Below are 82996 nucleotides of genomic sequence, written 5' to 3' on the forward strand. Positions count from 1 at the left end.
GTTTGTTCAGTGTCTATAAAAGTGTCTAAGGCCATAAACATAATGTCCATTTAATAAATAATGGACACTATCGGGATATTGAGAAAATAAGAAAAGTGGGGTTCAGCGGATGCTTACAATCTTTTAGCTTGTATAGTGCTTGCACCACTAGCTGAAATATAAAAATAAAAACCCCGCCAATATCTAATATTTAGCAGGGTTTATGGACTATCGTACATTTGACTGACTAGAGAAAAACGACTTAATCAGCTTTACCACATTTGCGGCATTCGTGAGTGTATCCATGCTGATGATCCCAATTGAATTCATAAACATGAAAGCAGAATAGTTTACGAATGGAATTAAGCATACCGTTGTCTCCACTAAATTATAGCGGGTGTCCCCTCTATAATATGACTTCACAATCATTTGACTAAAATATACCTCAGGAAGAGGTCATATAAATTTCAACTAATTTCTATCCCATATTTTCCAGATATAATCAATCAAACTCATTGGCAAAAAATTCCTTATATTAATTAATCTAAATAAATGATCATATTATAAAAATAAACTATATATTCTTTTGAAGATGACGAAAAAAACAAACTTGAAATATAAAGTTATTTTAATCTGTACTTTTCACATCAATACTGTACCCATCTAAAAACCAGGCTCAGTGCTACAGTACAAAATCCATATCACTCAATACTTCTAATTTACATAGGCGCAATGTCATTAAAGCCCTTGCAATGACTGACTTTAATAGGAATGGTTCTAGATTTGTAAGATTGATTATTTTTATTGATGATTTTTGATTTAATGAGGATGAATAAAAATAAAGAGACCACTCATGTGTGCAAATTTTGAAGCAATCAAAAGAAATAGAGCATTCCTTCTGAATCTTCCAGAGCCTCCATTTGAATTTACTGATGATATTTTCCCTTTATACGACGCACCCATTTTAATGCAGGGTGCGGATCAACCTGAATGGGATCTTGCCAAATTTGGTCTCATTCCTTTTTGGGCCAAAGAATTAAAATACGGTCGTCATACCTATAACGCCAGAACTGAAAGTGTTGCTGAAAAGCCAAATTTTCGACATGCGTGGCATAAAAACCAGTTCACTTTAGTTCCCGTTGAAACGATCTTTGAACCCAAATATATAGATGGAAAGCCGCATTGGTATGGAATTTCTCGTGAAGATGGATTGCCTTTCACCCTTGCCGCAATCTATGAAGATACGGTAATCAATAATAAACATGTCAGATCAATGAGCTTGTTAACCATCAATGCAGATCATCATCCATTTATGAAACAATTCCATAAGCCTTATGATGAAAAGCGTTCCATTATTGTGATACCTAAAGACAAAAGAATGGACTGGCTAAATTGCAATGCTAGTGAAGCAAATCAATTCTTCTTTGAAATGAAAGATGAATATGTGGCAAAATCCAAAAAGGGTACAGAAAAATGACCATAATAGAATGTTTTTTGATGTAAAAAATACTGAAAAGTTTGTCATTTTAGTTATGTAAAGCATGCTGTTGATTCAATGAATAATACTGTATTGCCATAAAAGCCTTTGTCTATAAAATTTCAGAGTCAGCTCATCACACCAGCAATCACTTTTAAAAATAAATATTTTATTTTCAATAGGTTAATAAATTAAAAAGATATATCCACTCATAGTTTAACAAGCTAAAATTTAAAAATCTTGGTTCGGGAAATTATACTGATCCACTCAAGTAAACTTACTTAACATTTTGTTCCCTTTTGCATACATATAGCGATAAAGATCTGAGAATGCCTTAAATTAGATAGGGCAAGATTACCGCTATTATAGGAGAGGTATGAAATGGCGACTATCAATGTAAATGACATTACCAAACATGCAGATGTAATTGCATTGTGTGGCACAAAAGTGGGAACAGTTGACCATCTTGACGGTTCGGATAAACTTAAGTTAACAAGAAATGAAGAAGGTAGTCATCACCTTATTCCACTTTCCTGGGTGAGTGAGATTAAAGATAATCAAGTTCTTCTCAATGTAGACTCTGAAGAAGTAAAAAATAAGTGGGTCGCTGTTTGAATTAAAGCTAATCATTCACAGAATAAGCCCTTTATTTGAAAGGGCTTATTTTTAGTTTGCAATCTCATTTTTTAATTTTGATAAACAAAAATATTCGCCAATCCTATTGATTAAAGTACTGCTTACAGCCTTGGAAAAAATCAGGATTAAAATTCAGTGCTGGATCATCTTTTTCATCATCACACTGATCTACAGACTTCAGTTGATTGTCTTGGGCATAGCGATAACCATTGTATTGCTCAGTCCCTTCTTTAAAGCCACCCAGCTCTTCAGCTTGTAAAAAATACTGAAATGCGAAAAATGCAGAGATACCAAGAATGGCTAAAATAGAGCTAATTATTCGTAATTGTTTTGCTATCATTTTACTTGCCATATTCGCTTTCATAAGGGATATAAATATATATGATTCTCTTAAATTTTTCATACTAATTAATTTTATTTTATGGAAATTTATCGTTTATTAAGCCACAATTTCGTTCTTTAAAATTCAAATACATAATTATATTTTTTTATAAAAAATACAGTATTCATTCTCGTTTTTATTCAGTTTTTATTCATTAATTTATATCTAAATTTTTCACACTCATGTGGGTTACAACGTCCTAAATTAAGACAGTTGACATATCTATTTAAGACATATCTATTTAAAATGATCTTTAGATACCCATACTTCTCCATCTATCCGGACACGATCGGATCCAATTAATTCTAATTTTTTACCATAATAATTGGTAAGATTTATAAAATTTCCATTCTTGTCATAATTAGCCCAAACACATCTCTGAATATCAGGACTGTCCAATTTATAAAATGTGACTAATTTCTGTGGATATGTTGTTGTCATGTTCATCTTATACAACCCTTTAATCTGTTAGATCAGGAAGATCTTCTTCTATAAAAAAAATCTCTCCGGTAGAATTTAAAATCCATTGATACGTCCCCATAATTCTCGTTAATTTTTCTTGAGATGAGTTATATACATTCATTAAATTATACTCATCATCATACTCACCCATATAAACAAGCTTGGGGGAAGTTTTGAAATCCTCATTCATTTTATACACTTTCACTGGCTTAATATGCATACTTTACTCCTCTTATTATGTTTAAAGGAGCCTAAACCCCTTTAAACATAGCATTGACATAATGAGCAGATTTTTATTTTTCTTTCTGTGCTGGCTTTTCGGGCGATCTTTTCTCATTATTCCTATGATCATGCTCTGGTAGGTGGTGGGGTTGTTTTATGGGTTGATTTCGTTGATTAGACTCTGTTTGATTTTGTTGAGATTTCGATTTAGACATAATAGTATTCCTGCTGACCATTCCACTTAATGACAATATCAGTCCAATTATTAATCACTATATCAGCATATACCGAAGTTAGCTTAATAAAAATAGCAATGATGTATCAAAATATAATACTCAAATAAAATTATACTTATAAAACCAACTATTATTATTAAACAATCTATTAGATAATAAACCAATATAAAAATCAATGAATCTTCAATTAAAAATTTATTAAATAATTTTTAACATTATTTAAAAATAAATATATAAATCACATTTAAAAAAATAAATTATTTAAAAAATCTAGAATCACACAATTAAACAAGCGCTATATATTCAGTATGTTATTTATAAATAACACATGTTAAGTGAATGCAGAAAACATGAATAAGGTAAAGAGAAACTTCAAAAAATTCCAACAGTTTCTAATTTTGAATTAAATCGTTATCTCGGCACTTGATAGGAAATAGCTCGCTTTCCCATGAAGTATCAGTCTGAAGACTGCACGAATATCTCTGCTGTTTATAGCTTAATGACAATGGCACAATTCGGGTCAAAAATGGCTGCTTAGATGAAGCGACAAAAAATATTTAAATTCAGATCAATAAAAAAAGCACCCTAAGGTGCTTTTTTTATACAACATATTTCTGACTAATTAAACATTTGCCCAAAAGCATAAATTACCAGCATCAGCATCAGAGCGGATGAGGAAGTTAATAATAATTCTAGTGTGCTCATCATCTGCCACTCCCCTATATAAAGTGGATTACTTTTTATACCCTTATAATACTCACCAATAAATGACAAAAAGTGACAAAAAGTACTCACAATCATACAAGATTGTAAAAATTGATTTCTTTAGACTTCTCTAAAAAAATTTCTTCTCGAATAAAAAGGATATGAATAGAATCCCAAATCCTTTAATTATTAAGGCACATCAACTGTTAAGCATAAGAAACAATATTTATTGTTATAAAAATGGCACGTTGAGAGAGATTTTTTATTGATACAAAACAGCAACTGTAAATGGATAATCAGATAGCAAAAAACCGCCATCAAGGCGGTTTTTAATTTAGATCAGTGATTATTTATATGTTTAATTCACACGTGAGGTGAATCGGAACATCTCATTAACACCTGTATAGAAGCTACGACCATCAAGGTTCAAATCGATTTCAATACCAGACTGAAGTAAAACTTTCTTTCCAACTTCAACCCATTTAAACCCATCGCGAGTACTTTGCATTTTTTTTGAAGGAACCAGCGATACAACAATTTCACTACCGTTTACAGATTTTGCTACTAAATTTTCAATTATATTCAACATTTACACCAATTTTTTTCAACGCATATAGAAACGCCACCATTGGCATTTCAAAATAACAACATTAACTTTGATAACGCAGATTAAATAATACTTATATCAATTTAAAAAAAGAACACTTTCATGTCATTTTTATTGTTAAATTGATTATAACAGAAATACTGTTTCAAAGACTAATTATTTATCAATCAGACCAATGTCAATTGCATCAAAATATTTCAAAGAGTATTTTGATAAATCAATTGATACATTCTTAAATTTACTGATGTTGTGCAATCAAATAGTCTGCAATCAACCGCGCTGACCATGATTGGGTGTGATTTACACCCTCATAAAAACCGCAATGGCTACCCTTTTTCGTGGTCACTACCATAATATTTGACATCTGTTGAATGGCTTCTTTATAGGGGGCAAAATTCCGAATATGGCAAACTGGATCATCCTCTGCATTTAAAATCATCAGTGGAATTGTGACATTTTTAAATACCAAGATCGGGTTGGTTGCCTGATTATAGTCTTCAAAACTGCTATAGCCTGCCAGTTCAAAACACTGATATTGAAATTCCAACAGGCTTGTGCTTGCCAGTACTTGTGGTAGAGATTCTGTTTTTTCCCATGTTGTCGTATAAGGGTAAATAAAAGACTTAAATAGCTTTTTGGTCATGACCTTGCTGTAAAAAGGATGAACATTTTTAAAGCCGTGCTCAGTGTCATAACCGGGACAAAGTGCAAAAGCAGCTTTAAATGGGGTTTGTTCACCCTCTTCACCCAAATAGCGCACCAACAATCCTGTACCTGCAGATGAACCTACCGCATATAAAGGAGAATCTGGAAATTTTGTCTGGATATGCTGAATTTGTTCACGCAAATCATCGGTTGAACCAAATATAGAAATCTTCGGTATCGGCATGGGTAAATTGGCATGGCCACGGCGCAAACACAACGCTACACGCCATCCTGTATGTCGATGCAAGTCACGTACCAGTTCTGACATGCTTTCTGGCGTGCCAGTCAGGGTATGCATTAATATAATGGTCGGAGTGTCTGGGGGAAGATCAAGCCCATACCAGGCAATACCCGTGACCCCACCATCCGGCATCTGTAACTGTTCAATGGCATCATATTTAAGCTGAATGGTTTTCTTTTTAATCAAGTCAAAATACATCAAATGCAAATGCGTATTTGACAACCACGGCGTCGGACGATATTTCTGCTTCAGTTGAGGCAAAACATCGAGCATTTGCCGTGCTTCACCTTCTGGATGGAAATACAGTGTGGGAAATTCTGCACCGGTCATCTGATCAACGATTTCTTGTGCCAACAGACTGATTTTTTTGACTAAAAATTTCATATTCGCTCCACCTTAAAATGATGCAACTCAAAATACTTAGTACATGTCATTCCATTAACAGTTTATATCTTTACTATACTCCTTATGCTTTTGGCATAAAAGCAGCCATACGCTGTCCCATCTGTGCTGCCAATGCTTCCAGACCACTCTTTGGTCGCAGCATCACTTCAAAATCAATAATTTGACCTTGTTCATTAAACTGAATCATGTCTATGCCTTTAAGTTTTTTTTCACCAACATGAGCTGAAAACTCCAGTACCACGTTCAATCCATCTTCCGAATAAAATTCGCGGTGATAAGTAAAGTTTTCAAAGATCTGAATCACATTGGTCAAAATAAAAAATACCACTTGCTTACCCGGATAAGGGTTATAAGCCACTGGTGAACGAAACACCACATCTTCAGCAAGCAGCTCATTCAAGATAGACATATCACCCGTTTCCAGCATTTCATGCCATTGTTGGACTGACACTTGAGTAGTTGTTAAAGCCATTTTATTTCCTTTATTTAGCTCTATTTTTGAACTCTATTTATTCCCTCTCCCCAGCTCTCTCCCTTGGGGAGAGGGAGTATTTATTCCCAATTTAAAACCTAAGTAAATTCCCTCTCCTTTTAGGAGAGGAGAATTCTCAGAATATATTCTGAGTTCGCAAGGAGAGGTCTATTTATTTTCTAAATTACGGCTGCCAAATCAGCACCTTGACGAATTGCACGTTTCGCATCCAGTTCACCTGCTTCTTTTGCGCCACCAATCAAATGCACATTTTTGCCATCAGCTTTCAGTTGATCAAACATTGCGATAAATGGTTCCTGACCGGCACAGATCACCACGTTATCGACTTCTAGAACTGTGGGCTGACCATTCACTACGATATGCAAGCCTTGATCATCAATCTTTTCATAGCTTGCACCTGCCACCATTTTCACATTACGGTGTTTTAAACCGGTACGGTGAATCCAGCCCGTAGTTTTACCCAAGCCTGCACCCACTGATTTTGTTTTACGTTGCAACAGGTAAATTTCACGCTTTGACTGTTCTAGTTCTGGTGCTTTCAAACCACCGACATTTTCATAAGCGGTATCAATGCCCCACTCATTATAGAATTTTTTAGGATTCAGGCTTGCGCTATCCCCTTCATGGGTTAAATACTCAGCGGTATCAAAACCGATCCCCCCCGCGCCAATAATCGCAACGCGCTGACCCACTGGTTTACGTTCTTTTAATACTTCTAGATAGGTCAGTACTTTAGGATGATCAATACCTTCAATCTCTACATGACGTGGGGTCACACCGGTTGCAACCACAATCTCATCAAAGTTTGATTCGCTCAGTTCTTCATAAGTCGCTTGATGATTTAGATGCAATTGAATATTGGGTTGTAATTCAATTTTGCGTTTGAAGTAACGTAAGGTCTCATAAAATTCTTCTTTACCCGGAATAGTCTTGGCAATATTAAACTGACCACCAATCTGATTGGCCGCTTCAAAGATAGTGACCTGATGTCCACGTTCTGCAGCATACGTTGCAAAGCTTAAACCTGCCGGACCTGCCCCAATCACCGCAATATTTTTAACTACGGCTGTTTCTTTAAAGATCAGTTCTGTTTCATAACAAGCTCGTGGATTGACTAGGCAAGTGGCAATTTTCATTGAAAAAATATGATCTAGACAAGCCTGGTTACAGCCAATACAGGTATTGATTTCATCACTACGACCTTGTTCCGCTTTTTGCACAAAGAATGCATCGGCAAGCATTGGGCGCGCCATGGAAATCATATCGGCATGGCCAGAAGCCAATACATGTTCGGCCATTTCAGGGGTATTAATACGGTTTGAGGTAATCAGGGGCACATTGACCAAACCTTTGAGTTTTTCTGTCACCCAGGTAAAGGCAGCACGCGGTACTTTGGTGGCAATGGTCGGAATACGTGCTTCATGCCAGCCAATACCAGTATTAATAATGGTTGCACCGGCTTTTTCAATTTCTTTCGCCAGTTGCACCACCTCTTCAAAGGTTGAACCGCCTTCGACTAGATCCAGCATCGATAATCGGTAAATAATAATAAAGTTTTCACCGACTTCTTCACGGGTACGTTTTACGATTTCAATCGGGAAACGAATACGGTTTTCATAACTACCGCCCCATTCATCATCACGATGGTTGGTACGAGCAGTAATAAACTCATTAATCAAATAACCTTCCGAACCCATGATTTCTACACCATCGTATCCTGCATATTGTGCCCACTTGGCACAATGGGCAAAGTCATCAATGGTTTGTTGTACTTCAGCGCTGCTTAATGCATGCGGTTTGGTGGGATTAATCGGTGCCTGAATGGCAGACGGCGCGACTAGATCAGCCTGATAGGAATAACGGCCGGTATGTAAAATTTGCATGGCAATTTTACCGCCTGCATCATGCACCGCTTGAGTAATCACTTGATGCTTTTCAGCTTCTTCACGGCTGTCTAATTTAGCTCCACCGGCAAACGTCAATCCTGCATCATTCGGTGAAATTCCCCCAGTCACAATCAGCCCTACACCACCTTGAGCACGTTCAGCATAAAATGCTGCCATACGATCATAACCACCGGGTGCTTCTTCCAGGCCCACGTGCATAGAACCCATCAAGACACGGTTTTTGAGTGTGGTAAAGCCTAAATTTAAAGGTGCTAACAAATGAGGGTAATTAGACATATGATCTCCTTGGCGTGCTATCTGAGCTAGCGGATACGGTGCTTAATGCAACTTGTTGCACAATTTATATTCCAGATTTGATTTTTATGCAACATGTTGCATAATGATCGGGTAAATTTTTACTGACTGAGTCGTCTATGTCTTTAGCCCATGTTTTATTGACCAGCTTAATTGAAAAACCCAGTACCGGGATTGATTTAGCACGTCGCTTTGACCGTTCCATGGGCTTCTTCTGGAATGCAACGCATCAGCAGATTTACCGTGAACTTAGCGGCATGCAGCAAAAAAACTGGATTTCAACCATTGAAGAGCATAACGCGACCAGTCGGAAAAAAACCTATCAAGTTGAACAATTGGGTCGTACTGAATTAGCAGACTGGATGGTCAAACAAAGTCCGCCTGCGCAATTACGTGAAGAGTTGATGGTGCGTCTGCGTGCCGAAGCTCAACTGGGCGGCAATACTGTACTCCCTGAACTGGAACGGCATCTGATTTTACACAAAGAAAATCTAAAAATTTACCAAACAATTTTTGCAAAAGATTTTGCCCATGGGCAAGATCAAGACCGAACCCAATTTATTCATAAAATGATTCTACAACTTGGGATTGATTTGGAAATGGGTTGGATCACCTGGTTAGAAAGCATAATTCCCCAATTAAAAGCATTCGATGAACAATAATAAACCAAGGAAACGACTATGCCATATTACCGCATGCCTGATGGAGAACAACTGTTTGTCCGCGAATTTGGACAAGGCAAACCTGTTTTAGTCCTGTCAGGTTTGGGTATGCAAAGTTGGCAATGGCTTCCTTTCTTATACCCCCAAGCCAAGAACCATAAATTCATTATTCCAGACTGGCGCGGTTTTGGCGGCTCACAGGGCTGCCGCATTCCTGAACTGGATGCCATTTCAAGTCACTGGCGGGATATAGACAGCTTAATTGAACAACTTCAATTAGATCAATTCTCGGTGATTGCTTATTCCATGGGTGCAACAACGGCCATGCATGGCATGCATTACAGTAATTTAAATGCAAAATTAACCCGTTATCTGCATATTGATCAAACCCCCAAAATTTCGGTAGATGAGACTTGGCAATACGGTTTATTTAGCCAGCAACAACCTAAATTTAAACAACTCTTGGCAGAGATTTCGCAATTGCTTGCATCCCAACCTCATGCACTTCAGTTGTCTGATCTAGATTCAACATCCCGACAACATTTATTAGAACTTTGGCTCGGGTTTCTTCAACTCCAAGCAAGTAATAAAGTGACTCCTTTACTGTTCAAAACGGCATTAAAACAAGCTAAATTACAGTCCCTTGTTTTACCGATGCAGCGTTTGGACTATTTGGCCTGGTATGTGAATAATTATTTACATCATAACGAACACTATCGGGATGCTATTGCACAGCTTGCTTGCCCCAGCACTTTTTTCATTGGTGCAGAATCCAAACTCTATCCCGCAGCAGGACAAAAAATAATTGCCAATAGCGTAAAAAATTCCAAACAGATTATCTTTGAAAAGTCTGGGCATACGCCGTTAATGAGTGAACCGGTCAAATTTGTTCGCGAAATTGCCCAATTTTTAAAACAAGGCAATTAAATAAAGTCATTCAATATCGAACAATCTTAGAAAATCCGACGATCATATTTAATCGCTTCCAGATCATAGACTTGATAAACACTATCCAATAATGAACGGATATAGCCACTGTTGTCAGCATTCCGGATAATCAAAAACACTGGACTGACGGCGTCATCATCTAATATAGGAATATAATTCAGATGCTTAAACTGCATGGTTTTGGCACTCTCTGGAACAATGCACAGACCTTCGCCTGCAGCCACCAAACCTAAAGCCAGTTGAATATCCTCGACTAGGGTTAAATTTTTAGGCTCTAAACCATACTCTGAAAATAGGCCTTTCATTTGGGTCGAAAAACTCGGCTTGGGTTGATTGGGATACAACAACACATGTTCCTCGACAATTTCCTCGAGTTTGACCCCTTGTTTTTTTGCAGCAAGAGGATGACTTGAATGTACAGCAACCATCAATGGTTCTTCACGCAATAAAATTCGCTTGATTGCAGGATCAGAAATTCGGACCCGACCAAAACTGGCATCAATACGCCCCTCTTTCAGTGCGTCTATTTGCTCCATCGCGTTCATTTGAATTAGTTTAATTTTCAAATAAGGCTGTTGCTGGCGAAATAAATACACCACTCGGGGCAATAATCCATACAACAATGAACCACCAAAGCCGATGGTCATGGTTTTTTTTATAATGCCCTCACGCATGGTGATCGACTTCATCTGGTCCGCACTGGATAACAGCTTCACCGCTTGCTGATAAAAAAAATGTCCTACAGCGGTGGGCTTTAATGGACGACTTCCACGCTCAAACAGCAAAGCACCCAGCTCAGTTTCAAGATTTTGAATTTGACGACTTAAAGGAGGCTGGGCAATAAACAGTTTTTCAGCAGCCTTGGTAAAGCTCTGCTCCTCAACCACTGCAACAAAATAGCGTAAATGCCTTAATTCCATGACATTTTTCCTTTATTCAAATCCATATATTTATAAAAAGTCATAATAAGAAGGGGAAAATCTAACCTTGTTTAACTCAAAAGCAGCCACAGATTAAATTAAAGAAAAGCCCTCTATATAGATATTCCACTTTAGCCTTGCTATCTCAATGAGATAGCCAATTAAAATCTGAAAAATTAAACAAATTTAAAATTGACAAACTGAAACGATAAACCTTTAATCTGCAATATTGTTGCATAAATGGAATTCTTAAATGCTATCTGATCTTGATGATTTTTATTGCTTTGCATTGGTGGTCGAACATGGCGGCTTTAGTGCAGCAGAACGGGCAACCGATATCCCCAAATCAAAATTAAGTCGTCGCGTTTATAATCTTGAAGAGCATTTGGGGGTTCGGTTAATTCAACGCAGTTCGCGCCATTTTGCAGTCACTGACATTGGCATGAATATTTATCGCCATGCACAGGCCATGATGAATGCTGCCCAAGCTGCACATGACTTGGTTGATCATCTGAGTATCCAGCCACGTGGCGTGATTAAGGTCAGTCTACCTGTCTCCATTGCGCAAAATGAAATTGCAAAAATTCTGCCTAAATTCCTCAAGACCTATCCTGAAATCAAAATCCAGCTGATTGTGAGTAATCGCCGTGTGGATATCATCAATGAAGGGATTGATATCGCATTACGTGTTCGTTCAAATTTAGATGACGATCCAAGTCTAGTAATACGCAAATTTGAAAACATCGAACAGCACTTATTTGCCAGTCAGGCTTATTTAAATGAATTTGGTGAGTTAAAACAACCGGAAGATTTAAGCCAGCATCAAATCCTGAGTATGGGAGATGAACATTTGGATCAGCATATTGTGGTACACGATGAACACAATCAGCAGAAAAAAATCAAGGTGAACCCGATGGTGATGGGTTCTGATTTGATGATGCTGGCGCAACTCGCAAGACAAAATTGCGGGATTGCCTTGTTACCTGACACCATTGTCCAAGACTACGTCCAAAGCGGTGAATTAGTCCATGTGTTACCCAACTGGAAAGCACCTCATGGTATTTTCCATGCGGTTTATCCATCTCGCCGTGGACTACTGCCTGCTGTACGTGTCTTTATCGACTATTTAGTAGAACAGCTCGGCAAACATTAATTTTTTGATGATTGGGTGTTAAGGAGATGATGGCTGAATATTTAAAGTGACCTATATACACATTTCAGCCATCGCTCGACAAAAGAAAAAATGAGACGCATAAATAAAGTATGAAACATCACTTGATGTAGAGAAAATTTTAGACAAAAAAAAGCTTACCCGAGGTGGGTAAGCCTATAAACTTTGAAAAAGAAACTACAGCTAGAATCTATATGTATATAGTACGAAATAAATACAGCTAAATCTAATATTTAATTAATATGACAAAAAAATCTCAAAAACTATTTTCTCAATCAAAACAGATATTTAAATTTGTGACTAATCGTTTTTAAAACTTTATTAGTACACAAAATAAACTAATCTTAACCAAAAGATAAAACAGTCTATTTCATTTAAATCTTATTCGTTAAATTTCAGGATACGAACCTGTGCCTTCCGGCCAAGGTGATAAAAGCTCAAAACCGGTGTCCGTCACGGCAACCATATGTTCCCATTGTGCAGTTAACGAACGGTCTGCTGTCACTACTGTCCAGCCATCTTTAAGTTCTTTCACACGCGGTTTACCGGCATTGACCATCGGTTCAATGGTAAAGACCATACCTTTCTTAAGTTGAAGCCCCTGACCCGGTTGACCATAATGCAAAACATTCGGTTGTTCGTGGTAAACCTGACCAATCCCGTGACCGCAATATTCACGCACAATGCTATAGCCTTCACGATGTGCAACCGACTGAATGGCAAAACCGATATCCCCCAAAGTTGCACCCGGTTTCACTTCATGAATCCCCGCAACCATCGCCTCATAGGTGGTTTCAACTAATTTTTTAGCTTCAGGCTTAACCATACCCACGTAATACATACGACTGGTATCGCCAAAATAACCATCTTTAATAATCGCAACGTCAATATTGATAATGTCACCATCTTGCAAAATGGTATTTGGCGATGGAATACCGTGACAAACCACTTCATTGGGTGAAATACAGGTGGTTTTAGTATAACCATAGTAACCCACATTGGCTGGAATCACTTTTAAAGTGTTTACAATGAAATCATTACAAATGTCATCCAGATATTCTGTGCTCACGCCCGGCTTGACATACTTCCCTATCATTTCTAAAACCTGAGCAGCCAAACGCCCAGAAATACGTAGTTTCTCGAGATCTTGCTCAGTTTTAATGGTAATAGTGGAAGCTTTCATCGCATCATCCTCATAAATAAGGCTTATGATTATAGACCTTTTACTATTTTTTTGTTTAATTACAGTACATAAAGCAAAAAGAGTTGTGCTTTTTAGGGTTTTAATGACTGATTTACATACATTTAAACTGTCATTACAAAAAAATTTAACAGTTGGTAAATTTTAAAAAAAGAAGAATATTTTTCCTTATTTTTCATTTTTAATTAAATAATCAATAATATAAATCTACCAAAATTTATCCAGTTGTTCATATATTTGTATATGCATATCAATAAAAATCATAACCTGCAGGAAATAAAGTACCAAAATGCTTTTCTATCCTCTAAAATCACCTCTTTTGTTCAATCCATCTCCCCTCTATGACAAGTCTCCGTACAAGGGATATTATTGCCTTAGGTTTTATGACCTTTGCACTTTTCATTGGTGCCGGCAATATTATCTTTCCTCCGATTGTCGCTCAACAAGCGGGTGAACATGTATGGTTAGCTGCTTTAGGTTTTCTAATTACTGCAGTTGGTCTGCCTGTTATCACCATTATGGCGTTATCGCGTGTAGAAGGATCCATCCAAAATTTAAGTTCGCCTTTAGGTAAAATCGCCAGTCTGATTTTAACTATCGTGTGTTACTTAGCTGTTGGTCCTTTATTTGCAACTCCACGTACAGCAACGGTTTCTTACGAAATCGGTTTTTCTTCTTATTTTGGTACATCAAGTAGCAGCCTGCTCATTTACAGTGCAATTTATTTTGCCGTGGTGACCGTTGTATCTTTATACCCAAATAAACTGCTCGACACTGTAGGTCACTTCCTTGCACCCTTAAAGATCATTTCTTTAGCTGTGTTAGGTATCGCTGCGTTTGCAATTCCTGCTGGATTCATTCCACCTGCAATTGATAACTATGTGACTGCTCCTGTTTCTGAAGGTTTCGTGAATGGTTACTTAACCATGGACACTTTAGGCGCATTGGTCTTTGGTATTGTCATTATTCACGCGATTCATTCACGTGGTGTAACTGATAAAAAACTGGTGACTAAATATGCAGTAATCGCAAGCTTGATTTCTGGTGTGGGTTTAACGCTCGTTTACTTAAGTCTGTTCAAATTAGGTTTAGGCAGTCACGAAGTTGCTCCAAATGCAGCAAATGGTGCAGTGATCCTGCATGCATATGTGCAACATGCGTTTGGTGATGTTGGCTCTCTGTTCTTAACTGGAATGATTTTCCTTGCCTGTATGGTTACAGCCATTGGTTTAACCTGTGCATGTGCGGAATACTTCTCTGAACTAACTAAAATTCCTTATAAAATCTTGGTTTTTGTTTTGGTTGGCTTCTCGTTCATCATTTCAAACTTAGGTTTAACCAAACTTATTGCAGTGTCTGTACCTGTGTTAAGTGCAATTTATCCACCAGCCATTGTGGTTATTCTACTAAGCTTCTGCTGGAAGTTTTTCAATAGACCTGCTTACGTTGTTGCGCCAGTAACTGCGATTGCATTTTTATTTGGCATACTGGATGGACTTAAAGTTGCAGAGTTTAACTTACCTGAAATCGTTCAACATTTACCTTTAAATGCACAAAATTTAGCATGGCTTATTCCATCTACCCTTGTGCTGATTATTGCTATTGTGATCGACAAAGTTAAAAAATAACTGAAAACTGAGGTCATTAAAATCAAGTTTTACCCAAACATGATTTTAAGCGTGATCAATAAAACCTCCTATTTTACCCAAATAGAGTTTTATTGTTTACATCTCTTTTTGACACAGTTTTCTGTATATATCCCATTCTAAAAATGATTAACGATTCATCGTTATTTCCCACAGTATCTTTTCCTTCAATATGCCGTACCAGTATGCGACTGGCATCAATATTGCTTTCTTATACCTCTATCTACTATTGTTGAATAAAGCTTATTTATGGCAAAGTCATACCATAAGCTATGGTCACTTTATGTACTAAAAATTACCTAATGTTTACATTTTGAATTAAAACAGCAGATGAATTTATGCCATAACATAGTTTTATTACAAAATAATGACATTTACTATTGAAACAATATTAAATAAGCAGTACAACAATAGAAACTAATCTGACTAAAACAATTAGGTTTAGGTCAAAAAACCACAGGAGGGGTGGAGATGTTATCATTACATTTCAATAAAGAAATCTTCATTAACGCTCTAAAAGCAAATAAGAACATGGTCACCTATTTGAGTACAACCATTGCTCTGCTTGTGACACTCATTATTCATGGTTTAATTCAAGGCAATTTAAAACCTGAATACTTTATGTATGCTTTTATTGTTTCAGTGGCCTTTTATATTTGGGCTGTGGTCGATCAAAAGTATCGTCAGCAGAAACACAGCAATTCTACAGAATAAAAGATGGGTGACACTCACCCATCTTTAAAAAAAAGAAAAAATTATAAATATTAATTAGTTACACACTCTCTTAATCAAAATCCATTCAAGCCTATTACAGCTCCAAGCAACAACCCTGCTGTCGCTCCCAATTCCCCAATGACTAAAAAAACCATCGCACTGCTGAGCATTCATTTTGGCAAGTGCCATCGCCCCATCTGATGGGGTCGTCTAAATTGATTATTGGTATCTTTCAGCCAGCCATGCAATACATAGCTTAAAATTGAAAAACTAAAAAAGAAAAGATTGATCAATACAAAGATAAAGTTAAGTCCCTCAGCCCAGACTGAAAAATATGCCAAAACTGCAATAATTAAACTGGCAGGCGCATACAACAAACTACTTCTATGGGCAATATCGACATAATAATGTGCCCGAGCCTGTTCAGAATGGCGGATCTGATAATATTTCCACACCCCGGTCAGCATGCCGACCCAAAGAAAAACACCGCTAAATATAATTGCCAGCGAAACAGACTGATTTAAACTTTCAATATCCATTGATTTATATCCTTATTTTTAGAGTGCCATTCTGACTTTAAAGTCATGATTTGTGCAAGTTTCTTTTTTGAACTTGGGTACAGTAGTAGCAAGTTAAATTCAATCCATGTTCTAAATATGAGTGTTTTTGAAACATTAGAAATCAGCTGTAAAGACGGATATTCTCTCAGTGGACATTTCTACCCAAAACAAAATTCAAGTAAAAACAATCACCCCGTTTTAATTTGTCCTGCAACTGGAATCACCCAACATTTTTACCAAGCTTTCGCAGAATGGTTAAGCACACAAGGTTACGATGTTTTAAGTTTTGACTTCCGTGGTATTGGTCGTTCGCTATATGGTCCTGTGAGTAAGTCTGAGGCCAGTATTGTCCATTGGGGACAGCTTGATATTCCTGCGGCAATTGATAACTTGTTATGCAAGACACAAGCAGAGCAAGTCATTTTACTGGGTCATAGTGCAGGCGGTCAGCTTTTAGGAATTGTGCCAAACTACCAAAAAGTTGCTAAAGTTATTGCAGTTTCAGGCTCAACTGGACATGTAAAAGGTCTAAGAGGCAAAACCAAACTGCTTGCCCCTGTTATGTTTAATGTGATTTTCCCCTTGGCTCGGATCACCAAAGGTTATGGCCCGACTCAAGCGATTGGTATGGGTGAAAACCTGCCTAAAGATGTGGCTAAACAATGGGCACAATTTTGTAGCAAACCGGGTTATGTCATGAATGCTATGGGTAAAACCGTTTTTGAAGATTATCACGCTGAAATAGATTGTCCGATCACTGTGCTTTGGTCATCGGATGATGAAATTGCAACAGCTGCCAACGTGAAAGACTTGCTACGCTTATACCCCAATGCAGACACTCAAATGATTGAGTTAAAGCCTAAAAACTACGACCATAAAGCCATTGGTCATATGCTGATGTTTAAGAAATCGCATCAGAATTTATGGCCGGTGATTGAACAGCAATTGACTGTTTAAATCAGATTTAGATGGTTATTTGAAAGCTGCTGTGTTCTAATACACTCAGTTTGAGATGAGCCTCTTACAGTATATGGGCTTGACCTGTATACGACTAGCCCCTAACCATGGGGCTTTTTATTGTCTTAATGTTTTAAAACGAATATAAAAATGGGCTGACGATAATACCAGCCCATGTCTTTATTTATCGAATAAAATATTATTTTGACTCAATGTCATACACCCAGTTTCGCGCCTGTTTATCTGTCGTGGTTTCACACACATAGTAGTCGTGATTCCAAGCATCTGGATGGAAAATTTCCTTTTTGGTATAGGTGACATTTTTACGTTTTTCGACGCAGACGAAGCTGTCGCCTTGGTCTTTGACTTGGGTTCCGTTAAGGAAACCACCAATACAGAGGAATCGGGATTGTTTTGCCATTTACTTAGATCTACTTTTAATCCTACTAAATAATGAGGTGATTAAACGATTTATCAGCCTAACTGTAAAGCGTAAGCAATGACAAGCGTATAAGAACTATCAATAAAACCAGAATAGTATTTTTCTATTAATTTAAATCATAAGCAATAAAGATGATTTAAATTATGAGTTTTAAAGAGACATAACGCCACTCAGTATTATAAATTTTATACTGCCTACTTTTTCAAACAAATTTTGCACGCATCTGTTCAATACTGTCTTCATAATTATTTAACTGTTCCGTCCAAAACTTGTTATTTTCAATATTTTTTATAAACTCAATGCATTTAACTTCTGTGATTTCTTCCCTCTCTTCCAGATTACCCTCAATTATTGCCTGCATAAAAGATGAATCAGAAGTTAAAGCTATTATAAGCTCATCAAGCGAAACTTTTAGATGACCATTAAAATATTCATGGTCAAATTCTAAACTAGTATCGACAATCCAAGAATGTATTTTTACATCTTTATTATCTTCAAAATATTCTTGTACAAAATCATATTTTATATACTCTACTTTTTTAGTAAGCTGATATGCTGCTTTTTTCAAAGTAAAATTTCGATATTCATATATTTCTTTAATGCTACTTCTTATATATGACGATTTAATTTCCATAACTATAATATGATTTTCATAAATCGCTATTAAATCAATTTCGCCCGCATTTCCAATTTTTGGTAAGTATTGTGCGAAGACTTGAAAACCGGCTTTCTTAAATTTTTCTGCCAAGTTCAACTCAATCTGATCAGTTTCGCCTTTAAGTTCAAGCCTATTTTTATATAATTTTCTCACATAATTTACTATTGACGTATTTAAATTTTGAAAAGCCGTTAACCAAGGAAATTGAAAAATCAAGTCATCAATTTTATAAAAAGGTTTTTGCATAAATGTGGAATCATCACTTTCATCATATAAATTGCAGCTCCAAAAGTCTAAAATTTGATTCATCATTCTATTTTTTTCATTATTAGAGCCAATCGCAATCCATGAAGACATCTTTTTAGCTTTATCTTTTTGCCATGCAAAACTCATAGGCATTCTATTTTGCCCAGTCACCATTCCATTCATCATCAGCATTTTTAACGCCTCTAGATTATCATTGGTTTGGTTTAAGAATTCTAAAAACTTTTCAATGTGATCTTTTAAATAGTGTGCCTGCGATAAAGTAATAGTTTTCAAGACATCAAATAAATCAAGACTTACATTATTAATCTTTAATTCGTTAATCCCATAAAGATTACTTAGTTGTTCTTTTATCCCAAGTGCTTTCGATAAAGCTATTGCATTAGCTTCTAAATTTTCTCCTGTATTAATAATGTTATAAATATAATCGGAAGACATAAGTTTCTTGCTTCCTTTTAAAAACCAATAATTTAAAAATATTGCGTGTTTTTGAGACCAATGATCATCCTTATCTTTTAAATTTGTATGTGTTAATTGCTTTTCTTTTAGATTGTAATTGACAGACTTATCAAAGCAGAAAGACTCTAATACATTTCTTTGATAATTTTGGATTTCTACTCTTATGGCAATAAATTTTTTAAATGTTTCATATTCAAATATTAATTCTTCTGTTAAGCCATCACCTATCATAAATGGCATCATTTTAGATTTAAGTGTCAAACCCAAAGAATTCTCTGTCAGAATCTTGTTATTTCTTCGGGAAGTTTTAACAATATAATCAAATGCTTTCCATACACTTTCTGCTGAATTACTTTCATTTAAATCATATTGATAAGGCAAATAATGAAAAAAATCTTGATTAGGTATTAAATATTCATAAGCATACAAACTACTAAAAATCATAGCTGTAATTTGACCCATATTTAACTCTTTCTTGATTACTTCATATTCTTCTAACCTAGAAACATATTCTGATTGAAGCTTTTCAACAACCCTAAGAAAAGAATAAATTTTGTGTATTGATAAATCAATATCTATTTCTTTGACAACATTCCAAGAATTATGCTCAGAATTTAGAATAACTCCCGAGTACCTAACTGCCAAAATAAAACTCTCAACATCAAGCTTTATGAAATCGATGCAAACTTTTTTTGCTGTAATTGTATAACGAATATATTGGCTCAAAGCTAAAATGTAGTTTTCACTTTTAGCTTCATCAACTGTAAGCAACTTAATAAAATTTGATTGCCAAAACATATCAAACTTATTTTTGAACAATCCTATCTTAGGTTGTGTACTTTTATATAAAAGGTCTTCAACAATTTTTTCTTTTGCAATTTCAGCACCAAATTTCAAAAATAAAGTTTCAAATTTTTCTTCGTAATAATTTTTCATTAAAAATAAGGGCTGATTAATCAGCCCTTATCTTATACCGCTTATTGCTTAATTAACAATAAATTAAGTTAACTGAGCAGCAGCAATTTTCTTAGTATCAACGTCTTTAGCAGCGTCTGTATATTCGCCCATTTTGTCGAAGCTTAGGTATTGATAGATGTCAGCTGACATGCTGTCAATTTGAGCTGCGTACTGTTGGTATTCTTCTGGAGTTGGTAATTTACCAAGTACAGCAGCAACAGAAGCAAGCTCAGCAGAAGCCAAGTAAACGTTAGCGCCTTGACCTAAACGGTTCGGGAAGTTACGAGTAGAAGTCGATACACAAGTTGTGTTCGGAGCTACACGTGCTTGGTTACCCATACATAATGAACAACCTGGCATTTCAGTACGCGCGCCAGCTTTACCATAAATGTTATAGAAACCTTCTTCCATCAACTGATGTTCGTCCATACGCGTAGGTGGAGCAATCCACAAACGAGTTGACAATACGCCACCAGGAACTTTCTCAAGTAACTTACCAGTTGCACGGAAGTGACCGATGTTCGTCATACATGAACCAACGAATACTTCGTCAATTTTCACGCCTTGAACGTCAGAAAGCAATTTCGCGTCATCTGGATCGTTCGGACAGCAAAGAACAGGTTCTTTGATGTCGTTAAGATCGATTTCATACACTTTAGTGTATTCAGCGTCAGCATCAGCTTTAAGAAGGCTTGGGTTAGCCAACCATTTTTCCATGTTCTCAACACGACGAGCCATTGTACGCGCATCGCCATAACCTTCAGAAATCATCCACTTCAACATGGTGATGTTTGAACGAAGGTATTCAGCAACTTTCTCTTCAGAAAGCGTGATAGAACAACCAGCAGCTGAACGTTCAGCAGAAGCATCAGAAAGTTCGAATGCTTGCTCAACAGTTAAGTCAGTTTCCATTTCTGTTAAGTCGATCTCAAGGATACGACCAGAGAAGATGTTTTTCTTACCTTTCTTCTCTACAGTTAAGTCACCCGCTTGGATTGCATAGTAAGGAATTGCATGTACTAGGTCACGTAGAGTGATACCAGGCTGCATTTTACCTTTGAACTTAACAAGAACAGATTCAGGCATGTCTAATGGCATAACACCAGTCGCTGCAGCAAACGCTACAAGACCAGAACCCGCTGGGAATGAAATACCAATTGGGAAACGAGTATGCGAGTCACCACCAGTACCAACGGTATCCGGAAGAAGCATACGGTTTAACCAAGAGTGAATAATACCGTCACCTGGGCGTAAAGACACACCACCACGGTTCATGATGAAATCAGGAAGCGAGTGTTGCATTTGAACGTCAACTGGTTTTGGATACGCAGCTGTATGACAGAAAGATTGCATAACAAGGTCAGCAGAGAAGCCTAGGCAAGCCAAGTCTTTCAATTCGTCACGAGTCATTGGACCTGTTGTATCTTGCGAACCAACAGTTGTCATACGTGGTTCACAGTAAGTACCTGGAAGTACACCTTGACCTTCAGGAAGACCACAAGCGCGACCAACCATTTTCTGTGCTTGAGTAAAGCCTTTGCCAGTCGCAGCAGGTTGAACCGGAGTACGGAACAAAGTAGAAACTGGAAGACCTAAAGCTTCACGCGCTTTAGTCGTCAAACCACGACCAACGATTAGGTTGATACGACCACCCGCACGAACTTCGTCTAGAAGAACTGGAGTTTTAAGGTCAGCTTCAGCAATTACCGCACCGTCTTTAGACGCAGTAACTTTCGCAGCAGCATGATCAATCTTAAGAACGATTTCGTCGCCCATGTTCATGTTAGCAACATCGATCTCGATTGGTAACGCACCAGCATCTTCCATAGTATTGAAGAAAATTGGAGCGATTTTAGAACCTAGGCAGTAACCACCGTCTTTTTTGTTCGGGATGTGCGGGATGTCATCACCAAAGAACCAAAGTACAGAGTTAGTTGCAGATTTACGAGATGAACCTGTACCAACAACATCACCTACGTAAGCAACTTGGTTGCCTTTCGCGATAAGCGCTTTAATTTGGTTTAATGGACCAACTTCACCTGGTTTTTCAGGGTTGATACCATCACGTTCATTTTTCAACATCGCATTTGCGTGTAATGGGATGTCTGGACGGCTCCAAGCGTCTTGAGCTGGAGACAAGTCATCTGTATTTGTTTCGCCAGTTACTTTGAAAACTGTCAATTTAATTTCAGATGGAACGTCTGGACGTGTAGTGAACCATTCAGCATCAGCCCAAGACTGCATAACTGCTTGAGCGTTTGCGTTACCCGCTTTCGCTTTATCTGCAACGTCATGGAACGCATCAAATACAAGAAGGGTTTTTTTCAACGCTTCAGCAGCAAGTGCAGAAAGTTCAGCGTCGTCAAGCAATGCAACTAAAGGCGCAACGTTATAACCACCAAGCATAGTACCTAGCAAGTAAACTGCACGTTCTTTAGAAATAAGTGGAGAAGTTGCTTCGCCTTTTGCCAAAGCAGCCAAGAAAGCAGCTTTAACATAAGCAGCTTGGTCAACACCTGCAGGAACACGGTTTTCTAGCAAATCAACTAAAAATGCCTCTTCACCAGCTGGGGGATTTTTTAATAGTTCAACCAAGTCAGCTGTTTGAGCATCGTCAAGTGGCTTCGGTGGGACTCCGAGTGCGGCACGTTCTTCAACGTGTTGGCGGTAAGCTTCTAGCACGGTGTTATTCCTCTTTTTTAAAAAATTACCTGTGAATTCCAGCTTCTATAAAGCTTCACAAATAATATGGACTGCAAAATTTTACTAAAATTCCAGTTAAAAGTTAATGCAAGTAGAGTGTTTCTTTATGATGTCCGTTATTTAGTATCTAAATGATGCCTATATTGATCACTCAATAATCAAGCCCACCCCAATGTACACCTTTCAATGATGATAATAATTAACTTTTGACTAAAACTCATACATAAAAAAGGCAACCTAATGTTGCCCTTTTTTTAAAAAGAAAAACATTCAACCTTAGTGGACTGTCGTTGCATTCATGTATTCACGTAAATCATCGCGACAGCCTTCAAATTTAACCTGAATTTCATCTTCATGCAGCATAGCATGCTCTGCGCTGGCAAATGAAATATGAACCTGATAAAGCTTCGTTTCTTGATCAATTATATGCCGAAGATAGACTTTATCGCCCAAACTGAGTACGTAATGACTTCCGCCCATCACCACAACACCCTGTTCATCTTCTAAGAGCAAGTCTGCATTATGTAGATAACCCACAACGTCCATATAGCGCTCCTTAGTTTTTTTGTAGTTATTTTCATTATTCACTATTTATATAAGCTTTTCTATATTTACGATTTACTCAAATGTCACAATTTATGCCGACTATGCTTAGGCTATTTTCAGATGTTTAAATAATGATAGATATAAAAAAACCGTTCTTTAGAACAGTTTGTAGTCTGGCATTTTATCGTGCGGAGTCGCGATACATTTTTCTGTGATTTTTTGCTTGAATTGATTACGGCTTGCTTGTGGATCTGCAGTAATTTCAGCTAATGGCAATGCATAGACTTGTTCAATAATATCCAAGATGAATGTTTTTGTCGTTGCATCTTCAATTTTATTGGCATGTTCTAATGCAGCAGCTTTATCAATTGCATTTTGACGGTCATACATAATTGTATTTGCAGCATTTCCCACACTTGTACAATAGCCTTTCCACTGCTCTTCAGCAGTTAACGGTTTTTTTTCAGCACAACCCACCAAAGCAACCAACGCCATTAAAGTGAATAACTTATTCATGAACCTTCTCCTATTCCCTCTATCATAATCAAAGTTAAGGGAAATACGAAATAATGCTTCCTTTATATAGGGAAAAACCCGAGTTTAGACTTAAACAAAAGGCATAAAAAAAGCCTAATCTGTGTAGATTAGGCTATAAACTCTTTATTCTTTCGTTGGTAGCGGGAGCTGGATTTGAACCAACGACCTTCGGGTTATGAGCCCGACGAGCTACCAGACTGCTCCATCCCGCATCAACGAGTTAGCTTTATACGCCTTAAGCCATTACAAAGCAAACTTTATTCAATTTTAATTGAAAAATAACGCATGTAGGCATTCATTGCCCTGTTTAAGTCCTAAATTCACCATCATAAGACCCATGAAAATATAATCATAAGGGCTACTTTCCAGTATGTAGATGTAGATATTTTTTTATAATGCGTAAGATGACCAATCTGGAAAAATTTAAGTCATTTTTTAAATGAAGTTCAAATAAAGTGGTTTAAATCTATAAAATAGCATCCAAACATGACTTTAGTTCGATAAAAAGATCATCAGAATCACAAGATAAACTATTGATTTAATAAAAATAATTATTTACTTACAAATACCAGGTATAAAAAGCATCAATAGTTAAATATTAACTTGCACATTCTTAAAGATGCCTGTATTCTTTATCTCAACTAGAAAAATAGTTTTGTTCTGGTAAATCTTTTTGTATTTCGCAGTTTTAGTCATAATCCTTCGTTTTTCAGATTTAAAGTTCCATTCATATTTTCAAGTTAACACCCGGTTTTTAAATAAACCAAAAAATATTAAAGTTTATAGGATTGTATTATGTCTAATACTGTTAAAGGTACTGTTAAGTGGTTCAACGAAACTAAAGGTTTCGGTTTTATTCAACAAGAAAACGGTCCTGACGTTTTTGCTCATTTCAGCGAAATCGCTAACTCTGGTTTCAAAACTTTGGCTGAAGGCCAACAAGTTGAATTCAGCATCACTCAAGGTCAAAAAGGCCCGAATGCTGTAAACATCGTAGCACTATAATTCTAAAATTATTCTTACATCAGTAAGATAGTTTAAGAGTAAAAAGCGAGAGTTCACTCTCGCTTTTGCACATCTGGGCTTTATAAAAATAAGTGTTCTTTCAATAAATAAAACCTGATTATCACTCTACCCTTTTAGATTTATCATTCTTTTAACGTATGCTTTTACATATGAATTTCGTATAAATATTTAATTCGTAAATAGCATGTTTGATCGTCCCAATAATAAATATTCTTAATCCTACCCCCAAATCATTCAAGCTCACAATCGACTCATCAATTTTATTGCATGAAGTTATTATGGCTCATGTCTGCTGCCTAGTTTTGTTTATTAGCTTAATGACAAGAGTTTCTCCAAGTCAAACTTTTGTTTTAATTCCTAGAATTTTACGTCTGCTCTTATTTCTTAGAATATAAAAAAGAGTTACCTATTCTTATCATTCCTACCACCAAGATAAAATGAGAAGTTGATCACCCATAGCAATGAGCAACTTACCAGACATCTTACAAGCAAACAAAAACACCGTCTTCTATCATATAAAAACCGCCCGAAGGCGGCATTAAACAATATAGGGAAATTCTTATAATTGTCAGTTTTAAAACCGCCAGTTCTGAGAATACTATTTCGAATTCAATCTACTTGGCTATAAATAAGCATAAGTAACTGTTTTTAATTATAATGATTATTTGCAACACTTCGCACTAACTTATACTATCAGTCTACAAATGCAATTCAACAGTCTACATATAGTCTACAAATTTTTATGACTGTTCTTCAGGGTTCTAATAAATGAAACCACTAGAATACTTTCACATTGAACATTGCATGAAATTTGCTGAGCCATGGAATAAAAAATCAGGTTGGTCTGTCTGGAATAGTTGTTTTAATTGTTCGTAGGGATGTGGAAGTGATTATTTGGTTTTGAATTAGATTATTCTCAAGCATACGAAATATACAAACTTGCGCATTTCTGCAAGTTAGTTGACAAAACTTAAAATCAGCAATAAATATTGGTTGACAGATTCTAATTTTAGCAATAATTCAAAAAACTCTTGATGATAAGGATAAAGAATGGAAAAGCAACACATCTACTGCGACAGGGAAATTATTAGGTGTTCCATTTGTGGAGCGCAGGATGACTATAGTTTTAATGACACTCAACACTTTTCTATTATTGCTGCGGAAGGTGGACAAAGTAATGGGCGTTATTCGATTGAAAGTATTAAGTGTAAGGACTGCAACAAGGTGACTAGAAATAGCCAAGCCCCCTATTTCTATTATTGATTAGGGTGTGCAGCCCTCAAGTGAGGGATTTGGCTCATCTTAAATTTTTACATATCGCCAAGTTTTTAAGCCTAATGCTTTGGCGGCATCTTTGGCAGCAACTTTATCACCCAATAAAGGAACCTGTTTTAAATCCAATATTTCTAGCAATTCAAAATCACCGGCTTTAAGATTTTGATCAAATTTATATTTATACCAACGAACTTTATCTTCAGTAGTAGCTAAAACGTAAGACATGCATCACCAATAAATTTTATAATTTCAAACCCATTGAATTCTATACATTTAAGTTGTTTATAAAAAGCCCTCGAAGGAGGGCTTTTGAATTACTTATCACACTTAACCAATACCATCGCCACAGCTTTTGCAGCCGACCGCAAGTGAAATTGCGAATAGGTTGGGCTAAATAAGGACTAGAACTTGAGACTAGAACTGACCGTAGGAAAATGCTACAAAAATGGGCTGATATGGTGGATGCTTGGTGATTAAAATAGCGCAATAAATGAGCGGATATGTTCGCTCATGAAAGGTGTTCAACCTGAATGCTTTTCAGCATTATTTTCAGGTATTTGCAGAGGCGCAAAATGATAGAATTATTAAAGAGCATTCCGAGCGGTATGCATGAAATAAAAGAAGTAACTACTAAGAAGTTCTTATGGTTTTCATATAAAAGGGAAAAAGTTATAGGCTATGTAAAATTAGACTGTGATTTAAAAATCCATTCACTACTTAGTACAAGCCACAAAGACCACCATGCAAAAACAAGTGAATTCCCTTGCATCAATATCCTATTTAACGATCAAGAAATATTGAGTCGAGCAATTAATTATGTAGGAGTGTGGCAGCAGATACAAAGTCGATCAAATATAGAAAATTTTGATTCTACTGTATTGAGGTTAATTAAAGCCCTCAAGTGAGAGCCTGTAAATTATTTTGTGTAAGTTCCATTTTTTATAAATGATCTTTTAATCGATCATCGAACTGAATCGTAAACCAATTCATCGCTAAACGCCAATTTTGAATTGGCATTGTCCATTTTTTAGCAGCATTTGAAGTTGCTAAATAAATGACCTTTTTCACTGAATCATCAGAAGAGAAGATCTTTCTCTTTTTAGTTGAATGGCGAATCACGCTATTCAATGATTCAATTGCATTTGTTGTATAAATCGCATGGCGTATTTCAGCAGGATAGCTAAAGATCGTTCGGATATTTTCCCAATTTGCCCGCCAGGATTCTCCAATTTTTGGATACTGGTGATTCCATTGATCGCAGAAGATACCTAGGGAATTTAAAGCATTTTCTTCTGTACTTGCTTGATAGATCGCCTTCAATCCTGCTGTTACAGCTTTGTAGTCCTTCCAGCTCACAAATCTCAGGCTATTGCGTACAACATGCACGATACACAGCTGGATATCAGTATGAGGGTAGACAGAGGCTATCGCATCAGGAAAGCCTTTTAGCCCGTCTACACAGGCAACAAGAATATCTTGCACTCCTCGATTTTTAAGCTCTGTCATGACTGACAGCCAGAATTTGGCACCTTCTGTTTGAGCAAGCCACATGCCAAGAAGTTCTTTTTGGCCATCCAGGTTAATGCCTAATGCTAAATAAACTGATTTATTGATTACTGTTGAATGCTGACGAACCTTAACAACAATGCAATCTAAATAGACAACAGGATAAAGACTATCGAGTGTTCTATTTTGCCATTCTGTCACTTGTTCAATGACAGCATCCGTCACCTTACTAATAAGGGAGGCAGATACATCGGCATCGTACATTTCTTTAAAGAAAGCAACAATTTCTCTATTTGTCATTCCTTTCGCATATAGCGAAAGAATTTGATCATCCATGCTAGTAATGCGCGTTTGATGCTTCTTAATAATCTGTGGTTCAAAAGAGCCGTCACGATCACGAGGGATATCTAAAGCAAGCTGCCCATCTTGTGTTAGAACTGTTTTGGAGCTAAAACCATTACGTGCATTAGATCCTTTCTTAGGTTGATGCTTTTCATAGCCTAAATGTTCAGAAAGCTCAGTATTCAGAGCGGTTTCGATCATGAACTTTTTAAATATGGCTGTCATTTGGTTTAAATCTTCAGGAGTTTTTAAACCTTTAGCTAATTCAGCTGCCATACTTTTGATTGTAGCTTCATCCATGTGAAGTACCTCTTTTTATTATCCTCAGTAGGATAAATGAAAATTAAGTACTTACACAAAATTTAGAACAGTCCCCACCAAATTGGCGTAAGCGTGCAATAAGTGCTGTGTTCTGCACTTCACTTGGCATTACCGTCATCATTGGTTTTAAGTACGTTTGCAGCACTGACAACAAGTAAGTCACCTTGCTTATAAGCTGTTGCTGTTTTGACTTTGGCGTTCTCAGTACGAACACCATCGCCCACAACTAGCTGTTTACTTTCAATAGTTGCTGTAACTACCTGGCTCATTATTTAGCTCCTTGTTGCTGCGCTGCTGCAAATTGGTTGAATGCTTGATCTAAAGCCGAACCCTGTGGTGCTTGACCGCCCTGTCCACCAGTTGCTTGGTGACTAAACAAATGCACAAATGCTGGATTTACACCTGGTGTCTGTTGTTGCTGTTGACCAACTGGTGGCTTAGTCGCTGCAAACTGACGTAAATGTTTAGCTGAGAATGCAAATGCTGACTCATCAAGATTCTTCATTTCTGCAATATCTTCAGCACTAAATTCTTTGCCGAGGTCTTTACCCAGTGCTGTGATTTCAGCTTCACGTTTTGCAGCTGCAAATTGTTTATTTTGTTCAGTCAAAGCGTCAACTTGATCTTGCAATGCTTTAGCCTTGGCTTGCGCCTGTTCTAATTCGGTCACATTAGTGTCCTCTGGTTGATTAAAGTTTTTTGGAGAGTGACTTGCTGCCACTGCACTTGTATTGTCATCTGCACCCAATGCACAGAAAGACACTTCACGAATGCGACCGCCACGGAATACTGTGATCGGACCTTGATATGTTTTGCCGTTTACAGAAACTATTTGATCAGCTGCGATTTCTTCAGTTGAACTTGGCTCAATACGAACTGACATCTGCCAAGGAAAGCCATCATCAGAGTCTTGTGCTACCTGAGTGCCGAACTCGTTTGAAAGTAGGCTACCTTCGATCTTCAAGCCTTCTTCATAGCTCACTGAATGCGAGTTGATTGCTCCGGCACGCTGACTGGTGCGATGCTCTAGTAATGCAGGAATCCGACCTTTGATCTGAATAGTATCTAAATCAAAAATGATTCGTTCCCAGTACCAGTGATCGACAATCGGCTCACCACTGTATGCAATGCCTGTGAAGGTTCGCTTCTTTTTCCCATCGACTGGCTGTTCAACCGCAAACTGACCAAGCTCAAAACAAAACTGATCCTTTGGCTTTTCATTTGGATCTGACATTTTTCATGCTCCATAAAAAAACCGCCAATTAAGGCGGTTTTAAATGTTTGAGATTATTTAAATACTTTGAACTAAAGCTAAAAGCTTTGTCTCAGCTTCTTCTGTATGTGGATACATCATTGGTTCATTACGCTGTATTGCAGCAGTCAGGGTGTCAATGATTCGTAGCTTCTCATCTAGTGAGTAGTCGAATTTTAAGCCAGTGCCATTAGATGAATCATTACTCAAAGGCATACTTCCATCCGAGGCATCTGTATTTGTTTCCAAAGCATACTTACCATTCGATACATCTGGGTTTTGGGTTAAGGCATTTGAACCAAAATCGCGTCCCAATGCATGACAACCACGCTCATCGACCTTTAAGGCACCTGTTAGAAATAAACGTAACTGCTGTTCCTCTTCGGCGGTTTCGATGGTTAAAGTTCGAATAAATTTGGGTAACTCAACACCTTCTTTAACTTCAGTAGGCATGATGCCTTCAATACCTGATACACGCATTTTTATTTCCTCAATAAAAAAGCACCCGAAGGTGCTTAAAGTTAAATTTGTTTATGGTTTTTTTGGTGGACTAGATAGTGCATGACACAATGCATTCACCAAGTTTTTAATACCTGATTCTTTAGCACCAATCACAGCCACTTTTTTGCAACCGCATGGGCTATATCCATTCCCATTGCGACCATTAAAGCCACGGCGGCATGATTCGCATTTTTCAGTCATCTAATTCACCAATGCCTTTAACGTATAAACCATTCTCCCATCAGCTGCTTCAATCGAAACAACTTCAAACGACAGCCCAATTGGAAACAGAACACCGTTCCCAGCATTCAGCATATCTAGATCGATACCTAAGCCTTTAGCATTCTCAATCTTGATCACAATGTTTGAAGCTGCATCACTCATCAGTAACGGCGCATTCATCTGAACTGTTTGTCCGACCTGATATGCTGCCACCTGCTGAAGAGTTGCAGCACCAACCACGGTTGAAGCCGTATTGCTTGCCACAGCCTGAATAGTTGCCATATCAGTACCTATCCAGCGCTTAAGCACATCATCAGCCAGTGAGCTTGTAGGTGAGTTTAAATAGTTGGTCAGTGCCGCATCATTTCCCTGCACATAATCCAGGATGGTACGAATCGCACTTGGCCGGATACTTGGATCAAGAGGAATCACGGTATTAGCAACCGTATCGAATAGGTCCCGGGTTTTATCATCCATTGGGGCAAATAGACTGGTGAGCTTTTTACTCGCAGTCCATTCAGCTTTAATCACTTCTTTCTGCTCGAGGAGATACTCCTTATCCAGTGATGAAACACTGATCTTCTTATCCACCAGTGATTCAAGCTCACCAAACTGCAATGGGTGTGAACTCCAATCCAAAGCCTCAGCCACTTCTGGCAACTTATCATCAGGAGTAATGCCGTATTTCAATGCCTGTTTCTCGGTTAAAGCAATCACGGTGCAGCGGCAACGGAAGCCTAGTGGAGGGTAATGCGTAAGCCAAAAAGGATGATCAATCGGTAAGACAATTCGATTCAAGGCCAAATGAGCAGGACGCACCCGGCTATCATTGATCGCCAAATACATCAGATATGGACGTTTAGCCTTATTCCGTTGCTGTTGTTGCCAACGGCCATGACCATATGCATTCTGGATATTGGTACGGAATACATTATCCAGGTAATGCTTTGGCAGAATGATTTCAGATTCGGCAATCAGCTTCTGAAAGTCATTAAATGTCCCACCATCTGCAATCGATTTATTCACAGCCTTGATGACCGTTTCAATCTGCTCAAGACTTGATAAGAAACTGACTGTCGTCGCCATCTGCCGGGTCTTAAGGTCCATTGAATAAAACTCATCAGGTAGAACGATCTTTTTGCTGTGAGCGTATTCTAATGCCTCAAGGAATGTGACTGGTTGCATTGTCGGTATCCTTGCTATAAACATACTTTGCATTCAACCAAAGTTTGAAATACTCATCACGGACATCAAAGTAATGGCCTAATTTCTTTCGCTTATATATTGAGAATTCATCAAAAGCTAGTCCACAATATTTGGTACAAAACTCTTCAAACTCATCATATAGCGCCTGAATATCTTCCATCACTTACCCTCACTTGCCATAGCATAGGTTTTTCGCCTAGCATGACCTCATACTCACCCCAGCTATTTAACGCACAAAGTGCATTAACCACTGCCTGTAGAGTTGGTGTGACAAGTCGAATGTCTGATTTAAGCTTATCTGCTCGTACATTCTCATGCACTTGTCCTAATGCATAACTCCCCTTGCCATCGGTACCACTGGTGAGCGTCTGCCCCAATACAACCTTTTGGATCTGACGAACTAATTGATTATTAAAAGCCTCGAATGCTGCACCTGCAGTACCACTCGCACCTGAAGCCCCCAAAACTGAAACATCATCATCAGCGTCAATAGATAAAACGCTCTGTGCATGAGCAGCCAATAACGCCTTACTCATATCTTCAGTTTCGGTATCTTTACATTTACCAAGTAGAATCGGCGTACCAAATCGCTCTAGGAACTTTGCCCAGAACTTAAAGCCGTTTTGCTTAAAGAAGAACAACCAGTACAGGGTGGCCAATAGTGCTTTACCGTATGGTTGTTCATATGTCGCTTTACGACGAGTTAAGAAAAACTTAAAGACCTGATCAACTTCACGCTCTGCGTTATGGCCATCCTGTCGGTAAATTAAACGACCGTCGTTCTTAGGCTCAAACCATTGCATCGGCTTCTCACCGATCCACTGAATACCTACATAACCTTCCGGTTTTAGCTCATACACAGCTTCTTGGACAGAGTAACCAAAGAACAATGCGCTCATGGCACCAGTAGCAATTTCATGAAACCATTCTTTCAATACTAAATTCAGCATCTCGGCCTCTTTAGTATCGCCCGGCTCAACTCTTAACGGCGTTGCCAAAAGTGCATCAATACGAGTTTCAACCGCCTGTGCAATCTCGTCATCATCCAGCAACACACGCAATCTATGACGTGCAATCCCTGCCTTGCGAAGCACCTCATCAGTATCTGGTTGCTTACCAAAATTCACCAAGAACTGAGTGACTGCTTCTTGAGTGTATAAGTTGCCATAAGACAAAGCCTTCTTTGACGCTTTGTCTTTTTTAGACTTTGCCATGTGTTTTCCTTTAGTAAGTTCTGGTTCCTGCACCAGCCGGCTTTTTACTGCTTCTACCCTTGATTAATGGCTGCAAGCCATATCGGATACCATCCATGTGATGGTTATTAAGATCCAGAATTTCTGGCAACACATCACCAGCGCGATTGACCTTATATGAATAAAGCTTGAATTCACGGGCTGTTTCCGGGCAATCAGGATGAATAATAATTTGCTTAAATTTCTTCATGAATGTCACACCGTCTTCGACAGAGCCCGCCCATTTATCTGCACCTTCTATTTTGAAACCTTGGCGCTTCATATAGCTGATGGTTTCAGGGCGAGAACAATCCGCTCTTATCTTGTGAGTACGTGCACCAGGTACTTCATCAAATAACCGAGGCAAATGATCAATTTCACAACCCACCTGATGCGCTTCGTTTCGAATATAAAGTGTATCTTCGTGAATGAAGATTCTGTTCAGCGTTGTTGGATCCTGTGAGAAGCCCCAGTCTGAACCGTAATACACCTCTGTCCAGTCATCTTCAGGCTCAAACTCATCAACAACGTAACAGCCAGAGAAAATAATTGCTTGGCTAAATTCCAGATAAGCACCATACCAGACATGCTCAAACATAGGCCATGCATTTTCATCGCCCGCCTGCTGCATGCGAATAGCGCGTTTTCTATCTTCGTTATATTCATCAAGCAAGGTTTGTGGTGCAAATGGGTTATTGTTGACATTGATTTCAATAACAATTGAATCTTCAGGCGCAAATTCACCCCTTAAGAAATCATCTATTGGGTCATCTTTAGATTCAGGATTCCATGTAGCCCAGATCTGAGAGCCTTCCGCACGCATTGTAGGACGCAATAAACGTAATGATTTAGCTGAAAGCCTATTAGCTTCCTCAATCCATGCAATTTTAAAACCCTCAAGCGACTTAATTGAGTCTGCTGTGTGGTCTTGCATCCCCTGAAACAGAATTACTCCATCACCACCCTTACGCTTAATCAGATCACGTTGAACCTCGAATAGATGCGATACACCAAGCGCTTTAATCTTGTCCTCAATTAACTGCTTGCTAGAGTATTTAATTGATTTTTGAATTTCCCGAATACATACGGCACGGAGATCTTTATCTATTACACATTCTTCAACCAGCTGCTCACCAACAAAATGAGATTTACCGGATCCACGTCCACCATGAGCACCCTTATAGCGTGCAAGTCTAAACCAAGGTTTTGACCAGCGTGGAGTTTTGATTATGAGCTCCACGTCAGTCACCTCTAATCAATAAACTCGCGAATAATTTTAATTTCCAGATCAGCACCATCTTTACCAGTATGCTCTTGCCGTATTGTTCGACCGTCTGTTTCCTGATGAGCTTGCCTCAAAAGTTTTTGCTTAATGACTTTATTTTTTCCTGAATCATCATACATTTTTTGGATTTCTTTCAAGCGATAGAACTTATTGGCAATCGGTATATCAATTAATCCTGCATCGAATTTTTCACGGGTCTCTTCAAATAGCAGGACATATTTTTTGCTTAAGTTTTTCCCACGGCGTTTAGTAGGATCATATGCTGCACACTGCTGCCTATCAATTTCTATCCCAAATTCTTGTTTTACGATGTCCGCAACTTCTTGAGGGGTGTCACGGCATGCAAGAGCTTGAACTATAAATATTTTTACAGGCTCTTTTAGGGCTGCCATAACCACCTCTTTGTATCACTACGTATCACAAGATAGGCAAAAAAAAGAGCCCTCAGGCTCAATTAATCACACAGTTCCCACAGCACGCAGCAATATTAGTTTCTGATACGAATGGAGCATTCTTGGCAATTTCCAAAAGTCGTTTTACTGACTCATCAGCACCCCATCGTTTTGTTTCACCAAAGAACACTTCAACATCATGGCCAGCCAGATAGTGCTTAGGTAAGCCAGTCATATCGCTATAAATGATTTCGCCATCAGCATCGCGCTCAACACCGATGTGATACAGCTCATGTTCAATTAACCGACAGAACTCACGATCCGATGTTTGCTCACAAAATGCAGCATCAACTGTGATTAAGTACTGAGGCACAAAACCAAACCAATCCCGCATCTGTTGTTCCTGACGTGCCTTCTTCCATCCGCCCTGGTTAAACATGACCTTTTCACATTGACCAAGCACCATACGTTTTTTAGCTACGGCGGCAGATGATGCCCAAGCGAAAGCAAGAAACTCTTCATTGTCATGTAGCAGCTCGGCAATATGGTCATGATCTGGGTTATGTAGTTCACCACCAATGGTCAGCCAGTTTTTAACTACCCATTCTTTTAGATCCACGGCGGGTGCCAATCGAATCGCTTCTTCTTCCTCTGCCTGATCAATTAAATCAGTCGGCGGGAATGGTCTGATCTGTTCCATTGTCTAATCTCTTTAATTGCCCTTGAATCCAATTGATTGCATAACCTGATTCAATTTGATGAGGTTCAAAGCGCACAAATGTGTATCCCATCTCTTCGGCAATATCATATTTACAAAATGCGTTTGCTATCTTTTTCCCACCACGACCAACCGACCATGGGCTACCCGCGATTTCTATAAGAAGCCTTAGCTTTACAATATAAAAATCGAACCGCCAATTTTTGGTTGGTTCAAATTGAAACTTACGCTCATAGCCAATGGCATGCTCTTCTAATTCTTGGAATAATGTCTCTTCTGCTTCTAAATATTTTTCTTTAGCCTTAGGTAATGGTTTAGCACGAGCTTTTGTTTTGGGTGGTCTTTTCTTTGTTTTCCAGAAATATTCTTTTTCGTCCATATACACTCCTTGTATCAGCAAGGTATCGAGAAGATATAAATTAAATACCTTGACTATTTAAATAGTGATATAGATCAATCTGGCGATGAGTTTATTATAAAAACCTTTGAAATATAAATAAGATATAAATATTTAAATCCTACATATATCTACACTTGCCTCTCTAAATCATCTCACTGTAAGTGCTTCCACTATGTCACTCTTACTAGGTCGAATCTTCGACAACCAAAATTGAGAAAATTATGTTAGTTAATACAAATACCGCTCAAAAAGCTTCTTTTAATCAATTTTCAAATAACGCAACCCAAAACAAACCTGCATCAAATGACCAAGCGCAAAAGCCTGCTCAAGACAAACCTAATCAAAATGAAACAGCTCCCACTAAAGAGCAGCATGATAAAAAAGAAAATACTGATAAAAAATAAATCATAGCTCAATATTTTGATTAGTAAGAAAAGCCTATCTATTTGATGGGCTTTTTTTATTTAACATGCCAGCTATATCATGCATCACTGTAAACCATCTAGCATCATGCATGCAGAACCGTGCGTAAATTCTTAATCTGCTCTTTCAAGCGAATCATAATATTGTCCATAGCGACCAGTTCACTATGTCTTAAGCCTGCACGACTCAAGTTCTGATATTTACTCAGTTCATCACAACAGAACTGCAAATCTTTTTTAGCTTGTACACGATCTGTCATGGTTCCAGCCTTCCGGTAATTCCGAATAACTTGAATAAAAAAACCCAGCACTAAGGCTGGGTATGTAGGGTTGCTATGTTTTACTGATGCAATGCTATTTCTGCACTTTTTGCTAAAAATGCCGAACGACTTAAATGCTGCTTTTTAGCAACTGCATCAATACGTTTCACCAATGCTTCTGGCATGCTGACGTTAATACGAATTGATTTTGTATTAACCTTCGATGTATCTATATCAATCAACAACCAAAAGCCACCCTCAAATCTTTCATCACCTAACCATTGCTCAGGGCTTGATGGCTGAGGAAGTGGAATTTCTTCACCTTCAAAATGAAGTTCAACCGCTTCCTGTGCCATACGCTGAATTTCTTGCATTTCATCTGCAGCGCTAAAACACCCGTCAAAGTCAGGGAAAGTTAAGCCGTATGCAGTATCTTCATCTTTATGAACATATACCGGATATAACATTTTTATCTCCACTCCCAACCAGCCTGTTTATATATATTGCGTAGAGTACCGATAGGCATATCTTTTCGTGGATGAGGAACAACCACATGCCCGGGCTTCTCTGGATGCTTGTACTTTTCATGATCGCCTTTGCCACCAACCTTGTACCAGCCTTCCTGCTCTAGACGCTTAATAATGTCTTTGCTTTTCATTGTGTAATTATACACAACATATTTTTAATAGGGAATAGAAAAGAAAAACCCCGCCAATAATGCATATTGAGCGGGGCTTTATGTGCCGTAATACGTCCGGCAATGGAGAAATTATTTAATCATCTTTACCGCATTTACGGCATTCATGTGTGTATCCATGCTTATCATCATAATCAAACTCATAAGCATGGAAGCAGAATAATTTACGTAAAAAATGGAGCATTTGTTTCTCCTGACAAAAAAAAGCCCACTCCAGTAGTAGGTGGATGTGGGCCTATAAACTAAGGACCTTGGAAGGTCATTCAGAAACTACAGCTGTTTCTAGCAGCAATCATGCATACTTATTCGTGAATTTTTTGTGAAAAAATTAATAAGAATTAAAAATAAACCAATATTTCATTAATTAACCCTAATTAGAATCTGGGTGGCGGCATCCGATTTCAAACCACTTTGATTAAAGGAGGCCGTCATAGGTGCCCCGACATTGCTTACACAGGCATTTCTCAGGGCATTAAAACCCGCCAGTTTGAGCATCGACTGGAATCCAGTCCAGCATCTCGGAATCCAAGATTCTAGGCTTGGCGGGGTAGTGTGTTTTCAAGGCTGACTTATGTGTTAAGGGGGCGCCAATCCCAAGTAGCACTCACCTCTTTTGGTGATCAATCCAAGGGTGGTTTTATACATCAAACTCCGCACCCTTCTATCACCTTATTGATCAAATAAAGCGCCTATTAATTTTGGTTTGAAAGTCTAATAGGTAACTTTCAGGCAAAAAAATACCTCCCGAGGGTGGGAGGCTAAAACTAAAAATCAGAAACTACAGCCATAGATTCTGCGCGTATTCTAAATACAATTAATTTTGATTCATTGGCAAAACATTACTTTTAAATTAAATTTAAAAAATCAATAAAAAGCCCGCTTAATCGGGTTGTATTAAGCGGGCTAATATTTGATTTACCATTTAGTTATTTTTAGTACTTCACTTCTTGGAGTAATAAAAATATAGCACCAGAACCTTCGTAACAAAGTATAGAGAATGCACAGTAACTGTTTTCACTTGTCTACTTTCGGTTATTTTTAGTTCTTGTCAGACAATAATTATCATTATTAAAATAGATTTCAGCTTCACCATGCATTAAAAAATTTAGCTGTTTACTTAAAAGCACGCATCTTAAAAACCAAAAACCTCACAAAATTGTGAGGTCTCTTAATAAATTACACAGTATCATTTTGTGCTTCGCTATGTTCCTTAATTTCTCGAAAATCATTGGATTCCTGCTTTTTCTGCTTACATGTAGCCTTTTTATAACAATAACCCGCTATCGCACATGCACCAACCACCTTCAATAATTTCATCTTTTTCATCTTTCACCTCAATAAATCAGAAATGCAAGCCTATATAACTACCATCTCTATCCGTAGCATTCCAAAGTCATTTCGATTACTTTTCTATATTAGATGTAAATTTATGTGTAACAAATAAAAAAGCCCGATCAAATGACCGAGCTTTCGTTGCTATATAAATCTATTCTTTTGAACACTTCACTTCAAACTGGTATTCGTCTTGGGTAACCTTAATTTTAATATTTTTATATTTTCGTTTATTTGGATCCATTGCTGACCCTGCTACTTCCTCAAAAAAACTGCGATTATTCATTAGCTCGCCATATGCTTTATAACCCAACAAAATCTTTTCAGGTTTTTTGCCGTTAACTGCTAATTCACTAAGAGTATCATCTAATTTCTTGACAGTTAGAATTGCCATTTCAATTAAAGCTCAAAAATAAAAAAGTCATTATCCTTTATTCATATGAAAAAACAATGTCAAAAAGCCCACCTTCCGATGAGCTTTAATATTTATCCATCTCAGTAGATAAATACTCAATAAATAATAATTTTTCCTCTATTTCTGGCATTTCACAGACCCAGAAAGTTCGAAAATCTAATCGAAAGTTGAATATTACAGCCAAGGTCCTAATTTCGATACAGGCATCTTCACCCTTGATCTCTTATTCAACTGAAGGATCCTGCCACTGATGCAGAGATCAAAGCAGGTAGTCGCATTAAGCAAGGAGCCAGCCAATGACTGAGATACTAGAAATAGCAAAAGACTTTGCTGAAGACTTGGCTCCGCATGTAATCAGCAAAACCGGCACAGTCAAAACGCTTACTGCAGAGCAGGTATCTGCACTTTATTATATCGCTGTTGATTTTTGGATGCGAAATGATGAGCCAAATGTGAATGTGAAGTTGCCTTTTGAGGTGATTCAAAGTTTGGGAGAGGTTTCATGAAAGCGAATGAATTTGTTAAAAACAAAGGAATTAAGACAGCAAAGCTAATTATTGATTGCTGGCGTGACTACCCCGAAACAGATGTCTATCTTCCTGAAATGATGGAATATACATTTATTGCAATCAAGCCAACAGATACATGCCCGTACGTCAGTCTTGATGACTTAAAACGCCTTATTAGAAGTCACAGTTTGGTAGCAGACCTTTATGGGCCAGAAAGAGCTAGAAAATATGCTGAGTCAGATTATACAGCACCAGAAGTCAAGGCGGCCTTAAAACAAGCTATCGCAGATGTTGAATCATGCAAGGAGGTTGTATGAAAAAGAAAATTAAACAAATGACGCAGCAAGAAAAAGATGAACGTTTAAGTCGATTCTTGAATGCGCCAGAGCAGCAATTGTTTCCACAAGAAGATGTGGCTATTTATCTTTCATGCTCAATTCACACCTTGCAGCGTTTACGTTGTGTCGGTGGTGGCATGCCTTATGCCAAAGTTGGACGAGCTGTTACTTATAAAAAGTCAGATGTACTCGCATACCAAAACCAACAAACAGTTATGAATACAGCTCAACTTGCTTCCTAGTCGAAGCAGTTGAGTTTACCCTGATATACGGCTTCAATATCATTCATTGCAAGCCGTAATTTTTTTATAGATACTTGAACATAACCACCAGTCACATCGTTTCTGGCACCTGATTTATGATTAAGTAAGCGCTTAATTGTGTATGGTCCATAGTCCAAGTTATTGCAGATCGTTGCAAAAGTTCTTCGCAAATCATGAAGTGAAATTTGAATACCGGTTTGCTCACCTATCGTTCTTAGTAAGCCTTGAGCGCCAGATACATGTTTAGCTGATGAGGCTAAAGCAGAACCTGGAAATACATAATCATTTGCTCTTAATTCATACCGCTGTTTGATGATTTCAAACAAGTGGTCGCCCATTGGCAATAAATGATCATCACCGTTTTTAGGGTCTCTAAAGATAAATAAGCCCTTCTCTATATCTACATTTTCCCACTTTAATGTTTGTGCTTCACTGCGACGACAGCCTGTATACATAATAAACAGCACAAGGTCGCGTGTGGCATTTTTTGAAGCATCTTCATAAAGAGAGCGTTCAGTAAAATAATTTAGTACGGCATTGTAATAAGTATGGATATTGCTTTCGTCTAGATGGCGTGTACGCGGCTTGGTTTTATTCCACCCTCGTTTTGCGGGGATTACATCAACAGGATTATGTTTAAGGATTGGATTTTCATCGGATGAACAATGGATCTGTGCAAATCGCCAGATCGAACCAAACATTTTTAAAGTTAGATTCGCTTGAGTTGGGCTGTATTCAGTTAATTGAATAAAGCGCTCAAACACATCTTTTTTTGTGATGTCAAAAATTGGCTTCTCTTTCCAGTCAGATAGAAAAGTATCAAGCGAGTGATTGTATGTAACCACTGAAAGGGGCTTAAGTTTGCGCTGACTAAGATAAAGTTTGAATGCTTGATCTAAAGTCATTATCCCATTAAGCGCATCTTTCTTTTTCTCATAAACGCCATTGGAGATATCAGACAAAACAGCCTGAGCTTTTTTTCTTGCTTCAACTGGTGTGATTTCATTTGTCTTACCAATCGTCACACGAAAAAGTTTACCTTCGTGACGACGCTCAACAATATACGATTTACTTTTGGTGGTGACACGTACAGCAAAACCGATCAAATCCGAATCGCGATGGATGGCTTGTCCTTTTTCTGCCAATGCAATAGCATCAACATTAGATTTGTTGAGTTTCATTTCAGGCTTTAATACAAATTCGACACTTGCATTTTAAGCCTGAAATTACTCAACAGTCTACACATAGTCTACACACCGATTTAAAGTGTAGATAAATCATAGTAAAAAATCATATATAACAATAACTTAAAAAATATTGTATTTTTTGTATTACTAGAACCGCCAGTTATAGAACACATCTATTGCTCGTTCTAAGGATTGGCTCGCTTCCAAATACAGTCGCTTGTTCATTTGATAACGTAAAGTCAATTTATTTACTGGTGTAAACACACCAACACCATAACGAATAAACAGATCTGGCGTAATATAACCGGTCACACTGACTTGGGTATCATCACCTGTTCCTTGAGCATCCAGCGCCAAGCTACTTAAACCAAAAGTACGTCCAATCTGATTGGTCAAGGCACGCGTACCGCCCAAGCCCATACTAATACCGGCAGCGGCAATAGTATTATTTACATCGGACTTAAAGCCCTCGGTTTGACTAATACCACTGGTACCCTCATTGATACGACCAGTGAGTATTGCATTTAACGCTTCCTGTTCAGACAATCCAGCATCGTTATAGACCTGAATATTCGGACTGGTTGCAGTTCCGGTAACCCGCACACCTACCGTACTACCTTGCACGCTCTTATTAGCATCAATATCTAGAGTTGGGTTATATAAAGGACCATTAAAACGCGCAATTGCACGGTTCAAATCCAGACTTTGTCCATAGGCTTCAATTTTCACCTTTTGACTAACACCAATTGCACCATTGGCACGCATAGCAGTTTCAAGACCACGTTGTGATAAATATAAACGCCCAAGCATTGGAATACGGCTATCAAAACCCTGGAAAATGACTTGATTTCCTAAATCAACCATAACATCTGCACGAATATCCCATGGTCGAGCCGCTCGCAATATGGCGAGCTGATCTTGCCCTGCATGAACAATACGTACATCCGATGACACATTGATCACGGGTGCTGAAGCTTCAGGCATAGAAATTAAGGCACGCGGTACTTCAACCTTACCACTTAAGCTTAATTTCTTCTTGAACGGCAAGACATCCAAGGTTAAATCCGGTGTAATCACAGCGGTAATCAATGGCGCTTGGCGAATCAGTAAGTTTTCACCTTTTAAATGCAGTTGAATACGCGGATCATTTTTCCAGTCCACATTACCCGTTAATGCACCTACACCTCGACCACTATTAAATGCCCCGTTAATATTGGCATGGTCTTGTCGAATAGATGAATAAACCTGGATATTGCTCAAATTTACAGGCAATGAAATCATGCTGATGGCACCATCTTTCAGGCGCATTTCACCATTAAATAAAGGCTGAGTCAGTGTTCCTGCGATTTTCCCTGCAAAAGACAAGGTTCCTGCGAGTGACCGAACATCTTGAATAAAAGGCTTAAAGACTTTGAGTTGTACTTGGTCAAAGGCCACTTCACCATGCATTGGCTTGCTGTCTTTATAAGGATCAATAATAACATTGGCATAACCGGTACCAATGTCAGGGGTTTTAACATCTAAACGAACTTGCAAACCTTCGGATACACTTTTCGCAATTAAGCCAATTTCGCTATAACTTAATGTCGAACCGACATCTTGCGGATCTTCCGCTGCCAAGCCAATCACACCACTACGTGTTACCAGTCTTGCATCAATTTTCGGTTTAGCACCTTGGGCCCATGCCGCTTTTGCGTAACCATTGACTTTACCGGTAATCGCCAAACCCTCCGGCATAAATGCAGCGAAGTCATTTAAATCGACATTTTGGGTAATAAAGGACACATTACCTTTGGTTTTGCTGACACGAATCGGTTGATCGAAACACAATTGGCTTTGCTGACTCGACCAACAATGTGCACCGACAAATAATTCAGATTTTGCAGTACTGTAAATGACGGAAGCATTTTGACGTTGCACTAATCGAGCACGTAAAGAGTCAAAATCACCTTTCTGGATTTGCCCCAGCCAATCATTCTGGGCATTAAAGCCACCCGCCAATTGCACATAAAATTTGGAAATCCGGTTTTCTGCCTGAACTTTCAATATATGGGCTTTACGAGTACCTGCCAGTGAAATTTCACCTTGCTGAATCTCACGTGAACCACTACGTAAACTTTCCATTTTCGCCGTCATCAGTGCCGGAGTGATCTCCGAAGTTGGTAACTCACCTTGTACCCGTATTTTTTTAACGCTGAATAAGTTATTAAAACCAAAGTTATCGACCGCCAGATTTGCAGTAGCTTGCAAGCGTGGCTGTGATTGCACATTTAAATAGCCATAAGCACGACCGCGAAGTCCGCTATAAATTTCGTACAAGGCAGGTGCATTAATTTTTAATCTTAAGTTTTGTGCATTGCCTGTGGCTTGAATCTGGTTTTTTGCATAGGACAGATACAAATTATTGGCTTCAAATTGTTTAGGCAAGAAGCCTTTCTGATTTGAATCAATGACCATCGCCAAATTGCCTGTTCCGCGAACAGGTTTATTATTAATGACCCCGGCTAAATTTAATTTTTCGATATTAATGCGTTTTAAGGTGTCTGACCAAACCCCTTCAGTTTTCACATTACCGGATAATTCACCACGTACAGATGAGACAAAATAATGCGGTTTAAATCGAATCAGGGAAGCATTTACATTCCAGCCAATGCCATTTTTAAGATTGACCAAACCACTGGCAAAAATTTTCCCTGCAATACCTGAATGCTGCAACTCCTCAATTTTAATCAGTTCCGGTGTACCTGAAACTTTAAATTTGAGCAAACCTTCACTGGCCTGAATATTACTTGCATTCAGTGCCCCATCATAATTCACGGCAAAACTCTTAAACGCTCCACCTGATTTCTGATCGTTGAATAAAATAGCTGCGGTGCTCCGTCCAGTTAAGCGAACGGTTTCATTGTTGTTTTGCTGTGCCAGACGACCGGTCAAGTTAATGGCATCTAAATGAATAATCTGCTGATTCGGTTTGGCAAAACCATTGGCTTTGACTTGTCCATTCAATAAGTTAACCGGTGCAGCCTCGACCACTGTTTGCGGATTAAAATCCTTGGCATTAACACTGGCATTCCATTTTAATTGACGTTTTTCAGTCGGCAACTCGATTTTTGCAGTTCCGTTTATGCTACCTTTGCCAGCCACGTAGCTAAAACTTGGCACATTTAAATTGTTATTTTTAAGATTAAGCTGTGCTTTATATAAGCCTTCAGGCAACATGCCCTTATCATGTTTAGAGACAACCGTTGCGACATGAATATCCTGTTTGCCTTCTACCAATGCCAATTGAACATCACCCGATTTACTGCTTAACCAGCCTACATAAGGCACGGCGCGGTCAATATTTTTCCAGGCAACATCCAGTAGCATCGGATTTGGCTTTTTACCTTTTTGCTCATCTTGATCGAGTTTGAGGTTCCATGTTTCATAACGGTCAAAATCCACCAATCCAGTCAAATGCAAACCTTTTTCAAGGCTACCTTTAGAAGCAATTTTTCCATCCAGACTGGGCGGCAGAAAATCTTTTACCACTTGTGGAATCAGTTTGTCTTTAGGATTAATTTTGTCCAGGCGACCATTCATATCCCAAGTCACATGGTCTTTCCAGCTCACTACACCTGCAACATTCACGGCGCCACTCATCAACTGGCCATTTAAATTGCTAATATCCAGCTGATGGACCAAATCGGTATGCATGCTACCGTTATATTGACCTTGTGGAATATTTTTACCCGTTAAATCCGTCGCAACATCGATATTTAAGCGTTTGATATCCCCATTGAATTTAGCCACACCATTTTTAGTAAACAGTTTTTGCTCAGTGATTAATGGCCAGTGATATTTCTTGAACTGCAACTCACCAAACATCGGCACATGTTTACGCACCGGATGCAGCACCACCCAACCGGTTAACAAATCAGGTGTATTGGTTGCCACACCTGCTTGAATGGTATCTAAAGAACCTTTAGCCACCACTTTAATATCATGAATGTTCAGGCTTTTATTCAATGACGGTATATTTAAATCACCAACCGCATTTAAAGGATATTTTCCTTCAAATTTCATATCTCCAGTCGCATTTTTGACTGAAAGATAGCCCATATCCATGCGGGAATCTTCAAACTTGAGTTCTGTACCCGACCAAAGTGCATTATTTAAGTGAATATCATTAAATTTGACGCTGGCAGATGAAGTCTTGATCAGCAGATGGTCAACATCAGCCGTATCTAAGCGCAAAACAAAAGGCAAACGGATTTCATTGAATTTAAATGGTTTATCACTTGGTGGATTTTTGGTGATAATTTGCAGATTACGGACATCGGCACGATTCAAATGAATTTCTTTTTTTAAGATTGCGCGCCAACCTAAAGTCACATCGGCACGATCAATTTTAACGTCTACAGGTTTTAAGCTGACCAGAATATTTTTTAGAATAATGCCGTGTAAAAGATTACCGCTTTCATATTCATAATGAATAATTTTTTGACTTTGTAAAACACGGTCCAGTAAGAATTTACTGCCTTTATCAGTAGTAAACATCACAGCGAAGGAAGCAATAAGCAGAACCAACACCATGAGCAGTGTAAATAATACACTCCTCAAAATACGACGTTTTTTCGGTCGAGGGGTTTCCGTCTCTGGTTGCTGTTCTACTTCAGCCATAATGCTCTCTAAAACCTAAAATTTATAATTGTGAACCAATAAAGAAATGGATACGGATCGGATGATCGTCATCAGAAATACCTGAAGCGACATCAATACGAATTGGACCAATTGGCGATGCCCAACGAAGCCCTAAACCGACACTATAGGCGGTGGGTGTATTAAAATCTTTGTCGTACGCATTCCCTACATCACTAAATACGGCTGCACGCCAACCTTCTTTAAATTGATAGTTATATTCTAAAGAACCTACAGCTAAAGCTTGTCCGCCAATTTTAAATCCATTTTCTTCAGGCGATAAACTTTTATAATCAAAACCACGAACAGTCTGGTCACCACCGGTAAAATAACGCAAGTTATAAGGAACTTTAGTAAAATCCTGTGCAAAGATATAACCTAAATCACCGCGTCCCACAAACTGATGGTTATCATTTTCACCTAATGAATAAATAAATCGCCAACCCGCATTCACAATGGCCATATCCGCATCGGATAATAAAGTTTCACTGCCCAGTTCAACTTTATAATTTTGCCTAAAGCCTTTCCCTGGATTGACACGCTTATCACTGGTGGTACGAGCAACCTCATAACCCAATAATAAGGATTGTTGCTGCTCATTCGAATTCGCTATAAATGCATCAGGAATTTTTCCAAAATCTAGCACACCATCTTGTGTAATACGATCTAGACGATAACGCAAACCGAAAGTATGTTGCCAACTTCCGCGTGGTCTTTTGATAATTCGATCCACGCCCGCCACAGCAGATTCAATCATCAATCCATTGCCTTGTGCAACGTCATCACGTTCTTCACGCTCATAACCGCCCACAAGACTGATATAGTCATTCAGTGGATGCTTATAGGGAATATTATAATGACCATCAATCGACTGACGAATTTGAGATAACTCTACGTTGGCATCAAATGAATGCCCACGGCGGTTTACAATGGCTCGGCGATACTGACCACGGACACGTGCACCGGTATCACTACCATAACCGGCACCCAATTCTGCACTATTTAGACGATCTGCATTTAAAGTGACAATCACCGGGACTTTCTTTTCTTCGCGCGCTTGAGCTTTTAAGCGTTCTTCTTCAGATTGTTTGATTTCCTGTTCTACACGCATTTGACGCAGATTTTGATCGCCTTCTGTATCTGCTTTACCTGCGAATTGTGTCTCATCCACCACTGATTGAGTGACTTCCTTTGAAGAAGCGACCTGCTTTTTGTCCTGAACACTCGCTTCATTTTCTGATATTTTTTGCTGATCTACCAATGCTTGAATATCTGGTGGAAGTTCTAACTGCTTTTCAATTGGATCGGGGTGTACAGCATCCACCAAGGTGTAATTAAAATAACGTGAGTTGGTTAAGTTATTGGCTAAACCATTGACCCGCCAAAAAGTATAATCGGCCCCATCTTCCCATGACACCATACTTTGCAATACATCTAAGTCTATCGGTAAGGGTTGTGAGGGATCACTCATCCGAAATTCAACAGGTCCCAATTTATAACGATCACCCGTTTCATAACGTAAATTTATATCTGCAGTATTTTGCGGTTGGGCAACTTTTACATCATGTAAACGCCAGTATCCATCAAAGTAACCATTATTATTCGCGGCATCATTAATTCGGGTTTTGGTTTGTTCATATAAACCATGGTTGAAAACATCACCGACATCTTGATCCGGTAACACACTGATGACCTGGAACTGTGCCTGTTTTTCACCTGCGCCACTAAACTCGACATTCTGTTCTTTGATTTGCACAGGTTCATTCGGCGTTACCCTGACGCGAACACGGTTTTCACTGAGTTTTTCAAATTTAAAGCTAGCATTATAAAAGCCCACTGCCTGCGCTGCCTGATTCGACATGGTTCTTAATTGTGGCAGTGCCGAAGGAAAATCACCAAAGGATTCCTGGGTAAAACTGGAAAGCTTCCCCTTAAGATTGGTTTGGAGATTTTGCAGTGCTTGAGCATAAGCTTTGTTTGAAACATCACTGGTATTTTGAGCTGACGTGAACACAACATCCGCACTAATACGCGCAACTTTCGCAGTATTCAATTGACGAGGTGGTCGTATTTTATAGAACCAGCGTTTAAAGAAATTTGGTTCTTCGATTTCATCTGCCACACTCAATTCAGGTAAGGTTCTACCTGCCTCATTGGCTTCAACCACAATTTTGCTATCGTCTTGAATGCTCGACATCAATTGATCGACATTTACAGGCGCATGATTGATTTCAACCAGTTCTTGCTGTGTTGCATCAGAAACTACAACTTCTGTAACTTGTCCTGCACGATATTGCTGGGCTTGATTTTTTGCATCTTCAGCCTCACGAAAAATTTCATCTGCCATCGCTTGGCTGACTGGCGTGATGGGCAGTTCTTCTAAATCATCAAATTCAATAGGCTTAAATTCTTCAAAGTTTTGTCCTGCCTGTTCTTGTTGTTGCAGCATTTGTAAACTGTCAGGTTCAGCTTGTTTTTCTTGAAAGTTTTCAATTTTTTCTATTTCTTCGGTACTGCCCATACCTTGTTTAACAGCTTCACTCTTGAGTTGTTGTTCAAATTCTGTTTGAGTGACCTTTGTATCAGGCTGTGCAACTTGTGCAAAACCTTGTTGTGCCAGTAATGTTAAAAAGAGACTTAAACAAAATCGTTTATGTTGATCATCCCACGCTATGAAGGAATTGACACTTAGTGTAAGAGTCGACTTTTTAAAATTCAGTTTTGAAAGCATAAAGAACTCTAAACTAATATAATATTTGTAATGAAAATGCCCAATAATCGCTTGCTAACAAACTCAAATCTATTGGAATTTTCACTAAAGTATAGGTTTAAAACATAATACATGATTTTTTATAGTGTTTTACCAAATGCTCACATTTCTTAATAAAACTTAATGAAGCCCATAAACCATGGAAAAAAATGAACATCTTTTAGGTACACGCCGGTTTTTACCGATGTTTATCACTCAATTTTTCGGTGCACTGAATGACAATGTATACAAACAATCATTGTTACTGGTCATTACTTATGGTTGGATCAATCAACAAAGTGCCAGTGTCAGTACACTGAATAATCTTGCGGCCTTATTGTTTATTTTACCCTATTTTATTTTCTCTGCGACAGCCGGACAGATTGCAGATAAATATGAACGCTCACAACTGGTACGCGGCATTAAAACACTCGAAATTGTGATCATGTTGATTGGCTCTGCTGGCTTTTTACTGGGTCATTTATGGCTATTGTTAATGGCTTTATTTTTAATGGGCGTGCATTCGACCTTCTTTGGGCCAATTAAATACGCTATTTTGCCTGAAATTTTAAAGCCAAATGAGCTCATGTCCGGAAATGCCTTGTTTCAGTCTGGCACATCCATTGCCATTTTGGTTGGTATGATTTTAGGCGGTGCAGTGATTTCTGCTTCAGACGGCAATCTGTTCTGGATTAGCCTGACGGTGGTCACCATCGCTGTTCTCGGATACATCGCTAGTCGCTTTGTATTAAAGCAAAATGTCACCTCACCTGAGATTCAAATTGACTGGAACTTTTTCAGAACCAGTTTTCAGACTTTAAGATATGCCAAAAGCTTGCCGATTGTTTTTCTAATTTTATTGGGTAATTCCTGGTACTGGTTCTATGGCGCCACCTATCTGACCCAGATCCCACAACTCACCCAACAAAACTTGCATGCCTCTGAAAATGTCGTCAGTCTGCTTTTAACCTTCTTCTCTGTAGGTATTGGTGTAGGTTCATTATTGTGCCGCAGAATTGGCGGTACAGAAGTTAATTTAAAGATGGTACCGATTGGTGCAATCGGCCTAACCGTTTTTGCTTTTTATCTGGCAGCCAGTTTGGCTTTTGTACCTGAACGTAGCGGTGAAATGTTGGGTTTAAAAGATGTCTTTACCCAAGGCTGGAGCTATTACCATGTCATGCTTGCCGTGACATTACTCGGCATTAGTGGCGGTTTTTACATCGTACCTTTATATGCCATGATGCAGGCCTTTTCTCCTCGCTCACATCGTGCGCGTGTGGTGGCTGCAAACAACATCTTAAATGCCGTATTCATGGTATCCTCTGCTATATTTTCCATTATCATCTTAAGTATATTCAAGATTGATATTAAAATACTTTTCAGTATTACAGCTATTCTCAGCGCCATTTTCACTACATGGCTTTTGTTTAAACTCAAGCCGATGCTTGCAGCACATCAACACGAAGCTTTAGAGGATTAATTTTATGCGTCAATATACCGGTATCGACAAATTTATTCATTCGTTTGACCAGGCGCTTCGCAGTTTGGTTCCGGGAACAACCTCTGCACATCGTGAAAATCCCGGTAGTGCTGTGGAAACTCAACTTGGTGTCAGTGAAGCACGTCATGTTGCCGGCTTAATGCGGGTAAATCATAGCGGTGAAGTGTGCGCGCAAGCGCTTTATCATGGTCAGGCGCTGACTGCAAAACTACCGAATGTACGCCGTGAAATGGAACAAGCCGCGATTGAAGAACAAGATCATTTGGCCTGGTGTGAAGACCGTTTAAAAGAACTGGATAGCCATACCAGCTTATTAAATCCGGTCTGGTACAGTCTATCATTTGGTATGGGTGCTATTGCAGGAATTGCTGGCGATAAATACAGCCTAGGTTTCGTGGCCGAAACTGAACGTCAAGTTAGTCTGCATTTACAAGACCATATCAAACAGTTGCCGGAGCAAGATGAACGTTCGCGTAAAATTTTGGTACAGATGAATGAAGATGAATTGCATCATAGAGATACAGCATTGAATGCTGGCGGTGTGGATTTACCTGCTCCTGTACGTATTACCATGACGGCAATTTCCAAACTGATGACCAGGACCAGTTACTACATTTAACTGGTTTTTGAATGATTAACCGCCCGCATTATTGCGGGCTTTTTATGCTGTTTGTTTAAATTATTATTTTTGGCGGCAATAAATGCAGATGCTGTATGTAATGCGCAATATGAAAATACAAGCAATAACACTTCCTACAATATAAAAATCTTGATGATAAGGTAAAATTTTCTGCCAGAACACATGCAGCCAATGGCTCACTTGCAAACAAACACTCACAATAACAAACGCCCAAATAAAACAGGCGACAATATTCACCAGCATATATTTCAATAAAGGATAGCCTTTAATCCCAATCGAAATGGGTAAAATAGTACGCAAACCCCAGGCAAACTGCATTAGAAAAATAGTTAAAATAGGATAATGTTCAATAAACTGGCTTGATTGCTCAAACTTCTGTGCCAATTTTGGCTTTTTTTGAATAAAGTCGATGCCATAGTGCCTGCCAATCTGATAATAGATTTGATCAGCTAAAAACCCACCCAGCATGGCAACCATAATTAACCCGAATTCTGTTTAAGCCGATGTTTGCATAATACGAATCACCGGCTTGTTTTGATGACAGAGTTGATAGGCACATAAAGAGGCATAAATTCCTGCCAAATAGCCTGCAACACTTCGAGCTTTGCTCGTCACTAAATGATATTTCCCTTTTAACAGGCTGAATAAAGTCTCTATTTTATTACGCTGCCTTAAGTGATATTCATCTGATATTGAGAGTTGCGCAGATTTCATATTCTTTCGGTGATAGGTAATTAAATCAGTACCTTGTGCTTTTAATCTGCTCTTTAATTCCTGACTGATATAGCCACGATCAGCATAGAGCTTGGCTTTTAATCCTTCGACTAACTGTTCAACCATTTTAATATCTGCTGTATGCCCATTCGATAAAGCTGTACTGACCATGTCTCCTGACTGATTCATGATTAAATGCAGCTTACAGCCAAAGAACCATCCCATTGAGCTTTTACCGCGTGTGGCAATCGCTGCTAGAGATTTATACCGTTGAATCCGCTGATTTTTGCATACAGGTAGTGTCGTCGAATCGATCCATAAATAATGACTTTGATAATCTTTCGTCAAGGCAAAATGTAAAGCATGGAGTGCCAATTGATGTGCTCTAATGAGATGCCAATCAAAATGGCAAAATAACCATAGTGTTGGATGAGATCGGTCCAGTTCATCATTTTTTATATGTGTGGTCACAGTTTTACTATGTTCACCACATCACTATTGATTGCCAAGACAACTCTGGTTGCTTTTTTAAGCATTTATATTTCATCAGTAAAATAAAGTGATTTCTCTGCCTATTTTAAACCTAAGTCACTCCACGCATAGAAATTGTTTCAGACAAGTGTCTGGTTCAAATTAGGCACAATCGACAGAGCCAGGTGTTGTGCAGATGAATCTTTTTATGTACTAAAACACTCAATTTAAAATCATCCCTGATCACATAATCGATTATGTTTAGCATCTGGAAGATCGTTAAGATTGTCTGCAACCTGCATTACACAATAATTGATCAATCACAAAAAAGCCCAACATCCTGTTGGGCTTTTTCGTATTTGCTGCTTAGGTATAACTCCTGTCGTACCGCACATTCCTTATGTTGTTTTTTATTCTTTTTATTGTTCGGAACCTCCTGTTCTCTATGTCCCCATTATAGGAAATTACAGTCTGATCGCCTAGCCGCAAAGGGCCGAGATTAATGTGAGCATATACGTACAAGGTCGGCTAAAAACCACCTCCTTTTTATCCGTATAAATTTAGGGAATTCTTTTGATCTGGTAGGATTAATAACTCACAATAAAGCATTAATTTGATTACTTATTAAGCGAATTAATTGGCAAAAGCTATCGAAATTGATTAAAAAAATCCGACTTGTTTCCAAGCCGGGATTCTGCTGATATCTGGAGTTTTTCTTTTATCTTAACTTTTTGCTATTACAATATTATTTCAATTGAATTTCGTATAAGCACCATTATGTTAAATAAATGGTTTCACAAGCTAAAGATTTGGAAAACGAATCTTTGTTTCTGCTTTTCTAATTTCATTACTAGTGAAAGAAATAGTTATGCCTAATGAATATGCATAGATTCCTTGGATAGAATCATTAGAGGATTCATATGAAACATAAAACCCATTATCAACCCTATCCACCCATTCAAAATTATTTTTATATTTTTCAAAAAGATAATCACTTAATTTCTTTTTTATTTCTATATCATCAATATTAATATCATAAGCAATACAATGAAGTTTACCTTGCCATTCTTGAAGGGAAATAAATCCTACTGGGGTTTTTAATCTGTACCAGTTTGACTCCTTGATGAAATTTACTCCTGAAGTCTTTGCTTCTAAGTTAAATTTATTTTGAATATCTGAAAAATTAGAACCAATTTCAAAGATAAAGGGTTCTAATATTTTATTTGAGTTCAACGTATTGGTCTCTGCATGTAATAGATGATTGATAGAAGTTAAAATTAAAGCCATAACTAACATGAAAGCTTTTAACATGAGTAATTTTTAAAATTGAGATTTCCTAAAATTAACATAATACACCTTATACGAAATGCTTTTATTATTCATTTAAAATCATTTGTTTAACTATGATTAACGAGCCTAATCTGCAAAGATCAGGCTTTTTGAATGATATATCACATTCCCTGCCTAAGATTTGATGATTTTTCAATTTTAATCAGTCAAACTCTACCCACACTCACCTATTTCCATATTCTCTGTTGTTAGAGCCAAATCGAATAATACTTCTAGATTAAAGTCATAATTTGCTTAGGCTATTTTAAAACTAAAATGTATTCCTCTAATGAACTTAGTAAAAGCTAATCTACCCAATGCACAATTGGAAATTCATGCTTTTCGTGTTGAAACTCAACACTCTGCCAAATATCCAGCATTGGAATTTTGACATCAGTTGCGAGGGGTAATTTCTTCGGATTAAATTGCATATGAGACAAGTCTTCTCCCCATGCAATCAGATCCACATCCAAAGAAATTTGATGCGATGGACGTACACGGCCTGAATCATCTTCCATTTTTTTAAGGATGGAAGTCATTTCTTCGACGCTCATTTCACTTTTGAGCAAACACGCAGCATTCCAATAATCTGCACCAACGCCATCGCGACATGGAATTAAATAAATCTCAGAGAATTGAACCTGTCCAATTTCAGCAATTTGGGCAAATGCCTGCTTAAAATGGTGTTCAGGATGACAATTACTCGCCAGAGCTAAGGCGAATATCGTTTCGGTGGCGTTCAAGACGAATTCCTACAGAATTTGCTTGCGCGATAATGGCAGGCTTACGGATCGTAATCATAATCGATTCAACCGCAGGAAAGGTAGTAAAAAGCGCATTTAGAACAAGCTTTGCTGCATGTTCAATCAATTTTGGCTGTGCTTTTTGAATAACAGTGGCAGAAATTTCGCAAATTTCCGCATAATTCAGCGTATGTTCCAGCTCATCAGAATTAGAAGCTAGTTCCAAACTGGTCTGGATGGTCATATCAAGCATTAAAGGCTGAATGATTTGACGTTCCCAATTGAAACATCCCACCACTGTTTCGACCTTTAAACCTTCAATGATAATTGCATCCATATTGGAATCCTATAACACTTAAAAAATCCCCCTAAATCCCCCTTTTTTGAAAAGGGGGACTTTTCCCTCCCTTTATCAAAGGGAGGTTAGGAGGGATTATAAATAAAAAATAACTTAGTTTTTTAATAACACATTTGGATCAAGAGTTTGCACCATTTGTAGTCTTTGGTCTGCATAAATATCGGTATACGGTGCAAGGATGCGCATAAAGCGATCGAAATACAGCATTTGCTTAAATAGCAAGGCAAAGTCACGAGGGAAGCGAATACCATGACGCTCGCCTACGCCAACCATATCCATCATGATGTCATTTAAATCTGCAGGATTGGAAGTGAGTAATTCCTGCGGATCGGTAAGTAATACACCACTAAATAGACGTTCTAAATCTGCTGCCAGAACTTGAGTATTAATTTTCTTGTCAGTCATGCCCATTTTCAGCATGTTTTCTGCCATCAAGTTGTAATCGGTTTTTTGCAGTGCATCCATAAATGCGATACAAGCTGTCCACACTTCAGGATTGAGCTGACCGACAATACCAAAATCAATAAAACCGACTCGACCATCTTCAAGCAACATCAGATTGCCTGCATGCAAATCGGCATGGAAGCTGTTACACATCATCAAGCTACCGAACCAGGTATTCATGGCGGTAATTAATACTTGGGATGGATCTTTAGATACCTTTTTAACCACATCAAAATCAGTTAAAGGTACGCCATACAGGCGCTGCATGGTCAGTACACGGCGGGTTGAATATTGATGATAAACCTTTGGAGCAGTCGCTTTCTGGTTTTGCGTCACATTCAGATAATTCACGAAATCATCCAGGTTTTGCGCTTCTTCAATAAAATCGACTTCACGTACCATACGGGTTTTAATTTCATCCACAATATCGGCAAGTGATGCAAATTTTACTTTAGGTACCGCTTTTTCCAGAATTTTGGTTGCCCAGTGCAAGACATTCAAGTCGGTATAAAGAATGGTTTCTACACCCGGCTTTTGCACTTTAATCACCACATCTTCACCTGTCACAAGTCTAGCTGCATGCACTTGTGCAATAGATGCTGAGGCTAAAGGCTTTTCATCAATGGAAGCAAAGATTTCATCCAGATTTCTGCCTGCAAACTCAGAGACCAATACGCCTTGTACATAACTAAAAGGCAATGACGGAGTTTGATCCAAACAGCCCTGAAATTCTTCAACATATTCACGTGGAAACAATGAAGGTGTACTGGCAATAAACTGTCCGAGCTTGATATAAGTTGAACCGAGCGATTCAAAAGTTTCACGCATCAGTTTTGCGTTACTTGGTTTTTCTGTGGCGTATTTAATGCCGGCTTTTGCTGCAATAACAGCTGTTTCCCCCACACGGGCAACTGAACGCAGGCCATCTAACCAGATATTGTTTTTCATAATGTCAGCTTAGAATTAAATTGTAGTGAGTGTAGCAAAAAAATATTGCTTTGCAGGTCTATCTTGCCTAACAGATTGGACAATCTGTATCTTTTTCGAAAGCAAGTAAACGTTGCTTCATGCTTAAACCATCCCAAAGCATCAGTTTTTGCTTCAATGGCATTTTCCCCAAACCCAAATAAAGCAAGGCATGATGCGCTTGCAAACTTGCCATGACATTAGGAGTGGTCGCTAATACCCCTGAATCGGCACAGCGCAGGTTTTCACTGGCATACTGTTCTTTGGGAAATAGACATTCATAACACGCCGACTCGCCTTCAACCATAAACAGTTGTCCCTGAAAACCAATCGCGGAAGCACTGATTAAAGGTACACCAAATTGCTTGCAAGTTTGGTTGACGAGGTAACGTGTCGTAAAATTATCACAGCCGTCCAAGATCAGATCTTGAGCTGAAATTAATGCTTCTGCATTGCTTTCATCCAGCTTTACAGTTTTAGATTCAACGCGAATATGTGGATTAATTTGCTTTAAACGTTTAGCCAGTATTTCGGATTTATAGAAACCAATATTTTCTTCTACATAGGCTATTTGCCGTTGTAGATTACTCATTTCGATCGTATCCGCATCGATTAAGGTAATTTGCCCCACACCTGCACGCGCCAGAAGTTCTGCGGTTGTACAACCGATTCCACCGCAACCAACAATCAAGACATTGGCGAGTTTTAGTTTTTCCTGTGCTTCTATATCCCAGCCATCCAGCAGAATTTGACGGCTATACAGATGCATTTCTGCGTCACTTAACTCTAGATCCATATCTACATCGGTCACTTGGCAATCCCTATTGACTACTATTATTCATTTAAGTTCAGGATGAATTATAGTTCAAAATGATGATTAAAGAGGACTAAATAAAAAAAGCACCCTTTCGGGTGCAAGAGTATGGAACTTTTAAAACTAGAATTGGTTTAACTGACTTTTTGAATTCCCTGCATTTTGGCAATTTCCTGTTGCTTGAGTAAATTGCGCTGAATTTTGCCACTGGAGGTTTTAGGTAAACCCTCTACAAATTCAATTTCTTTAGGATATGCATGCTTTGATAAACGCGAACGTACATATTCCTGAAGTTTATGGCTTAACTCATCTGAAGCTGAAAATTTCGGTTTGAGTACTACGAAAGCTTTAACCACCTCAGTACGTTCCGGATCTGGCTTACCAATGACTGCAGATTCCAAAACTTCTTCACATTCAAGTAAAGTGCTTTCAACATCGAAAGGCCCCACACGATAACCTGACGTTGTAATTACATCGTCAGCACGACCAATGAAATCCACCCCGCCAAATTCATTTAATTTAACGGTATCACCGGTTAAATAATAATGACCAACAAAGGATTTAAGGTTATGTCCGTCATAACCTTTAAACCAGGCCAATGGTGATTGTGAATTATCAATCGCAAGTGTTCCAATACCGCCTTTTTCGACTTCCTGATGATCTTTATTCAATACTGCAAAGCGATGTCCCGGAATGGCATAACCCGCTGAACCGACTTTCTTTTCATGTTCCAATGCATGATGATTGGCAATCACCATCCCCAGTTCAGTCTGTCCATATTGATCATAAATATTCACATTTAAATCATGGTTAAACCAGTGAATCACTTCCGGGGTTAAAGGCTCACCTGCACTACTCACCACACGTAAATGTTCTTTAATTGAGGGGTCAAATTTTTCTTTAAATCCAAAGAACATCCGGAAAGCGGTTGGTGAACCAGTTAAATTACTGACTTTATATTTTTGAATCACTTGCACGGCGTTATCTACGCTAAATGCACGCTCATCCATAATGATGCTATGCCCCAAACTTAAAGGTCCGGTAATTCCGTAATATAAACCGTAAGCCCAACCCGGATCGGCCAGATTCCAGAAAGAATCCTCTTCACGCAAATCTACGGCATACGTCATATACCCTTTAAATGCCAGCACAGCTTTTAAAGGAACAGGAACTGATTTGGCCAAACCTGTGGTTCCCGAGGTAAACATCATCAGGAAATCATCTTCAAAGTTTAGCATCACTGGTTCAAAAGATTCTGATTGTTGAGCCAGTTCGGTCCAAAAATCATTATCTTGATGACTTAATGTATTGGTTTGATGTACCGTTAAAATATGCGGTACAGTGACACCATTCAGTTTTGAACGTTGTTCTGCATTGGTCACAATCAATCGAGTTTTGGCAGTATTGATACGATGTTCAATGGCTTTTGACTCAAATGCGGTGAACAGTGGCTGGTAAATTGCGCCCATGCGCCAGGTGGCTAAAATCGTAATCAGCAATTCAGGGGTACGTGGCAATAAACCTGCAACACAGTCACCAGCTTTTAAGCCAATTGACGTAAAATAATTTGCCAATTTTCCAGATGCTTCCGCCAGCTGTTCAAAGGTCCATTCGGCAGACTCGCCATTTTTACCTTCCCAGATTAGGGCAGTTTTATTTAAACCAAGATAACGCTCGCAACATTCAACATAGGCATTGACTGACCCAGCTGTACCGACCAGTTGCTCTGCAAGAAAATCATCAAAATTAAATTCTTGATATGCCTGTTCTAATGTCTTCATGACCACAACCTCTCATCCATTCTTTTATTGAACAAAGCTCCTGCTTTGTTGATCCATTTTGCTTATTGTTCTCATTCTAAAAATGCCAAAATGCATTCAGCATTTTTAATCTTTTAACTTCACTATTCACCTAGATAAACATGCTTGATGTCATCCTGCAATTTCCTCATCCATCAAAAAATGTGCAGGATTTGAGCACCCACTAAAGTCTAAAATTCAGCCACAGTTAAATCGCTATTTAGATTTTAGTGACCTCACGTGCAATGACTAAACGCTGAATGTCCGAAGCCCCTTCATAAATCTGGCTGACCCGTACATCACGGTAAATTCGCTCTACCGGGAAATCAGACACATAGCCATAACCGCCATGAATTTGAATCGCATCTGAACACACCCGTTCCGCCATGGTGGACGCAAACAGTTTCGCCATTGAAGCTTCTTTCAAACAGGGTAATCCTGCATCTTTTAAAGTTGCCGCATGAAAAATCAGTTGCCGTGCCGCTTCAATTTGCGTCGCCATATCCGCCAAACGAAATGCCACAGCTTGATGCTGAACAATCTCTACCCCAAAAGCTTTGCGCTCATTGGCATATTCCACCGCAGCATCCAGTGCAGCACGTGCCATCCCGACTGATTGTGCGGCAATACCAATTCGCCCAGATTCCAAATTAGATAAGGCAATTTTGTAACCTTCACCTTCCTTACCCAATAAATTTTCGGCAGGAATACGGCAATTTTCAAAAATGATGGTTGCGGTATCTGAACAATGTTGTCCCATCTTTTCTTCAAGACGCGAAACGATATACCCTTCTGTGTCTGTAGGAACGAGGAAACAGGAAATGCCTTTTTTCCCTGCGGCTTTCTCGGTCACAGCAAAGACAATCGCCACTTGGGCATGTTTACCGGTAGTAATGAATTGTTTGGTACCATTGAGTACCCAAAAATCACCATCACGTTCTGCCTTGCATTCTAGTGCCCCGGCATCTGAACCGGCTTGAGGTTCAGTTAAGCAAAAACATCCCAGCCATTCGCCTGTTGCAAGTTTGGTCAAATACTTTCGCTTTTGCTTTTCTGTACCGTAGCGCTGGGTAATTCCACAAGGCAGTGAATTTTGCACGCTGACAATTGTAGAAATCGCACCATCACCTGCGGCAATTTCCTCTAAAGCCACCACGAGGGATACATAATCCAGACCTGCACCGCCCCATTGTTCGGACATGGTCATGCCTAAGGCACCAAGTTCACCCAGTTCTTTTAATTCTTGTGCGGGAAATTTCGCGGTTTTATCACGTTCTGCGGCAGTAGGTTTTAACCTGTTTTGCGAATAATCTCGCAACATGTCCTGAGCCATCTTTTGTTCATCATTTAAAATCATTGAGCTTCCCTTTCTATATCTATTTTATTCATTTCAAACTTTTTAAAAATGACTGTATCTGGAGTACATGACGGCGACATGGAGGTCGCCTGTGAAACTGAGATATAAGGACGTATCTTCAGTTTCACAAAGGATTTTTGTTTCTTTTGATCCTTCAAAAGAAAATGCATGCTTATGCGAAGCTATTCAAATCTGAGTAGAAATTTGCAGCTATACAGATTCAATTCTCTATAAAAATCCGTATCATTTAGGTTGCATACGAATCGCGCCATCCAGACGAATCACTTCACCATTCAAATAAGCATTTTCAAAAATATGTCCGACCAAATGCGCAAATTCTTCCGGTTTGGCTAAACGTGGTGGAAACGGCACCATCTGTCCCAAAGCATCCTGTACATTTTGTGGCATGCCTTTCAACATTGGGGTTTCCATAATGCCTGGCGCAATGGTCATTACACGAATCGCTTCACGTGCCAGCTCACGTGCCAAAGGTAAAGTCATGGCAACCACGGCACCTTTTGATGCTGCATAAGCGGACTGACCAATTTGGCCATCAAATGCAGCAACTGAAGCTGTATTTACGATGACACCGCGTTCTTCTTCACCTGCTTTTAATTTATATTTTGCTATCAAATTTGCAGCAAAACGAATCATGTTGAATGTACCGCTGACATTAATATTTAAAACTTTTTGGAACATGGCAAAATCATGCATACCATCACGTCCAAGTACTTTGGCAGATGGAGCGATTCCGGCACAATTGACCAAACCATTTAATTGCCCATACTCTTTTTCAACATTGTCAAAAAACACTTTTACCGCATGCTCATCAGTCACATCCAGTTTTACAAAGACTGAGTGCTCACCTAAACGCTGTTGCATTTCCAAGCCAAGCTCTTGATTCATATCGACCATGATGACTTTTGCACCTTGACCGACCAAATATGTTGCGGTTGCTGCACCTAATCCGGATGCTCCACCTGTCACAACAAACACTTTTCCTTGAATTTTCATTTTATATTCCTGTCAATTCTTTGTATGAACACTCGACTTAAGATGCAGAGTAAATGCAGTTAAGCTAGAGTACAATTTCCAAATAATGCATCCTGAATGATGGATTCGGACAATCCAATCTATCGCACAAATGAACTGAACATGGACATCAGTACATGAATGAACAAGAGTTAAACGACAGCAAAGGAACCATCTCAATCAGTCTTGTCCATGAGGCACTACTGTCTGCCGACCATCAAGGATTGAATACACAGAATATCCTACTCAAATCAGGTATTCCTGTTGAGTTAATGCAATCCAGTAAAGCACGTGTTTCAGTGTCACAATATGCTCAGCTTTGGATTGAACTGGCTGATGCCATGAATGACGAGTTTTTTGGCATGGATAGCCATCCAATGCGTCGTGGCAGTTTTAAACTGTTATCACAATCCGTCATGCATGCCGAAACACTGGAAAAAGCAGTTCAACATATTTTGCAGTTTTTAAATCTGGTTCTGGATGATTTTTCGAGCCAATTATTTGTTCAGGAAAACTACGCTTATATCGTGATTTACGAGCAAAAGCAGACCAAAAGAATGTTCAGCTATGCCACCTATTTAATGCTAATTCATGGCTTAATGTGCTGGTTAAGCGGGCAAAGAATTTTACTCAAGCAGATTCAACTCAAATGCGATTCTCCGCTAGATGATCAGGACTATAAAGTCCGGTTTTGTGAAAACATTCAATACAATAGCAATGAAAACTACATTCAGTTCGATGCCAATTATTTAAACATTCAGATCAAGCAAGATATGCAATCCTGGTATCGGTTCATTCAGCAAACACCACACAATCTATTGGTACGCTTTAAAAATCCGAATGCCATTAGCTCTCAAATACGCAAACACTTAATGAACGTTCCACCTGCTGAATGGTTAGAGCTGAATGAAATTGCACAACGTTTAAATATGTCCGATGCTACGATTCAAAGACGCTTAAAAAGTGAAGGCGTTAGTTATCAGCAACTTAAAAATGATATCCGGCGTGATAGCGCAATTGAATTTCTCACCAAAACAGACAAAACCCTACAAGACATTAGTGATGAATTAAGCTTTCATGACCCAAGTGCATTTCACCGTGCTTTCAAGAAATGGACAGGTGTTAGTCCGGGAGCTTATCGTCAACATAAAGAGCAGTAAGGGACTTGTATTTACATAGGTTAAAATCATTATTTAATAATTTTTAAAGTTTTCATTGGCTTAAAAAATCGACCCGCCATTCATCGAAAGATATTTGCATAAAGTTCCAAAATAGGTTATTTTTCACTCAATTTAAAAGCATAATTTTATGCTTAACCTGCTGTTCTCCTCCTCGTGGAATCACCTTAAATTAAAGGTTCTGACATGCTTAAGATGATTGATGTACTAGAGCAAAGTTTAGTGCAAAATTTTACTCATTCTCTCAACACTCACACTTCTCAATTTGATGAGCTATTGAATCAAGGTATTTTAAATGCTTCTGATTCTGCCCTTCAAAAGGCTGTCGTGAGCTTTTTTAATCGTGCAGATGCCATTGAATCAGCTCAGGCACTCGACATCAGCGCAGACCGTATTCAAGCTTTACAAACGGGTGTAGCTTTAAAAGATGATCAATATCTTGCAGATACTGCAAAAATTGTGGCACTTTGTTTAGCACTCGAAACGGATACGCTGACTCAATTAGACATATCAGATTGTTTACAAGATTTCCCTGTATAAATCTGAAAAAAATTAAAAAAAGCGACTCCAATGAGCCGCTTTTTCTTTAGATAAATTTGACCGATCTAAATACAGATCAACATAATATTTCTTTTTATTCATTCGCTTGAAACATGGCATTAACCACAAGCTCTATTTTTTGCTGAATCGGTAGCAGATCAATCACGGTATTTTTAGCGCCCATCAAAGCATCAATCTATAACTTTCCAATGATTGCCCCAAATATGAAGATGAAAGATACGAGATATAGCAACCTTAGTTCAAACAATCTTTTTATTGAAAATAGTCCTCTATTTAAATGTTGCATTTAGATATGAGCTATCGTCGGCATTTTTTTACCACCTTACTTAATTTGTAATTACGTAATAATTACAATGAAATTTCACCTTATACCCTTAATTCTAAAATATTTTTATTTTACTTTTATTCATGCCGATGTATGTTTTTAATATAATAGCTTTATAGCACCCTACTTGCTCCCAGCACCCAGTAGCTTGTGGGATTCTTTTTTAGAACTGTCTACAGGTGATTTGTGGTTACATATCTGGAGCAGTACTTGGCGGCTATTTTTAGGTTTCTTTATCGGCAGTGGTCTTGCGCTGGTTTTTGTCATTATTGTCTTAAACAAGCAAGCTGAAAAATTTTTAGAACCTTCTTTCTCAGTACTTAAATCGATTCCCAGTCGGGCCTGGATGTTTATGATTGCCGCTGAACTGATAGCTGCAACCCAAGGAATTGGCTATTTACTCAGTGATGGACGGGAAACTTCTCGACCTGACATTGTCATTATTGCGATTATCTTATTGGCGATTTTAGGAAAAATAACCGATAGTTTAATGAAACTTGCTGAAAACTGGCTGTTACGCTGGCGGGATGTAGTCAAAAAATAAAGCGCTTTTGAGCGCTTTATTTTTAAATCGATTACTTTTCAGCTATCTTGAACAGCCAATCGTCACACGATTATTGCCACCGTAATCTTTAATGGTTTGAATATCTTTATAACCATATTTTTTAAACAGTTGATACACCACACCGGCCTGGTCATAACCATGCTCAAGTGCAACCCAACCATTGGCAGTTAACCACTTTTTACCGTTTTGAATAATAAATTCAATATCAGCCAGACCATTATTGCCTGCAACCAAAGCACGACGAGGCTCTGCCGCCAAACCTTTAATGTGTTTATCCTGAGGATCAATATATGGCGGATTCGATACAATCACATCAAAGAACTGGTTTTTTTCTAACGCTTTAAACCAACTACCACATGAGAATTTCACATGATTCAAATCATGCTTATCCGCATTAAATTTTGCAATTTCTAAAGTTGGCGCATAAATATCTGTTGCTGTTACTTCCCATTCAGGACGTTCACTGGCAAGTGATAAAGCAATTGCACCTGTGCCTGTACCCAAATCAACGATACGCGCATCTTCAGGCAAGTCCAAATGTAAAACCGATTCCACCAGAACTTCTGTATCGGGACGCGGCACCAAAGTGTCTTTAGTCACTTTTAAATCTAGCGTCCAAAATGGCTGTGAACCTGTCACATACGCTAAAGGTTCGCCATCTTCTATTCGGTTTAAACCATCAATATAAGCTTGTTCTTGCTCAGCTGTCAGTTGCTGATCCTTTTTCATGATCAAATCAAAAGAATCAATTTTGGTGATATGTTCGAGCAACCAAGCATTTTCTTGGCGTTCATAACTTTCTGCTTCACCACGTAAGGCCAAAGCCTGTGCAATATTCAATTAACCACCATTCTGTTGTGCAAGCATTGCTAACTGATCCGCCTGATATTCGCGGTGTAAACTGTCGAGCAATTCAGTTAAATCACCTTCCATCACGGCATCTAACTTATATAAGGTTAAGTTAATACGGTGATCGGTCATACGGCCTTGCGGATAGTTATAGGTACGAATACGCTCTGAACGGTCACCAGAACCGACCAAATCACGGCGCATTTCAGAGGTTGCCGCATCGGCAGCCGCACGTTTGGCATTTTCCAAACGTGAAACCAGTAAAGCCATGGCTTTGGCTTTGTTTTTATGCTGTGAACGTTCGTCCTGACATTCCACCACTGTACCTGTTGGAATGTGGGTAATACGTACCGCAGAGTCAGTTTTGTTAATGTGCTGACCACCGGCACCCGATGCGCGGTAGGTGTCAATACGCAGTTCAGATGGATTGATTTCCACTGAAGTATCAACATCTACTTCTGGAAGAATCGCAACGGTACATGCAGAAGTATGAACACGACCTTGAGACTCTGTTGCAGGTACACGCTGTACACGGTGTGCACCACTTTCAAACTTTAGGCGACCATACACGCCTTCACCATTAATCAGGCAAATGACTTCTTTATAACCGCCATGCTCACCTTCATTCTCAGACAGAATTTCGAGTTTCCAGCCTTGAGTTTCAGCGTACTTGCTATACATGCGATATAAATCGCCCGAGAAAATCGCTGCTTCATCACCACCGGTTCCGGCACGAATTTCCAGATAGGCCGAGTTGGCATCATTCGGATCTTTCGGAATCATCAGAATATTTAAATCAGATTCAAGCGCTTCAATTAAAGCTTTATTCTCTTTAATTTCTTCTTGTGCCATTTCCTTAAAGTCAGGGTCAGACAACATGGCTTCAGCAGTTTCAATGTCTTTTTCAGCTTGGGTATACTTTTTCCAAACTTCGGTGATTTCCGTTAAGTCATTATGTTCACGCGAAAGTTGACGAAAGCGTTTGTTGTCAGAAATGACTTCTATATCCGCAAGCAATGCGTTTAATTCTTCATGACGGTCAGAAAGTTGATCTAATCGTAAACGTAACGATTCTTTCATTTTGCAAAATATCTCAATACAAAGGCTATCTCCATGCCTTATATGACATAGATCAGCGCAAAAAAATTGTGCCTAGTGTAACGATTCTAAGGGTTAAATGACATAGATATTGTGGGGACAAAACCACATATAAAAAGGGAGTTTTTTAAGACGAGATCTAAATCCATTCTCGTTTCATTCATATTTCTCTTATAAATGTTTATTTTATGAGCATTTCTCAACGCTGTTAATATAACTTTACAAAGCAGACACTAAACGCCACAACTCTGATTGCTCCTCTCCATATTTCCCGAAAATCTTTTTGTTACATTTGCTCCATCGAAATAACTGACTGACAACGTCCGCTTTTTGGACATGGAGTTAACTATGAAACTGAATGCATTATTATTAAGCGCAACTTTAGCTGCATCATCAATGATGGCAGTTAATGCTCATGCCGACAACTCAACTCGTATTGCTGCAACTTCTGCTTTAGGGAGTGTCGCGGGTACTGCCCTTGGTAAGCAAATGGGTGGTAATACTGGCGCAATGATCGGTTCTGCAATTGGTGGGGCTGGTGGTGCTGCAGTTTCTGCGGATCGACGTAATCGTACCGGTGCTGCAATTGGTGGCGGTCTAGGCGGTGTAGGTGGTTATGCAGTAGGTAAAAACATGGGTGGTACTACTGGCGGTTATATCGGTTCTGCATTAGGTGCTGCCGGTGGTTCAGTTTTAGGTAAAAAAGTATCAGAAGATCGTCGCGCTGACCAACGCTCTTACAAAAAACATTCTAAAAAATACTATCGCAGCCATCGTTAATTCATCACTGTTTGGCTGAATTTAAAAAGCACTTTCGGGTGCTTTTTTACTTTTTTATCATGATGATGCATGATTAATTATGAATAAATCAGGAAGAAAAAAATACAAACCAGTAACAACTCATCCATCTTCCTTTCCACATTTTTTATTACATTTAACCCAAGAAATAACAAAAGCTTCAAAAAGGAGTTTGCCATGAAATTTAATTCAATCATTCTTGCTGCTGTAGTGACTTCATATGTTTTAACAATGACTACAGCCCATGCAGGCAATACAACAAATACAGCCTTAACTTCTGCCCTAGGTGGTGTCGTCGGTGCCGCAGTTGGTAAACAAATGGGTGGTACCACGGGCGCAATGATTGGTTCCGCTATTGGTGGTGGTGCAGGTGCTGGTGTTGCTGCTAACAAACGTGACCGTACTGGCGCTGTAATTGGCGGTGCTTTAGGTGGTGCGGGTGGCTATACCGTAGGTAAAAATATGGGCGGTACCAACGGTGGTTATATTGGCGCTGGCTTAGGTTCTGCCGGTGGTGCAATCTTGGGAAAAAAAGTCAGTGAAGACCGCCGTTATGATGATCGATCTGATCGTGACAACCGTCGCTATAATGATCGCTATGATCGCCGTTATAATAGTTACCGTTACAATGACCGCCACGACAATGGCCGCCATTTAGGCTGGAACAAACATCGTTAATTCCAAAGATTCAATTTAAAGCACCTTCGGGTGCTTTTTTTATTTAAATGCTGCAATTACTTAATTCATACCCACAGCCCTAATATATCGAAAAAAAACGATATACAAACTCACTCAGTCATCGTATGCTTTTCTTAGATTTCATACCTGAGAAAACCAATGCGTTCATTAAAAGACATCCAATTTTCAATACTTGAACTTGCACCCGTCCGTGATGATAAAAGCATTCAATTTTCACTGCATCATGCTTTGGAAGTAGCACAAAAAGCCGAACAATTAGGCTACAAACGTCTGTGGCTTGCAGAACATCATAATATGGACGGCATTGCCAGTTCAGCGACCGCCGTTTTACTAGGTTATATCTTAGCGAATACTACAACTTTAAAAGTCGGTTCAGGCGGCATTATGTTGCCCAACCACGCTCCTTTAGTGGTTGCAGAACAATTTGGTACTTTGGCAACCCTTTATCCAAATCGTGTTGAACTCGGTTTGGGACGTGCCCCAGGTACAGATCAGGTCACCATGCGCGCCTTACGCCGCGGTCGCCAGGAAACTGAAGATCAATTTCCACAAGATGTACTGGAAATCCTGCAATACTTTAAAGAGCCGCTACCGCATCAACGTATTGTTGCAACACCGGGACAAAGTACCCATGTTCCAGTGTGGCTTTTAGGTTCAAGTTTATTCAGTGCACAACTGGCTGCAAAATTAGGACTTCCCTATTCATTTGCCTCACATTTTGCGCCACGCATGCTCGATCAAGCGATCAAACTCTATAGAGAAAACTTTGAACCTTCTGAATACCTGGATCGTCCTTATGTTTCCATGGGTGTTCCAACGGTGGTTGCTCAGACAGATGAAGAAGCTCAATATATAGCCACCAGTGCCTATCAACGTGTATTAGGTTTAATGCGTGGACAAAGTTTAAAACTCAAAGCCCCTGTTGCAACCATGGAAGGTCTGTGGTCACCTGCAGAAAAAATGTCAGTCGACAACTTCTATGCGATGGCACAAATTGGTTCAGCAGAGACAGTCAAGGCCGGTTTAGAAAAGCTGTTAGAAAAATATAATGTTGATGAATTCATTTTTACTTGTGATATTTACGACACAGATAAACGTATTCAGAACTTTGAATTATTAATGGATATCAAAAATTCTTGATCCTTTTAAAATTCTCAATAGCACCTGTATAGGTGCTATTTTTTTATCTCAATGCCCATTCAGCTGATCAGCTTATCTATTTTATGCCGATTCGATCGGACAACATTTGCGATCTTGTTTAGCTTAGACATAATAGCTGTATAAAAATAATCCAATACAAAAAATGGAAAATAGGATGAATCAATATATTAATAAACCTAGCTCTGCATTTATTGCTGTAAGTTGGGTTGCGCTTATCACGGGTGCAGCTGCATATATCATTGGCTTATTTAACGCATCAATATTACTCAATGAAAAAGGCTATTATTTAATCCTGATTTTATATGGCTTATTCGCCGCTGTATCTTTGCAAAAAATTGTCCGCGATAAACTTGAAAGCATTCAAGTGACTACAATTTATTTTGGACTTTGCTGGGCATCAATCGTGATCTGCATCGCACTGCTTGCCATTGGTTTATGGAATGCCTCACTTGAATTAAGTGAGAAAGGGTTTTATATCATGGCATTTTTACTGAGTTTATTTGGTGCGGTTGCGGTTCAAAAAAATATTCGCGATTTAGAGTATCTTAGAACACATACCCAGCCACCAAGTGCCCCCAATTACTCCAATACACAATTTCAACCTCTAGAACATGATGAGGAAAAAAACTAAGCTTTTATAAGCATCATGAATAAAAATAAGACTTGTTCTTTCATGGCAGGTCTTATTTTTTATGAGTTCACAACTAAAAAACTATGAAGATAAAGCAGATGTGAATCACTATGCCATAGTGAATTTTCCAGGATGCAAGGAAAATCAAATGAGAGTTTATCGCAACGATTAATATTAAATTATTTTATTCTACGCACATAACAGCCTAAATCATAAGCAAAAATTAATCCACATTCGAAACAATCACATAGTTGCGATGACTGACCAGAGTTCAAAAAAATCTTTACCAAAAGTTCCAACTTGGATATACCAAAGAGTAGAACCAACCGCGACAAAGTAAAACAAGAAAGGATATGTAAATGGTTAATAAGAAAAAGAATCCATTGGATGGCTTCTTTCAAAATACACCCGATTTTTTCCAGAACTTTAAAGGCAAAATTGTTGCCTCTGAAGATATAAAACTGTGTGATTTTTCTAATTTAAATGTGGCTATTGTCGGTGCAAACCAAATGACCGTGACGCATTTAGATCAAATCTGTAATCATGCAAAACTGGTTAAAATATTTCAAATTGCACCGCATTTTATTTTGCCACACACAGAAAAAGGCATTCATAAACTGCTTTCACATCCTTTAATTATCAAAAATCGCCGCTTATTTAACAATCGCGTCAAATCATTATTGGCTATTCGCTATCTTGAATCACAAATGAAAGACAATTGGTTAAAACGTCAGTTAATGCCCAACTCGGCAAGCGAAAATAAAGTGTTCTTTAAGTCAGATACTTACTATGCAGCATTACAGCGTGAAAACTGTAAGTTAATTACCTGGCCGGTGGTTAAAATTACAGAACAAGCCATACAAAGCATGGAAGGTATTGAACACTTGGTGGACGTGATTATCACGACCTATTAAGTTTTAAGCATAAAAAAAGAGGCGGATATGCCTCTTTTTTATCGATCAATTTATTTCACTATACCAATATATTGGTAATTGTGGTTATTCTTTTGATAACGCAAATAATTTTGTGTCAATTCACCTGATGGCTTAATCACTAGAATATCAATTTTTTGAAGATCTGCAGATACACGAATATAGAGTCGATCCATATCAAAAGGCTCTATATTTTTTGGATAATAATTACAGTCATAACGGACATTAATCTGATCCAGTGCTTTTGTTTTCGTCTTAAACGCATTCACACTTTTATATTGGGCATTTTCAACTTGAGTCGCTTGAATGCCATATTGTCCCTCACAACCACTCCCAATATACGTTTTAGAAACAAGATAGGTTGGAACATTATTCAATTGAGTTTGACGAATGGCTTTAATAAAGCCCCCATCATTGAGTGCATGTGTAATTACTTTATTGCCCTGTTTAAACTGCACATAAGACTCAAATTCACGCATTGAACCACCTGCAGAAATATTAAACGTATAAAACTTGAGCTTTCGATCAGGACTGTAATTCAATAAAACTAGGTTTTTATCGAGTAAATTTTTAAATGGGTATTCAAAACTTTGTGAATTTTTCTCAATAAAATTTGCGACTTTTGATGCAACTTCTTGATTGATGCCGTCATTCTCATAACGATCAGTCAGACTAATTTTATAATATTTATTGATAATATCGGTTTCAAAATTTGCCACAGATTCTGCAAAAGTCTGGCTATTTACCAGACTCAACATAGCGAAAAAAAGAGCAACTGTTTTTAGCTTTAATATTTTATACATATAACAATCCTCTTAATTTTCGATTATATAGAGTAGAGTTAAATCAGTATTTAACTCTACTTTTACTTTAACCAATACGACGTTTAAGACCTGTCATTTGTAAAACACGGGTTGAAATTTCTTCAATCGACATTTCCGAAACATTCAAATATTTAATTCCTTCAGAAATATAAATTCCTTCAACTGCACGAAGTTCCATCTGACATTGACTGAAACTTGCATAACGGCTATTGGCTTTGCGTTCAGTACGAATCGCTACAAGACGCTCCGCATCAATCATTAAGCCAAACAGTTTATTTTTATGTGGACGCAATACTGCAGGCAAACGGTTGTCATCCAGGTCTTCTTCAGTTAACGGATAGTTCGCCACACGAATGCCAAATTGTAATGACAAATAAATCGAGGTTGGGGTTTTGCCTGAACGTGACACGCCAATCAAGATTAAATCCGCCTTATCATAATGGCGTGTACGGGCCCCGTCATCGTTGTCCAACGCAAAATGTACAGCATCAATACGGGCTTTATACGACTCTGAATCGGTCACTGCATGGGTTTGTCCGACTAAAGTTGTAGGAGGAGTGCCTAAAACCTCAGACAATTTACCAATAAGCCCTTCAAATACATCAAGATTTACTGCATTTGCAGTGTTAATAATGTCACGTACATAGGGATCTACCAGCGTATCAAACACTAAGGGTTGCTGCCCATCGCGATCAGCACGTTGATTGATTTCCGCAACCACATTCATTGCGGCTTCTTCAGAGCTAATATAAGGAATAATATGAATGTCAAAATCTACATGAGGAAACTGTGCTAACAGTGAGTGCCCAAGGGTTTCAGCGGTAATTGCCGTACCATCAGAGATAAAAAATACACTGCGCTTAATTTGTTTACCTTCTGACATTAAAATTCTCCTTAAATATTTGTCTAAGTACTGTAAAATCTTTATAGTAAACCGATCTTACATGACTGTCGCCGAGTTAAATCAAAAAGCCGCGCGATTTGTTATAATTTCATGCCAAGATAGTGATTAATACTGCAAAAGTGGAGTAACAACTTTGGAAGCGCGCGTAATTGGTCTAGAAAAATTAGGGAAACACGACGTTGAACTTGTAGGTGGGAAAAACTCATCTTTAGGTGAAATGATCAGCCACTTATCTAATGCTGGTGTGTCAGTACCAGGTGGTTTCGCAACTACAGCGGCTGCTTATCGTGAATTTCTCGAGCAAAGTGGCCTAAACGCTAAAATTCAGGCAGAGCTATCAACTTTAAATGTTGATGACGTAAATGCTCTTGCAGCAACTGGCGCCAAAATTCGCCAATGGATTGTCGATACTCCGCTTACAGCAGAACTTGAAAAAGAAGTTCGCGACGCTTTCGCTGAATTATCTAACGGCAACTCCGACATCGCGGTTGCCGTTCGTTCATCTGCAACTGCAGAAGACTTACCAGATGCTTCTTTTGCCGGTCAACAAGAAACTTTCTTGAACATCCGTGGTATCGATAACGTTCTCATTGCAATCAAAGAAGTATTTGCATCTTTGTACAATGACCGCGCGATCTCTTACCGTGTACACCAAAACTTCGATCACGACGTTGTTGCTTTATCTGCTGGTGTTCAACGCATGGTGCGTTCTGAAACTGGTGCAGCTGGTGTAATGTTTACACTTGATACAGAATCTGGTTTCCGTGATGTGGTATTTATTACTGCATCTTATGGTTTGGGTGAAATGGTTGTTCAAGGTGCAGTAAACCCTGACGAATTCTACCTGTCTAAACCATTATTAAATGCTGGTAAACATTCTGTCCTGCGTCGCAATCTTGGCTCTAAACACCAAAAAATGATTTATGGTGAAGAAGCTTCTGCTGGTAAATCTGTTGTTGTGGTAGACGTTGAAAAACAAGATCGCCAACAATTTGCATTAAATGATCACGAACTTCAAGAACTTGCTAAACAAGCATTGATCATTGAAAACCATTACGGTTCACCAATGGACATCGAATGGGCGAAAGATGGCGACGACGGTCAAATCTATATCGTTCAAGCACGTCCTGAGACAGTAAAAAGCCGTGAAAATGTCGGCACCATGGAACGCTACCTGTTGAAACAAAAAGGTACTGTGGTTTGTGAAGGCCGTTCAATTGGTCAACGTATCGGTTCTGGTAAAGTACGTATCGTTTCTTCAATCAAAGAAATGGACAAAGTGCAAGACGGTGACGTTCTTGTATCTGACATGACTGACCCGGATTGGGAACCAGTAATGAAACGTGCAGCTGCGATTGTAACCAATCGTGGTGGTCGTACTTGTCACGCGGCAATTATTGCACGTGAGCTTGGCGTTCCAGCAATCGTGGGTTGTGGTAATGCCACTGAAGTATTAGTAGACGGTCAAGAAGTGACCGTGTCTTGTGCTGAAGGCGATACAGGCTTCATCTACGAAGGTGCCTTGGATTTCGAAGTTCAACGTAACTCTATCGAATCTATGCCAGCACTTCCGTTCAAAGTCATGATGAACGTCGGTAACCCTGACCGTGCATTTGACTTCGCTCAAATTCCAAATGAAGGTATTGGTCTTGCACGTTTAGAATTCATCATCAACCGTATGATTGGTGTGCATCCTAAAGCATTATTGAACATTGACAGCCTGCCACGCGAAACTCGTGCAGCTGTAATGGCACGTACTGCGGGTTACTCTTCTCCAATCGAATTCTATGTAGAAAAATTGGTTGAAGGTATTTCGACTCTTGCTGCTGCTTTCGCTGACAAACCAGTAATCGTTCGTATGTCTGACTTCAAGTCAAACGAATATGCGAACTTGATCGGCGGTAAATTGTACGAGCCTGAAGAAGAAAACCCAATGCTTGGTTTCCGTGGCGCGAGTCGTTACGTTTCTGACAACTTCCGTGACTGCTTCGAACTTGAATGCCGTGCATTGAAGAAAGCACGTGACGAAATGGGCTTAACCAACATTCAAATCATGATTCCTTTCGTACGTACCGTTGCTGAAGCGAAACGTGTGATCGAGTTATTGGCGCTTAATGGTCTGAAACGCGGTGAAAATGGTCTTAAAGTGATCATGATGTGTGAATTACCAACCAATGCTTTGTTAGCTGAACAGTTCCTTGAACACTTCGATGGTTTCTCTATCGGTTCTAACGACTTGACTCAGTTAACACTCGGTCTTGACCGTGACTCTGGTATCGTTTCTCACCTGTTCGATGAACGCGATCCAGCGGTTAAAGCCCTCCTTTCTATGGCGATTCATGCATGCCGTAAAGCAGGTAAATACGTAGGTATTTGTGGTCAAGGTCCTTCTGACCATCCAGATCTTGCTAAATGGTTGATGGAACAAGGTATTGAGTCGGTTTCTTTAAACCCGGACTCAGTTTTAGACACTTGGTTCTTCCTTGCTGAAGAAAAAGCTCAACAAGCTTAAGAAACTATGTTAAAAAAAGACCCACATTTGGGTCTTTTTTTAATTTATTAAACAACAACTTAAAATCTTATGTTGCACTCTTGTTGCACTTCATTCGAAAAGTAAGAAAATAGCCCCCAAGTGAGGGCCATTAAATCAATTCTCGTACTTAATCAAGACCATCGCTACAGCTTTTGCAGCAGTCCAGTACTTCGCATTAAACTGTGCTAATTCGGCTTCATTTGAAATAAAGCCAAGCTCTACAATTAAACCACCATTACTGATAAAGCCGAGCTTTCCACGCGCAGACTGACTTTGATCAATCCAACCATTATCACCACGTAAACGACTGCCAAAAACATCTGCTACAGCTTTTGATAAATCCTGTGCCAGTTTCTTGTCTTTGGGTAATGCAATGGTTTCAATGCCATTCGCTTGCTTTGATGCCGCTGCATTCATGTGGAATTCAACTGCTACAGATGAGCCTTTAATGAGCTTGATGGCGGCATTCAAATTCTGGTTGGTTATGCCAACCCCATCGGTTTTGTATTGAATGCCTGCTTCACGTAGATAGTAAGCAACTGCATTACGGAATTTAGCAGCAAGATCGGCTTCGTTAAATTTACCGTTTACGGCACCCGGATCAGAATTACTATGCCCTGCAGTGACTGTGACAAACTGATTTACTTCATGCAGCTCAGGTTGCTTTTTAAGTCGAGCAAGCACCATGGCCACGCCCACAAAACAACCTACCCATTCAGCGATATTTTCAGGAATTTTGTTTTTTAAGTCTTGAGGGGTGATATTCCAGACCTGCACAAACTGTTCAGAGAATAAAATCAGGGCGTAAAAAAAGGCGCTAATTGCACCTACTTGTACTGACTTGAGTTTCCAAGCCTGTTTCCAGTTATCGATTAGTTTCATTTACGATCCTCTCTATGGCTTTGAATAATTGCCGTATCTTGTTTAAGTTGATTGATTGTATTAATTGTCCATGTGCCACCTGAAACAGCGATACCAAGCAATAGCATTGCCCCCCACTTCAGTAAACCGATAGCGCCTTGGGCTTGATGGTTTTGCTGTTCAAGTGAATCGATTTTTACACGCTGCTGATCAAGTGCTTGGTGATACCCCTTGTTGATGGCATTTGATTCAATGAGCTGTTCAGATACTTTCTGTAGCTTATCCGTCACTTCATTTAATTTTTTCCAAAGTGATGCACTTGGTTCATTCACTTGCGCCCCCTAAATTTTGGTAATAAAAAAGCACCCGAAGGTGTATTGTGTTGAATGGTTTTAAACTTCTATTTCTGAATACGACCCACTTGGTGCGGGTCGCAAGATAACTTGATTTGAAATAAAAACTCTGGCACCTAAATTATAAGTTGTGCCTGATGTGCAAAGTACTGGACCCGATCCGCCATCAATCTGTACCCGGTATTCAGGATGATTCGTTGATGTAATGGTGCCGATGTACTCTGCATGTGTTGGGTTTAGAAGCTTTCGTAATTCAAATAAAGGATTAGTCACGGCTGATACGCTCCACTGTAATTGTTTCGTTTACATTTTCATGCGAAAAGCTGCCACTCACCCCATCAATTACACCCCACCACTGACCATTAAAGGCAATCGTTTTGCCGGGTAGCATCTCGCCAATATCGAAGCTTACCGGAATATCCGAGAAGGTATGCAACTCCTGAATATTAGCTTTGATCAATTCGTTCTTGCCATAGCTTGCACCAGACACCACGTTAAATAATGGTCCTGTAACTGTTTCCAATGGTACATCCCCGGACGTACTGCGCTGCTGTACTTTTAGGCTTTCACCGCTGCGACTATTGATCACCGTGATTGCATTAAAGTCAGCGATATATTCATCATTCTGTTTGATGTTTTGCTGCATCACCAAACTTTCAGATAGCAGAATGTCGTAATCATTCACGGTCATGGCATCCCAGTAGCCTTTTTGGTATCGGGGTAAAGTGCTCAAGCTGTTACCAGATTTCTGACTATAGATAAAGCCGCCACCTGCATCGACCACCTGCTTTATTGCATCAATCGGTGCAAGTTCAGCATAACTCAAGCTTTCAGTCGGAACGATCCAACCCAGATCATCAATCAGCCTCCAATCTAAAGTAGTACCACTATTTGCTCGATCCAGTTCGGACTGAACGAGTTGCACAGAAGTTCGTTCATTGTCTTGAATAAATGAGCGTTTTGGTCCGTACTTATCCGAGTTCAAAGCCGTCACACTCCGACCCGGGTAAGTGTATAGCACATTGGCAAAGCGTCGAGTTTCTTCAGGATCTTCAAGCAAGATGTGATGCTCAAAGCCATTGATCATGACTTTCAGAATCACCGGCTGGCCATTAATTGGTTGAAGCTTTTCTTTTTCGGTGGGTGCTACAGTAACGGAATAGGTCCAGCACCATTGTGATCGGCTGGTACTGTAGGTGCCATCAATCACTTTAATCTTCTCGCCGGTATCTAATCGCTCGGCTGTTAATGTATTCACGATATACCACCAGTTTCTGTTCGGCAGTGCTGGAATACAGTCATCTGCACCAAAATTTAATACAACATTGTGTGAATCAACGTCATAACATAAGCAGGCAAAATTTAGATCGCCTGTACCTTCATATTTAGGCGTTTCAGGCTTTGGCCAAGGTAGAACCGGATGCTTGCGGTAATGAATCGCTTTGGCTTTATCCCATGGCAAGTCTGACTTGGTGACAATCTCAAGGCTTTTATCCCATTCAAATGAAAAACGCTTTTCAAAGACATGCGCCACTTCATGCGAATAGGTAAAGGTTTTGCGCCTGCGGATCATCTCCTGCCACACAGTTTCACGATTATGCCGTAGCTTGATTGTTTCTTCATGCAAGTAGCGCTGATGAATAAAGCGTTTATCGCCCTCTTCCCAAACAATATAAGCATCAGAACTTAAGCCGGTGGCTTGCTCATGCAGAGATCTAATCGCTCGGGTTAATGATCCTGCTTGCTCATACCGGATATCTGCTTGATTAGAAATCACCAAGCCTTGGTCATAAAAAAGAGCCTCATTTGAGACTCTTAATACTGGTTTAGCCCACGGTATTGCTGTGGTGCTTAAAGCGGCTATCGTTTTCTGGTAGCGCATGTCAAAACCATAAGACACACCGACCAGATGATTGATATCGAACAATGCTTCAAATTGGGCGTTTAATCCGGTTTGAATCACCACATCCACTGCACAGTACTGATCAATTTGGACTGCAGCAAATTCGGCTATAAAGCCGGTTTGCAGCTGTACCTCTAGCTGAGCCAGCTGTCCTGCGGCCGCACTGAACTCTGCATTAAAACCGGTATTGATCTGTGCATCCAGTACATCATTGCTATAGCTGACTGCATTGAGCTCGGCAATAATCCGTGTATTAACTACAACATCTAGAGAAGCAAGATTTTGACCGTCACTGCCGAAGTTAAGATCGGTAGAGCCTGTGACTGGATCTTTAAAATTAAGATTTACTTGATAACCATCTGGTGGAATATAATTCGACACATGACCACCTCATTTATGTTGATGGTCTTAGAATCAGTGAATTCATCATAAGTGTGCTGCCTAACACCAAATCAGGATTAGTCAGTGTGATATCAGGCCCAACGGCAAAATCCGCAACAGCTTTTCCATCACCGCTAAACAAGCGTGCCCAAACTGCGGCACCTGATTTTATAACTGTAGCCGCATCGGTCTGGTTTAGTTCTATATGGTCAGTATTTACCTGCTTGATTGAAGGCTTAGGCAGCGTCAATGTAACTAATCTGGCACCAATATTTGCCTCTTGAGTCACATCTACAGGTTTGACATCATCATAAAAAATAAAGGTAGCGTTTGCGCTACCTTGATCTAAAAAATTTGCCAGTGCTTGGAGCTGAGCCAGTCCGGCAGCTAAAGAGGTTTGAATCATTCTGACACCACCTTGTCGGAGATTACTGCGTTATATTCTTCATTTGGGTCAAAAGCCACAATAAAGCATTCCAGGCCTTTTGCTATATTTCTGAAAGAATAAGACCCATCTGGCTTTGATGTGGTTTCCCAAAGTAATTGCCTGTTTGAGCGCTTAAAACAGCAAACTGGAACCGGTGAAAAAATATTACCTGTTTTTTTTGTAGTGCCCTTGATTACTCCAAACCCCTGATCTTCACTTAATACAGAAATTATTGGTTTGGGTATTTTTAACACCCAATACCCCATTGCAGATAGCTTGACATGGTCTGGCATATATCCACCAAAAAATACCCGCATAATTTTAAGCATATTTGATCGGCTCCACAGGTATAGCAAAAAATACTGCAGATGAAGCATTCGCCGAATTTGATATGTAATGCAGAACAATCTTGCTATTTAAATCAATATCCATGCTAAAAGATGGTGAGGCTGCTATTGTTAAGGTTGGCGCGTTTGCAGAAGCATATTTCGCCACATACATACCACCACTTATATAACCTATATGTTGCCTAGTTGTTTCTTCATAAATTGAAATTGGTTCACAGGTCGTGGTATTGAAGCCATCCAAGTCTGTAAAAGAATTAGCAGCTTGAGGGGTTGAAAAAACACCAGATACCCCTGTATTGGGATGAAAAACGCATCGCGTATTCCCGATAAATGGCTGCACGTTAGATAAAATAGTTGTTAAATTTAGACCGCCAGTATTTGTGTTGTAATGCATTATCAGTAAAGGTAGTTTAATAGCATCATAATTATGGGTAAAGCATGGCAAAAACCCATTCACAAAACCACGACCATTACTATTGAAATTGTTGGTCACGCTAATAAAGTGATATAAACTACCTACCACAATTCCAACGCCGAACATCGAAGCACCCTGAGAGTAAGTATAATTATCGTAAGTGCTGGAGTTATACCCGCTAAATTCCCAGCGATTACCTGCGGCAACAGACGTAGGTGATTCAATTGATTTATTAGCATTAAAAGCGTAAATGTCTGTAATTTCACCAGTAGTTAAGTTGGCTGTTTTACCCAGACACGGACTAATACAATTTCGTCCCGAGCTAAGATTCTGAAAACATAGGCGTAAAAATAGATCTGTTTCATCCATGTTTTTTAATTTATAAAGCTGAATATTGCCTGACTCGTACTCTAACGACCATCCAAGTGGTGCGATCCGAGTGGTGAAGCCGCCTGTAATAGAGATGGGCGCATCATCAAGTGTAAAAGTCACTGTGTTTGTGGTGACAGAATCAATCCAGAATTCACCTTCATTAATCAGTGAAAGTGACCCAGAATCTATTTTTAAAACGCGGTCCGTAACATATCCATGCACACCACCATAGGTAAATGTGACCTGATTGCCTAATACAGTGACACTCAACACAGTTTGCTCGTTGTAACCAAGTGCCAACATTTTTTTAAAGCGATCAGGGAACAGGTTTTTTGAACCAGCGCTAAAATCCAGACCAGCATCGGAGAAATCAAATAATTTAGTTTGCGTCTGCTTCATTGCTATTTTTTACCTATAAAAAAGACCGCGTATAGCGGTCATATTTAAATTAATATTTTATTGCACACGGTCAATATCGCCACGTAGCATGATCTGGAACTGGTCTGATAATACTGCAGGTTCTGACTGTTTTACGGTACGAATCACCCAGACTGGGAAATTTGCAGCCACGGTATTGAAGCGCAAAACATTCCCATTGGCCCAGCCTGTACCCCAGCCTTCTTTTTTAATAATGAAGTATGGAGCACCAGTGACTGGATTTAAGGGCGCATAATCAACATTGATTGAGCCTGCAAGAACCAAGCGTCCTGTATACTCTCCAACACAATAAAATGCATCATTACTGGTAAAAACAATCGCCCAGCGTTCCTGAATTGCACCCTTATTGGTAGTCAGGATTGGATAGAGTGAATCATTGAAATTTGCTGAAATCCCTGTGCCGGTTGGCTCATCACCCCATACGCTACTCCAAGATTGTTGCACAAACTTGCGCGTATAACGTGCCTGCATATCACCAATAACTAAAGCAGATCCAACAATAGTATCCACCGCATCATAGTTATGCGTTAAAGGTTTGGTGAATGTTAGCTGACCATTTATTTGCACATCGCGGATCAAGCCCATATCTTGATAGCGATATTTCACAGTGAGTGGTGCAACCAGATTACCCAAAACAAAGTCACCACCAAGCGTCATACGACCATAATCATAATCGACCGTGTACAGATCAAATGGTACTTTCGTTCCGTTTGCATCTTCCAATTCTGCCCACGAAATACGCTGATCATTCAGGTCATACGTGGTTCCGGCAATTGCGCTTGGTAATTCTTGAGATTTGCTTGAGCTGACAATACCAATACCACCCACCCGGAAAATTGGCACCCGTCCATCAATCGGCAAGCGCGTAGCAGATAAGCCAAGAATCTCTGAATCCAGTGGAATATAGGTATAAGCTACAGCGTTATAACGAACAGATGAGGAATCCACCCAAACTGGGACATTGATATATGTGTCCGCTCCTTCCTGATATTCCAGCAACTGGTCATACCAGTTATTCGCTTCAATATCTGCTCGGTTGGCTTCGGTGATTTTGGTTTTGGTATAGAAGTAAATCGTAACAAAACCATTATCCCAATTCACCTGTCCGTGCGCCTGGCTGGTCTCAATCACTCCGTTTTCATCCGCTGTCAGTGTGAGCTGTCCATGCTCAAGTGTACCAACTACCACAGTTAAGGATTGTGGTCGGATCGGCATGATTGGGGTTCTGAAACTGATTTTATTGACCGGTAACAGGTCAGTTGTGGTGGTCAGCGATTCCAAAGCAATTGTGTTGTCTGTATTTGGTGTCCAGGAATCAATTTCAACAATACCGGTACCATATTGAATAACACCCGATTGAATCCCGCTGTTGTTGGCTGGATTCACATTGCGATACAGCAAACCGGTACGATCCAAGAATGTATCAGCACCGACTTTAAATCGGGCTGAGCCTGTCAGAATCTGCTCATCAAATCCCGATGATAAATCCAGCTTTAATTTGTTTGCCGTGACTGTATGTGTTGCCGAGTTCGAGCCTGATGTATCACGGTATTTCACTTTTACATCGACAGTATTAAAGGCTTTCAGCTCAACCTGCTCACCTTGAATCCCGGATGTTTGTGGGGAGTAAAAAGACATAATTCCTCGCTATGCTGATCCGTAAACAGTCATTGGTGTGTAATCAAACACAAACTTGCTTGTGGTGGATTGCGGTGTCACTTCAACCACGCCAGTAGCATAGGTAATGCTGCCCTGCACTTGGTCACGATCATTTACCAAATTGCCGAATGTAGAATTCACTGGGACATCTGTTAGTATTGCGCTTCCAGACGTCGATCCATCAATACTTTTAACTGGAATACTCAACTCAACGCTATTGGGTTGAATTGCTGACCCAGTACCAATCGTAAATACTAATTTCTGATTGGAATCTGGTATCACATCCGCCTTGGTCTGCTCAAGCGATGCACCATAGTTATAGATCACTGAAAAAACTGCGCCTTTTTGTGGCAACTTGTTTGGAATGATCTTGCCAATACCGGTTGCATAGTTAATTTCACCTGTAGCATCACCAGTAAACTTACCCTGAGCATTCGAAGTCGCTGTTTTCGCTTCACCTTCAAGCAACCAGTTGATGGTGATACCCGGCAAAACACCTGATCGACCTAAATCAAAATCAAAGGCAGCTTTTTCTACACTTAAATTAGATCGTACGAAGGTGACTATCGGTGTACCCCAATTCAGCAAGATCGGCGTGTCTACATCAGGTAAAGCGCCAGTTGTGAGCAACCAGGAACCCGTTTCATAGTTGATCATGCCCGAACCAAAAGATGGGCTTGCAGCTTTTAACTGCCCTGAACCATCGTCTTTAAGCTCATAAAATTTGCCTTGTGACATATAAGAAATCGACAAAGCACCCGGTGCTGGAATCGGAATTAAAACACCGGTCCAGTTTGTGCTTTGGTTATTTTGGGTCACCGGGATGGCATGGCTTTGGTAATACTGATTCGGTGCAGCTGCCGGCTTGAATGTGATATTCAGACTCAAAGTTCCGGCTGGCGCTGCTGCAGTCCACTGGATTAAGCCGCGCTGATAATCGATCGTGCCAACCTGAGTACCTTGGGTGTTCTTGAGTAAGCCACCTTGATCGGTAATCTGTTGCCCTTGCAATGCGAAAGCCACACTTGATGGAATCACCGCTGAGCCGATATACAAGTTTTGGCTAACCCCAACCACTATATTAGGATAATTAATCGTAATGGTTCCGTTATTGCCAGAAACCAGCACCACACTTTCACCAGCAGCATTTACATCAATGATTGGGGTTTCAGTTTGGGCGGATGGAATCAGTTGTGCAAAGATACTTTTTGCGTTTACCGTAAACTCGCCAACATTAGCATCAGAGGCTAATGCAGTGGATGAGTAATACAATCCTGTATCAGCAACAATCGTATCCCGGATGATGGTCTTGGATTTCTCACCGTTGTACCACTGGCGTGCTGAAAGGCCCACAAAGTCAACTTCAAGAGCATCATTCAGGGAATAAGTAGCCACCTTGTACTCAACATTTTTACCATCGATGACCATAATGGCAGTACGGGTTTCAACCTTGGTAATACGCACATACTGCTCACGCTCTAAGGCTTTACCTTCATCCGAAATCAATACAATCGTATCACCTACCGATGCTTCAACTTCTTGTGGCCACATCACAACCTGAATTGATGACATGCCCTGCCAGTGCGTATCTAATGGTGTACCAGCAATCTGACCACCTTTGGCCAAATAGTTTTCTACCCGGTTCTGTGCAGACTGGCGTTCATCGGTCCAGTTTTTGGTGCTGAACAGTAGAGCTGACACGTTTGGATCTTCTGGTAGTTCAGATACAAATACAGTCGCACCCATCAGTAAGTCAGTATCTTCAGTAGTAACCGCTGGAAAGATCTTCCGCATGGATACATCACCCATGGTTCGATCCATTTCCGATACATCGTTGAACAGGTTATTGCTGATACCATCCTGAACCACAACGCCAGAGTATTTACCACCGCCATCCGAGTTGTCAGTCAAGCGTTCAGACTTGTAAATTACTAAATCTTTGGTTTCAATCGCCATCGTTTAACTCCGTAAAGCGTAAGGTCACG

At 39.2% G+C, this 82996-nt stretch carries 79 protein-coding genes, 1 tRNA gene and 4 pseudogenes; 25 read left to right on the plus strand and 59 right to left on the minus strand.

Features of this window, described 5'->3' with window-relative positions; all coding sequences use genetic code 11:
• Positions 1-832 precede the first annotated feature (832 nt).
• Both HLH18_RS12115 and HLH18_RS12120 read left to right on the plus strand, forming a co-directional pair.
• On the plus strand, positions 833-1456 hold the full coding sequence (locus HLH18_RS12115; RefSeq protein ID WP_171547035.1) for an SOS response-associated peptidase family protein: 624 nt from the start codon (positions 833-835) through the stop codon (positions 1454-1456).
• Positions 1457-1837: 381 nt separating this feature from the next.
• Positions 1838-2071 carry a DUF2171 domain-containing protein gene (locus tag HLH18_RS12120; protein ID WP_171529156.1) on the plus strand — a complete coding sequence of 78 codons (234 nt, stop codon included), beginning with the start codon at positions 1838-1840 and terminating at the stop codon, positions 2069-2071.
• A 103-nt stretch (positions 2072-2174) separates the two neighbouring features.
• Here HLH18_RS12120 and HLH18_RS12125 read toward each other — a convergent pair whose 3' ends face one another.
• The 6 genes from HLH18_RS12125 to HLH18_RS12150 all read right to left on the minus strand — a co-directional run bounded on the left by HLH18_RS12125 (position 2175) and on the right by HLH18_RS12150 (position 8733).
• On the minus strand, positions 2175-2495 hold the full coding sequence (locus HLH18_RS12125; RefSeq protein ID WP_250852418.1) for a hypothetical protein: 321 nt from the start codon (positions 2493-2495) through the stop codon (positions 2175-2177).
• 439 nt (positions 2496-2934) lie between these two features.
• The gene (locus HLH18_RS12130) at positions 2935-3156 is read right to left on the minus strand and encodes a hypothetical protein (protein WP_131292169.1); all 222 of its coding nucleotides are present in this window, start codon (positions 3154-3156) and stop codon (positions 2935-2937) included.
• 1301 nt (positions 3157-4457) lie between these two features.
• Positions 4458-4688, minus strand: a complete 231-nt coding sequence (locus HLH18_RS12135) for a hypothetical protein (RefSeq protein WP_171547036.1) — start codon at positions 4686-4688, stop codon at positions 4458-4460.
• Between the two features lie 256 nt (positions 4689-4944).
• The gene (locus HLH18_RS12140; protein WP_171547037.1) at positions 4945-6036 is read right to left on the minus strand and encodes a YheT family hydrolase; all 1092 of its coding nucleotides are present in this window, start codon (positions 6034-6036) and stop codon (positions 4945-4947) included.
• Positions 6037-6118: 82 nt separating this feature from the next.
• Positions 6119-6529, minus strand: coding sequence for a nuclear transport factor 2 family protein (locus tag HLH18_RS12145; RefSeq protein ID WP_171547038.1), 411 nt, complete (start codon positions 6527-6529; stop codon positions 6119-6121).
• Between the two features lie 179 nt (positions 6530-6708).
• A complete protein-coding gene (locus HLH18_RS12150; protein ID WP_171547039.1) occupies positions 6709-8733 on the minus strand; it encodes an FAD-dependent oxidoreductase in 2025 nt (674 codons plus the stop codon).
• A 137-nt stretch (positions 8734-8870) separates the two neighbouring features.
• Here HLH18_RS12150 and HLH18_RS12155 point away from each other — a divergent pair, with 137 nt between their 5' ends.
• Together HLH18_RS12155 and HLH18_RS12160 are read left to right on the plus strand one after the other, a co-directional pair.
• On the plus strand, positions 8871-9413 hold the full coding sequence (locus HLH18_RS12155) for a PadR family transcriptional regulator (protein WP_171547040.1): 543 nt from the start codon (positions 8871-8873) through the stop codon (positions 9411-9413).
• A gap of 18 nt (positions 9414-9431) precedes the next feature.
• A complete protein-coding gene (locus HLH18_RS12160; RefSeq protein WP_171547041.1) occupies positions 9432-10340 on the plus strand; it encodes an alpha/beta fold hydrolase in 909 nt (302 codons plus the stop codon).
• Positions 10341-10366: 26 nt separating this feature from the next.
• Here HLH18_RS12160 and HLH18_RS12165 read toward each other — a convergent pair whose 3' ends face one another.
• Positions 10367-11281 carry a LysR family transcriptional regulator gene (locus tag HLH18_RS12165; RefSeq protein WP_171547042.1) on the minus strand — a complete coding sequence of 305 codons (915 nt, stop codon included), beginning with the start codon at positions 11279-11281 and terminating at the stop codon, positions 10367-10369.
• A 253-nt stretch (positions 11282-11534) separates the two neighbouring features.
• Between HLH18_RS12165 and HLH18_RS12170 the strand changes: the two genes are divergently transcribed.
• Complete coding sequence (locus HLH18_RS12170; RefSeq protein WP_171547043.1) at positions 11535-12434, plus strand: LysR family transcriptional regulator; 900 nt, start codon at positions 11535-11537, stop codon at positions 12432-12434.
• 406 nt (positions 12435-12840) lie between these two features.
• Here the strand turns inward: HLH18_RS12170 and map are convergent, their stop codons facing one another.
• A complete protein-coding gene (map, locus tag HLH18_RS12175; protein ID WP_171547044.1) occupies positions 12841-13635 on the minus strand; it encodes a type I methionyl aminopeptidase in 795 nt (264 codons plus the stop codon).
• A gap of 359 nt (positions 13636-13994) precedes the next feature.
• Between map and brnQ the strand changes: the two genes are divergently transcribed.
• Together brnQ and HLH18_RS12185 are read left to right on the plus strand one after the other, a co-directional pair.
• Positions 13995-15281: a branched-chain amino acid transport system II carrier protein gene (gene brnQ, locus HLH18_RS12180; protein ID WP_171547045.1), complete on the plus strand. Its 1287-nt coding sequence runs from the start codon at positions 13995-13997 to the stop codon at positions 15279-15281.
• Between the two features lie 489 nt (positions 15282-15770).
• A complete protein-coding gene (locus tag HLH18_RS12185; protein WP_171547046.1) occupies positions 15771-16013 on the plus strand; it encodes a hypothetical protein in 243 nt (80 codons plus the stop codon).
• A gap of 74 nt (positions 16014-16087) precedes the next feature.
• Here HLH18_RS12185 and HLH18_RS12190 read toward each other — a convergent pair.
• A pseudogene (locus tag HLH18_RS12190) lies at positions 16088-16552 on the minus strand (hypothetical protein).
• A gap of 117 nt (positions 16553-16669) precedes the next feature.
• On the opposite strand from HLH18_RS12190, the gene HLH18_RS12195 reads away from it, so the two are divergent.
• Complete coding sequence (locus HLH18_RS12195; protein ID WP_171547047.1) at positions 16670-17530, plus strand: alpha/beta hydrolase family protein; 861 nt, start codon at positions 16670-16672, stop codon at positions 17528-17530.
• Positions 17531-17729: 199 nt separating this feature from the next.
• Here HLH18_RS12195 and HLH18_RS12200 read toward each other — a convergent pair whose 3' ends face one another.
• The 6 genes from HLH18_RS12200 to HLH18_RS12225 form a co-directional block, all read right to left on the minus strand.
• Positions 17730-17951 carry a hypothetical protein gene (locus HLH18_RS12200; protein ID WP_171547048.1) on the minus strand — a complete coding sequence of 74 codons (222 nt, stop codon included), beginning with the start codon at positions 17949-17951 and terminating at the stop codon, positions 17730-17732.
• A gap of 223 nt (positions 17952-18174) precedes the next feature.
• Positions 18175-20289 carry an NERD domain-containing protein gene (locus HLH18_RS12205; RefSeq protein WP_171547049.1) on the minus strand — a complete coding sequence of 705 codons (2115 nt, stop codon included), beginning with the start codon at positions 20287-20289 and terminating at the stop codon, positions 18175-18177.
• Between the two features lie 63 nt (positions 20290-20352).
• Positions 20353-22992: a bifunctional aconitate hydratase 2/2-methylisocitrate dehydratase gene (locus tag HLH18_RS12210; RefSeq protein ID WP_171529173.1), complete on the minus strand. Its 2640-nt coding sequence runs from the start codon at positions 22990-22992 to the stop codon at positions 20353-20355.
• Between the two features lie 297 nt (positions 22993-23289).
• On the minus strand, positions 23290-23559 hold the full coding sequence (locus HLH18_RS12215; RefSeq protein WP_171547050.1) for a hypothetical protein: 270 nt from the start codon (positions 23557-23559) through the stop codon (positions 23290-23292).
• Positions 23560-23715: 156 nt separating this feature from the next.
• A complete protein-coding gene (locus HLH18_RS12220) occupies positions 23716-24075 on the minus strand; it encodes a hypothetical protein (RefSeq protein WP_171547051.1) in 360 nt (119 codons plus the stop codon).
• A 156-nt stretch (positions 24076-24231) separates the two neighbouring features.
• Positions 24232-24308: transfer RNA gene (locus HLH18_RS12225), tRNA-Met, on the minus strand.
• Between the two features lie 583 nt (positions 24309-24891).
• On the opposite strand from HLH18_RS12225, the gene HLH18_RS12230 reads away from it, so the two are divergent.
• A complete protein-coding gene (locus HLH18_RS12230; protein ID WP_053577989.1) occupies positions 24892-25101 on the plus strand; it encodes a cold-shock protein in 210 nt (69 codons plus the stop codon).
• A 1323-nt stretch (positions 25102-26424) separates the two neighbouring features.
• On the opposite strand, the gene HLH18_RS12235 is transcribed toward HLH18_RS12230, so the two are convergent.
• Entirely contained in the window at positions 26425-26622 is a 198-nt protein-coding gene (locus tag HLH18_RS12235) for a hypothetical protein (protein ID WP_171547052.1), read from the minus strand.
• Positions 26623-26969: 347 nt separating this feature from the next.
• Between HLH18_RS12235 and HLH18_RS12240 the strand changes: the two genes are divergently transcribed.
• Positions 26970-27302, plus strand: a complete 333-nt coding sequence (locus tag HLH18_RS12240; protein ID WP_171547053.1) for a hypothetical protein — start codon at positions 26970-26972, stop codon at positions 27300-27302.
• A 34-nt stretch (positions 27303-27336) separates the two neighbouring features.
• Here HLH18_RS12240 and HLH18_RS12245 read toward each other — a convergent pair whose 3' ends face one another.
• From HLH18_RS12245 to HLH18_RS12300, 12 genes and pseudogenes are all read right to left on the minus strand, one after another.
• Positions 27337-28545: an IS256 family transposase gene (locus HLH18_RS12245; RefSeq protein WP_171547054.1), complete on the minus strand. Its 1209-nt coding sequence runs from the start codon at positions 28543-28545 to the stop codon at positions 27337-27339.
• A gap of 119 nt (positions 28546-28664) precedes the next feature.
• Entirely contained in the window at positions 28665-28835 is a 171-nt protein-coding gene (locus tag HLH18_RS12250; protein WP_171547034.1) for a hypothetical protein, read from the minus strand.
• Positions 28835-29800: a hypothetical protein gene (locus tag HLH18_RS12255; protein ID WP_171547055.1), complete on the minus strand. Its 966-nt coding sequence runs from the start codon at positions 29798-29800 to the stop codon at positions 28835-28837. Before HLH18_RS12255 ends, HLH18_RS12250 begins: the two co-directional genes overlap by 1 nt.
• A 57-nt stretch (positions 29801-29857) precedes the next feature.
• The gene (locus tag HLH18_RS12260; RefSeq protein ID WP_171547056.1) at positions 29858-30298 is read right to left on the minus strand and encodes a hypothetical protein; all 441 of its coding nucleotides are present in this window, start codon (positions 30296-30298) and stop codon (positions 29858-29860) included.
• Positions 30299-30349: 51 nt separating this feature from the next.
• Positions 30350-30520, minus strand: coding sequence for a hypothetical protein (locus tag HLH18_RS12265; RefSeq protein ID WP_171547057.1), 171 nt, complete (start codon positions 30518-30520; stop codon positions 30350-30352).
• Complete coding sequence (locus HLH18_RS12270; RefSeq protein WP_171547058.1) at positions 30521-31726, minus strand: phage head morphogenesis protein; 1206 nt, start codon at positions 31724-31726, stop codon at positions 30521-30523. It abuts the gene before it with no gap.
• Positions 31704-31907 carry a hypothetical protein gene (locus HLH18_RS12275; protein ID WP_171547059.1) on the minus strand — a complete coding sequence of 68 codons (204 nt, stop codon included), beginning with the start codon at positions 31905-31907 and terminating at the stop codon, positions 31704-31706. The genes HLH18_RS12270 and HLH18_RS12275 overlap by 23 nt, the downstream gene beginning before the upstream one ends.
• A gap of 25 nt (positions 31908-31932) precedes the next feature.
• A pseudogene (locus HLH18_RS12280) lies at positions 31933-32961 on the minus strand (phage portal protein family protein); the annotation flags it as partial.
• A gap of 10 nt (positions 32962-32971) precedes the next feature.
• Complete coding sequence (locus HLH18_RS12285; RefSeq protein ID WP_171547060.1) at positions 32972-34219, minus strand: PBSX family phage terminase large subunit; 1248 nt, start codon at positions 34217-34219, stop codon at positions 32972-32974.
• Positions 34220-34230: 11 nt separating this feature from the next.
• Entirely contained in the window at positions 34231-34656 is a 426-nt protein-coding gene (locus tag HLH18_RS12290; protein WP_171547061.1) for a DUF2280 domain-containing protein, read from the minus strand.
• Positions 34657-34714: 58 nt separating this feature from the next.
• On the minus strand, positions 34715-35356 hold the full coding sequence (locus HLH18_RS12295; RefSeq protein ID WP_171547062.1) for a putative metallopeptidase: 642 nt from the start codon (positions 35354-35356) through the stop codon (positions 34715-34717).
• On the minus strand, positions 35325-35753 hold the full coding sequence (locus tag HLH18_RS12300; RefSeq protein ID WP_171547063.1) for a DUF559 domain-containing protein: 429 nt from the start codon (positions 35751-35753) through the stop codon (positions 35325-35327). Before HLH18_RS12300 ends, HLH18_RS12295 begins: the two co-directional genes overlap by 32 nt.
• A gap of 242 nt (positions 35754-35995) precedes the next feature.
• Here HLH18_RS12300 and HLH18_RS12305 point away from each other — a divergent pair, with 242 nt between their 5' ends.
• Positions 35996-36178 carry a hypothetical protein gene (locus tag HLH18_RS12305; RefSeq protein WP_074947584.1) on the plus strand — a complete coding sequence of 61 codons (183 nt, stop codon included), beginning with the start codon at positions 35996-35998 and terminating at the stop codon, positions 36176-36178.
• 104 nt (positions 36179-36282) lie between these two features.
• Here the strand turns inward: HLH18_RS12305 and HLH18_RS12310 are convergent, their stop codons facing one another.
• From HLH18_RS12310 to HLH18_RS12330, 5 genes are all read right to left on the minus strand, one after another.
• On the minus strand, positions 36283-36456 hold the full coding sequence (locus tag HLH18_RS12310; RefSeq protein ID WP_170261130.1) for a hypothetical protein: 174 nt from the start codon (positions 36454-36456) through the stop codon (positions 36283-36285).
• Positions 36457-36536: 80 nt separating this feature from the next.
• Entirely contained in the window at positions 36537-36923 is a 387-nt protein-coding gene (locus HLH18_RS12315; protein ID WP_171547064.1) for a type II toxin-antitoxin system HicB family antitoxin, read from the minus strand.
• A gap of 2 nt (positions 36924-36925) precedes the next feature.
• The gene (locus HLH18_RS12320) at positions 36926-37114 is read right to left on the minus strand and encodes a type II toxin-antitoxin system HicA family toxin (protein WP_171547065.1); all 189 of its coding nucleotides are present in this window, start codon (positions 37112-37114) and stop codon (positions 36926-36928) included.
• A 1215-nt stretch (positions 37115-38329) separates the two neighbouring features.
• Entirely contained in the window at positions 38330-38479 is a 150-nt protein-coding gene (locus HLH18_RS12325; RefSeq protein ID WP_171547066.1) for a hypothetical protein, read from the minus strand.
• Positions 38480-38639: 160 nt separating this feature from the next.
• A complete protein-coding gene (locus HLH18_RS12330) occupies positions 38640-38879 on the minus strand; it encodes a hypothetical protein (protein ID WP_171547067.1) in 240 nt (79 codons plus the stop codon).
• A 317-nt stretch (positions 38880-39196) separates the two neighbouring features.
• On the opposite strand from HLH18_RS12330, the gene HLH18_RS12335 reads away from it, so the two are divergent.
• Genes HLH18_RS12335 through HLH18_RS12345 form a run of 3 tightly spaced genes read left to right on the plus strand, consistent with a single transcriptional unit; the run spans position 39197 to position 39989 of the window.
• Positions 39197-39406 carry a hypothetical protein gene (locus HLH18_RS12335; RefSeq protein ID WP_171547068.1) on the plus strand — a complete coding sequence of 70 codons (210 nt, stop codon included), beginning with the start codon at positions 39197-39199 and terminating at the stop codon, positions 39404-39406.
• Complete coding sequence (locus tag HLH18_RS12340; RefSeq protein ID WP_171547069.1) at positions 39403-39726, plus strand: hypothetical protein; 324 nt, start codon at positions 39403-39405, stop codon at positions 39724-39726. Before HLH18_RS12335 ends, HLH18_RS12340 begins: the two co-directional genes overlap by 4 nt.
• A complete protein-coding gene (locus HLH18_RS12345) occupies positions 39723-39989 on the plus strand; it encodes a helix-turn-helix domain-containing protein (RefSeq protein ID WP_171547070.1) in 267 nt (88 codons plus the stop codon). The genes HLH18_RS12340 and HLH18_RS12345 overlap by 4 nt, the downstream gene beginning before the upstream one ends.
• On the opposite strand, the gene HLH18_RS12350 is transcribed toward HLH18_RS12345, so the two are convergent.
• The 3 genes from HLH18_RS12350 to HLH18_RS12360 all read right to left on the minus strand — a co-directional run bounded on the left by HLH18_RS12350 (position 39986) and on the right by HLH18_RS12360 (position 48608).
• Positions 39986-41191, minus strand: a complete 1206-nt coding sequence (locus tag HLH18_RS12350) for a tyrosine-type recombinase/integrase (protein WP_171529192.1) — start codon at positions 41189-41191, stop codon at positions 39986-39988. The two genes, HLH18_RS12345 and HLH18_RS12350, sit on opposite strands and share 4 nt — an antisense overlap.
• A gap of 153 nt (positions 41192-41344) precedes the next feature.
• The gene (locus tag HLH18_RS12355; RefSeq protein ID WP_171547071.1) at positions 41345-45859 is read right to left on the minus strand and encodes a translocation/assembly module TamB domain-containing protein; all 4515 of its coding nucleotides are present in this window, start codon (positions 45857-45859) and stop codon (positions 41345-41347) included.
• Positions 45860-45881: 22 nt separating this feature from the next.
• The gene (locus HLH18_RS12360) at positions 45882-48608 is read right to left on the minus strand and encodes an autotransporter assembly complex protein TamA (RefSeq protein ID WP_171547072.1); all 2727 of its coding nucleotides are present in this window, start codon (positions 48606-48608) and stop codon (positions 45882-45884) included.
• 178 nt (positions 48609-48786) lie between these two features.
• Between HLH18_RS12360 and HLH18_RS12365 the strand changes: the two genes are divergently transcribed.
• Together HLH18_RS12365 and coq7 are read left to right on the plus strand one after the other, a co-directional pair.
• A complete protein-coding gene (locus HLH18_RS12365; RefSeq protein ID WP_171547073.1) occupies positions 48787-50109 on the plus strand; it encodes an MFS transporter in 1323 nt (440 codons plus the stop codon).
• A 4-nt stretch (positions 50110-50113) separates the two neighbouring features.
• Entirely contained in the window at positions 50114-50749 is a 636-nt protein-coding gene (gene coq7 / locus HLH18_RS12370) for a 2-polyprenyl-3-methyl-6-methoxy-1,4-benzoquinone monooxygenase (RefSeq protein WP_171547074.1), read from the plus strand.
• A 63-nt stretch (positions 50750-50812) separates the two neighbouring features.
• Here the strand turns inward: coq7 and HLH18_RS12375 are convergent, their stop codons facing one another.
• From HLH18_RS12375 to HLH18_RS12420, 10 genes and pseudogenes are all read right to left on the minus strand, one after another.
• Positions 50813-51247 (minus strand): DedA family protein, encoded by a 435-nt coding sequence (locus HLH18_RS12375; RefSeq protein ID WP_250852419.1) that lies wholly within the window; start codon positions 51245-51247, stop codon positions 50813-50815.
• Between the two features lie 18 nt (positions 51248-51265).
• Positions 51266-51925, minus strand: a pseudogene (locus HLH18_RS12380) (IS982 family transposase); the annotation flags it as partial.
• Positions 51926-52756: 831 nt separating this feature from the next.
• Entirely contained in the window at positions 52757-53251 is a 495-nt protein-coding gene (locus tag HLH18_RS12385; RefSeq protein WP_250852420.1) for a hypothetical protein, read from the minus strand.
• Between the two features lie 338 nt (positions 53252-53589).
• The gene (locus tag HLH18_RS12390) at positions 53590-54027 is read right to left on the minus strand and encodes a 2-amino-4-hydroxy-6-hydroxymethyldihydropteridine diphosphokinase (protein WP_171547076.1); all 438 of its coding nucleotides are present in this window, start codon (positions 54025-54027) and stop codon (positions 53590-53592) included.
• Positions 53984-54364, minus strand: a complete 381-nt coding sequence (gene folB / locus HLH18_RS12395; RefSeq protein WP_171547077.1) for a dihydroneopterin aldolase — start codon at positions 54362-54364, stop codon at positions 53984-53986. The genes HLH18_RS12390 and folB overlap by 44 nt, the downstream gene beginning before the upstream one ends.
• A 114-nt stretch (positions 54365-54478) precedes the next feature.
• Positions 54479-55777, minus strand: coding sequence for an ABC1 kinase family protein (locus HLH18_RS12400; protein WP_171547078.1), 1299 nt, complete (start codon positions 55775-55777; stop codon positions 54479-54481).
• Between the two features lie 67 nt (positions 55778-55844).
• Positions 55845-56591 carry a HesA/MoeB/ThiF family protein gene (locus HLH18_RS12405; protein WP_171547102.1) on the minus strand — a complete coding sequence of 249 codons (747 nt, stop codon included), beginning with the start codon at positions 56589-56591 and terminating at the stop codon, positions 55845-55847.
• Positions 56592-56743: 152 nt separating this feature from the next.
• Positions 56744-58390: an AMP-binding protein gene (locus tag HLH18_RS12410; protein WP_171547079.1), complete on the minus strand. Its 1647-nt coding sequence runs from the start codon at positions 58388-58390 to the stop codon at positions 56744-56746.
• Positions 58391-58628: 238 nt separating this feature from the next.
• On the minus strand, positions 58629-59765 hold the full coding sequence (locus tag HLH18_RS12415; protein WP_171547080.1) for an acyl-CoA dehydrogenase family protein: 1137 nt from the start codon (positions 59763-59765) through the stop codon (positions 58629-58631).
• Positions 59766-60008: 243 nt separating this feature from the next.
• Positions 60009-60779: a 3-hydroxyacyl-CoA dehydrogenase gene (locus tag HLH18_RS12420; RefSeq protein ID WP_171547081.1), complete on the minus strand. Its 771-nt coding sequence runs from the start codon at positions 60777-60779 to the stop codon at positions 60009-60011.
• Between the two features lie 155 nt (positions 60780-60934).
• Between HLH18_RS12420 and HLH18_RS12425 the strand changes: the two genes are divergently transcribed.
• The 3 genes and pseudogenes from HLH18_RS12425 to HLH18_RS12435 all read left to right on the plus strand — a co-directional run.
• A complete protein-coding gene (locus HLH18_RS12425; RefSeq protein ID WP_171547082.1) occupies positions 60935-61957 on the plus strand; it encodes an AraC family transcriptional regulator in 1023 nt (340 codons plus the stop codon).
• A 204-nt stretch (positions 61958-62161) separates the two neighbouring features.
• Entirely contained in the window at positions 62162-62515 is a 354-nt protein-coding gene (locus HLH18_RS12430) for a hypothetical protein (RefSeq protein WP_171547083.1), read from the plus strand.
• Positions 62516-62967: 452 nt separating this feature from the next.
• Positions 62968-63405, plus strand: a pseudogene (locus tag HLH18_RS12435) (ABC transporter permease); the annotation flags it as partial.
• Between the two features lie 42 nt (positions 63406-63447).
• Here the strand turns inward: HLH18_RS12435 and prmC are convergent.
• Together prmC and prfA are read right to left on the minus strand one after the other, a co-directional pair.
• On the minus strand, positions 63448-64266 hold the full coding sequence (prmC, locus tag HLH18_RS12440; RefSeq protein ID WP_171547084.1) for a peptide chain release factor N(5)-glutamine methyltransferase: 819 nt from the start codon (positions 64264-64266) through the stop codon (positions 63448-63450).
• On the minus strand, positions 64267-65355 hold the full coding sequence (gene prfA / locus HLH18_RS12445) for a peptide chain release factor 1 (protein WP_171529728.1): 1089 nt from the start codon (positions 65353-65355) through the stop codon (positions 64267-64269). It abuts the gene before it with no gap.
• A 366-nt stretch (positions 65356-65721) separates the two neighbouring features.
• On the opposite strand from prfA, the gene HLH18_RS12450 reads away from it, so the two are divergent.
• The 5 genes from HLH18_RS12450 to HLH18_RS12470 all read left to right on the plus strand — a co-directional run bounded on the left by HLH18_RS12450 (position 65722) and on the right by HLH18_RS12470 (position 69576).
• Entirely contained in the window at positions 65722-66153 is a 432-nt protein-coding gene (locus HLH18_RS12450) for a hypothetical protein (protein WP_171547085.1), read from the plus strand.
• A 195-nt stretch (positions 66154-66348) separates the two neighbouring features.
• Positions 66349-66849 carry a YMGG-like glycine zipper-containing protein gene (locus HLH18_RS12455; protein WP_171547086.1) on the plus strand — a complete coding sequence of 167 codons (501 nt, stop codon included), beginning with the start codon at positions 66349-66351 and terminating at the stop codon, positions 66847-66849.
• Between the two features lie 159 nt (positions 66850-67008).
• On the plus strand, positions 67009-68010 hold the full coding sequence (locus HLH18_RS12460) for an LLM class flavin-dependent oxidoreductase (protein ID WP_171547087.1): 1002 nt from the start codon (positions 67009-67011) through the stop codon (positions 68008-68010).
• Between the two features lie 175 nt (positions 68011-68185).
• Positions 68186-68662 (plus strand): inner membrane protein YiaA, encoded by a 477-nt coding sequence (gene yiaA / locus HLH18_RS12465; RefSeq protein WP_171547088.1) that lies wholly within the window; start codon positions 68186-68188, stop codon positions 68660-68662.
• 359 nt (positions 68663-69021) lie between these two features.
• The gene (locus tag HLH18_RS12470) at positions 69022-69576 is read left to right on the plus strand and encodes an NAD(P)/FAD-dependent oxidoreductase (protein ID WP_171547089.1); all 555 of its coding nucleotides are present in this window, start codon (positions 69022-69024) and stop codon (positions 69574-69576) included.
• A 50-nt stretch (positions 69577-69626) separates the two neighbouring features.
• On the opposite strand, the gene HLH18_RS12475 is transcribed toward HLH18_RS12470, so the two are convergent.
• Both HLH18_RS12475 and ppsR read right to left on the minus strand, forming a co-directional pair.
• Positions 69627-70397 (minus strand): hypothetical protein, encoded by a 771-nt coding sequence (locus HLH18_RS12475; RefSeq protein ID WP_171547090.1) that lies wholly within the window; start codon positions 70395-70397, stop codon positions 69627-69629.
• Between the two features lie 67 nt (positions 70398-70464).
• Positions 70465-71301 carry a posphoenolpyruvate synthetase regulatory kinase/phosphorylase PpsR gene (ppsR, locus tag HLH18_RS12480; RefSeq protein ID WP_171529074.1) on the minus strand — a complete coding sequence of 279 codons (837 nt, stop codon included), beginning with the start codon at positions 71299-71301 and terminating at the stop codon, positions 70465-70467.
• Positions 71302-71455: 154 nt separating this feature from the next.
• On the opposite strand from ppsR, the gene ppsA reads away from it, so the two are divergent.
• Positions 71456-73834 carry a phosphoenolpyruvate synthase gene (ppsA, locus tag HLH18_RS12485; protein ID WP_171547091.1) on the plus strand — a complete coding sequence of 793 codons (2379 nt, stop codon included), beginning with the start codon at positions 71456-71458 and terminating at the stop codon, positions 73832-73834.
• Positions 73835-73969: 135 nt separating this feature from the next.
• Here the strand turns inward: ppsA and HLH18_RS12490 are convergent, their stop codons facing one another.
• The 9 genes from HLH18_RS12490 to HLH18_RS12530 are packed head-to-tail and all read right to left on the minus strand — an operon-like array spanning position 73970 to position 82967.
• Positions 73970-74737, minus strand: coding sequence for an N-acetylmuramoyl-L-alanine amidase (locus HLH18_RS12490; RefSeq protein WP_171547092.1), 768 nt, complete (start codon positions 74735-74737; stop codon positions 73970-73972).
• Entirely contained in the window at positions 74734-75048 is a 315-nt protein-coding gene (locus HLH18_RS12495) for a hypothetical protein (RefSeq protein WP_131288932.1), read from the minus strand. The genes HLH18_RS12490 and HLH18_RS12495 overlap by 4 nt, the downstream gene beginning before the upstream one ends.
• Before the next feature lie 60 nt (positions 75049-75108).
• Positions 75109-75342, minus strand: coding sequence for a hypothetical protein (locus HLH18_RS12500; RefSeq protein WP_171547093.1), 234 nt, complete (start codon positions 75340-75342; stop codon positions 75109-75111).
• Positions 75335-77353, minus strand: coding sequence for a hypothetical protein (locus HLH18_RS12505; RefSeq protein WP_171547094.1), 2019 nt, complete (start codon positions 77351-77353; stop codon positions 75335-75337). The genes HLH18_RS12500 and HLH18_RS12505 overlap by 8 nt, the downstream gene beginning before the upstream one ends.
• A 13-nt stretch (positions 77354-77366) precedes the next feature.
• Positions 77367-77759: a hypothetical protein gene (locus HLH18_RS12510; protein WP_171547095.1), complete on the minus strand. Its 393-nt coding sequence runs from the start codon at positions 77757-77759 to the stop codon at positions 77367-77369.
• Positions 77756-78109: a carboxypeptidase regulatory-like domain-containing protein gene (locus tag HLH18_RS12515; RefSeq protein WP_171547096.1), complete on the minus strand. Its 354-nt coding sequence runs from the start codon at positions 78107-78109 to the stop codon at positions 77756-77758. Before HLH18_RS12515 ends, HLH18_RS12510 begins: the two co-directional genes overlap by 4 nt.
• Entirely contained in the window at positions 78102-79313 is a 1212-nt protein-coding gene (locus tag HLH18_RS12520; RefSeq protein ID WP_171547097.1) for a hypothetical protein, read from the minus strand. The genes HLH18_RS12515 and HLH18_RS12520 overlap by 8 nt, the downstream gene beginning before the upstream one ends.
• A gap of 57 nt (positions 79314-79370) precedes the next feature.
• Positions 79371-80990, minus strand: a complete 1620-nt coding sequence (locus HLH18_RS12525) for a hypothetical protein (RefSeq protein ID WP_171547098.1) — start codon at positions 80988-80990, stop codon at positions 79371-79373.
• Positions 80991-80999: 9 nt separating this feature from the next.
• Positions 81000-82967 carry a hypothetical protein gene (locus HLH18_RS12530; RefSeq protein ID WP_171547099.1) on the minus strand — a complete coding sequence of 656 codons (1968 nt, stop codon included), beginning with the start codon at positions 82965-82967 and terminating at the stop codon, positions 81000-81002.
• Positions 82968-82996: the final 29 nt, after the last annotated feature.

The organism is Acinetobacter sp. ANC 5414 (assembly GCF_013004295.1).
In the GTDB taxonomy this organism is placed as follows: domain Bacteria; phylum Pseudomonadota; class Gammaproteobacteria; order Pseudomonadales; family Moraxellaceae; genus Acinetobacter.

Excerpts from the sequence above, each read along its gene's own strand:
- HLH18_RS12115 (WP_171547035.1), top strand. The coding sequence starts at position 833 with ATGTGTGCAAATTTTGAAGCAATCAAAAGAAATAGAGCATTCCTTCTG.
- HLH18_RS12120 (WP_171529156.1), top strand. The coding sequence starts at position 1,838 with ATGGCGACTATCAATGTAAATGACATTACCAAACATGCAGATGTAATT.
- HLH18_RS12125 (WP_250852418.1), bottom strand. The coding sequence starts at position 2,495 with ATGAAAAATTTAAGAGAATCATATATATTTATATCCCTTATGAAAGCG.
- HLH18_RS12130 (WP_131292169.1), bottom strand. The coding sequence starts at position 3,156 with ATGCATATTAAGCCAGTGAAAGTGTATAAAATGAATGAGGATTTCAAA.
- HLH18_RS12135 (WP_171547036.1), bottom strand. The coding sequence starts at position 4,688 with ATGTTGAATATAATTGAAAATTTAGTAGCAAAATCTGTAAACGGTAGT.
- HLH18_RS12140 (WP_171547037.1), bottom strand. The coding sequence starts at position 6,036 with ATGAAATTTTTAGTCAAAAAAATCAGTCTGTTGGCACAAGAAATCGTT.
- HLH18_RS12145 (WP_171547038.1), bottom strand. The coding sequence starts at position 6,529 with ATGGCTTTAACAACTACTCAAGTGTCAGTCCAACAATGGCATGAAATG.
- HLH18_RS12150 (WP_171547039.1), bottom strand. The coding sequence starts at position 8,733 with ATGTCTAATTACCCTCATTTGTTAGCACCTTTAAATTTAGGCTTTACC.
- HLH18_RS12155 (WP_171547040.1), top strand. The coding sequence starts at position 8,871 with ATGTCTTTAGCCCATGTTTTATTGACCAGCTTAATTGAAAAACCCAGT.
- HLH18_RS12160 (WP_171547041.1), top strand. The coding sequence starts at position 9,432 with ATGCCATATTACCGCATGCCTGATGGAGAACAACTGTTTGTCCGCGAA.
- HLH18_RS12165 (WP_171547042.1), bottom strand. The coding sequence starts at position 11,281 with ATGGAATTAAGGCATTTACGCTATTTTGTTGCAGTGGTTGAGGAGCAG.
- HLH18_RS12170 (WP_171547043.1), top strand. The coding sequence starts at position 11,535 with ATGCTATCTGATCTTGATGATTTTTATTGCTTTGCATTGGTGGTCGAA.
- map (WP_171547044.1), bottom strand. The coding sequence starts at position 13,635 with ATGAAAGCTTCCACTATTACCATTAAAACTGAGCAAGATCTCGAGAAA.
- brnQ (WP_171547045.1), top strand. The coding sequence starts at position 13,995 with ATGACAAGTCTCCGTACAAGGGATATTATTGCCTTAGGTTTTATGACC.
- HLH18_RS12185 (WP_171547046.1), top strand. The coding sequence starts at position 15,771 with ATGTTATCATTACATTTCAATAAAGAAATCTTCATTAACGCTCTAAAA.
- HLH18_RS12195 (WP_171547047.1), top strand. The coding sequence starts at position 16,670 with ATGAGTGTTTTTGAAACATTAGAAATCAGCTGTAAAGACGGATATTCT.
- HLH18_RS12200 (WP_171547048.1), bottom strand. The coding sequence starts at position 17,951 with ATGGCAAAACAATCCCGATTCCTCTGTATTGGTGGTTTCCTTAACGGA.
- HLH18_RS12205 (WP_171547049.1), bottom strand. The coding sequence starts at position 20,289 with ATGAAAAATTATTACGAAGAAAAATTTGAAACTTTATTTTTGAAATTT.
- HLH18_RS12215 (WP_171547050.1), bottom strand. The coding sequence starts at position 23,559 with ATGGACGTTGTGGGTTATCTACATAATGCAGACTTGCTCTTAGAAGAT.
- HLH18_RS12220 (WP_171547051.1), bottom strand. The coding sequence starts at position 24,075 with ATGAATAAGTTATTCACTTTAATGGCGTTGGTTGCTTTGGTGGGTTGT.
- HLH18_RS12230 (WP_053577989.1), top strand. The coding sequence starts at position 24,892 with ATGTCTAATACTGTTAAAGGTACTGTTAAGTGGTTCAACGAAACTAAA.
- HLH18_RS12235 (WP_171547052.1), bottom strand. The coding sequence starts at position 26,622 with ATGTCTTACGTTTTAGCTACTACTGAAGATAAAGTTCGTTGGTATAAA.
- HLH18_RS12240 (WP_171547053.1), top strand. The coding sequence starts at position 26,970 with ATGATAGAATTATTAAAGAGCATTCCGAGCGGTATGCATGAAATAAAA.
- HLH18_RS12245 (WP_171547054.1), bottom strand. The coding sequence starts at position 28,545 with ATGGATGAAGCTACAATCAAAAGTATGGCAGCTGAATTAGCTAAAGGT.
- HLH18_RS12250 (WP_171547034.1), bottom strand. The coding sequence starts at position 28,835 with ATGAGCCAGGTAGTTACAGCAACTATTGAAAGTAAACAGCTAGTTGTG.
- HLH18_RS12255 (WP_171547055.1), bottom strand. The coding sequence starts at position 29,800 with ATGTCAGATCCAAATGAAAAGCCAAAGGATCAGTTTTGTTTTGAGCTT.
- HLH18_RS12260 (WP_171547056.1), bottom strand. The coding sequence starts at position 30,298 with ATGCGTGTATCAGGTATTGAAGGCATCATGCCTACTGAAGTTAAAGAA.
- HLH18_RS12265 (WP_171547057.1), bottom strand. The coding sequence starts at position 30,520 with ATGACTGAAAAATGCGAATCATGCCGCCGTGGCTTTAATGGTCGCAAT.
- HLH18_RS12270 (WP_171547058.1), bottom strand. The coding sequence starts at position 31,726 with ATGCAACCAGTCACATTCCTTGAGGCATTAGAATACGCTCACAGCAAA.
- HLH18_RS12275 (WP_171547059.1), bottom strand. The coding sequence starts at position 31,907 with ATGGAAGATATTCAGGCGCTATATGATGAGTTTGAAGAGTTTTGTACC.
- HLH18_RS12290 (WP_171547061.1), bottom strand. The coding sequence starts at position 34,656 with ATGGCAGCCCTAAAAGAGCCTGTAAAAATATTTATAGTTCAAGCTCTT.
- HLH18_RS12295 (WP_171547062.1), bottom strand. The coding sequence starts at position 35,356 with ATGGAACAGATCAGACCATTCCCGCCGACTGATTTAATTGATCAGGCA.
- HLH18_RS12300 (WP_171547063.1), bottom strand. The coding sequence starts at position 35,753 with ATGGACGAAAAAGAATATTTCTGGAAAACAAAGAAAAGACCACCCAAA.
- HLH18_RS12305 (WP_074947584.1), top strand. The coding sequence starts at position 35,996 with ATGTTAGTTAATACAAATACCGCTCAAAAAGCTTCTTTTAATCAATTT.
- HLH18_RS12310 (WP_170261130.1), bottom strand. The coding sequence starts at position 36,456 with ATGACAGATCGTGTACAAGCTAAAAAAGATTTGCAGTTCTGTTGTGAT.
- HLH18_RS12315 (WP_171547064.1), bottom strand. The coding sequence starts at position 36,923 with ATGTTATATCCGGTATATGTTCATAAAGATGAAGATACTGCATACGGC.
- HLH18_RS12320 (WP_171547065.1), bottom strand. The coding sequence starts at position 37,114 with ATGAAAAGCAAAGACATTATTAAGCGTCTAGAGCAGGAAGGCTGGTAC.
- HLH18_RS12325 (WP_171547066.1), bottom strand. The coding sequence starts at position 38,479 with ATGAAAAAGATGAAATTATTGAAGGTGGTTGGTGCATGTGCGATAGCG.
- HLH18_RS12330 (WP_171547067.1), bottom strand. The coding sequence starts at position 38,879 with ATGGCAATTCTAACTGTCAAGAAATTAGATGATACTCTTAGTGAATTA.
- HLH18_RS12335 (WP_171547068.1), top strand. The coding sequence starts at position 39,197 with ATGACTGAGATACTAGAAATAGCAAAAGACTTTGCTGAAGACTTGGCT.
- HLH18_RS12340 (WP_171547069.1), top strand. The coding sequence starts at position 39,403 with ATGAAAGCGAATGAATTTGTTAAAAACAAAGGAATTAAGACAGCAAAG.
- HLH18_RS12345 (WP_171547070.1), top strand. The coding sequence starts at position 39,723 with ATGAAAAAGAAAATTAAACAAATGACGCAGCAAGAAAAAGATGAACGT.
- HLH18_RS12350 (WP_171529192.1), bottom strand. The coding sequence starts at position 41,191 with ATGAAACTCAACAAATCTAATGTTGATGCTATTGCATTGGCAGAAAAA.
- HLH18_RS12355 (WP_171547071.1), bottom strand. The coding sequence starts at position 45,859 with ATGGCTGAAGTAGAACAGCAACCAGAGACGGAAACCCCTCGACCGAAA.
- HLH18_RS12360 (WP_171547072.1), bottom strand. The coding sequence starts at position 48,608 with ATGCTTTCAAAACTGAATTTTAAAAAGTCGACTCTTACACTAAGTGTC.
- HLH18_RS12365 (WP_171547073.1), top strand. The coding sequence starts at position 48,787 with ATGGAAAAAAATGAACATCTTTTAGGTACACGCCGGTTTTTACCGATG.
- coq7 (WP_171547074.1), top strand. The coding sequence starts at position 50,114 with ATGCGTCAATATACCGGTATCGACAAATTTATTCATTCGTTTGACCAG.
- HLH18_RS12375 (WP_250852419.1), bottom strand. The coding sequence starts at position 51,247 with ATGGTTGCCATGCTGGGTGGGTTTTTAGCTGATCAAATCTATTATCAG.
- HLH18_RS12385 (WP_250852420.1), bottom strand. The coding sequence starts at position 53,251 with ATGTTAGTTATGGCTTTAATTTTAACTTCTATCAATCATCTATTACAT.
- folB (WP_171547077.1), bottom strand. The coding sequence starts at position 54,364 with ATGGATGCAATTATCATTGAAGGTTTAAAGGTCGAAACAGTGGTGGGA.
- HLH18_RS12400 (WP_171547078.1), bottom strand. The coding sequence starts at position 55,777 with ATGAAAAACAATATCTGGTTAGATGGCCTGCGTTCAGTTGCCCGTGTG.
- HLH18_RS12405 (WP_171547102.1), bottom strand. The coding sequence starts at position 56,591 with ATGGATCTAGAGTTAAGTGACGCAGAAATGCATCTGTATAGCCGTCAA.
- HLH18_RS12410 (WP_171547079.1), bottom strand. The coding sequence starts at position 58,390 with ATGAAGACATTAGAACAGGCATATCAAGAATTTAATTTTGATGATTTT.
- HLH18_RS12415 (WP_171547080.1), bottom strand. The coding sequence starts at position 59,765 with ATGATTTTAAATGATGAACAAAAGATGGCTCAGGACATGTTGCGAGAT.
- HLH18_RS12420 (WP_171547081.1), bottom strand. The coding sequence starts at position 60,779 with ATGAAAATTCAAGGAAAAGTGTTTGTTGTGACAGGTGGAGCATCCGGA.
- HLH18_RS12425 (WP_171547082.1), top strand. The coding sequence starts at position 60,935 with ATGAATGAACAAGAGTTAAACGACAGCAAAGGAACCATCTCAATCAGT.
- HLH18_RS12430 (WP_171547083.1), top strand. The coding sequence starts at position 62,162 with ATGCTTAAGATGATTGATGTACTAGAGCAAAGTTTAGTGCAAAATTTT.
- prfA (WP_171529728.1), bottom strand. The coding sequence starts at position 65,355 with ATGAAAGAATCGTTACGTTTACGATTAGATCAACTTTCTGACCGTCAT.
- HLH18_RS12450 (WP_171547085.1), top strand. The coding sequence starts at position 65,722 with ATGAAACTGAATGCATTATTATTAAGCGCAACTTTAGCTGCATCATCA.
- HLH18_RS12455 (WP_171547086.1), top strand. The coding sequence starts at position 66,349 with ATGAAATTTAATTCAATCATTCTTGCTGCTGTAGTGACTTCATATGTT.
- HLH18_RS12460 (WP_171547087.1), top strand. The coding sequence starts at position 67,009 with ATGCGTTCATTAAAAGACATCCAATTTTCAATACTTGAACTTGCACCC.
- yiaA (WP_171547088.1), top strand. The coding sequence starts at position 68,186 with ATGAATCAATATATTAATAAACCTAGCTCTGCATTTATTGCTGTAAGT.
- HLH18_RS12470 (WP_171547089.1), top strand. The coding sequence starts at position 69,022 with ATGGTTAATAAGAAAAAGAATCCATTGGATGGCTTCTTTCAAAATACA.
- HLH18_RS12475 (WP_171547090.1), bottom strand. The coding sequence starts at position 70,397 with ATGTATAAAATATTAAAGCTAAAAACAGTTGCTCTTTTTTTCGCTATG.
- ppsR (WP_171529074.1), bottom strand. The coding sequence starts at position 71,301 with ATGTCAGAAGGTAAACAAATTAAGCGCAGTGTATTTTTTATCTCTGAT.
- HLH18_RS12490 (WP_171547092.1), bottom strand. The coding sequence starts at position 74,737 with ATGAAACTAATCGATAACTGGAAACAGGCTTGGAAACTCAAGTCAGTA.
- HLH18_RS12510 (WP_171547095.1), bottom strand. The coding sequence starts at position 77,759 with ATGATTCAAACCTCTTTAGCTGCCGGACTGGCTCAGCTCCAAGCACTG.
- HLH18_RS12515 (WP_171547096.1), bottom strand. The coding sequence starts at position 78,109 with ATGCTTAAAATTATGCGGGTATTTTTTGGTGGATATATGCCAGACCAT.
- HLH18_RS12520 (WP_171547097.1), bottom strand. The coding sequence starts at position 79,313 with ATGAAGCAGACGCAAACTAAATTATTTGATTTCTCCGATGCTGGTCTG.
- HLH18_RS12525 (WP_171547098.1), bottom strand. The coding sequence starts at position 80,990 with ATGTCTTTTTACTCCCCACAAACATCCGGGATTCAAGGTGAGCAGGTT.
- HLH18_RS12530 (WP_171547099.1), bottom strand. The coding sequence starts at position 82,967 with ATGGCGATTGAAACCAAAGATTTAGTAATTTACAAGTCTGAACGCTTG.